General features: G+C 65.4%; 85 protein-coding genes, 1 tRNA gene and 1 riboswitch. Of the genes, 37 read left to right on the top strand and 49 right to left on the bottom strand.

What is annotated here, in order from left to right:
* From A3840_RS06705 to A3840_RS06675, 7 genes are all read left to right on the top strand, one after another.
* On the top strand, positions 1-1,009 hold a 1,009-nt coding region (locus A3840_RS06705), incomplete at its 5' end, for an oligopeptide/dipeptide ABC transporter ATP-binding protein (RefSeq protein WP_205633343.1).
* Positions 1,006-1,845, top strand: coding sequence for an ATP-binding cassette domain-containing protein (locus A3840_RS06700; protein ID WP_067453785.1), 840 nt, complete (start codon positions 1,006-1,008; stop codon positions 1,843-1,845). The genes A3840_RS06705 and A3840_RS06700, both read left to right, overlap by 4 nt.
* Positions 1,846-1,861: 16 nt before the next feature.
* On the top strand, positions 1,862-2,584 hold the full coding sequence (locus A3840_RS06695) for a glycerophosphodiester phosphodiesterase (RefSeq protein WP_067453782.1): 723 nt from the start codon (positions 1,862-1,864) through the stop codon (positions 2,582-2,584).
* The gene (locus A3840_RS06690) at positions 2,581-4,017 is read left to right on the top strand and encodes an alkaline phosphatase family protein (protein ID WP_067453776.1); all 1,437 of its coding nucleotides are present in this window, start codon (positions 2,581-2,583) and stop codon (positions 4,015-4,017) included. The genes A3840_RS06695 and A3840_RS06690 overlap by 4 nt, the downstream gene beginning before the upstream one ends.
* The gene (locus tag A3840_RS06685) at positions 4,014-4,955 is read left to right on the top strand and encodes an ABC transporter permease (protein ID WP_067453804.1); all 942 of its coding nucleotides are present in this window, start codon (positions 4,014-4,016) and stop codon (positions 4,953-4,955) included. Before A3840_RS06690 ends, A3840_RS06685 begins: the two co-directional genes overlap by 4 nt.
* Positions 4,952-5,857, top strand: a complete 906-nt coding sequence (locus A3840_RS06680) for an ABC transporter permease (protein WP_109442290.1) — start codon at positions 4,952-4,954, stop codon at positions 5,855-5,857. The genes A3840_RS06685 and A3840_RS06680 overlap by 4 nt, the downstream gene beginning before the upstream one ends.
* Positions 5,854-6,639, top strand: coding sequence for an HAD-IIA family hydrolase (locus A3840_RS06675; protein WP_067453775.1), 786 nt, complete (start codon positions 5,854-5,856; stop codon positions 6,637-6,639). Before A3840_RS06680 ends, A3840_RS06675 begins: the two co-directional genes overlap by 4 nt.
* Positions 6,640-6,848: 209 nt before the next feature.
* Here the strand turns inward: A3840_RS06675 and A3840_RS06670 are convergent, their stop codons facing one another.
* The 4 genes from A3840_RS06670 to dnaN all read right to left on the bottom strand — a co-directional run bounded on the left by A3840_RS06670 (position 6,849) and on the right by dnaN (position 13,475).
* Positions 6,849-7,931, bottom strand: coding sequence for a DUF4037 domain-containing protein (locus A3840_RS06670; RefSeq protein WP_067453773.1), 1,083 nt, complete (start codon positions 7,929-7,931; stop codon positions 6,849-6,851).
* Between the two features lie 491 nt (positions 7,932-8,422).
* A complete protein-coding gene (gene gyrB, locus A3840_RS06665; protein WP_067453770.1) occupies positions 8,423-10,849 on the bottom strand; it encodes a DNA topoisomerase (ATP-hydrolyzing) subunit B in 2,427 nt (808 codons plus the stop codon).
* A 157-nt stretch (positions 10,850-11,006) separates the two neighbouring features.
* Positions 11,007-12,119: a DNA replication/repair protein RecF gene (recF, locus tag A3840_RS06660; protein ID WP_067453767.1), complete on the bottom strand. Its 1,113-nt coding sequence runs from the start codon at positions 12,117-12,119 to the stop codon at positions 11,007-11,009.
* Between the two features lie 234 nt (positions 12,120-12,353).
* Complete coding sequence (gene dnaN / locus A3840_RS06655) at positions 12,354-13,475, bottom strand: DNA polymerase III subunit beta (protein WP_067453765.1); 1,122 nt, start codon at positions 13,473-13,475, stop codon at positions 12,354-12,356.
* A 196-nt stretch (positions 13,476-13,671) separates the two neighbouring features.
* Between dnaN and A3840_RS06650 the strand changes: the two genes are divergently transcribed.
* Positions 13,672-14,091, top strand: coding sequence for a DUF6766 family protein (locus tag A3840_RS06650; RefSeq protein ID WP_067453799.1), 420 nt, complete (start codon positions 13,672-13,674; stop codon positions 14,089-14,091).
* Positions 14,092-14,334: 243 nt separating this feature from the next.
* Here the strand turns inward: A3840_RS06650 and dnaA are convergent, their stop codons facing one another.
* The 3 genes from dnaA to mutM all read right to left on the bottom strand — a co-directional run bounded on the left by dnaA (position 14,335) and on the right by mutM (position 18,140).
* Entirely contained in the window at positions 14,335-15,792 is a 1,458-nt protein-coding gene (dnaA, locus tag A3840_RS06645) for a chromosomal replication initiator protein DnaA (RefSeq protein ID WP_067453763.1), read from the bottom strand.
* Between the two features lie 903 nt (positions 15,793-16,695).
* Positions 16,696-16,962 (bottom strand): 30S ribosomal protein S20, encoded by a 267-nt coding sequence (gene rpsT / locus A3840_RS06640; protein WP_067453760.1) that lies wholly within the window; start codon positions 16,960-16,962, stop codon positions 16,696-16,698.
* A 293-nt stretch (positions 16,963-17,255) separates the two neighbouring features.
* A complete protein-coding gene (mutM, locus tag A3840_RS06635) occupies positions 17,256-18,140 on the bottom strand; it encodes a bifunctional DNA-formamidopyrimidine glycosylase/DNA-(apurinic or apyrimidinic site) lyase (RefSeq protein WP_067453757.1) in 885 nt (294 codons plus the stop codon).
* Positions 18,141-18,237: 97 nt separating this feature from the next.
* Here mutM and ubiE point away from each other — a divergent pair, with 97 nt between their 5' ends.
* From ubiE to A3840_RS06605, 6 genes are all read left to right on the top strand, one after another.
* The gene (gene ubiE, locus A3840_RS06630) at positions 18,238-19,002 is read left to right on the top strand and encodes a bifunctional demethylmenaquinone methyltransferase/2-methoxy-6-polyprenyl-1,4-benzoquinol methylase UbiE (protein ID WP_067453754.1); all 765 of its coding nucleotides are present in this window, start codon (positions 18,238-18,240) and stop codon (positions 19,000-19,002) included.
* Between the two features lie 167 nt (positions 19,003-19,169).
* Positions 19,170-20,723, top strand: a complete 1,554-nt coding sequence (ubiB, locus tag A3840_RS06625; protein ID WP_067453751.1) for a 2-polyprenylphenol 6-hydroxylase — start codon at positions 19,170-19,172, stop codon at positions 20,721-20,723.
* A 78-nt stretch (positions 20,724-20,801) separates the two neighbouring features.
* Positions 20,802-21,401, top strand: coding sequence for a hypothetical protein (locus A3840_RS06620; protein WP_131798265.1), 600 nt, complete (start codon positions 20,802-20,804; stop codon positions 21,399-21,401).
* The gene (dut, locus tag A3840_RS06615) at positions 21,398-21,862 is read left to right on the top strand and encodes a dUTP diphosphatase (protein ID WP_067453745.1); all 465 of its coding nucleotides are present in this window, start codon (positions 21,398-21,400) and stop codon (positions 21,860-21,862) included. Before A3840_RS06620 ends, dut begins: the two co-directional genes overlap by 4 nt.
* Positions 21,863-22,049: 187 nt before the next feature.
* On the top strand, positions 22,050-22,781 hold the full coding sequence (locus A3840_RS06610) for a DUF2259 domain-containing protein (RefSeq protein ID WP_067453742.1): 732 nt from the start codon (positions 22,050-22,052) through the stop codon (positions 22,779-22,781).
* Positions 22,771-23,502 (top strand): HesA/MoeB/ThiF family protein, encoded by a 732-nt coding sequence (locus tag A3840_RS06605; protein WP_067453739.1) that lies wholly within the window; start codon positions 22,771-22,773, stop codon positions 23,500-23,502. The genes A3840_RS06610 and A3840_RS06605 overlap by 11 nt, the downstream gene beginning before the upstream one ends.
* 257 nt (positions 23,503-23,759) lie before the next feature.
* On the opposite strand, the gene fabB is transcribed toward A3840_RS06605, so the two are convergent.
* On the bottom strand, positions 23,760-24,986 hold the full coding sequence (gene fabB / locus A3840_RS06600) for a beta-ketoacyl-ACP synthase I (protein ID WP_067453736.1): 1,227 nt from the start codon (positions 24,984-24,986) through the stop codon (positions 23,760-23,762).
* 109 nt (positions 24,987-25,095) lie between these two features.
* On the bottom strand, positions 25,096-25,602 hold the full coding sequence (gene fabA / locus A3840_RS06595) for a 3-hydroxyacyl-[acyl-carrier-protein] dehydratase FabA (RefSeq protein WP_067453733.1): 507 nt from the start codon (positions 25,600-25,602) through the stop codon (positions 25,096-25,098).
* A 172-nt stretch (positions 25,603-25,774) separates the two neighbouring features.
* Here fabA and irrA point away from each other — a divergent pair, with 172 nt between their 5' ends.
* From irrA to A3840_RS06570, 5 genes are all read left to right on the top strand, one after another.
* Positions 25,775-26,221 (top strand): iron response transcriptional regulator IrrA, encoded by a 447-nt coding sequence (irrA, locus tag A3840_RS06590; protein WP_067453730.1) that lies wholly within the window; start codon positions 25,775-25,777, stop codon positions 26,219-26,221.
* Between the two features lie 110 nt (positions 26,222-26,331).
* Positions 26,332-27,186, top strand: a complete 855-nt coding sequence (locus A3840_RS06585) for an arylamine N-acetyltransferase family protein (RefSeq protein WP_067453728.1) — start codon at positions 26,332-26,334, stop codon at positions 27,184-27,186.
* A 4-nt stretch (positions 27,187-27,190) separates the two neighbouring features.
* Positions 27,191-27,790, top strand: coding sequence for a YdeI/OmpD-associated family protein (locus tag A3840_RS06580; protein WP_067453726.1), 600 nt, complete (start codon positions 27,191-27,193; stop codon positions 27,788-27,790).
* Complete coding sequence (locus A3840_RS06575) at positions 27,790-28,329, top strand: DUF1697 domain-containing protein (RefSeq protein ID WP_067453724.1); 540 nt, start codon at positions 27,790-27,792, stop codon at positions 28,327-28,329. The genes A3840_RS06580 and A3840_RS06575 overlap by 1 nt, the downstream gene beginning before the upstream one ends.
* The gene (locus A3840_RS06570; protein ID WP_067453722.1) at positions 28,326-29,225 is read left to right on the top strand and encodes a ribokinase; all 900 of its coding nucleotides are present in this window, start codon (positions 28,326-28,328) and stop codon (positions 29,223-29,225) included. Before A3840_RS06575 ends, A3840_RS06570 begins: the two co-directional genes overlap by 4 nt.
* Positions 29,226-29,360: 135 nt before the next feature.
* On the opposite strand, the gene A3840_RS06565 is transcribed toward A3840_RS06570, so the two are convergent.
* Positions 29,361-29,825 (bottom strand): GNAT family N-acetyltransferase, encoded by a 465-nt coding sequence (locus A3840_RS06565; protein ID WP_067453720.1) that lies wholly within the window; start codon positions 29,823-29,825, stop codon positions 29,361-29,363.
* Positions 29,826-30,056: 231 nt separating this feature from the next.
* The gene (infC, locus tag A3840_RS06560; protein ID WP_205633344.1) at positions 30,057-30,593 is read right to left on the bottom strand and encodes a translation initiation factor IF-3; all 537 of its coding nucleotides are present in this window, start codon (positions 30,591-30,593) and stop codon (positions 30,057-30,059) included.
* 154 nt (positions 30,594-30,747) lie between these two features.
* Here infC and A3840_RS06555 point away from each other — a divergent pair, with 154 nt between their 5' ends.
* Positions 30,748-31,518 (top strand): alpha/beta hydrolase, encoded by a 771-nt coding sequence (locus A3840_RS06555; protein WP_067453715.1) that lies wholly within the window; start codon positions 30,748-30,750, stop codon positions 31,516-31,518.
* Here the strand turns inward: A3840_RS06555 and A3840_RS06550 are convergent.
* The 5 genes from A3840_RS06550 to A3840_RS06530 all read right to left on the bottom strand — a co-directional run bounded on the left by A3840_RS06550 (position 31,515) and on the right by A3840_RS06530 (position 36,279).
* On the bottom strand, positions 31,515-32,642 hold the full coding sequence (locus A3840_RS06550; protein WP_067453713.1) for a Fic family protein: 1,128 nt from the start codon (positions 32,640-32,642) through the stop codon (positions 31,515-31,517). The genes A3840_RS06555 and A3840_RS06550 overlap by 4 nt on opposite strands.
* Positions 32,643-32,802: 160 nt before the next feature.
* Positions 32,803-33,474 (bottom strand): GNAT family N-acetyltransferase, encoded by a 672-nt coding sequence (locus A3840_RS06545; RefSeq protein ID WP_067453711.1) that lies wholly within the window; start codon positions 33,472-33,474, stop codon positions 32,803-32,805.
* On the bottom strand, positions 33,471-34,343 hold the full coding sequence (locus A3840_RS06540; RefSeq protein ID WP_067453709.1) for an NAD-dependent epimerase/dehydratase family protein: 873 nt from the start codon (positions 34,341-34,343) through the stop codon (positions 33,471-33,473). The genes A3840_RS06545 and A3840_RS06540 overlap by 4 nt, the downstream gene beginning before the upstream one ends.
* On the bottom strand, positions 34,343-35,476 hold the full coding sequence (gene queG, locus A3840_RS06535; RefSeq protein ID WP_067453706.1) for a tRNA epoxyqueuosine(34) reductase QueG: 1,134 nt from the start codon (positions 35,474-35,476) through the stop codon (positions 34,343-34,345). Before queG ends, A3840_RS06540 begins: the two co-directional genes overlap by 1 nt.
* A 122-nt stretch (positions 35,477-35,598) precedes the next feature.
* Positions 35,599-36,279: a glutathione S-transferase family protein gene (locus A3840_RS06530; protein ID WP_067453703.1), complete on the bottom strand. Its 681-nt coding sequence runs from the start codon at positions 36,277-36,279 to the stop codon at positions 35,599-35,601.
* A gap of 111 nt (positions 36,280-36,390) precedes the next feature.
* On the opposite strand from A3840_RS06530, the gene A3840_RS06525 reads away from it, so the two are divergent.
* Positions 36,391-37,203, top strand: a complete 813-nt coding sequence (locus tag A3840_RS06525) for an undecaprenyl-diphosphate phosphatase (RefSeq protein WP_067453699.1) — start codon at positions 36,391-36,393, stop codon at positions 37,201-37,203.
* A gap of 13 nt (positions 37,204-37,216) precedes the next feature.
* Here A3840_RS06525 and A3840_RS06520 read toward each other — a convergent pair whose 3' ends face one another.
* From A3840_RS06520 to A3840_RS06510, 3 genes are all read right to left on the bottom strand, one after another.
* Entirely contained in the window at positions 37,217-37,846 is a 630-nt protein-coding gene (locus A3840_RS06520; protein ID WP_082903700.1) for a LolA family protein, read from the bottom strand.
* 93 nt (positions 37,847-37,939) lie between these two features.
* Complete coding sequence (locus A3840_RS06515; RefSeq protein ID WP_067453693.1) at positions 37,940-38,272, bottom strand: ArsR/SmtB family transcription factor; 333 nt, start codon at positions 38,270-38,272, stop codon at positions 37,940-37,942.
* Complete coding sequence (locus A3840_RS06510) at positions 38,272-38,919, bottom strand: SRPBCC family protein (RefSeq protein ID WP_067453690.1); 648 nt, start codon at positions 38,917-38,919, stop codon at positions 38,272-38,274. The genes A3840_RS06515 and A3840_RS06510 overlap by 1 nt, the downstream gene beginning before the upstream one ends.
* A 157-nt stretch (positions 38,920-39,076) precedes the next feature.
* On the opposite strand from A3840_RS06510, the gene A3840_RS06505 reads away from it, so the two are divergent.
* Positions 39,077-39,298 carry a hypothetical protein gene (locus A3840_RS06505; RefSeq protein WP_067453687.1) on the top strand — a complete coding sequence of 74 codons (222 nt, stop codon included), beginning with the start codon at positions 39,077-39,079 and terminating at the stop codon, positions 39,296-39,298.
* 71 nt (positions 39,299-39,369) lie between these two features.
* Here the strand turns inward: A3840_RS06505 and A3840_RS06500 are convergent, their stop codons facing one another.
* The 6 genes from A3840_RS06500 to A3840_RS06475 all read right to left on the bottom strand — a co-directional run bounded on the left by A3840_RS06500 (position 39,370) and on the right by A3840_RS06475 (position 46,616).
* Positions 39,370-39,918, bottom strand: coding sequence for an ATP-dependent Clp protease proteolytic subunit (locus A3840_RS06500; protein ID WP_067453684.1), 549 nt, complete (start codon positions 39,916-39,918; stop codon positions 39,370-39,372).
* Positions 39,919-39,985: 67 nt separating this feature from the next.
* On the bottom strand, positions 39,986-42,592 hold the full coding sequence (locus A3840_RS06495; RefSeq protein WP_067453796.1) for a DNA translocase FtsK: 2,607 nt from the start codon (positions 42,590-42,592) through the stop codon (positions 39,986-39,988).
* Between the two features lie 255 nt (positions 42,593-42,847).
* On the bottom strand, positions 42,848-44,194 hold the full coding sequence (locus A3840_RS06490; RefSeq protein WP_067453681.1) for an ammonium transporter: 1,347 nt from the start codon (positions 44,192-44,194) through the stop codon (positions 42,848-42,850).
* Positions 44,195-44,221: 27 nt separating this feature from the next.
* On the bottom strand, positions 44,222-44,560 hold the full coding sequence (locus A3840_RS06485; RefSeq protein WP_067453678.1) for a P-II family nitrogen regulator: 339 nt from the start codon (positions 44,558-44,560) through the stop codon (positions 44,222-44,224).
* Between the two features lie 326 nt (positions 44,561-44,886).
* Positions 44,887-46,248, bottom strand: a complete 1,362-nt coding sequence (locus tag A3840_RS06480; protein ID WP_067453675.1) for an ammonium transporter family protein — start codon at positions 46,246-46,248, stop codon at positions 44,887-44,889.
* A gap of 29 nt (positions 46,249-46,277) precedes the next feature.
* Positions 46,278-46,616 carry a P-II family nitrogen regulator gene (locus A3840_RS06475; RefSeq protein ID WP_067453672.1) on the bottom strand — a complete coding sequence of 113 codons (339 nt, stop codon included), beginning with the start codon at positions 46,614-46,616 and terminating at the stop codon, positions 46,278-46,280.
* Between the two features lie 282 nt (positions 46,617-46,898).
* On the opposite strand from A3840_RS06475, the gene A3840_RS06470 reads away from it, so the two are divergent.
* Positions 46,899-48,119, top strand: a complete 1,221-nt coding sequence (locus A3840_RS06470; RefSeq protein WP_067453669.1) for an FAD-dependent monooxygenase — start codon at positions 46,899-46,901, stop codon at positions 48,117-48,119.
* Positions 48,120-49,146: 1,027 nt separating this feature from the next.
* On the opposite strand, the gene A3840_RS06465 is transcribed toward A3840_RS06470, so the two are convergent.
* Genes A3840_RS06465 through A3840_RS06455 form a run of 3 tightly spaced genes read right to left on the bottom strand, consistent with a single transcriptional unit; the run spans position 49,147 to position 50,992 of the window.
* Positions 49,147-49,380, bottom strand: a complete 234-nt coding sequence (locus A3840_RS06465; RefSeq protein WP_067453665.1) for a Trm112 family protein — start codon at positions 49,378-49,380, stop codon at positions 49,147-49,149.
* The gene (locus A3840_RS06460; RefSeq protein ID WP_067453662.1) at positions 49,380-50,039 is read right to left on the bottom strand and encodes an LON peptidase substrate-binding domain-containing protein; all 660 of its coding nucleotides are present in this window, start codon (positions 50,037-50,039) and stop codon (positions 49,380-49,382) included. Before A3840_RS06460 ends, A3840_RS06465 begins: the two co-directional genes overlap by 1 nt.
* A gap of 11 nt (positions 50,040-50,050) precedes the next feature.
* Positions 50,051-50,992 (bottom strand): thioredoxin family protein, encoded by a 942-nt coding sequence (locus A3840_RS06455; protein ID WP_067453659.1) that lies wholly within the window; start codon positions 50,990-50,992, stop codon positions 50,051-50,053.
* 194 nt (positions 50,993-51,186) lie between these two features.
* On the opposite strand from A3840_RS06455, the gene A3840_RS06450 reads away from it, so the two are divergent.
* Positions 51,187-51,261: transfer RNA gene (locus A3840_RS06450), tRNA-Gly, on the top strand.
* A gap of 109 nt (positions 51,262-51,370) precedes the next feature.
* On the opposite strand, the gene A3840_RS06445 is transcribed toward A3840_RS06450, so the two are convergent.
* On the bottom strand, positions 51,371-54,520 hold the full coding sequence (locus A3840_RS06445; RefSeq protein WP_165603135.1) for an AsmA family protein: 3,150 nt from the start codon (positions 54,518-54,520) through the stop codon (positions 51,371-51,373).
* Positions 54,521-54,724: 204 nt separating this feature from the next.
* On the opposite strand from A3840_RS06445, the gene A3840_RS06440 reads away from it, so the two are divergent.
* Entirely contained in the window at positions 54,725-55,135 is a 411-nt protein-coding gene (locus A3840_RS06440; RefSeq protein ID WP_067453653.1) for an SH3 domain-containing protein, read from the top strand.
* 20 nt (positions 55,136-55,155) lie between these two features.
* On the opposite strand, the gene A3840_RS06435 is transcribed toward A3840_RS06440, so the two are convergent.
* From A3840_RS06435 to A3840_RS06415, 5 genes are all read right to left on the bottom strand, one after another.
* Positions 55,156-55,758 carry a histidine phosphatase family protein gene (locus A3840_RS06435; protein ID WP_067453650.1) on the bottom strand — a complete coding sequence of 201 codons (603 nt, stop codon included), beginning with the start codon at positions 55,756-55,758 and terminating at the stop codon, positions 55,156-55,158.
* Positions 55,755-56,789: an ABC transporter ATP-binding protein gene (locus A3840_RS06430; protein ID WP_067453647.1), complete on the bottom strand. Its 1,035-nt coding sequence runs from the start codon at positions 56,787-56,789 to the stop codon at positions 55,755-55,757. Before A3840_RS06430 ends, A3840_RS06435 begins: the two co-directional genes overlap by 4 nt.
* 9 nt (positions 56,790-56,798) lie before the next feature.
* Positions 56,799-58,544: an ABC transporter permease gene (locus A3840_RS06425; RefSeq protein WP_067453644.1), complete on the bottom strand. Its 1,746-nt coding sequence runs from the start codon at positions 58,542-58,544 to the stop codon at positions 56,799-56,801.
* A 56-nt stretch (positions 58,545-58,600) separates the two neighbouring features.
* Positions 58,601-59,731, bottom strand: a complete 1,131-nt coding sequence (locus tag A3840_RS06420) for an ABC transporter substrate-binding protein (protein ID WP_067453641.1) — start codon at positions 59,729-59,731, stop codon at positions 58,601-58,603.
* 124 nt (positions 59,732-59,855) lie between these two features.
* Positions 59,856-60,692 (bottom strand): MurR/RpiR family transcriptional regulator, encoded by an 837-nt coding sequence (locus A3840_RS06415; protein WP_067453795.1) that lies wholly within the window; start codon positions 60,690-60,692, stop codon positions 59,856-59,858.
* 225 nt (positions 60,693-60,917) lie between these two features.
* Positions 60,918-61,137, top strand: a riboswitch (cobalamin riboswitch).
* Between the two features lie 102 nt (positions 61,138-61,239).
* Here A3840_RS06415 and nrdH point away from each other — a divergent pair.
* From nrdH to nrdF, 4 genes are all read left to right on the top strand, one after another.
* Positions 61,240-61,461 (top strand): glutaredoxin-like protein NrdH, encoded by a 222-nt coding sequence (gene nrdH, locus A3840_RS06410; protein WP_067453638.1) that lies wholly within the window; start codon positions 61,240-61,242, stop codon positions 61,459-61,461.
* Between the two features lie 6 nt (positions 61,462-61,467).
* On the top strand, positions 61,468-61,872 hold the full coding sequence (gene nrdI / locus A3840_RS06405) for a class Ib ribonucleoside-diphosphate reductase assembly flavoprotein NrdI (protein WP_067453635.1): 405 nt from the start codon (positions 61,468-61,470) through the stop codon (positions 61,870-61,872).
* Complete coding sequence (nrdE, locus tag A3840_RS06400) at positions 61,854-64,025, top strand: class 1b ribonucleoside-diphosphate reductase subunit alpha (RefSeq protein ID WP_067453633.1); 2,172 nt, start codon at positions 61,854-61,856, stop codon at positions 64,023-64,025. Before nrdI ends, nrdE begins: the two co-directional genes overlap by 19 nt.
* A gap of 178 nt (positions 64,026-64,203) precedes the next feature.
* Positions 64,204-65,178 carry a class 1b ribonucleoside-diphosphate reductase subunit beta gene (nrdF, locus tag A3840_RS06395; protein WP_067453631.1) on the top strand — a complete coding sequence of 325 codons (975 nt, stop codon included), beginning with the start codon at positions 64,204-64,206 and terminating at the stop codon, positions 65,176-65,178.
* Positions 65,179-65,265: 87 nt separating this feature from the next.
* On the opposite strand, the gene A3840_RS06390 is transcribed toward nrdF, so the two are convergent.
* From A3840_RS06390 to A3840_RS06370, 5 genes are all read right to left on the bottom strand, one after another.
* Complete coding sequence (locus A3840_RS06390; RefSeq protein ID WP_165603134.1) at positions 65,266-65,967, bottom strand: outer membrane protein; 702 nt, start codon at positions 65,965-65,967, stop codon at positions 65,266-65,268.
* Between the two features lie 102 nt (positions 65,968-66,069).
* Positions 66,070-66,540, bottom strand: coding sequence for an Rrf2 family transcriptional regulator (locus A3840_RS06385; RefSeq protein WP_067453625.1), 471 nt, complete (start codon positions 66,538-66,540; stop codon positions 66,070-66,072).
* A 74-nt stretch (positions 66,541-66,614) separates the two neighbouring features.
* Positions 66,615-68,120 carry a tripartite tricarboxylate transporter permease gene (locus A3840_RS06380; protein WP_067453622.1) on the bottom strand — a complete coding sequence of 502 codons (1,506 nt, stop codon included), beginning with the start codon at positions 68,118-68,120 and terminating at the stop codon, positions 66,615-66,617.
* Positions 68,121-68,129: 9 nt separating this feature from the next.
* Complete coding sequence (locus A3840_RS06375; protein ID WP_067453619.1) at positions 68,130-68,591, bottom strand: tripartite tricarboxylate transporter TctB family protein; 462 nt, start codon at positions 68,589-68,591, stop codon at positions 68,130-68,132.
* 245 nt (positions 68,592-68,836) lie between these two features.
* Entirely contained in the window at positions 68,837-69,820 is a 984-nt protein-coding gene (locus tag A3840_RS06370) for a tripartite tricarboxylate transporter substrate-binding protein (RefSeq protein ID WP_067453616.1), read from the bottom strand.
* A 184-nt stretch (positions 69,821-70,004) separates the two neighbouring features.
* On the opposite strand from A3840_RS06370, the gene A3840_RS06365 reads away from it, so the two are divergent.
* Positions 70,005-72,014, top strand: a complete 2,010-nt coding sequence (locus tag A3840_RS06365; RefSeq protein ID WP_067453614.1) for a sensor histidine kinase — start codon at positions 70,005-70,007, stop codon at positions 72,012-72,014.
* A gap of 23 nt (positions 72,015-72,037) precedes the next feature.
* The gene (locus tag A3840_RS06360; protein WP_067453611.1) at positions 72,038-73,384 is read left to right on the top strand and encodes a sigma-54-dependent transcriptional regulator; all 1,347 of its coding nucleotides are present in this window, start codon (positions 72,038-72,040) and stop codon (positions 73,382-73,384) included.
* A gap of 130 nt (positions 73,385-73,514) precedes the next feature.
* Here A3840_RS06360 and A3840_RS06355 read toward each other — a convergent pair whose 3' ends face one another.
* From A3840_RS06355 to A3840_RS06330, 6 genes are all read right to left on the bottom strand, one after another.
* A complete protein-coding gene (locus tag A3840_RS06355; protein WP_067453609.1) occupies positions 73,515-74,570 on the bottom strand; it encodes an ABC transporter ATP-binding protein in 1,056 nt (351 codons plus the stop codon).
* 23 nt (positions 74,571-74,593) lie between these two features.
* Positions 74,594-75,673 (bottom strand): Gfo/Idh/MocA family protein, encoded by a 1,080-nt coding sequence (locus A3840_RS06350; protein ID WP_067453606.1) that lies wholly within the window; start codon positions 75,671-75,673, stop codon positions 74,594-74,596.
* Complete coding sequence (locus A3840_RS06345; protein ID WP_067453603.1) at positions 75,670-76,686, bottom strand: Gfo/Idh/MocA family protein; 1,017 nt, start codon at positions 76,684-76,686, stop codon at positions 75,670-75,672. The genes A3840_RS06350 and A3840_RS06345 overlap by 4 nt, the downstream gene beginning before the upstream one ends.
* 68 nt (positions 76,687-76,754) lie before the next feature.
* On the bottom strand, positions 76,755-77,621 hold the full coding sequence (locus tag A3840_RS06340; protein WP_425388839.1) for a carbohydrate ABC transporter permease: 867 nt from the start codon (positions 77,619-77,621) through the stop codon (positions 76,755-76,757).
* 10 nt (positions 77,622-77,631) lie between these two features.
* Positions 77,632-78,579 carry a carbohydrate ABC transporter permease gene (locus A3840_RS06335; protein WP_082903697.1) on the bottom strand — a complete coding sequence of 316 codons (948 nt, stop codon included), beginning with the start codon at positions 78,577-78,579 and terminating at the stop codon, positions 77,632-77,634.
* Between the two features lie 14 nt (positions 78,580-78,593).
* Positions 78,594-79,889 carry an ABC transporter substrate-binding protein gene (locus A3840_RS06330; protein WP_067453597.1) on the bottom strand — a complete coding sequence of 432 codons (1,296 nt, stop codon included), beginning with the start codon at positions 79,887-79,889 and terminating at the stop codon, positions 78,594-78,596.
* Positions 79,890-80,310: 421 nt separating this feature from the next.
* Between A3840_RS06330 and A3840_RS06325 the strand changes: the two genes are divergently transcribed.
* Both A3840_RS06325 and A3840_RS06320 read left to right on the top strand, forming a co-directional pair.
* Positions 80,311-81,234, top strand: a complete 924-nt coding sequence (locus tag A3840_RS06325) for a LysR family transcriptional regulator (protein WP_067453594.1) — start codon at positions 80,311-80,313, stop codon at positions 81,232-81,234.
* 41 nt (positions 81,235-81,275) lie between these two features.
* On the top strand, positions 81,276-84,188 hold the full coding sequence (locus A3840_RS06320; protein ID WP_082903696.1) for an FAD-binding and (Fe-S)-binding domain-containing protein: 2,913 nt from the start codon (positions 81,276-81,278) through the stop codon (positions 84,186-84,188).
* 3 nt (positions 84,189-84,191) lie between these two features.
* Here the strand turns inward: A3840_RS06320 and A3840_RS06315 are convergent, their stop codons facing one another.
* Complete coding sequence (locus A3840_RS06315; protein ID WP_082903695.1) at positions 84,192-84,749, bottom strand: SH3 domain-containing protein; 558 nt, start codon at positions 84,747-84,749, stop codon at positions 84,192-84,194.
* Between the two features lie 102 nt (positions 84,750-84,851).
* On the opposite strand from A3840_RS06315, the gene A3840_RS06310 reads away from it, so the two are divergent.
* The 4 genes from A3840_RS06310 (at position 84,852) to truB (ending at position 88,060) form a co-directional block, all read left to right on the top strand.
* Positions 84,852-85,871 carry a 2-hydroxyacid dehydrogenase gene (locus tag A3840_RS06310; protein ID WP_067453591.1) on the top strand — a complete coding sequence of 340 codons (1,020 nt, stop codon included), beginning with the start codon at positions 84,852-84,854 and terminating at the stop codon, positions 85,869-85,871.
* Between the two features lie 170 nt (positions 85,872-86,041).
* Positions 86,042-86,704, top strand: a complete 663-nt coding sequence (locus tag A3840_RS06305; protein ID WP_131798262.1) for a hypothetical protein — start codon at positions 86,042-86,044, stop codon at positions 86,702-86,704.
* A 33-nt stretch (positions 86,705-86,737) separates the two neighbouring features.
* Positions 86,738-87,148 (top strand): 30S ribosome-binding factor RbfA, encoded by a 411-nt coding sequence (gene rbfA / locus A3840_RS06300; RefSeq protein ID WP_067453585.1) that lies wholly within the window; start codon positions 86,738-86,740, stop codon positions 87,146-87,148.
* Positions 87,149-87,151: 3 nt separating this feature from the next.
* On the top strand, positions 87,152-88,060 hold the full coding sequence (gene truB / locus A3840_RS06295; protein ID WP_067453582.1) for a tRNA pseudouridine(55) synthase TruB: 909 nt from the start codon (positions 87,152-87,154) through the stop codon (positions 88,058-88,060).
* A 46-nt stretch (positions 88,061-88,106) separates the two neighbouring features.
* Here the strand turns inward: truB and A3840_RS06290 are convergent, their stop codons facing one another.
* Genes A3840_RS06290 through A3840_RS06280 form a run of 3 tightly spaced genes read right to left on the bottom strand, consistent with a single transcriptional unit; the run spans position 88,107 to position 90,923 of the window.
* A complete protein-coding gene (locus A3840_RS06290; protein WP_067453579.1) occupies positions 88,107-88,571 on the bottom strand; it encodes an MmcB family DNA repair protein in 465 nt (154 codons plus the stop codon).
* Positions 88,564-89,754, bottom strand: a complete 1,191-nt coding sequence (locus A3840_RS06285) for an MFS transporter (protein ID WP_067453576.1) — start codon at positions 89,752-89,754, stop codon at positions 88,564-88,566. The genes A3840_RS06290 and A3840_RS06285 overlap by 8 nt, the downstream gene beginning before the upstream one ends.
* Entirely contained in the window at positions 89,751-90,923 is a 1,173-nt protein-coding gene (locus A3840_RS06280; protein ID WP_067453574.1) for an MFS transporter, read from the bottom strand. The genes A3840_RS06285 and A3840_RS06280 overlap by 4 nt, the downstream gene beginning before the upstream one ends.
* Positions 90,924-91,072: the final 149 nt, after the last annotated feature.

Here is a 91,072-nt window from a genome sequence, read left to right as displayed (position 1 = left end):
GGCGGGAGGCGGCATTGTTGCCGCCTCCCCGCCGCCCCGGCACGCCGAGAACGCCGAGCCGGTGCTGCGGATCGCCGATCTGCGTGTCTCGGCCGGGCCGGTGGACCTGGTGGAGGCGGTCGATCTTTCCGTCATGCCGGGGGAAACGCTGTGCCTGGTAGGCGAAAGCGGCTGCGGGAAGAGCCTCACCTGCATGGCCGCGCTCGGCCTGCTCGATGACGGGTTGAAAGCCAGCGGTTCGGTTCGCCTGTTCGGCACCGAAACCCTTTCGGCGCCGGAGCGCGTCATCAATGCCATTCGCGGCCGCGCGGCCACGATGATCTTCCAGAACCCGATGGCGGCGCTCAACCCGGTCAAGCGGGTCGGCATCCAGATCGCCGAAGCGATCCGGGCCCATACCGATCTGCGCGGCGCGGCGGTGGAGCGGCGCGTGGTCGAGCTGCTGGACCAGGTGGGCATTCCCAAGGTGGAGCGCCACAAGCTCTACTATCCGCACCAGCTTTCCGGCGGCATGTGCCAGCGGGTGATGATCGCCATGGCCCTGGCCTGCAAGCCGAAGCTGCTGATCGCGGACGAACCGACCACGGCGCTCGACGTCACCATCCAGGCGCAAATCCTGCGGCTGTTGCGGGACCTCCAGGCCGAGCTGGGCCTTGCCATCGTCTTCGTTACTCACGACCTAGGCGTGGTGGCGGAAATCGCCGACCGCGTGGCGGTGATGTATGCCGGGCGGATCGTGGAGACCGGGCCGGTCGATACCTTGTTCGACGATCCGCGCCACCCCTATACGCGGGCACTGATGGCCTGCCGCATCGGCTTCAACCGTGAGCCCGGCACGATGCTGGAAGCGGTCAAGGGCACGGTGCCGGCCCCCTCTTCGCGTCCCGAAGGCTGCAATTTCGCGCCGCGCTGCCCGCTGGCCGATGCGCGCTGCGCCGTCGAACCGGCCTTGGCCGGGGACGGATCGCGCGCCGTGGCCTGCCACATGGCCGGAGCCCTGGCGCCATGAATGCCAGCCCGACAAAAGGCCTCGTCGCCCGCAACCTGGTGCAGACCTATGCCACCGGGCGGCGGCTGTTCGGCCCGGCCGAAACCTTCCGCGCGGTGGACGGCGCGAGCTTCGAGATCGCCGAGGGCGAGACGCTCGGCATTGTCGGCGAAAGCGGCAGCGGCAAGTCGACGCTGGGCCGCATGGTGGCCGGCATCGAGGCGCCGACCAGCGGCAGCATCTCGTTCTGGGGCGAGACCTATGCGCCTGTGGGCTCGGCCGCCTGGCGCCGGCAGCGCCGGCAGGTGCAGGTGGTGTTCCAGAACCCCGCCGCCGTGGTCGATCCGCGCTGGACCATCCATGCCCAGGTGCGCGAGGCGCTGACCACGCATGAAAATCTGTCCCGTTCGGAAGCGGACGACCGGGCGCAGGACATGCTGGCCCTGGTGGGGCTGGGCAATATGGGCCAGCGCCTGCCGCATCAGCTTTCCGGCGGGCAATTGCAGCGCGCGGTGATCGCGCGGGCGCTGGTGCTGCACCCGCGGCTGGTGATCTGCGACGAGGCGGTGAGCGCGCTCGACGTCTCGGTGCAGGCGCAGATCGTCAACCTGCTGCTGGAGCTGCGCGAGCGGCTGAAGCTGTCGCTGATGTTCATTTCCCACGACCTCTCGGTGGTCCGCCATATCAGCCATCGCGTCGGGGTGATGCATGCCGGACGGCTGCTGGAAATCGGCGATGCGCGGACGCTCTTTGCGGCGCCGCGGCACGATTATACCCGCAGATTGCTGGCGGCCATTCCCGCCGATACGCCGCGCCAGCGGCGCCAACGCGACCTCACGACCTTCGCCGGATCATGACCAGGGCTCCCACATTATGAAGATCATCGCGCATCGCGGCGACAGCGCCCATTTTCCCGAAAATACGCCGGCGAGCTGGGACGGCGCCTATGCGGCGGGCGCCTTCGCCATCGAGACCGATATCAGGCTCTCCAGCGACGGCATCTGCGTCTGCGCGCATGATCCCGATCTCGACCGGCTGTTCGGCCGGTGCGAACAGGTGAGCGCGCTGCCCTTCGCCGAGCTCATGAGCCTGGCCAATGCGCAGGGCGGGCGCATCGCCCCCGCCATCGAGGCGCTGTCCTATGCGGCGGCGGGCAAACCGGTCCTGCTCGACATCAAGGACGAGAGCGGCCCGGCGCTGGAAAGGCTGTGGCAGACGATTGCCGAGAGCGTCCCCGCCCCGCAGCGGCGCCGGATCTGGGCGGGATGCCACAGCCTCGACGCCGTGCGCTTCTTTGCCGGCACCGATGCGGTGAACATTCTCGGCTTCATCCCCTCTCCCGAGGATGCCGTGGCCTTCTGGGCGGCCGGCGCGACGATTATCCGGCTCTGGGAGCGGGACGTATCGGCGGAGCGGGTGGCCGAATTGCGCGGGCTGGGCGCGGACATCTGGGTCACCACGGGCGGCCCGGGCACGGCTTTCGCCGGCGGCGACAGCGCGGCGGCCAATCTGCGGCACCTGGCGAAAACCGGCATTGGCGGCGTGCTGGTCAACGACGTCAAGCTGGCCGTGGACATCATGGAGACGATGAAATGAACAAGGGATCGACGCTGCTGATCACCTTTGACGGGTTGCGCCGCGATCGCGCCAATGCGGACCTGATGCCGAACCTCGCGCGCTTCATGGAAGAGGGCAGCAATTTCATCAATTCCCGCTCGATCTTTCCCAGCGAAACCCGCGTCGCCGTCACCTCGACCATGACCGGCTGTCCGCCGGGCGGGCATGGCGTGGTGGCCAATCAATTCATCCATGCGGTGCGCCCCGAGGGCCTGTTCCGCACCTCCGAATGGGAAGATCTGGAGCTGGCGGCGCAGGCGGGGCAATTGCTCGACCGCGAGACCATGGGCCAGCGTCTGGCCAAAGCCGGCCGCAGCATGGCCGTGGTCAGCACCGCCACCAAGGGCGCGTCGCGGATGATGAATTCGAGCGCCCACGCTCTGGGCCAGCCGGTCTTTTCCATGCACGGCGTCCCGGTTTCGAGCCCGGACCTGCATGAGGCGGTGCTGGCCCAGCTCGGGCCCATTCCGGATGCCGGTGCCCCCAACGGGGCGCGCATGGATTACGCGACCAGCGCCCTGATCGAGGTGGTCTATCCGCGCCACCAACCCGATTTCTGCGTGTTCTGGATGAACGAGCCGGACACGAGCTCGCACCGCTTCGGCATCACCGCGCCGGAAACCGAAAGGGCGCAGCGCATCACAGACGACAATTTCGGCCGCATCCTCGACTGGTGGCGGGCCGGGAACGGGCCGGAAAACATCGTGGTCATGTCCGATCACGGCCAGATCACCGGATCGCGGCAGCTCGAGACGCTCGATATCATCCCCGCCGCCTTCGGCCGGGCCGCCATCGGCGCGTTCAGCAGCATCTATCTCGATGATCGCAGCGATGAGGGCAAGGCGCGGGTGGTGGACTGGCTGGTGCAGCAGGATTTCTGCGGCCTGGTCTTCGCCACGGCGGAGAACGGCGCGGCGATTGAAGGCGCCCTGCCCTGGGCCGCCGTGCGCAACGACCATAAGCGCGGCGCCGATGTGGGCTTCACCCTGCGCGCCAGCGACAGTTCCGAAAACTGGGGGCCCGATATCGACGCCTGCCTGTTCGCGGCCTGGATCACGCCGGGCGGCGGCATGCATGGCGGGCTCAATCGGGGTGAGCTTTCCACCGTGCTGGCGGCGCAGGGTCCGGCCTATCGCGCCGGCTTCGTGTCGGAGACGCCGTGCTGGTTGCCCGATATCGCCCCCACCATCCTCACATCCATGGGCCTGCCGCTGGACGGCACGGAAGGCCGGGCGCTGGTGGAGGCCCTGGTGGGCGAAGACCCGCGCTTCGGCGTGGCCCCGGCGGTGGAAACGCGAACATTGCAAGCCAGCCATCGCGGCCATCAACACTATCTGCGCCAATGGGTGATCGAGGGCAAAACCATCGTCGATTGCGGCTGGACCGGCGGCACGGGGGCCTGGACGCCATGAATCCCGGTTTCATTCTCAGCAAGCTGGCGCGCGGCAGCCTGACCCTGCTGCTGACCGTCAGCTTCGTGTTCATCGTGTTGCGGGCTTCGGGCGATCCGGCCCAGATCATGCTCTCGGACGAAGCCTCGCCCGCCGCCATCGCCACCTTCCGCGAACGCTGGGGGCTGGACCGGTCCTATCTCGAGCAATATCTGACCTATCTCACGGCGGTGTTGCAGGGCGATTTCGGCACCTCGTTCCGCGACGGCAGGCCGGCGCTGGACGTGGTGATGGAACGGGTGCCGGTGACGCTGCTGCTCGGCTTCACCGCGCTGCTCATCACCCTGGTGCTGGGCATTCCCTCGGGCATCATCGCGGCCCTGTTCCGGGGAAGCTGGGTGGATCGGCTGACCATGTCCTTCACCATATTGGGGCACAGCATCCCCAATTTCTTCCTCGGCATCATCCTGATCCTCGTCTTCTCGATGACGCTGCGCTGGCTGCCCAGCTCGGGCACCGGCAGTTTCTGGCACCTGTTGATGCCGGCCCTGACGCTGGGCACGGCGGCGGCGGCCACAATCGCCCGATTCACCCGCTCCTCCATGCTCGACGTGCTGCACCAGCCCTTCATGCGCACGGCCAAGGCCAAGGGCATCGCCCATGACAAGCGCATCCTGCGCCATGCCCTGCCCAATGCGGCCATTCCAGTGGTGACGGTGCTGGGCATGCGCATCGGCGGGCTGATCGGCGGCGCGGTGACCATCGAGACCGTGTTCGCCTGGCCCGGCCTGGGCATGCTGCTGGTCAATTCGGTGAACCAGCGCGACCTGGCCGTGGTGCAGGCCGTGGTGCTGCTCATCGCCTTCACCATGGTAGTGGTCAATCTCATGGTCGACCTGGCCTATGGCTGGCTCGATCCGCGCATCGAAGTGCATAACCGACGGGTTGCCAAGGCATGACCAGCACCGATCTTTCCGCAATGGCCCTGCCCGCAAGGCGCTTCGGCTGGCTCACCAGGCTCTGGAAATCCCGGCCCTCGCTGTTGATCGGGCTGTCGCTGGCCTGGCTCGCCCTGGTGGTGGCCATGGCCCTGTTCGCCGAATTCCTGGCGCCCTATGGCTATGCCGACCAGAGCCTGCTCAAGCGCCTGCAGCCGCCGGCGGCCCTGGGCGGCCTGCCCGAATATCTGCTGGGCACCGACAATCTGGGCCGCGACGTGCTGAGCCGGGTCATCTATGCCATGCGCACCAGCATTCTCATCGCCCTGATGGGCACGCTGATCGGCGCCTGCGTCGGCACGGTGCTGGGGATCGTGGCGGCGCATTTCCGCGGCTGGGTCGACGATTTCATCATGATGCTGGTGGATTTCCAGGCGGCGATCCCCTTCCTCATCGTCGCCCTGGCCGTCCTGGCCTTTTTCGGCAATAATTTCGTGCTGCTGGTGGTGCTGATCGGTCTCTTCGGCTGGGACGGCTATGCGCGTATCGCGCGGGGGCTGGTGCTCTCCACCAATGGCCAGGGCTATGCCTTTGCCATCCGCACCCTTGGCGTGCATCCCGCAAAGGTCTACATCCGCCACGTTCTTCCCAATATGATGGGCGTCATCATGGTGCAGGTCACGCTCAATTTCCCCGAAATCATCCTGCTGGAAACCTCGCTGTCCTTCCTGGGGCTGGGGGTGCAGCCGCCGGGCACGAGCCTGGGCCTGCTGCTGGGCGAGGGGCGCAATTACCTGGCCACCGCCTGGTGGATCGGCATTCCGGCCGGCGTGGTCATCTTCCTCACCACGCTCGCCATCAGCCTGGTGGGAGACTGGCTGCGCGACAGGCTCGACCCCAATCTGAAAGGCAAGCCGGCATGAATGCCTCCGCCGCGCCGAAGCGCCTCGGCTCCATCGACGAGCTGGATTTTTCCGCCGTGCTCTCCGATCTCGACGGCATCGTCTATCGCGGCGAGACCGCGGTGCCCGGCGCGGCCGAACGGTTCGGGCGCTGGCGGGAACAGGGCCTGCCCTATTGTTTCGTCACCAATAATGCCGAGAAATCGGCCGCGGAATTCGCCGACAAGATCGGCCGCCTCGGCATTGCCTGCGCGCCCGACCAGGTGGTCACCTCGGCCGATGTGGCGCTCGGGCATGTGCAGGCACATTACCCGGCCGGCACCCGGGCCTATTGCATCGGCTCGCCCGCGCTCAAGCGACGCCTGGACGAAGCCGGCTTCGTGCTGGCCGAAGAGGATGCGGAAATCGTGCTGGTGGCGCTCGACCGGCAGTTCGACTACCAGATGATGAAGACGGCCCTGCGCAATGTGCTGGGCGGGGCGGCGCTGATCGGCACCAATCCGGACCTGATCCGGCCCATTGCCGACGGTTTCGAGCCGGGCGCAGGCGCCATCGCGCAATCCATCGCCGCCGCTTCGGGCGTCGATCCGCTCTATATGGGCAAGCCGGGCCCGGCCATCATCGAGACGGCGCTGGCGCGGCTGGGCGTCGGACCGGAAGGCGCCATCATGCTCGGCGACCAGCTCGACACCGATATCCTGGCGGCCCAGCGGGCCAATGTGCGCGGCATATTCGTGGAAACCGGGGTGCCGCTGAGCCGCAAGAGCGCCGTGATCGCCGATTATCTCGTTTCGCGGCTTTAGGTGTTGGTTTTTACCGAGCGGCTCCGTCGCCCCCTCCCCCTTGAGGGGAGGGATGGGGAGGGGGGCGTCCGGTGGCCGACGATGGACCCCCACCCCCGGCCCCTCCCCTCAAGGGGGAGGGGAGCAAAAGCGCCGCCGCGTCCAGCTCATCGGGAAGCGATCCGGAGGGTGGAACAGCCTCCGGGAGGACCTCATTGCGAGGGTGAGGTTTACTGCTCGCTTCCGCCCAGCAGTGCCTCCATCATCCGCCTGGAGCCAGCAGTATCGGTCAACACCGGCGTCGCGTCGCTGACCTGGTCCAGCGAGCCGATGATGGGGAGCCCGGACAGGCGTGGGTCGGCGATGGCGCCCATGCTGGCGGCGACCAGGTCGTCGGCATTGATGGTGGCGAAGGGCCGCTCGAAATAGGGGCCGATCACCGGCTCGCATTCCCCGCCTATGCCATCGGCAATCTGGCGTTGCGCCAGAACGAGATAGGCCTCGGCCAGCGCTTCGCCGCGCGCCTGCCAGCCGGCGGCCAGCAGCGCCCGTTCGAGGAGCGGGGCGAGCGTCTTGGCCAGCGGCAGGCGCGCGAAGGCGCTGCCGAACCATTTCGGATAGGGCGCATAGCGGCGCTCCAGAAGGAAGCCCATGCGCATGACATCGCGTGCCAGGCGCGCGGCGATCACCCGGGAACCCAGATCGTCCCCCACCTGGCCGGCGCGCCCGACAAAGGCCTGTTCCTCGGCGATGCGCCGCCATTGGCAGGCGATCTTGTAGAGCCAGACATCGCGGGGGAAATAGGCCAGGGCGGCGCGGATGTCACCCAGGCGGCCATCGTCATCGTGAAACAGGGGCGCGGCGGTGAAGGCGAGCAATTTCTGCTCGGACAGGCCCAGCCAGTCCAGCGGATCGAGTGTCTCCGGCCCGGCAATGCCGAGGCCGGTTTCGAGACTGCTCTCGATGGTGTGGATTTCCAGGCCATGCGCGACATGGCCGGCGGCGCCCGCATGATCGGCCGGGGGATGGGGGCGGGACCGCCAGCCGATCGGCTCGCCGAGAAAATGCGACGGTGCGGCAACGGCAAAGGCATCCACCAGGGGCCGCGCATGCTGCGCGAAGGCCTCGGGCGAGACGAAGAGCTGCACGCGCGGGCCCCAATTGTGATCGCGCGAGGTCTCGTCATCGAAGCCGAGCAGTTCCGAGCCATAGAAGCTCAGCGCCGCCGCATGGCGCAGGTCGGGCGCAGTCTCGCTGAGCCAGGGGCGGACCACGTCGTTATAGAAGCGGCGTGAAAGCTCGATCCCCTGCATGGCGGTCCCCTCACGTCTTCGCCGACCTCATCGATGCAGCCACTTTAGAGGGTTTTGCCCATTTGCTGAAATACCCTCGTGCGTCGATTTAGATTTCGTCGTCATTGCCGGGCTGGTCCCGGCAATCCATCTTGGGGAGACAATGGACCACCGGGACAAGCCCGGTGGTGACGGCGGGGGGGCATCGACAGAGCGAAACGCTTCAGAGGGTGCTGCGGTGTCCGAAGGCGCTGAAAGTCGCAGCAGGCCCGCCTGCCATTCGAGCACAGCTCTCATGGCCTAGCCCGCTAAAATCGCTCCACTGGAGCGATTTTGCCGCATCGCGGCCCACTTGCCATTCGAGCGCAGCTCTCATGGCCTGCTCGCCTAAAATCTCTCCACCGGAGAGATTTTGCCGCTTCGCGGCCCACTTGCCATTCGAGCGCAGCTCTCATGGCCTAGCCCGCTAAAATCGCTCCACCGGAGCGATTTTGCCGCATCGCGGCCGCGGGCTAGACATCCAGATTGCTTACGTTGAGCGCATTGTCCTGGATGAAGTCGCGGCGCGGTTCGACCAGGTCGCCCATCAGCGCGGTGAAGATCTGGTCGGCTTCGTCGGTCTGGTCGATCTCGACGCGCAGCAGGGTGCGGGCATTGGGATCGAGCGTGGTTTCCCAGAGCTGTTCGGCATTCATCTCGCCCAGGCCCTTGTAGCGCTGGAGCGACACGCCCTTGCGGCCGGCATCGGTCACCGCCTTGAACAGGCTGGACGGCCCGTAGACGGGAATCGCCTCGCCCTTGCGGGTCAGGGTGGGCACGCCGCCGAACAATTCGTCCAGCCGCTCGGCCAGGGACCGCAGCTTGCGGGCATCGGCGCTTTGCAGCAGGGCGCGGTCGATCTGATGGGTCTCGGTGACGCCGCGCACCGTGCGCGAAAAGGCCAGGGCCTCGTCCTCGGTGATGGCGCCGGTCCAGCCGCGCTCCAATTCGTCGGAAATGCGGTCGAGCCGATTGGCCACGCGCGTCAGCGTCTCGGCGCTGCGGGCCGGATCGGCCATGGCATCGGCATCGAGCCCGCCGACAATGGCGGCCTGTTCCACCAGGTTGCGATTGTAGCGGGTATTGAGATTGTTGATCGCCTTGGTGATGTCGCGCGCCTGCTGGAGAATGCCCAGAAGGTCGTGGCCGGCATGCTCGGCCCCGTCGCGCGTCTTGAACACGGCGTCTTCCAGCCCACCCTGCAGCAGGTAATCCTCCAGCGCCTCCTCGTCCTTGAGATAGAGCTCGGAGCGGCCACGGGTGGCCTTATAGAGCGGCGGCTGGGCGATGTAGATATGGCCGCGCTCGATCAATTCGCGCGTCTGCCGGTAGAAGAAGGTCAAAAGCAGGGTGCGGATATGGGCGCCGTCGACGTCGGCGTCGGTCATGATGATGATCTTGTGGTAGCGCAGCTTGTCCGGATTGAATTCCTCGCGACCGATGCCGGTGCCGAGCGCGGTGATCAGCGTGCCGACCTGGTCGGAGGAGATCATGCGGTCGAAGCGGGCGCGCTCCACATTGAGGATCTTGCCGCGCAGCGGCAGCACGGCCTGGTTGGAGCGGTCGCGGCCCTGCTTGGCGGAGCCGCCGGCCGAGTCGCCCTCGACGATGAAGATTTCGGACTTGGCCGGGTCGCGTTCCTGGCAGTCCGCCAGCTTGCCGGGCAGCGAGGAGATTTCCAGCGCCCCCTTGCGGCGGGTCAGCTCGCGCGCCTTGCGGGCGGCCTCGCGGGCGGCGGCGGCTTCCACCACCTTGCCCACGATGGTCTTGGCCTCGTTGGGATGCTCCTCGAACCATTGGCCGAGCTTTTCGTTGACGATGTTCTCGACCACGGGCCGGACTTCGGAGGAGACCAGCTTGTCCTTGGTCTGGCTCGAGAATTTGGGATCGGGCACCTTGACCGAGAGCACGCAGGTCAGCCCCTCGCGGGTATCGTCGCCCGAAAGCTCGACCTTTTCCTTCTTGGCGATGCCCGAGGAGGTCGCATAGCCGGTGACCTGGCGCGTCAGCGCGCCGCGCAGGCCGGCCAGATGCGTGCCGCCATCGCGCTGGGGAATGTTATTGGTGAAGCAGAGCACGTTCTCGTGGTAGCTGTCGTTCCATTGCAGCGCCACTTCCACGGTGATCCCGTCCTTTTCCGAGCGCATGGTGATCGGCGTGTCGATCACCGGCTGCTTGGACTTGTCGAGATAGCGGACGAAGGCTTCGAGGCCGCCTTCATAGAAGAGCTCGATCTCGATCGGTTCGGGATGGCGCCGATCGGCCAAAAGGATGCGGACGCCGGAATTGAGGAAGGCCAGCTCGCGCAGGCGATGCTCCAGCGTCTTGAGGTCGAACTCCACCATGGTGAAGGTTTCGGTGGAGGGCAGGAAGGTCACCGACGTGCCCGAGCGCCCCTCATATTCGCCCACGATCTTGAGCGGCGCATCGGCGACGCCATGGGTGAAGCTCATCTCGTGGATCTTGCCGCTCTGGCGGATGGAGAGCTTGAGATAGACCGAGAGCGCGTTGACGACCGACACGCCCACGCCATGCAGACCACCGGAAACCTTATAGGAATTCTGGTCGAATTTGCCGCCAGCATGGAGCTGGGTCATGATGACCTCGGCCGCCGAGACGCCTTCTTCCTTGTGGATGCCCACCGGAATGCCGCGGCCATTGTCGGTCACCGTGCAGGAGCCATCGGCATTGAGGGTCACGGTCACGAGGTCGGCATGGCCCGCCAAGGCCTCGTCGATGGCGTTGTCCACCACCTCATAGACCATGTGATGCAGGCCCGAACCGTCGTCGGTATCCCCGATATACATGCCCGGGCGCTTGCGCACGGCATCGAGGCCTTTCAGCACCTTGATGCTGTCGGCGCCATATTCGGTGGGGATCGGGTTTTCGCTGTCGCTCATAGGGTCCGAATCAGTCGTTAAAACTCAAGTTCCGTTCTAGCGGAATGGGGTGGAAACCCCAAGGAAATTGGCCGTTTCCGGCGGCTTTAGATGGGCATAAGGGCCCCGGCTTGAAAGCGCGGCACCGGGTAAAACTGCCCCAGCGGCAGGCTGCGCCCTATTCCCGCGCCAGGCGGCCGTCGCGCACCGCGATGCGCTGCGCCCGGTCCTCCAGCGCCTCGAACAGGACCGGATCGGTGCCGGTGAGGAAACATTGGGTTTCCAGCCCATCCAGCGCCTGGAACAAGGCCTTTCTGCGGTCCGGATCGAGATGGGCCGCTATTTCGTCCAGGAGCAGGAAGGGCACGATGCCGGTCCGCAGCCGCACCAGCCGCGCATGGGCCAGGATCAGCCCGATCAGCAGCGCCTTCTGCTCGCCGGTCGAGCCCAGGGCGGCGGGCATGGCTTTTTGCGCATGGACGACCTCGAGATCGACCCGGTGTGGTCCTGATGTGGTGCGTCCGGCGGCGCGATCAAGGCCGCGCAATGCATGCCAGCGCTGCGCCAGGAGGCTCTCCAGTTCCGCCGAAGTGGCCGGCTCGGCCACATCCTCGAACAGCGGGGTCAGCGACAGCAGGGCCGCCGGGAAATTGGCGTCTTCGAGGCTCTCGGCGATCAGGGCCTGGAGCGAGACGAGACTGTCGGTGCGGTTGAGATGCACCGAGGCGCCCAATTCGGCCATCTGCGCCTCGACCGCCGAGAGCCAGCGCGCATCGCCCTCCTCCTCCAGGAGCCGGTTGCGCTGGCGCATGGCCTTTTCGAAATCGGAAACGGCAGCGGAATGGGCGGGAATGAGCGTGGTCACCAGCCGGTCGAGAAAGCGCCGCCTTTCGCCCGCCGGGCCGGAAAAGAGGCCATCCATGGCCGGGGTCAGCCAGAGCACGCGCAGATAATCGCTCATCGCCTCGATGGAGCGGGCATTGGCGCCGTTGATGCGCACGCGCCTGCCGCCATCGGGCAGCGCCCCGGTGCCGATATCGGCGGGGCCGCTATCGGTCTCCACGCTGGCGGCCACCGCCCAGTTGAGGTCGGAGCCATGGGCCTGGAGCGTATCGAAGCTGGCCCCGCGCAAGCCGCGCCCCGGCGAGAGCACGGAAACGGCCTCCAGCAGATTGGTCTTGCCCGAACCGTTCGGCCCGGTCAGCACCACATGGCGCTGGTCGAGATCGAGCGCTGCGGCGGTGTAATTGCGGAAAGCGGTGAGGCGCAGGCGGGAGATGTGGCGGATCATCGCGAAGGCCCCCTCACCCGGCCCTGCGGGCCGACCTCTCCCCCAAAGGGAGAGGTGCTGCTGCGCAGCATCGGCACGCGCCTTCACCTCTCCCTGGGGGGAGAGGTCGCCGCGAAGCGGCGGGTGAGGGGGCCTTCATGATGAGCAGGACATCCGAGCCCTGCGCGCATAGCGCTCCGGGCGTTCGGACCTTAAATCGCGCCACTGGCGCGATTTCCCCTGACGGGACGTTCCTCACACCCGCATCGGCATCAGCACGTAGAGCGCGCTGGCCTCGCCCTCTTCCTTGACCAGGGTGGGCGAATTGGCGTCGTTGAACAGGAAGACGGCGCTCTCGCTGCGGATCTGGGAAATGATGTCAAGCAGGTAGCGGGCATTGAAGCCGATCTCGAAGCCGTCGGTATCGAAATCCACCGCCACTTCCTCGCTGGCCGTGCCGTGATCGGGATTGGTGACGGAGAGTTCGAGCAACCCGTTCTGCGCCGAGAGCTTGACCGCCTTGCCGCCGCGATCGGAGGCGATGGTGGAGACGCGGTCCACGGCGATGGCGAAGCCGGCGCGGTCGACCAGCATCTGCTTGTCGTTGTTCTTGGGGGTCACCCGGTCGTAATCGGGGAAAGTGCCTTCGATGAGCTTGGACAGCAGCACCACGGTACCGACGGTGAAGCGGATCTTGGTGTCGGAAACTTCCACATGCACGTCGCCATCGACGCCATCGAGCAGTTTCTGCACTTCGCCGACGGTCTTTTTCGGCACGATGATGCCATGCATGCCCTCGGCGCCGGCGGGCGCGGCGATTTCGGCGCGGGCCATGCGGTGGCCATCGGTGGCCACGGCGCGGAACAGGCTGCCGGTGGCGGAATTCTCGACGGCGTGGAAATAGATGCCGTTGAGATAATAGCGCGTCTCCTCGTTGGAGATAGCGAATTGGGTGCGCTCGATCAGCTCGCGCAGGGACGCGGCGGCGATATCGAATTCATGCGCGAAGGCGCCGGATTTCAGATCGGGGAAGCTGTCGGGGCTGAGGCAGGCGAGGTTGAAGCGCGAGCGGCCGGAGGTGAGCACCATGTTCTCGCCGCCATCGGTCTCCAGCCGCACCTCGGCGCCGTCGGAGAGCTTGCGCACGATTTCGTAGAGCGTATGGGCCGGCACGGTGGTGGAGCCGGGGGTCGAGACCATGGCCGGCACGCTCTCGGTCACCTCGATATCGAGGTCGGTGGCGCGCAGCTCCACGCGGTCGTCGGCGGCCTTGAACAGCACATTGGCCAGGATGGGATAGGTGTTCCGGCGTTCGACCACCCGATGCACATGGCTCAGCGACTTGAGCAGATGATTGCGTTCGAGCGTGACTTTCATTTCTCACCCTATTCCTGGCACTCGATAGCCATGCCGAGAGACGACAGGCCCCCGGCGAACCGGGCTTGGACATTTACAATTCGGTGACCAAAAGGCAAGGGCGGCGGGCGGCTCGGGCGCGCTTTGCACAAGGCTTGATGGTGCAACCCCGGCATGGCCTCCACGTTGAGGTGGCAATCTAGCCATGGAGGGCGCCATGCCCGGTAAATCGATCTGGACCCGCTACGGATATGCCTGGGTCACCCTGGGGTTCTTCGCCTTTTCCATTCTCGGGCACTGGCTTTTCGGCTGGTTCGCCTTTGCCGGCGACCAGCTCAGCCATGGCCAGGCGCCACAGGTCGGCCCCTATGTGGTGGAAATGCTGCGCGACACGTTCGAGAACTGGCAGTCCGAATTCCTGCAATTGCTCTGGCAGGTGGGGGGCCTGGCCATCCTGCTGCATGTGGGCTCGCCGCAATCCAAGGAGGGCGACGACCGCATGGAGGCCAAGATCGACGAAATCCTCAAGCGCATCGATCCCCGGGAGGGCGAGGCGATCATCAACGAGCTGGACGAGGCCTATGCCGGCCGGCACACCGACCCGCAATACCAGCAGCGCGCCGAACGGCGGGAGTAAGCGCTCTCTCCGAAGACCTCATGGTGAGCCCGTCGAACCACGAGGTCGGGCACGCGAAAGCCGCCGGTCTTGCCCTGCGCGCATAGCGCGTCGGGCGTAGTCATTTCAAATCGGTCCACCGGACCGATTTGGCCGCGCCTGCGGCGCGGCCGGTCTTGCCCTGCGAGCGTAGCTCTTCGGGCGTTCGGTCCTAAAATCGCTCCACAGGAGCGATTTTGCGGCGGGCGAGCCCGCCGCCGGACCTCACTCTTCCAGCATGCGCTTCAAGAGTTCGATTTCCTGGCCCAGTTCCAGATCGTCCTTGATCATCTGCTCCACCTTGCGCACCGAATGGAGCACGGTGGTGTGGTCGCGGCCGCCGAAGCGCCGGCCGATTTCGGGCAGGGAGCGGGCGGTCAGCGCCTTGGCCAGATACATGGCGATCTGGCGCGGGCGCACCACGTCGCGGGAGCGGCGGGCCGAAAGCAGTTCGTTGCGGGGCACCTTGTAATGGCGGGACACGGCCTTGAGGATGTCCTCGATGCGCACGCGCTTGGCGTCGCGGGCCCGGATCAGGTCGGCCAGGGTCTTTTCGGCCAGGGGCACGGTGATCAGCTCGCCCGTGAGCTGGTTGGCGGCGACCAGGCGATTGACGGCGCCGTCGAGATCGCGGCCATGGCTGACCACGGCGCGGGCGATGTAGTCGATGACGGCGGTGGGGAATTGCATGCCGAAGCGGGCATTCACCTGCTCGGCGCGGCGCTGCACGATATCGCGGCGCAGGTCGAGATCGAAGGTGGAGATCGGCACGACCAGCCCGCCCGAGAGCCGCGAACGCACACGTTCATCGAGCATTTCGAGATCGCGCGGCGGCGCGTCGCCGGCCACCACGACCTGCTTGGCGCCGGTCAGCAGCGTGCCCAGCGTATGGCCGAATTCGGTGGCGGACTTGCCCTGGAGGAATTGCATGTCGTCGATCAGCAGCAGGTCGACCCGGCGCAGCCATTCCTTGAAGCCGAGCGCCGACTGGCGCTGCACGGCGGTGATGAAATGGTACATGAAATGATCGGCCGTCAGGTAGACGATGTTCTTGGAGGGATCGGCCTCCGACACCTGATGGGCGATGGCGTTGAGCAGGTGGGATTTGCCCAGGCCGACCGTCGAATGGATATAGACCGGGTTGAAGGTCACCGCATTGTTGATCGCCGCATTGGCGATCTGCCTGGCGACGCCGAAGGCCATTTCATTGGCGCTGCCGGCCACGAAGCTCTCGAAGGTCATGCGCGGATCGATGGCGCTGCCGGAAAGGGCGTCGCCCTTGCCATTGTCGCGCACCAGGCGCGGCATGGCGGGGGCAGCGACCGGCGCGGCGCCGGCAGCGGCGGCACTGGACGGCTGGGCCGCGGGGGCCTCGGACAAGACTTCGGGGGCCGGCGCCAGGCGCGGCCGGGCCTGGCCGTTGACGCGCATGGTCACCTGCAGGCGTCCGGCCTCGGGCAGGTCATGGCGGAAGGCTTCCAGGATGCGGTCCGCATAATGGGATTGCACCCAGGAGCAGAGAAAACGGGTGGGCGCGCTGAGATGGACCAGGTCGTCCACCAGTTCTTCCAGTTCCAGGCGCGCGAACCAGGAGGTGAAGACGTCTTCGCCGACGCTGGTTTTGAGGCGGGCGCGCACGCGGGCCCAAAGATCGCGCTGGGTTTCACCGGAACTATCGGACATGACAGGAAGATCGCCTTTCGTGGAAGAAGCAAGGGAAGCAGAACCGGCCTCGGCCCAGTCGTCTCTTCCCGCGTTCGCCTGTCGCATCATCGTTTCTAGCCCCATTCTGTTGCCCGGACGGGCCCGCAATGCCCGCCGCCTGATTGTTCTTGTTCTTCCCGCCCTGCCCGGCCCCTGACGGACCTTTGGACATGGCTTCGCCCCTGCCCCCGCAATGCGGGCGCATGCATTCAACGGCGGCCGAAGCGCCGTCTTCCTATTGACCTATCCCTTGATCCCGGCCTGACCCGGCCGGCGGTCTATCGAACGAACGCCGATCCCGATTTCACCGGCCGCCCAATATTGCGGCCAACAAATTCTGCATCGGCTTACTCCCCGGCGTCGCCGCCGGTACTGACCCAAACCCGGGTCCATTCTGGTCCCGGCCAGCGGTGTCGAGGATCGTTCCACCCCTCTTTTTCCCCGCCGGCCAAAGTACATTAGAGGCACGAATTTGGACCCGCAACACGTGAATCGTTGAAATAGGGGCTTGACTCCGAACTCGTCAAATCTGCACCCCGGCCCCCTGAAAAGCCCCCTCCGGCAAGGGCCTGTGACTCAAGGCAGATTCCAACACTTAGCGCCTGTCGGCATGGTGAAAAATTTATTCCGCCAGGTCCGTCCGGGCCGCTTTGCCGCACCCCGGAAACGCCTCCCGCCTTCCTGACAAACCCTTGGCTTGCCTAAAGAAAAAGCGGTGTGCATCAAACGTTCCGCGCGGGCTGAAACCGTCATCGGAAAGTCATGTGACACTTATGTGGCGAAAAAGCTTGCCCCGGCCGGGGCCAACAAAAAGGGCCCCTTGCGGAGCCCGTTTTCGTCGCTGCCGTGTCGGCCGGATCCCGGCGCCACGGCTCCCGGCGATCAGACCGCCAGGGCCTTCACGCGGCTGTTGAGACGCGAGACCTTGCGCGAGGCCAGGTTGGCATGGACGATGCCCTTGCCGGCGGCGCGGTGGATTTCCGGCTCGGCGGCCTTGAGGGCAGCGAAGGCGGCGGCGTGATCGCCGGCGGTGATGGCTTCCTCGACCTTGCGGATGAAGGTGCGCACGCGGCTGCGGCGCGACTTGTTGACCGCGGTGCGGGCGACAATCTTGCGGGTGGCCTTCTTGGCTGACGGCGTATTGGCCATGTATTCCTCTTGAGCGTCCAACCGGCCAATCCCACGCTCACGCCGAGCGCCCGAACCTGCCGGAATAAAATGAAAGCGGCGGCACGCTGCCGCCAAGTCGGTGGGTCTATAGGGGATAGGCGGGGAGGCGTCAACTGGATTCGGCCTCGGATTTCAGGCCTCACGCTCCAAATCGGAGCTCCCAACTCGCCCTACCGTCACCACCCGGCTTGTCCGGGTGGTCCAGGCCGTGGCAAGGTGGATTGCCCGGACAAGCCGGGCAATGACGATGAACAAGGTTATTGCGCCCACCCTCACGGCGCCTTCTGGCAGACGGGACAATAGAAGGTCGAGCGCCCCGATTGCACGATGCGCTGCACCACGCCGGTGCAGAGCGGGGTCGGGCAGGGATCGCCCTCGCGGTCATAGACGGCGAAATTGTGCTGGAAATAGCCGGCGCCCTCGACGCTGCGGAAATCGCGGATGGTGGAGCCGCCCACCTCGATGGCGGCGACCAGCACTTCGCGCACGGCGGCGGCCAGCGCCTCCAGGGCCGGCTTGGGCGCGCCATCGGCCGCAACCAGGGTACGCGCTTCGATATCGGGCCTTATATGGGCGCGATGCAGGGCCTCGGCCACATAGATATTGCCCAGGCCCGCCACCACACGCTGGTCCAGCAGCGCCGCCTTGATCGGCGCCTTCTTGCCCTTGAAGGCTTCGGCCAGGCCCAGGGCGCTGAAATCGTTGCCCAGCGGCTCGGGACCCAGGCCCTTGAGATAGGGGCTGTCGGCGGGGTCGTCGTAAAGGTCGATGAAGCCGAAGCGGCGTGGATCGGCATAGATGAGATGGCTTTTGCCATGCTCGGGATGGGTGATCTCCCAGACCATGTGGTCGTGTTTGGGCTCGGTGCCCGGCTCGTAATAGCGCGGCGGCTTGTCGATTGGGTGTTCGGCGAAGCGCCAGGAGCCGGTCATGCCCAGATGGCTGAGCAGCGTCCTGCCGCCGGACAGCTCCAGCAGCAGATATTTCGCCCGCCGTCCGACATGGTCGATAATCTGTCCTTCGAGCGCGGGCTTCAGCTCTTTGGGAAAGGGAAAGCGCAGATCCTTGCGGTTGAGCGTCACCTTGTTGATGGTGGCGCCCTTGAGCCAGGGCTCCAGTCCGCGCCGGACGGTCTCGACCTCGGGCAATTCGGGCATGGGTAAAACTCCTTCACCCTGCGCGCCTTTGCGCATGGGCATTTTCCGACGCCTTATATATGGTGCGGCCAATCCGTTCGACCATTGAGGTCCCGCCATGAGCCAGTCGCAAGAAACCACGCATTTCGGCGAGAGAATCGTCGCGCTCGAGGACAAGCAGGGCCTGGTCGACAAGGTCTTCCACGATGTGGCCGATCGCTATGACCTGATGAACGATCTGATGAGCGGGGGCGTGCACCGGCTCTGGAAGGACGCCATGGTGAGCGAGCTGGCCCCGCCCAAGGCCGGCACGCGTCCCTATAAGGTGCTCGACATGGCCGGGGGCACCGGGGATATCGGCGAGCGCATCGTCAATCGTTCCCTGGGCTATGCCGAAGTCGTGGTCTCCGACATCAACGCCGACATGCTGCGCGTCGGGGCGGAGCGCGCCAAAACCTGGCGCTATCCCGGCCAGGTGCAGTTCGTCGAGGCCAATGCCGAGCAATTGCCCTTCGCGGACAACAGCTTCGACGCCTACACGATCGCCTTCGGCATCCGCAACGTGCCGCGCATCGAAAAGGCGCTGGGCGAGGCGCATCGCGTCCTCCGGCGCGGCGGCCGCATCCTGGTGCTGGAATTTTCCCAGGTCGACCTGCCGGGCTTCGATGCGCTCTACAAACTCTATTCCGACCGCGTCATTCCGCCCATGGGCCGGGTGGTGACCGGCGATGCCCAGCCCTATCAATATTTCGTGGAATCCATTCGCAAATTCCCCGACCCGGCGCGCTTCTCCGCCATGCTGGCCGGCGCCGGCTTCAAGCGCGTGAAGCACCAGAGCTTCACCGGCAATATCGCGACCCTGTTCTCGGGCTGGAAGATTTGATGGACATGACGGCGCGGCACACTGGATGCAACACCTCTCCCTTTGGGGGAGAGGTCGGCGCGCAGCGCCGGGTGAGGGGGCCTTTGCCCCGGCGCCTGAGCGAAGGCCCCCTCACCCGCCCCTTGCTTGGCAAGGGTCGACCTCTCCCCCAAAGGGAGAGGTAAGGCATGTCCATCGGTTCCACGTTCCGCCTGATCCATGCCGGCTGGGTGCTGGCGCGCGAGGGGGCGCTTTCCATCCTGCCGGTGGAATCACTGCCGCCGATGATGAAATTCGGCATCGGTCTCGGCCGGCTGGTCGAGCGCCGCTCCGTGCGCAAGACCGGCTCCATCGAACGGCTCAACGCGGCCCTGCACAAGCTGGGCCCCAGCTTCGTCAAGTTCGGCCAGACGCTGGCCACGCGGCCCGACATTGTCGGGGTGCAGGCGGCGGCCGATCTCTCGGGCCTGCAGGACCGCATGCCGCCCTTCGATCCCAAGCTGGTGCCGGGCATTCTCGATGAGGCCCTGGGGTCGCGGGCGGCGCAATTGACCGAAATCAGCGAACCCGTCGCCGCCGCCTCCATCGCCCAGGTGCACAAGGCCAGGCTGCGCCAGCCGGGCGAGGCGCCGAAGATCGTGGCGGTGAAGATGCTACGGCCCGGCGTGTCGGAACGCTTCCATGCCGATACGCAGGCGCTCTATGCCGGCGCCCGCCTGGCCGAGACCTTTTCGCGCGCCAGCCGGCGGCTGCGACCCACCGAAGTGGTGCGCACGCTCGACCATTCCATGCGTCTCGAGCTCGATCTCAGGCTGGAAGCCGCCGCCATTTCGGAAATGGCCGAGAACATCAAGGACGATAAAGGCTTCCGCATCCCGGACGTGCAATGGGATCACGTGGCGCAGAACGTGCTGACCACCACCTGGGTCGAAGGCATTCCCATTCGCGACCATGCCGCCATCGACGCCGCCGGCATCGACCGCAAGGCGCTCGCGGCCAAGGTGCTGCAGAGCTTCCTGCGCCATGCCATCCGCGACGGCTTCTTCCATGCCGACATGCATCCGGGCAATCTCTTCGCCGACCCGAAGACCGGCGACGTGATCGCGGTGGATTTCGGCATTATGGGGCGGATCGGCACGTTCGAGCGCCGCTTCCTCGCTGATATCCTCTATGGCTTCATCACCCGCGATTATCGCCTGGTGGCGCAGCGCCATTTCGACATCGGCTATGTTCCCTCCGAACAATCGGTGGACGATTTCACCCTGGCCATCCGCTCCATCGGCGAACCGCTGCATGGGCGCAAGGCCACCGAGATTTCCATGGCCAAGGTGCTCGGCCAGCTCTTCGCCATCACCGATCTGTTCCAGATGCGCACGCGGCCCGAACTGGTGCTGCTGCAGAAATCCATGGTGCTGGTGGAAGGGGTGGCGCGCCATCTCGATCCCGAGCTCGACATCTGGACCATAGCCGAGCCGGTGGTGGGCGATTGGCTGCGCCGCGAGGAAGGCCCGCTGGGGCGGGTCGAGGATCTGGTGGGCCATGTCACCCGCATGGGCGATGCGCTGGGTCGGGTGCCCGACCTCGTCGCCCAGGCGCAATTGGCCCTGGCCGAGCACCGGGCGCTGATGAACCGCCCGCGCGACGGATTGCTGCGCAATGCGATCCTGGCGGCGCTGGGCATGGCGCTGGTGGCCCTGGCCGCCATCGCCGTCCTGGCCCTGCGCCTGGCCTTCGCCGCCTGAGGGTCGGCTTGCGGGTCGGGGGCCTCTGCCCCTAGATTGCACAGACGAACGTGGCCATTGCCGCACAAGGAGATTTTCATGCACCTCAATCTGTTCGGCAAGCTGGCCGGCGGCGTCATCCTGGCCCTCGGCCTGTCCGGCTGCGTCGATGTCGACGTGGACGTCGCGCTGACCAGCGCCAGTACGGCCCGCGCCACCATGACCCAGACCATGGGTGCCGAGATTTACGCCATGGTGAAGACGAGTGCGGACGAGGCCGGCAATGGCGAGCCCGGCTTCTGCGACGAGGGCGACCTCGTCGAGAATGCCGATGGCAGCGCCACCTGCTCGATCGTCGAGGAAGGGCCCTTCGCCGATCTCGACCTGGGCCAGGACGAGGGCGGCATGCGCTTTACCGAGGCTGGTCCGGGCCTGGTTCGCATGGCCCTGCCCACCGCCGACATGACGGCGGAAATGGGCATCGAGGACGACATGGACGCAGAAGCCCGGCAGATGGTCACCGCCTTTTTCGAGGGCCACGACATCACCATCTCCTTCTCGGGCGCCGAAGTGGTGGAGACCAATATGAGCCGCGCCGCCGATGGCCGCAGCGCCAGCCAGGTCATTCCCATGCTCGACCTCATCAACGGCACGCTGGACCTGCCCGAGGAACTCTATGCGGTGGTGCGCGCGCCGTGACGTCCAATCCGCTCATCATCCGCCTGAAAGTGCTGCCGCATGGCGAGGGCCTGACGCTGCCGGTGCCGGCCAGCGCCCTGGCGGCGGGGGCGGATTTGCGCGCCGCCCTGCCGGACGGCGAACCGCTCGACCTCATGCCCGGGCAGCGCGCCATCGTGCCCTGCGGCTTTGCCATGGCGCTGCCGGCCGGCCATGAGGCACAGGTGCGGCCGCGCTCGGGCCTGGCCGCCCGGCATGGCGTCACCGTGCTCAATTCGCCCGGCACGATCGATGCCGATTATCGCGGCGAGGTCATGGTGATCCTGATCAATCTGGGACAGGAGACGTTCCGGATCGCGCGGGGCGAGCGCATCGCCCAGATGGTGGTGGCGCCGTTGGTGCGGCCAGCCTTTGTCAGGGAGGAAGACCTCGATGCAACCGAACGTGGACATGGCGGCTTCGGCTCGACCGGACGGGCCTAGAGCGCTGCTACTGACCTGTCTTGCCAGACTATCGGCTCTTTTTCTCCCCTCACCCCTAAGGGGAGGGGCTGGGGGTGGGGGTCCAACGGCAGGTCGCCAAACCACCCCCTCCCCGGCCCTCCCCTCAGGGGGGAGGGAGGCGATGGAGCCGCCAAATCAGTGCTGCGAAAAGCCTGAAGTAGGAGGGATGGCCCACACGCTCCGCCCCCTCGTCCTGCTGCTTTCTCTGCTCATAACCGCTCTCGCCGCTCCCGCCCTGGCCGGCGACCGGGCGCTGATCGATTATGTCGGCTTCTCCGAGGATCACCGCTATTTCGCCTTCGAGGAATTCGGCATCCAGGACGGCTCGGGCTTTGCCTATGCCAATCTCTATGTGGTCGATCTCGCCAGCGACAGCTGGGTTCCGGGCACGCCGGTCCGCGTCCAGGCCGATGACGAGAACGAGAGCCTTGTCGATATCCGCGCCGAGGCGCGGCGGCTGGCCGAGAGCCATATCGAGCAATTCCGGATCGCGGTGCCGGTGGAGACCATCGCGCTGATCGGAGACGGCGTGCCCGACAATGACCGGCAAAGCCTCGGTTTCGGCCTGCCGGGCTTTGAACCGGGAGCGGTCCGGGGGACGTATAGGCTCAGCCTTTCCAGCTTCCCGGCCAAAGCCGCCAGCCCCTGCCAGGACTGGTTCGGCATGGAGCCCAGGGGCTATCAATTGCAGCTCATGGCGGATGGCGTCGAGCGGCTTTTGCACCGCGACGAGAGGCTGCCCCGCTCACGCGGCTGCCCCTTCACCTACCGGCTCTATGGCGTGGTCATGCCCTTCATGGCCAATAGCCTCGACAATGCGGTCGCCCTCATCTCGGTCTATCCCGGGGGCTTTGAAGGCCCCGACCGGCGTTTCCTGGCGGTGCCGCTTGCCCCCTGATCCATCCCTGTCGCCGGAAGAAGCCCGCCGCTATGCCCGCCATCTGGTGCTCAAGGGCATGGGCGGGGCCGGCCAGCAGAAACTCAAGGCGGCAAAGGTGCTGGTCGTGGGCGCCGGGGGCCTGGGCAGCCCGGCCATCGCCTATCTGGCGGCGGCCGGAATCGGCCGGCTGGGCATTGCCGATCCCGACCAGGTCTCGCTCTCCAATCTCCAGCGCCAGATCGTTCATACCGGCGCCGGGATCGGCCGCAACAAGGCACAAAGCGCCGGCGATTTCGCCAGCGCGCTCAATCCGCATGTGCGGCTCGACCTGATCGAGAGCGCCATCGATGCCGGCAATGCCCGGGCCATTGTCGGCGCCTATGACCTGGTGCTCGACGGCACCGACAATCTCGCCACCCGCCGCATCGTGGCCGCGGCGGCCGCGGCCCTGGGCCGGCCGCTGGTCTCGGGCGCGGTCTCGATGTTTTCCGGCCAGGTCACCGTTTTCGCCCCGCATCTGGGCGGCCCGGGACACGACGCGCTCTATCCGCCCGAAGCCGATGACGATGCCCTGCCCTCCTGTGAGGCCAATGGCATTCTCGGCCCGGTCACCGGCATCATCGGCGCGCTCATGGCCATGGAAGCCATCAAGCTCATCACCGGCATCGGCCAGCCGCTGATCGGCCGGCTGCTGGTCTATGACGGACGCGATGGCGGCTTTTCGGAATTGGGATATTAGGCATTTGACTCTTCGACTGAAACAGCGGCCGCTGCCAATTCGGTTTTATCGTCATTGCCGGGCTTGTCCCGGCAATCCATCTTGCCGCGGGCATGGACCACCGGGACAAGCCCGGTGGTGACGATAGTGGAGACAGCCGTTTCAGCTCGACAGTGAAATGCACCCTCACCCGTCTCGCGCTACGCGCGATCCACCCTCTCCCGAGGGGGCGAGGAACAAGGAGCGAGCGTCGGATGAGGGGGCGGCAGGCGCGCCCCTCACGCTTCGGGATGCTTGAACACCAGAGCGGCATTGGTGCCGCCGAAGCCGAAGGAATTCGACAGCACATAGCCCAGATCCACCTCGTCGCGGCGCTGGCGCAGGATGGGCATGTCGGCGAAGGCGGGATCGAGGGTTTCGATATTGGCGCTTTCGGCGATGAAGCGGTGCTTCATCATCAGGATCGAGAAGATCGATTCATGCACGCCGGTGGCGCCCTGGCTGTGGCCGGTCAGCGACTTGGTGGCGGAAATGGGCGGGCACTTGTCCTCGTTGCCGAAGACGGCGCGCAGGGCCTCGATTTCCTTGAGGTCGCCCACCGGGGTCGAGGTGGCATGCGGATTGATGTAGTCGATGGGCGCCTGGACGTTCTGCAGCGCCATGCGCATGCAGCGCTCGGCGCCTTCGCCGGAGGGGGCGACCATGTCGACGCCATCCGAGGTCGCGCCATAGCCCACCACTTCGGCCCAGATTTTCGCGCCGCGCGCCTTGGCGTGCTCCAGCTCCTCGAGCACCAGCACGCCGGCGCCGCCGGAAATGACGAAGCCGTCGCGATTGGCGTCATAGGCCCGGCTGGCCTTTTGCGGGGTCTGGTTGAAGTCCGAGCTCATGGCGCCCATGGCGTCGAACAGATCGGAAAGCGTCCAGTCCAGGTCCTCGTGGCCGCCGGCAAAGACGATGTTCTGCTTGCCCAGCATGATCTGCTCATAGGCATTGCCGATGCAATGCTTGGACGTCGCGCAGGCGGCGCTGATCGAATAATTGATGCCCTTGATGCCATAGGAGGTGGCGAGCGTCGCCGAGGCGGTCGAGCCCATGGCCTTGGGCACGGCCAGCGGCCCGATACGCTTGGGGCTGGTATTCTTGCGGGTGATGTCGGCCGCTTCCACGATGGTGCGGGTGGAGGCGCCGCCCGAGCCCATGACGATGCCCGTCATGGGGTGGGAGATATCCTTGTCCTCGAGCCCGGCATCGGCGATGGCCTGCTGCATGGCGAGATAGTTCCAGGCCGCGCCCTTGCCCATGAAGCGGGTGACGCGCCGGTCGAGCACTTCGAAGGGGTCGAGGCGCGGATCGCCCTTGACCTGGCTGCGGAAGCCCAGTTCGGCATAATCCTCGGCAAAGACGATGCCGGGTTTTGCCTGGCGCAGGCTTTCGGTGACCTCGTCGAGCGAATTGCCGATCGAAGAAATGATACCCATGCCGGTCACGACAACTCGTCTCATTTCATCCTCGCTTCAGTCTCTCGGTGCGTTCGCATTGGGGCGCGGCGTCGCACTTATATAGGTTGGACGGGGCCGGCGGTAAGGCCGGCCCCCGATTGTTTCGGGGCGATCAAGCGTCGGTGAACAGGCCGACGCGCAGATCCTTGGCCTCGTAGATCACTTTGCCGTCGGCCTTGACCCAGCCATCGGCGATACCCAGCGTCAGGCGCGAACGCATGACGCGCTTGAGGTCGATACCATATTCGACCAGCTTGACGTCATTGGTCACCTGGCCCTGGAACTTGATTTCCCCGCCCAGGGCGCGGCCCTTGCCGGGCTGGCCGATCCAGGAGAGGAAAAAGCCGGTCATCTGCCAGACGGCGTCGAGGCCCAGGCATCCGGGCATGACCGGGTCGCCGATGAAATGGCACTGGAAGAACCACAGGTCCGGATTGACGTCGAGCTCGGCCCGCACGAAGCCCTTGCCGTGGGCGCCGCCGGTTTCCTCGATCTCGGTGATGCGGTCGAACATGAGCATGGGCGGCGCGGGCAGGCGCGCATCGCCCTGTCCCGGCAATTCGCCGCGGCCATGGGCCAGCAGCTCCTCATATCCAAATGCGTGTTGCCGCTCGGCCATGACTTACCCCGCTCTCACTCAAGCTTCGTCTCGTATAGAGGTGCCGATTGAGGGTCAAGACGGCCAAAAGGCGGGGCCGGCGGCTGCGGCAGCGGGGCAACTTGTTTCGCGGGCGCCTGCACATTATAACAAAAGCTGGACCTAAGGACCTTAGACGAGCATTTCCGGCCCCATGACCGACCGCATTATCGCCGCCCGGCCTCATCCGTCCCGCAAACCGTGCCTGACGGCAGTGTTGCGCATGGCCGGCCTTCGCCCGACCCGGCAGCGCGTGGCCCTGGCCGAATTGCTGTTCGGCGGCCCCCATCGCCATGTCAGCGCCGAGCAATTGCACGGCGAGGCCAGCAGCGCCAATGTCAATGTATCGCTGGCCACCATATACAATACGCTGCATCAGTTTCATGAAGCGGGGCTCCTGCGCGAAGTGGCCATCGACGCCTCGCGCTCCTATTTCGACACCGACACGTCCGACCATCATCACTTCTACGTGGAAGACGAGCAGCGGATGATCGACATTCCCCCCGATGCGGTGACCTTCAAGTCGCTGCCGCAGGCCCCGGCCGGCATGGAAGTATCCCATGTCGACGTGGTGATCCGCGTGCGCAAGGCCCCGGCCTGAACCGCATCTGTCAAGGCACTTCTGGCACCGGTCGGGCCCTTGCCCCGTCGTGACAAAGCCGTCGCGCTTGCCCATATTGGGCCCGGTTTCAACAGCACAAAAGGTGGTCGATGCCCGAAAAGGTCAATCTGAACGCCTATTTCGAGCGAGTCGGCTTTGCCGGTTCCATCGCCCCGACATTGGCGACCCTGGAAATGCTGCATGCGCTGCATCCCGCCGCCATTCCCTTCGAGAACCTCAATCCGCTGATGGGCGAGCCGGTGCCGCTCGACCAGCCGAGCCTGGAGCGCAAGCTGCTCACCGACAGGCGCGGCGGCTATTGCTTCGAGCATAACCTGCTGTTCATGCGCATCCTGCGCGATCTGGACTATAATGTACGCCCGCTCCTGGCGCGGGTGGTCTGGAACCATCCGGACAATATCGACAAGCCGCCCACCCATCTGCTGATGCTGGTGGACATCAACGGCCAGAACTACATCGCCGATGTGGGCTTTGGCGGGCTGACGCTGACCACGCCGCTGCGCCTGCGCGCCGGGGTGGAACTGGCCACCCCGCATGAAACCTTCCGCCTTTCCGGCGGCGACCCCGACTGGACGCTGGAAGCCCGGATCGGCGAGGATTGGCGGGCGCTCTACGTCTTCACCCTCGACGCTATCGAGGAAGCGGCGATCGGCCCGATCAACCAGCACTTGTCCAGCGATCCGTCCTCGCCTTTCACCTCTGAACTGCGCGTCGCGCTCTCGCCCGCGGGCAGGCGGCTCAAGCTCCTGAACACGACCTTCACCATCCAGCCGGTCGATGGCGAGAAGGAGCAGCGCGTGCTCACCGGCATGGAGACGCTGCGCTCGGTGCTGACCGAGGAATTCGGCCTGGTCCTGCCCAATGACGAGCGGCTGGAGCCGGCTTTGGCCCGCCTCCTGCCCGAGCCGCCGCCGGAAACGGCGGAGACGGAGGCGGAAGAATAGGATCATGGCGCCCGTCATCGTTCCGGTCGACAAGCTGCATGAATTCCCCGATTTCCGGAGCTTTTACGACTGGCTGGCGGCCAATCACGACCGGCAGGACGAGGTCTGGATCCGCATCTTCAAGAAAGGCTCCGGCCACGCCACGATCAGCCCGGTAGAGGCGATCGACGCGGTTCTGTGCTGGGGCTGGATCGACGCCATCAAGAAGAGCTGGGACGAGATTTCCTTCGTGCAGCGCTATTGCCCGCGCCGCGCCAAATCGGTGTGGAGCCAGGTCAATCGCGACAATGTCGCCCGGCTGAGCCAGGCGGGGCTGATGACCGAGCATGGCCTGGTCCATGTGGAGGCCGCCCGGAAGGATGGCCGCTGGGACGCCGCCTATGCCACCAGGCAGGAGCCGCCGGCCGACCTGCTCGCGGCCATCGCCGCCGACCCGGCCGCGCAGCGCGTCTATGAGCAATTAACGGCGCAGAACCGCTTCGCCCTCACCTTCCGCGTCATCAACCTCAAGACCGAAGCGGCCCGCAAGAAGAAGATCGAGAGCTTCGTGGCCATGCTGGCGCGCGGGGAAACCATCTATCCGCAGAAGCTGGACCCGGTCTGATGGCGCTCTGGGGCGCGTTCCTGCGCGGCATCAATCTGGGCAAGAGGCAGATGAAGATGGCCGAGCTCAAGGCGTGCCTCGAGGCGGCCGGGTTCGCCGAGGTGAAAACCGTGCTGGCCAGCGGCAATGTGCGGCTCGAGGCCGATGGCGATGCCGATGCGGTCAGGGCCGGACTCGAAAAAGCCATCGCCGCTCGATTCGGCTTTGCTGTCGGCGTGGTGCTGCGCTCGGAGGCCGAACTGGCGGCCATGCTGAAAAACCACCCTTTCGGCGCGCTCGATCCCGGCGCCGACCTCACCCGCCATGTGCTGCTGTTCGAGCGCCCCCTGCCACCCGACCTCGCCGTCCCCGACCGGCCGGGCGACACCGAAATCCTGCGCATCGATGCGCGCGATGTCTATATCGTCGCCTATCGGCAGCCCAATGGGCGCTATACCGAACATGTCGAAGAAGTGCTGAAGCCGCTTTATGCGCGGCTCGGCAAGGGCAATCTCGACACGATGCGCAATTGGAACACGATAGAGAAGATTCTGAAATGATCACCATTTTCGGCTCCACCAATCTCGACCAGATCGGCACCGTCACCCGCCTGCCCAGGCCCGGTGAAACCGTGGCCGGCGGCACCTTTTCCATGGCGCCGGGCGGCAAGGGAGCCAACCAGGCCCTGGCCGCGCGCCGGGCCGGGGCCGAGGTGCTGCACGTTTCGGCGGTGGGCGACGACGCCTTTGCCGATCTCGCCACCGCCCTGCTGCGCGAGGGCGGCGTCGATCTGTCCCGGCTGCGCCGGGCCGAGGCGGCCACCGGCATTGCCATGATCTTCGTCGATGCCGAAGGCGAGAATGTCATCGCCATCCTGCCCGGGGCCAATGGCAGTGTCAGCCCGGACGACGCCGATGCCGGGCTCGACCGGCTCGGCCCGGGCGATATCGTGCTGGTGCAGCAGGAAGTGCCGCAGGCAGCGACCCGCCGCGCCCTCGAGATCGCCCGGCAGAAGGGCGCGCGCAGCGTACTCAATACCGCGCCCTACCTGCCCGACACCGCCGAACTCGCCCCGCTCGCCGATATCGTCATCGCCAACGAAACCGAGTTTTCCCTGCTCTCGGGCCGCCCCATTGCCGAACTGGACGCGGCCATGGCCGATTGGGTGGCGCGGACCGGCCGCACCATCGTGGTCACGCTGGGGCCCGAAGGCGCGCGCGCCGCCACGCCCGACGGCACGCTTTCGGTGCCGGCTCACAAGGTCGACCCGGTCGACACTGTCGGCGCCGGCGACACGTTCTGCGGCTATCTCGCCGCCGCGCTCGATGCCGGGCTCGACCTCGAAACGGCCATGCGCCGCGCCGCCATCGCCGGCAGCCTCGCCTGCCTCAAGCCCGGCGCCCAGCCGGCCATCCCCCACAAGGCGGATGTGGACGCAGTGCTGGCGCAGAGCTAGCGGTGAGGCCTGTTTGCTCACCCACGGCGTCATTCCCGCGAAAGCGGGAACCTCTGTTTGCGGCCTCTATATCGACAACAGAAGTCCCCGCTTTCGCGGGGATGACATCGTGAAAATGCACGGAACTGGCGCGCCCTAACCCTTCCGCCCCTCACCCATCAGGCGCAGGCGCGCATTCTCGAAGGGATAGCCCTCGTCGTCGATCGGGCGCCGGGACAATTCCGCAAAGCCCAATTCCTTATAGAAGCCCATGGCCTGCGCGTTCTGGGTATAGACTTCGAGCGAGAGCTCGCCCCTGAGCGTCAGGGCATGGGCGATAAGACGCCGGCCGATGCCCAGGCCCTGCCGGTCCGGCGCCACGAACAAGCCGCCGATAAAGTCGTCGAGCAGGCTGATGAAGCCGGCAGGCTCGCCGCCCAGGCTGGCGACCCAGGTTTCGGCGCCCGGTAGGTAATGCTCTTCGATCAGCGCCCGCTGCGCCGTCAGGCGCGTCACCCCGATAAAGGGATGCGCCAGCAGGGAGGCCTCGAGCCAGATTTTTGACAGCTTGGTGGTGTCCGCCGCCTCGAAAGGCCGGATGGTAACAGTTTGGTTCGTCATGGGAATTCCGCAGAAAATATATGCAAAGAGGTCCGGCGACCATCCATGGTGCCGGGCGATACCGCCGAACGCGGTTCAGGATCACGAGCCTCTGCGCATAAATCTCCTTCTGCCGATGACCGCTTCTAGGCCGCCGGTCGGGATTGGTCAATGCGGGCAACGCGCCTCCATCCCGGCCAACAAAAAAGCGGGCCTTTCGACCCGCTTCTTCCTAACCTGGCTGACAGGCCCTTATTTGGGCGCCAGCACCATGACCATCTGGCGGCCTTCCGAGCGCGGCTGGCTTTCCACCTTGGCCACTTCCTCGGTCTGCTGCTTGACCTTGAGCAGCAATTGCATGCCCAGGTCCTGGTGCGCCATTTCGCGGCCACGGAACCGCATCGTCACCTTGACCCGGTCGCCATCGCCCAGGAACCGGTGCACAGCCTTCATCTTGGTCTCGTAATCGTGGTCGTCGATGTTCGGACGCATCTGAACTTCCTTGACCTCGATCACCTTCTGCTTCTTGCGCGCCTCTGCCGCCTTCTTCTGCGCGGCATATTTGTAGCGCCCGAGATCGAGCATCTTGGCCACGGGCGGTTGCGAATTGGCGGCGATCAGAACCAGGTCGAGCCCGGCTTCCTGCGCTTCGGCCAGGGCTTCACGCGTGCGGACAATGCCGCGGTTTTCACCGCTCGCATCGATGAGCTGAACGTCGGGGCTGGTGATATCCTCGTTGGCAAGCGGCCCATCTTTCTGGGGCGCAACGGGTCTCATGGGACGGCGAATGGCAAGCTTTCCTTATTCTATTGGTAGGAGGGGCTGAAATCGGCCCTAAAATCGTGGTAGCGGGGCGTAAAGTCAACTGGCACGCCAAGCGATTTCTTCGCTGTTGCGCCATGGAGACGCCGATTCCGTCGCAAGGAAAAGTTCCGGTCCGCCCATGGGTTCCCTCAATCTGTTCCGCCTCACAATCGGCGCCGGCGCCAGCGCCCGCGAGATCGCCGTCGCGCAGCGCGACGGGGGCGCGCCGGGCCTGTTCTGGCTCAATGGCTTCCGCTCGGTGATGAACGGCGCCAAGGCCAGCGCCCTCGATGCGCTGGGCGCCGAAAAGGGCCTCGCCGTCACCCGCTTCGACTATTCCGGCGATGGCCAGTCGGGCGGCCGCTTCGAAGACGGCACGATCAGCCGCTGGCTCGAAGAGGCCGAGGCGGTGCTGGCATTGACAAGCGGCCCGCAGATCGTCTGCGGCTCATCCATGGGCGGCTGGATCGCGCTGCTCCTGGCCCGCCGCCGGGCCGCCCTGGGCCAGCCGCTCAAGGGCCTAGTGCTCATCGCCCCGGCCGTCGACGCCACCACCACCCTGCTGCCCGAGCGCATGACGCCGGCGCAGCAGCGCGATCTCGACCGCCAGGGCTGGTTCGAGCGCGACAGCCGCTATGGCGACGGGCCCTATCTCTATACGCGCCGCTTCATCGAGGACGGCGCCCATCATAGCCTGTTCGGCGCGGTCATCGAAACCGGCTGCCCGGTCCATATCCTGCAGGGTGCCCAGGATCCCGACGTCCCCGCCACCCATGCGCGCCGCCTCCTCACCCATATCCTGCACGACCCCGTCACCTTCACCCTCATCCCCGACGGCGACCACCGCCTGAGCCGCGAACAGGACTTGGACCTGCTGCGCAGGACGGTGCTGGGAATGGTGAACAGCTAGTCGCGGACCAGGCGCAAAAGCGGCTCGAACCGATAGAGGGCCGGCCGGCGCCCTGCTGCCGCTTCGAGCGTTTCCAGCAAACCATTTTCGCTCAGGGTGCGCGCGAAACGATGGGCGGTGGCAGCGGGAATTCCCGAGCGCGCGGTGAAGATATTGTTGCGGAACACCGGGCGCGCGAACAGAAAATCCAGCGCCGTCGTGCTCCATTGGTTCCTGAGAATGCGCCGGAATTCTTCCTTCATGGCTTCGTAAAGCGAGCGGATTTCTTCTGCTTTGGCCAGGTTGCGGTTGGCCTGGTCCTCAATCGCGGCGAGGAAGAACAAGATCCAGTCCGTCCACGCGCCGTCTTGAGAGACCGCGCGCATCCGTTCGATATATTCGTCTCGTCGCTCCTCGAAATAGCCGCTGATGTAAAAGTGCGGCGCGGCGATCGCGCCGTAATGCCAGAGCATAAGCGTAATCAGCATGCGCCCGATGCGCCCATTGCCGTCCTTGAACGGATGCAGGGCTTCAAATTCCAGATGTGCAAGCGCCGTGCGGATCAGCAGCTCCCATTCATCGGAATTGATGAAATCGGTCAGCTTGTCCATGCCCAAACCCAGCGCCTGCGGGCTGATGGGGATAAACTGGATTTTCCGGCGGGAACGATCCGCCAGATAGTTCTGCTCGGTCTTGAACTCCCCCGGGTTGAGGCTTGCGCCACGCCCGAACCCGAGCAGTACCCGATGCGCCGACCGGATCAACCAGGGAGAGATGGGTGCTCCCTGTTCAATGGAATGCTGCGCCTGGGTCAGCGCACGGCCATAGAGAAAGACCTCCACGGCCTCGCTGCGATATTTGTTGGGATCGGTGGCCTCGTCTTCCTCCTGGTCGGCCTCGTAGCGCAGGACCTCATCGAGCGTGCTGATCGTGCCCTCCATACGGGAGGACACCACGGCTTCCTGGTTGCGCAGGGGCGCCAGCAGGATTTCGCTGTTATGCATCCCCTTGAGCATCTGGTCATAGCGGGCCAGCGCCGCGGAGGCAGAAGCCAGGGGCCTGATGAGGCGCATCGTATCGATGCTCTGCGGCGGAAATTGATCGTAGTGGTACTGGACTGCGCCGCTCAGGTCGAACTCTGCCATGGCCCACCTTGACTATCAGAATCAGGAAAATTCGAGATTCAAACGCGTTTGCCTGAGCCTTACGACTGTCAACGACATTTGTCTATCAGATTCTTTATTCTTGATAGACAAGCATCTTAGCCTGACAAATCCGACAGCCAAATCCAGTTGGCTCTCAAAATCAGCCTTCTTGAGAATCAAGGCCTCGCAAGGCGAGCTTCGTCCTCTGCTGTCCCGCAGCATCGAAATTCTCCGGGTTCAGCCAGCGCTCATATTCTTCCCGCAGGGCGGGCCATTCGCTGTCCAGGATCGAGAACCAGGCGGTGTCGCGGTTTTCGCCCTTGACGATCATGTCCTGCCGGAACAGGCCCTCATAGATGAAACCGAACCGGGTCGCGGCGGCCTTGGAGGGGGCGTTGCGGTCGTTGCATTTCCATTCGAAGCGCCGATAGCCCAGGTCGTCGAAGGCGTGGCGGGCGAAGAGATAGAGCGCTTCGGTCGCCAGGCGCGAGCGCGCCATGGGCAGGCCCCAATAGATGGCGCCGATTTCGACCGAGCCATGTTCGGGCCGGATGCGCAGCCAGGCCTGGCGGCCGACGGCGCGGCCGGATGCCTTGTCGATGACCGCCACGTAAAGATCGGGCCCGTTCTGCACCGTGGCGATCCAATTATTCACCTCGCCGAGGCTCATCGGCGGGTCGTTGGGCAGGAAGCGATAGCGGGCTTCCGCCTCCTCGCCGGCGGAAATGGCGAAGAGGTCGGCCGCATGGCCCGGCGCCACCGGCTCCAGGCGCACATAGCGCCCCTCGAGCACGGCGTGTTCGGGCGCCGATCTTGCGGGTTGCACGCTCATTGCTCGCTCTCCAGCACCTGGGCCAGGCCTTGGCGATAGGTCGGATAGAGCAGCTCGATCCCCAGCGCCGCCTTGATGGCCTTGTTGGAAACCCGCTTGTTGTCGCGATAAAAGCTCTTCTGCATCGGCGTCATCTCGGCGGTCTCGAAGGGCAGGTCGGGGGGCGCGTCCATGCCGATCAGCCCCGCGGCATGGGCGATGACGTCCTGGGGCGGCGCCGGCTCGTCATCGGCAAGGTTGAAGGTGCCGGCCAGGCGCTGGCGGGCAGCCAGGGCGGTGACGCGGGCAATGTCTTCCACATGGATGCGGTTGAAGACCTGGCCCGGCTTGACGATCCGCCGCGCCGTCCCCTCGCGCAGCTTGTCGAAGCCGGACCGGCCGGGACCATAGATGCCGGCCAGGCGCAAGATGGCCAGCGGCACGCCGCGCGCGGCGGCGTAGTCGCGCCATTGCTGCTCGGCCAGCACCCGGTAATCGCTGCGCATGTTGCGCGGCACCAGCGGCGCGCTTTCATCGATCCATGCGCCGCCGAAATCGCCATAGACGCCGACCGTCGAATAATAGCAGAGCCATTGCAGGTCCTCGGCCGCGTCGAGATCGGCGCGATGATGGCGCAGCACCGGATCGCCATCCGCATCCGGGGCAATCGAGAGCACGACATGGGTGATGCCCGAACGGAGTGCCGGCCCCACTGCCGCTCCCGGCGCGGTGCCATCGAAAAGCGGCACCAGATGATAACAGTCTGCTAACCTATTGGCCTTTTCGGCATGCCTGACGGTACCCGAAATGGCGCCGAAATCACCGCTTTCGCGCATGAAGCGGACCGCGCTCTGCGCCGAAAATCCCAAGCCGAAAAAGAAAGCGTTCATCAAACCCGACCATCCCATTCTGCCCGCACCGCGGCCTCGTTTTCCCGCGCCAGGCTCTCCTGCCTTAGCGCATCGGCCCCCTCGGGGTCGAGCCGCCGCAGCGCCCAGATGGCCGCGCCGCGCACCAGGGGCGAGGGATCGCCCAGCCGCCGGCGCACCAGGGGAATATAGTCGGGATTGGCAGAATTGCCGATGCCGATCAAGACGTTACGGATGAAGCGAGCATGGCCGATCCGCTTGACCGGAGAGCCGGCAAAGAGGCTGCGAAATGCCGCATCGTCCAATTGCACCAAATCCGCCAGAGCCGGACGCTCCAGTTCCGGCCGGCTGCGCAGCCGCGCCTCGCGGCTGGCCGAGGCGAACTTGTTCCAGGGACAGACGGCCAGGCAATCGTCGCAGCCATAGATGCGATTGCCCATGGGCACGCGGAATTCCTGCGGAATTTGCCCTTTATGTTCAACCGAGTAATAGGCCAGGCACTTGCGCGCATCCAGTTGGAACGGCGCGGGAAAGGCCTTGGTGGGACAGATATCGAGGCAGCGCGTGCAGGTGCCGCAGCTCTCGGCATGGGGCCTGTCCGGAGGCAGGTCCGCCGATGTCAAGATGGCGCCCAGGAACAGCCAGGAGCCGAAATCGCGGCTGACCAGTACGGTGTGCTTGCCCTGCCAGCCGAGGCCCGCCGCCTCGGCCAACGGCTTTTCCATCAGCGGCGCGGTATCGACGAAGACTTTCACCTCCGCCCCGGCCCGCCGCGCCAGGAGCCCCGCCAATTCCTTGAGGCGCCCCTTGATGATGTCGTGATAATCGCGATTGCGGGCATAGGCGGAGATGATGCCGGCATCCCGTTCCGCCAGCAGCGCCATGGGGTCCGTCTCCGGCCCGTAATTGATCCCGAGCAGGATGACCGACCGGGCCTCGGCCCAGAGCCGGCGCGGATCGCCGCGCCTTTCCTCGGTTTCGGCCATCCAGTCCATATCGGCGTGCCAGCCCGCCGCCAGAGCATGGGCCAGCTTTTCGGGCAGGTCCGGCCGCGAATCGGCCCGCGCCACGCCAAAAGCGTCGAAGCCCAGGGCGCTGGCCCGGGCCTTCAGCTCGGCGAGAAGTGCTGTCCTGTCCGGTGCGGCGTTTTCCAAGTAGACCTCATGGTGAGCCTGTCGAACCACGAGGGCGTGGCACGACAGCATCGCGACCCCGACCTCGTCCTTCGACAAGCTCAGGATGAGGTCTCCGAGATTAGCGGCTCAGATGGGAAAGTTCAAAAATCCAGGTCAGCATAGCCGCGCGAGGGCGGCATGGCCACGACGCGGTCGTTGAGCAGGGTGCGGAAGGCCGGGCGGGACTTGATGCGCGAATACCAGTCGCGCGTCTCGGCCGGGATCTTGGACCAATCGACGTCGCCCATATAATCGAGCGTCGAGACATGGGCGGCCAGGGCGAAGTCGGCCAGGCTCAGATCGTCCCCGGCCAGCCAGTTGCGGCTGGCCAGCAGCCAGTTGAAATAGAGCACGTGCTCGCCCAGATTGGCCTTGGCCGCCCGCAGCACCGAAGGCTCGGGCGTGGCGCCGCGAATATCGCGCTTGGCGATCTTTTCCTCGACCAGGTAGCGCGTCACCTCGTCATTGAGCTTGACCAGCACCCATTCCACCAGTCGCCACATCTCGGCGCGCGCCAGGGGATCGGTGGGAAACAGGCCCCCCACGATGTCGGGCGTGTAGAAATCCTCCACCGCATGGATATTGGCCATGATGCCGACCACGGCGTCCTCGCTCTCGGTGAAGAGGATGGGCAGGGTGGCGGCCGGATTGAGCTCGAGCAGGGCCTCCTCGCGCAGCCAGGGCTTGATCTCCTCGAGGTCCAGCGGCACGCCATATTCGGCGCACATCAGCCGGATGAGGCGCGAAGCGGGGTCGAGAGGATAATGCACGAGAGTTGGCATGAACGGGCCCTGTTAACGCAGGCCTGTCATGCTGTCCCCGGGTTGGCGCTGTGGGCGAACACCGTTATGAGGAACGCAAAACCGGCCCTTTGAAACGAGTTAGGGGATCAAATGAACGCCGATCAAGGTCTTTTTGTGCCCCTGGTGCTGGGAATCATCGAAGGGCTTACCGAATTCCTTCCGGTCAGCTCCACCGGCCACCTGCTGCTGGCGGGACATTTCTTCGGCCTGACCCAGCCGGCGACCTTCATCGTGCTCATCCAGCTCGGCGCCATCCTGGCGGTGCTGACCATCTATTTCGCCAAGCTGGGCGTGCTGATCCGCGATGCCCTGACCGGCAAGGCCTATGCCTGGCACTTCGCGCTGGCCGTGGTGATCGCCTGCCTTCCTGCGGTCATCATCGGGGTGCTGTTCCGCGAATATATCCAGCAGGTGATCTACGAATCCCCGCTGGTGATCTGCATTTCGCTGCTGATCGGCGGCGTCGTGCTGCTGATCGTCGACCGGATGCCCAAGCCGGTGCGCTACGACGACATCTACACCTTCCCCTGGCATCTGGCGCTGGTCGTGGGGCTGTTCCAGGTGCTCAGCCTCATTCCCGGCGTCTCGCGCTCGGGCTCCACGGTGGTCGGGGCCATGCTGTTCGGGGCGTCCAAGCGCTCCGCCGCCGAATTCACCTTCTTCATCGCCCTGCCGATCATGGCCGGCGCCTTCGGCTACGATCTCTACAAGAGCCGCGAGCTCATCGACATGAGCCTGGGGCTCAATATCGCCATCGGCTTCGCCGCCTCCTTCGTGGTCGGCGCGCTGGTGGTCAAATATCTGCTCGATTTCGTCAGCCGCCACGGCTTCGCGCCCTTCGCCTGGTGGCGCATCGCCGTGGGCGGCGCGGGCCTCATCGCCATCCTGGCCTTCGGGCTCTAGGGCCTATCGCCGCTCAGCGCCCCGGTTCGCGGCTGGTATAGGTGGCGGGGATGGAGAAGAAGGCCGGCGGGATCTGCACGTCCTTTTCCACGTCATAGAGCGAGAAGGTGAGCTCGGCGCCCGAGGGCTCCACCAGGGTCCATTGCGCCAGGTCCTTGGTCTCGACGTCGAAGATCAGCGAGACCTGCACGGTTCCGGCCACCGTATTGTCGATGACGGTGATGCTCATATAGCCGTCCGAGGTGGTGACATCGACGACATTGGCATTGAGCAGGTTGATCTCGTTGCCCAGGAACTGGCGCAGCGGGATCGTGTCCTGCGGATAGGCGTAATAGGTCTCCTCGCGCCGGTCGAGCACGTAGAAGCCGCGGCCCTGCGAGACGATTTCCTCGCGGCTGGGCGGGGCGTAGCGGAAGGTGACCTTGTCGGGCCGCTCGAGGAAGAACGTGCCTTCGGTGCGCCCGCCATTGGTATCGATCTGCAGGAACCGGCCCACCATGGTCCGGATCGCCGAATTGTGCGCGTTGATCTCGGCGATCAGCTGCTGTTCCTCGGGCGTCAGGGCCCGGTCCAGCGCCAGGGCGGGCATGGCGGGAGCCAGCAGAGCGGCGATACCGAGCATCAGGGCGTGGCGTCGAATCATGGGCGGACAGTCCTTGCAGGCTTTTGGTTGACCCTAACCTAGGCAGCAATTGCGGCAAGAGGTGGAAAGTTCCATGCCCATGCTGAACAGGGTTTAAAGCGCGCCCCTCTCCTTCTTGCCGCGCGCGATTTCGGTGTCGAGCGCCGCCATGCGCACCGGCCAGAAGACGCGGAACCGCTCCAGCCAATCGTCGATATCGCGCAGGGGCGCGCTATCGAGCCGATAGACCCGCCGCGTCCCCTCGGGGCGCACCAGGGCGAAGCCGTTCTCGCGCAGCACCTTGAGATGCTGGCTGACCCCGGCCTGGGAAATCCCGAATTCGGCGGCGATCACCGCCACCACCTCGCCCGAGGCATGTTCGCGCTCGGCCAGGAGTTCGAGAATGCGGCGACGGACGGGGTCGCCCAGGACGTCGAAGGCGTGCATCAATGATCCGCCGGAATGCTCTCGCCGGTATAAAAGCTGCGCGTCGCCTCGGCCGCGGCCAGGGCGGCATCGCGATCCTCGCCGGCGGCAATGTCGGCGCGGCCCCAATCGTCGCTGGAGCTGCGCACGAAGTCCTTGTATTCCTGGGTCGCGGTCCAGCCTTCCACCGCCTCGGCCGGCACGTCGGCTTCCGGCTCGGCCAGGTGGCGCGACAATCCCATAAAGCCCAGGTCCCAGCCGACACCGACCGCGCCCGGCCCGAACTGGTCCCAATGGGGGCTGACATGGGCGATATGTTCGAGCTCGAGCAGCGTGCCGCCCGCCTGCGGGGTCAGCGTGACATTGACCCAGCTCACCGCGCCGCCGAATTCCCAGGTCAGGGCGATCTTCCTGTTGGTCTCGCATTCGGTGATGGTGCCGCCGGCATTGTTTTCCACCTGGTAGCGGCCGCCCAGGACCAGCTCGCCGCTGACCGGCGCGAACCAGCGGCGGATGCGCTCGGGGCGGGTCAGCGCGTCCCAGAGATCGGCGGCGTCGGTGTCGTAGAGCCGGGCGGCGATCACCGCCTTGGCTTTCTGGCCGTCGCGCTCCAGGTCGCGCACCTCCCGTCGCATCATGCCCAGATGGGCAGCAAGATCGAAGCTCATACCCGCTCTCCCTATTTCAGTCTATACTTATATAAGCAAAAACTGAAATAGAGTCCATGGGGCGCGATCAACTCTTGTTTGGTCCCGGAACGCTGCAAAAGTCAGGCCGTTCTAGCTGCACCGGACAATGGTGTCCGGCCCGAGGAGGAGACTCCAGATGACCAATCGCGACAAGCAATTCGACCGCAATCGCCAGGGCGACATGGGTGGCCAGCAATCCGGCCAGAACCAGCAGGGCCAGCAAGGCCGGCAGGAGAACCGGAACGACCAGGACATGGATCGCAACCGGCAGGGCAATAAGGGCGGGCAGCAGTCCGGCCAGAACCAGCAGGGCCAGCAGGGTCAGCAAGGCCAGAACAACAAGAACCAGAACCGCTGAAGCGGGCCAGCATTCTCCGGACGGCGCAGGCCGCCCGGGGCCCTCGGGAGGAGGAAATGACCGAATCCAGCCTAGATCTGAACGATCTCATGCCCCTTTGGCAGCGCGAACTCGCGCACGGCATCGACAAAGCCATAATCGCGGGCCTCAGCGGGCGCGATATGGACCTCGCTGTGGCGGCGCGAGGCCAGAACCGCGTCGGGAATCCGGCTCCGCTCACGCAGGATATTGTCCGTGCGATCATCGTCCGCCAGTGCCGCATCCAGCGTTGATTGCAGGCGGCGGGCGCTCATGCCCTCCGAATGGCCCATCGTGGTCGGATGAATCATGAACATGGCGTGCTTGGAACAATAGCGCTCGTCGGCGGCCAGGAAGACCGAGACGGCAATCGAGCCCACCGAGCCGGTATTGTAGATCACCAGATGCAGCGGCAGGGCGCGGATATGATTGTAGAGATAGACTCCGTCGGCGACATACCCACCATTGGAGCTGAAGGCCAGGTGCACGATATCGGCGCCGTTGTTGACGGCTGAATTGAGCGCTCCGGCCAGCCGCCCGACCCCGCCGGGCTCGATGGGGCCGGTATAGCCGAAATAGATGACATTGTCGCTCGCATCCATGGCGCACTCCCTTGTGGGAGGAGCAACGGCAAGCGGGCCGAAACGATCCCGATTGCCGTTGCGCGGCTCAATAGCCGTCGGCGTTGTTGCCGACGAGGATTTCGCGCTTGCCTGCATGATTGGCGGGGCTGATCACGCCTTCGCGTTCCATGCGCTCGATCAGGGTGGCGGCCTTGTTATAGCCTACCCCCAGGCGCCGCTGCACATAGGAGGTCGAGGCCTTCTTGTCGGTCAGCACCACATGGACGGCCTTGTCGTAGAGCTCGTCGCCCGAGCCGCCGCCGCTCTCGCCCATGGCATCGGCGCCGAAATCGCCACCCTCGTCGTCTTCCTCGGTGATGTTGTCGAGGTAGTCGGGCGTGCCCTGGCTCTTCAAATGATTGACCACCGATTCCACTTCGGCATCGGAGACGAAGGCGCCGTGCAGGCGCTTGGTGCGGCCGCCCGAGGCCATGTAGAGCATGTCGCCATTGCCCAGGAGCTGTTCGGCCCCCTGCTCGCCCAGGATGGTGCGGGAGTCGATCTTGGACGTCACCATGAAGGAGATGCGGGTGGGGAAATTGGCCTTGATCGTGCCGGTGATGACGTCGACCGAGGGGCGCTGGGTCGCCGTGACCATGTGGATGCCGGCGGCGCGGGCCATCTGGGCCAGGCGCTGGATGGCGCCTTCGATATCCTTGCCGGCCACCATCATCAGGTCGGCCATTTCGTCGACGATGATGACGATATAGGGCAAGGGCTCGAGATCGAATTCCTCGGACTCGAAGATCGCTTCCCCGGTTTCGCGGTCGAAGCCGGTCTGCACCGTGCGGGTGATGGTGCGGCCTTCCTTGGCCGCTTCGGCGACGCGCTGGTTGAAGCCGTCGATATTGCGCACGCCGATCTTGCTCATCTTGCGATAGCGGTCTTCCATCTCGCGCACCGCCCATTTGAGCGCCACCACCGCCTTTTGCGGATCGGTGACCACGGGCGTCAGCAGGTGCGGAATGCCGTCATAGATCGAGAGTTCCAGCATTTTGGGGTCGATCATGATCATGCGGCACTGCTCGGGCGTCATCTGGTAGAGCAGGCTGAGAATGAAGGTATTGATGCCCACCGACTTGCCCGAGCCGGTCGTGCCGGCGATGAGCAGGTGGGGCATGCGCGCCAGGTCGGCGATGACGGGCTCGCCACCGATGGTCTTGCCCAGGCAGATGGGCAGCTTGCCCTTCATCTTCTCGAAATCGGACGAGGCCAGCATTTCGCGGAAATAGACGGTTTCCCGGCTCTGATTGGGCAATTCGATGCCGATGGCATTGCGCCCCGGCACCACGGCGACGCGGGCCGAAATGGCGCTCATCGAGCGGGCGATGTCGTCGGCCAGCGAAATGACGCGGCTCGACTTGATGCCCGGAGCCGGTTCCAGCTCGAACAGGGTAACGACCGGGCCGGGGCGGACATTGATGATATCGCCCTTAACGCCGAAATCCTGCAGCACCGCTTCGAGCTGGCGCGCCATTTCCTCCAGCCGCGCCGGGGCATGCTCGGGCGAGGGACCGGAGCGCTTGGGCTCGGCCAGCAGGCTCAGCTCGGGCAGTTCGAACCCGGCCGGTTCGTCCAGCAGGGAACCCTGCGCCTCGCGGAACACCCGCTGGCCCTGGGCCGGGCGGGGCGCCGGGGCGGCCACGGGCACGCGCGGGGCCGCCGGATCGGCGGGATGGAAGCGCGAATCGCCGCGCTGCGTCCGGTTGGGCAGCGGCGCATCGGGCACGAAGGGGATGTCGTCATCCTCTTCGGGATAATCGATGGCGGTATCATCATAGGCCGGCTGCGCCAGGATGCGGGCGCTGGGCTCGAAACTGGGCTCGGCATAGCGGGCCGGGGCGTGGATATGGCGCTGCGGGCTCGCCATGACGGGCTCGCGATCGACCACCACTTCGGGCGCGCCGCCATCCATGCGGGGTTCGGCGGCATGGTCGAAATCGTCCATCTGCTCGGCGGCGCGGCGTTCGGCATGGGCGGCGCGGGCCCGGCGGAAGGCGGTGCGCAGCGAATAGCCCATATGGACGATGGCGCCCATGGCCACTTCCACCAAAGGATTGGGGTCGCGCTCGTCCTCGGCATCGGCCCGGCGGGCGGCGCCGGCCTTCTGCGGCTTGGCCGGCACGGCGGCGCCCAGGCCCATGGCCATCCAGAGCAGCGCCAGGGCCGGCGCGGCCAGGATGATGGCGAACAGCGTCGAGGTGACCGGCTGCGGATCGGAGCCGGCGATCATGGCGGCCAGATTGGTGAACATCATGCCGGCCAGGCCGCCGAGCCCGGTGGGCAGGGGCCAGGTTTCGGGCATGGCGATGAAGGAGAAGACGCCGGCGAACAGCACGGTCGCGCCGATCCAGGCGAGCACGCGCATGCCCAGCCGGGTCACCGCATAGCGCCGCACCATGGCCCAGCCCCACAGCGCCAGCGGCACGACCATGACCAGGCCGGCCAGGCCCAGGAACTGGAAGACCAGGTCGGCGATCACCGCGCCGGGAAAGCCCAGCCAATTGGCGGGCGTCTTGGCGGTGGCCAGCGACAGGGAGGGATCGTCCACCGACCAGGAGGCCAGCGAGACCAGCACGATGGCACAGAGCGCCAGCAGCAGCATGCCCGCCAGGCGCAGCGGAATGCGGATGGCGATGGCCGGGGGCGGCATCGGCGCCTTGGCGCTGCGGCTGGAATTGCTGCGGCCGCCCGTACGCTGGGTCACGGGGCGGACATCGTCGATCATGGGGACGGGATGGCTGGGCATGGACACGCATTACTGGTTGCCGACCCGCGCACCAGAGCAGCGAGCCGTAATGGGGCCATGCTAGCCCGCTGTGGTTAATCGCATGCTAACCATCGGCCGATCGCTGCGCGCCCCTGGCCGGGGGAGATGGGCGGCCGGGTGGCCGCCCATGGGTTTGGATCAATTATAGGCGCGTTCGCCATGGGTGGAGAGATCGAGGCCGTCGCTCTCGCTGGCATCGGAGACGCGGAGCCCACCGAACAGCGCCTTGACGATGAGCAGGGCCACCAGGGTGACCAATGCCGACCAGATGATGGCCACGAGCACGGCCAGGATCTGCGTCACCAATTGGCCGCCCAGCGCATAGCCTTCGGCACCGAAGCCGCCCAGGGCCGGGTCGGCCACGAAGGCGGTGCCGATGGCCCCGACAATGCCGCCCACGCCATGGATGCCGAAGACATCGAGGCTGTCGTCATATTTCAGCATCGGCTTGAGCGTGACCACGGCCCACAGGCAGATGAGGCTGGCCACGGCGCCCAGCACGATGGCGCCGAACGTGCCCGAGAAACCGGCAGCCGGGGTGATGGCGACGAGGCCGGCAACGGCACCCGAGAAAGCGCCCAGGGCCGAGGCGTGGCCGCGGGTGAGCTTTTCGCCCAGGGCCCAGGCCAGGGCGGCGGCGGCGGGTGCGGTGACGGTATTGAGGAAGGCCTGGGCGGCAGTGCCGTTGGCGGCAAGGGCGGAACCGGCATTGAAGCCGAACCAGCCGACCCAGAGCAGAGAAGCGCCGATGAAGACGAAGACCAGGTTATGCGGCGCGATCGGCTCCTTCATATAGCCCAGGCGCGGTCCCAGCACGATGGCGGCGACCAGGGCGGCCACACCCGAATTGATATGCACCACGGTGCCGCCGGCAAAATCGAGCGCGCCCATCTGGAAGAAGAGGCCGGCGCCCGACCACACCATGTGGGCGATGGGCAGGTAGGAGAAGGTGAACCAGATGGCCAGGAACGCCATCACCGCGCCGAACTTCATGCGCTCGGCAATGCCGCCGACGATGAGGGTCGCCGTGATGCAGGCAAAGGTGAGCTGGAACACCACGAAGACCAGTTCGGGAATGGTGCCCGAGACCGAATCGGGGCCGGTGGCGCCGAGCAGGAAATTGGAGAAATCGCCGATAAAGGCGGAAAGGCCGCCCTCGCTGGGGCCGGCAAAGGCCAGCGAATAGCCATAGGTCACCCAGAGCAGGGCGATCAGCGCGAAACCGGCGAAAACCTGGGTCAGCACCGAGAGGATGTTCTTGGACCGGACCAGGCCGCCATAGAACAGGGCCAGGCCCGGAATGGTCATCAGGATGACGAGGAGGGTCGAGACCAGCATCCAGGCGGTATCGCCGGTGTCGATGGTGGCCACTTCCTCGATGGCGGCGGGCACTTCGGCGGCGACTTCCTGGCCCAGGGCCGGCAGCGCCAGAAGCAGGGAGGCCAGGGCGGCACTCCCCAGGATTTTGGACGTCTTGAATGACATGATGTTAGCTCCGAAAGGGAACGCGCTTTAGAGCGCCGAGGCGCCGGTTTCGCCGGTGCGGATACGGGTGACCGCCAGCAGGTCGAGGATGAAGATCTTGCCGTCGCCGATGCGGCCGGTCTGGGCGGCGTCGCGGATGGCGCTGCCCACGGCATCGGCGATGGCATCGTCGACGGCGATCTCGATCTTGAGCTTGGGCAGGAAATGCACGGCATATTCGGTGCCGCGATAAATCTCGGAATGGCCCTTCTGGCGGCCATAGCCCTTCACTTCGGTGACGGTCATGCCGTGCACGTCGAGCGAATTGAGCGCCTGCCGGACCTCTTCGAGCCGGGACGGCTTGATGATGGCAATTACCAATTTCATGTGACCCCCTTGGCGCCGATACGGCGCATGCTGGAACGATCACAGATGACTCAAGCGGCGTGCCAAATAGGCCGGCACGAAATTGGCGTGTATTTCCAATACGTTATAAAGAAGGGTCGCAAGGCGACTCGGAATTAGGCAGGGACTTGCCTATTCCGTACGCAACCGCATCCGCTGCTGCTGAATATTTGAGCAGCGCTTGCCAGGGGTGTGCAGTCCGCGCATTTGCGAGTGGGAAGCCTCTGTGGCGGGCCAAGAGGGGCGCGGGCTGCACGCCGCCGGCAAGCGGCGGGATGGCCGGACGAAAGCCCGGCCATCCAGAGGCGTTACTTGAACTCGGGATAGGCTTCGACACCCACTTCGGCGACGTCGAGACCCAGATCCTCGTCCTCGGCGCTGGGCCGCAGGCCCATGATCGCCTTGAGGATGAACCAGACCACGAGGCTGATCAGGAAGACGAAGAGCCCCACGGTGACGATGGCGATGAGCTGCACGCCGATATTGGCATCGGGATTGGTGAAGACCACCGCGATCGTGCCCCAGATGCCGGCGAAGAGGTGCACCGGAATGGCGCCGACCACGTCGTCGATCTTGAGCCGATCGAGCAGCGGCACCGAGAAGACCACGATGGCGCCACCCACGGCACCGATCAGCGAGGCCGTACCCAGGCCCGGCGTCAGCGGCTCGGCGGTAACCGAGACGAGACCGGCCAGCGCGCCGTTGATCACGAAGGTCAGGTCGACCTTCTTGTAGATCAGGGCCGAGAGCGCCGCGGCGGCCAATGCGCCGCCAATGGCGCCGGCATTGGTATTGGCCATGACGCGGCCGACATCGGCGATATCGCCGACCGTGCCCATGGCGAGCTGGGAGGCGCCGTTAAAGCCGTACCAGCCCATCCAGAGGATGAACATGCCGAGCACGGCCAGCGGCATGTTGGAGCCGGGAATGGCGCGCACGGTGCCGTCCGGATTGTACTTGCCCTTGCGCGCGCCCAGGATGATGGCGCCGGCCAAAGCCGCCCAGCCACCGACCGAATGCACGACGGTGGAACCGGCAAAGTCGAGGAAACCCATCTGGTCGAGGAAGCCGCCGCCCCATTTCCAGGAGGCCTGGATCGGGTAGACCAAAGCGGTCAGCGCCGCCACGAAGATCAGGAAGGGCAGGAGCTTGATGCGCTCGGCCACGGTGCCCGAAACGATCGAGGCGGCGGTGGCGCAGAACATCACCTGGAAGAAGAAGTCGGAGCTGACCGTGGCATAGGTGAGGTCGGCGGCTTCGGCGGCCAGGCCCACCGGCTCCAGCACGGCGATGCCTATGGCCCCGATAAGGCCGTCCACTAGCCAGGCATCGCCCGGATACATGATCATGTAGCCGATCAGGTAATAGGCCAGGCAGGCCAGCGAATACATGGTGACGTTCTTCAGCAGCTGCATCGAAACGTTCTTGGTGCGCACGAAGCCGGCTTCGAGCATGGCAAAGCCCGCCGCCATCCAGAACACCAGGATGCCGCCGAACAGCATCAGGAAGGAATTGAGGATATATTGGGTCTGAATCGCGGCTTCACCGCCGGCGGCGGCTTCCACCACCGCCTCGGCGGGCGCATCCTGACCAAGAGCCGGCAGCGCCAGCAGCAGCGAAGCCAGCGTGATGCCGCCCGCCAGCTTTAGGGGAGTCTTGAACCCTGTCATTGTCTTTGTTCTCCTGAAGTCGGGAAGCATCAGAGCGCCGAGGCGCCGGTTTCGCCGGTGCGGATACGGGTGACGGCCAAGAGATCGAGGATGAAGATCTTGCCATCGCCGATGCGGCCGGTCTGGGCGGCGTCGCGGATGGCGGCGCCGACAGAATCGGCCAGCGCATCGTCGACGGCGATCTCGACCTTGAGCTTGGGCAGGAAATGCACCGCATATTCGGTGCCGCGATAAATCTCGGAATGGCCCTTCTGGCGGCCATAGCCCTTGACCTCGGTGACGGTCATGCCATGCACGTCCAGGGAGTTCAGCGCCTGGCGCACCTCCTCCAGGCGCGACGGCTTGATGATTGCAACCACCAGTTTCATGGATGCCCCTTTCTGCCTTGCGATCGTTTTCGACAGGGACATGGACTCAAAAGCCGTGCCAAACCGGCCTGGCGCCAGAAAAATCGCCGGAAATGAAGGGCTTGAAGCAGGAGCACGCCTGCGGAACACATTGTGTCGAGACTGTGTCAAAGCATGCGAATGCCCATCTCATATGCAATTTTTCGATTTTGCCTGAATTTTGTCCAATTCGCTGCGGCAAGCGGGCACTTGCTTTCGCCGCCTTCGGGTCGGAAAAGAAACGAGCAAAAGGAGCCCGCGCTCATGAGCCGTTCTGAAACAAGCCGATATGACGTCATCATCGTGGGCGGCGGGCCCGTGGGGCTGACGCTGGCCCTGGCCCTGGAACGTTCGGCCCCGGGCATGAGGCTGGCCCTGGTCGACCGGCGGCCGCTCAGCGTGCCGCGCGACAATCGCGCTTCGGCCATTGCGGCGGGCGTGCGGCATATTTTCGAGGCCCTGGGCGTCTGGGACGACATGGCGGCGCAGGCGCAGCCCATCTCGGCCATGCGCATCACCGATTCAGGCCATGGCGATCTGGCGCGGCCGCTGTTCCTGCAATTCGAGGGCGAGGTGGCGCCGGGCGAGGCCTTTGCGCATATGGTGCCCAATACCGCCAGCACCGCCGCCCTGATGGCGGGGGCCGATGGTCTCTTCGACATGGTGGCCCCGGCCGAAATCGCCGATTGGTCCGGCGAGGGCGCGCTGGCCCGGCTGGTCCTTGCCGATGGCCGCGTGCTGGAAGCGCCGCTGATCGTGGCGGCGGACGGCGCCCAATCGGGCCTGCGCCAGCGTGCCGGCATCGGCACGTTCGGGCATGATTACCGCCAGACGGGCCTGGTCGCCACCATTGCCCATGCCCTGCCGCATGACGGCATAGCCTATGAGCATTTCCGCCCCGCCGGCCCCTTTGCCAGCCTTCCCCTGCCCGGCAATCGCTCCTCCCTGGTCTGGACCGAGGCGGCGGAAGATGCGCCGCGTTTTCTCGCCATGGATGCCGAAAACCTGGCGGGCGAGATCGAGGCGGTGATGGGCTCGAGCCTGGGCGCGGTCACGCTCGAAGACCGGCTGATGGGCTTTCCGCTGCGCCTGCAATTGGCCAAAAGCTTTGCCGGGCCGCGCCTGGCTTTGGTCGGCGACGCCGCCCATGTCATTCATCCCATTGCCGGCCAGGGCCTCAATCTCGGCCTCAAGGACGTGGCGGCCCTGGCCGAAGTGGTGGTGGAGGCCATGCGGCTGGGGCTCGACCATGGCAATGCCGATGTGCTGGAGCGCTACCAGGCCTGGCGGCGCTTCGACACCACGACCATGGCCGCCTTCACCGATGGCATGAACCGGCTCTTCTCCAACGACGCCGCCCCGCTCCGCGCCCTGCGCGATTTCGGCCTGGGCCTGGTCGACCGCGCCGTCCCGATCAAATCCGCCTTCATCCGCGCCGCCGCCGGCACATCCGGCCCCCGGCTGCTGAACGGATTGCCGATCTAGGCCCCCCTCTTGGGTGAGGCCCACGCCGCACCGTCGGGTGGACCCGAGGTCAGCCACCACACGCCCCCTGAATGCCCTCGGGTCAAGCCCGAGGGTGACGAGCAGTGGGTAGCGGGATCATGCGGCAAACACCGAACCCCCACCGCCCCCTTGACGGGCTTCGAGCCGTCCCGAAGGGCAAATCTCTCCGGTGGAGAGATTTGAGGCGAGAAGGCCATGAGCGCTACGCGCGAATGGCGGGGAGCCGCCCCAAACACCGCACCCCCACCTCCTCCTTGACGGGGGAGGTAGCGCAGCTTGGCCGATAGGCCTGGCGAAGCTGGGAGGGGGTGCTCCTGCGCACCGGCGCCTGATTTCGGCACCCTGCCACCCGTCCCCCACCCCAGCCCTCCCCGCAAGGGGGAGGGTGCCGCATCGCGTTTGCCGCACGACCCACCCCACACACAGTTCGTCACCCTCGGGCCCGACCCGAGGGTTCTTCCTTGCCAGCCTCCCCACCCACCCTCTGTCACCCCGGGCTTGACCCGGGGTCCATCTCCCGCAGCCGAAGCATCTCGAGATGGATCCCGGCCTCCGCCGGGATGACAGCCGGCGTATGCAAAAAACCAAAACTTATCCCCACCCCATCACCCCACATTACTCTCCCCCCATCAGCCGGGTGGAGATGGGGTTGCAACGATCAACCGCCCGGCGACAGTCGGGAGGCCCCTGCATCGTTAACGGGGGCTGGGTCCGGGGATGGGAAATTCCGGTGAGAGCCGGCCCTAGGAAACCCCCTGCCGGACTTCGAGCCGTCCCGAAGGGCAAATCTCTCCAGTGGAGAGATTTGAGGGGAGAAGGCCATGAGCGCTATGCGCGAATGGCAGACGCCCCGGGGCGGTTTGCGTCTCGTTTTTAAATTCTGAGGCGGAATCCGCCTCGGGGCTTCCATCGACGTTCCAAACCCGGAAGTTTTTAAACCGGCCGGCACTTCGGCGCGCGCGAGCGCTGCGGAAGGCTCTTTGACATCGAACCGGCGCGGCCGGCTTCAGCGCAAATGTCTGGACAATCTTTCCAGCTCGTCGCCCTCGATGGTGCGCGCCTCATCGAGGCTGAGCAGCGGCACGTCCCGGGTGATGGGGAAGGCCAGTCGGGCGGCGATGGAAATCAATTCGTCGCTGTCCCGCGCCAGCATGAGCCGGGTCTTGGTCAGCGGGCAGACCAGCATTTCCAGCATAAGCGGGTTGAGCTTGTGGCGGGGATTTTGCTCCGGCTCGTTCATCAGTTGAGCGGAGCCGCATTGGTGCGCGCCATTTCATATTCGGTCATGGCGATCAGCGTTTCGGCGCGGGCCTCCAGCGAGGGCGCCTCGAGCAGGACCTGCTTTTCGGCGGCGCCATAGGGCGAGACCATGCAGCAGAAATTGACCAGGTCGGCCGTGCCGGTGCTTTCGATCTCTTCCCAATTGAGCTCGATATTGGCGAATTCGGCATAGTCGCGCATCATCCGGACGAAGCGGGTGCGGTCCACCGCGGCCTCGCCGAAATCGCGGGTGAAATCGGAGGCGAAATCCCCCGCCTCGATTTCGGCCTGCCGATAGGGCGTCTCGACCTCCAGTTCGCGAACCAGGCGGAAGCGCGTCACCCCTTCGAGGATGATGAAATAGCGCCCGTCGCCGCTTTCCTCGAAATGGGTCAGCCGCCCCAGGCACCCTATCTCCTGCAGCGGCGCGGCGCCCTGGGGACTTTCCTCGCTGGCATCCTGCGGCTGGATCAGCCCGATCAGCCTTTCCGCCGCCAGGGCGGCATCGACCATGTCGAGATAGCGCGGCTCGAAGATATTGAGCGGCCGATGCGTGAAGGGCAGCAGCAGGGCGCCGCTCAGGGGAAAGAGCGGCACCTGGCGCGGCAGGTCGGCGGGCTGGGCGGGACGCTTGCGCATGGACTCCCCGTTCAGGAAAACAGAGCCGTGGAGAGCAGGCGCCGGCCCTTGAGCGTCGCCGGGTCCTTGGGGCCCCAGGCTTCGAACAATTCGAGCAGCTTCTTGCGGGCGCCATCCTCTTCCCAGGCGCGGTCGCGCTTGATGATGGCCACCAGCGCTTCGGCGGCTTCCAGCCGCCTGCCCTCGGCATTGCGCACGATGGCCAGATCGAAGCGGGCCTGGTGATTGTCCGGATCGGCGGCGATGGCCGCTTCCAGCGCCGAGGCTTCCGAGAGGCCCGCGGCCTCTTCGCGCAGCCGGATGGCGTTGGTCAGCGCCGCATAGGCATCCCCGCTGCGCTTGTCCTCGGGCAGCATGTCGAGCGTCACCTTGGCCTGGTCGACCTCGTCGGCGCTCATATAGATGCCGGCCAGCCCGATAAGGGCGTCGGCGTGGTCGGGCACCCGTTGCAGCACCATGCCGTAGATCTGCGCGGCCTGGCCCAGTTCGCCCGCGTCGCGGGCCGCTTCGGCCATCTTGAGGGCCTCGGCGATCTGGCCCTCGAGCGAATCGGTCTGCGGCTCCGGAGCGCCGGCGGCGGCGATCACCTTTTCGGCGAAGCGGCGCACCTCGCCTTCCGGCATGGCGCCCATGAAGCCGTCGACCGGGCGGCCGCCGGCAAAGGCGAAGACGGCCGGGATGGATTTCACGCCCAATTGCCCGGCGATCTGGGGATGCTCGTCGATATTGATCTTGACCAGCCGAATCTGCCCGGCCTTTTCGGTCACCACCTTTTCGATGGCCGGGCCGAGCTGGCGGCAGGGGCCGCACCAGGGCGCCCAGAAATCCACCAGGACCGGCACGTCGCGGGAGACTTCGATGACATCGGCCATGAAGCCGGCATCGCTGCCATCGCGGATCAGATCGGCGGCATTGGGCGCGGGCGCCGGGGCGCCATTGAGGGAAACGTTCATCGGCAACGGCTCTCGATCGTGTTCAAACTCGCTGTGCGCGGCCTTTTTGCGCCCAGCGGCGGGGCACTGGCAAGCCCCCTTTCCCACAGGCTATCGAGAAGATGACGATCCCGCGAAAAACTGGGTTGCAATCGGTCCGGCGATTGGGCATATAGGCGCGCATCGCGGCACTGCCAAGTGCAGCGAGACGGAGCGCGGGTGTAGCTCAGGGGTAGAGCATAACCTTGCCAAGGTTAGGGTCGTGGGTTCGAATCCCATCGCCCGCTCCAATTTCCCAAGGTGTCGCAAGCCTTGGGTGCAAAGGGTCCGCAAGGACCCTTTTTGCTTTTCTGCGTCGTCGCGACCTGCCCGCTTTCCCCAATCGTCGGAGCAATCGCCTCAGAGCCCGCTCTGCTGGATGAGGCTGTTGATGAGATCGAGCGGATTTTCCTCCGCTGCCGGTTCGGGCACCCATTCATCCACCGCTGGCATGTCCGGCGCGGGCTCGGGTGCCGGCTCCGTCACGGGCGCGGGCTGCGTCACCGGCATTGCCGGCGCCGGCCCTCTCGGGTCCGGCCGGGGCAGGGGAAGATTGGCGGGAACCGTCTGAACCGGAGGCGGCGTCGCCGGGGCTTCGACCACGGGTTGCTGGTCCTGGCTTGGCGGAGCCGCTAATGTCGGCGCCTGCGTTCCCAAGGCCCCGCCGAGCAGGGAATTGAACAGGTCCTGGCCGGTCGGCTGCGTGCCATTGCCCCCATTGCCCGCCTGTCCGCCGGCCAATTGGCCGAGCAGGTTCGTCATCACCCCATCGGCCGCCGCGCTCGGGTCGTCACCCAGGGCAGCGCCCAGCCCGCCAAGCGCGCCCGACGCGCCATTGGCCAGTTCGCCGATGCCGCCACCCAATTGCGACATGGCCTGCAAGGCGCGGTTGGGATCGGCCAGGAGGTTGGTGAGATCGGGATAGATGCGGGGCGCGGCCAGCGGACCATCGATGACGATCGGCATGCCCAGGCCCGAAACGTCGAAGGCGCCGCCCTGCCCGTCGAGCGAAGCGACGACGCGCGGATCGAGCCGCATGTCGATCGTCCGGGCAGTGAGGTCCACCGTGCCCTGCCCGCCCATCCGCACCAGCGGCCCCAGCAGCCTTATGTCGGGGAAGGTGGCCACCCCGTTGCGGATATCGGCACCGATGGAAAGCTCGGTGAACTCGGTCTTCGCCTCAGAATTCGCGGCATAAGAGCCGCCGATCAGCGATTGCACATTGCGCACCAGTCCCGCCACGTCGATCCCGCGCAGCGCGCCATTGGAAAAGACCACATTGACCGGCCCGGTCAGCGAACGGGTAAAGGCATCGGTATCGGCGCCCGAGCCCGAAACCTCGACGCTCGCCTTGAGCTTGCCTTCGATATGCTGGAACCCGGCCGCCGTCGTCAGCAGAGGCAGCGCCTCGACGCCATCCATGGCGGCCACGAGCGCAATGGCCGGCACGTCGCCCGCCCCGTTCGCCGTCACCTTGGCCGTGACCGCGCCGTCATAGAAGCCGGCCTGCGGCACCGAAAGCTCGGCCACGCCGCCCGCCACCGACAGCACGGCCGTGGCCGGCCCGGCCTTGACCTCGCCATAGCCGATTTCGGTGGCGTCCAGGCGAATATCGGCATCGAACAGGCGCAGCATGGCAAGGTCGATCGGCGCCGGCCCGGAGCCGGCCGCCGCGGCGCCGCCCTGCCCACCGCCCGTCAATGCGCCGAAATCGAGCCTGTCCACCGCCAGCGCCGCCGTGATCCTGGGCTTGCCGGTCAGGGCGATCGACGCCGAGCCCCTGGCCGTCATGTCGTCGAGCCCGATCGTCGCCTCGCTCATCGCCAATTGCGCACTGCCGGCCGAAAGCCCGCCCGAAAAGCTGAAGCGGCCGAGCGGCGTGCCCGTCGCCTGGCCCAGCCAGCCCAGCGCCCGGCTGAGAGACGCCGCCGAGACATCGGCCTTGCCGGCAATCGAACCCTGCGGATCGACAGTGCCGGAAAAGCGCGCGTCGAGCACTTGCGACTTGAAATCGAGCGAGACAATGCCCGCCTGTCCCCAGAGCAGGTCCGACAGCGCGAGCGAACTGGCAAAGCCGAAATTCTCGCCGTTCCACCGCGCCGTACCGGAGAGCGACAGCGGCTCGAGCACGTTTTCGATCTCGACGCCGGCCTCCAGCGCCTCCACCACGTCGGTGCCGAGCGCGGCCAGTTGCGGCACCTGCGCCCGGCCTTCGCCGATGGAAACCGTCCCCCGCAGGTTCAGCGAATTGCGGATGGCCTCCGCATCGAGCCCCCGAAAGGCATATTGCAGATCGGAAGACAGCTTTCCCGAGACCGGCGCCGATTGGCCCGCCAGCGCCAGAACCTGCTGCAGGTCGATGGCCGAAGCCCCGAGCGATCCGCTCGATTGCGGCACATCGCCATTGACGTCCATCACCAGGCCCGCCGCCATGCTGCCGCCGGCGATCTGCCCGGACGTGACCGACGAGCTGAGCCGGCCGTCGCGCAATTGCGCCGCCAGGACCACGTCCTGCGCCTGCGCCTCGCCGGCCCTGAGCGCATCGGCCCGCAATTCGATATCGGCGTCGATCCCCCTGAGCGCGGACAGATCGGGCGTCCCGCCGCCCGCGCCCGCTTCGCCTTCGGCGGCCGACGCGGGCTGGAAATCGGAATAATCGAGATTGCCCGCCACCACCTTGGCCATCACATAGGGGCGCTCGCCCGGCACATAGCTTGCATCGAGCCGCATCGTCTGCCCGCCGCTCGCAACCTCGCCGCCGCTGACATGATAGCCGCCATCCTCGGCCAGCTGGATTCTGCCCGACGTGCTGAGCTCGGCCAGCAGGGGGTGCGGCGGATGCTCCATCCTGGTGGAGAGCGAGAAGTCGGCCGGCTGGCGCCCCAGCAGGTCGCGCAGCGAGCCGATATCGGCCGCCAGTTCCAGCCGCTGGCCGTCCATCACACCCGAAACCGCCAGCGAAGCGGGCCGGTCGATGCCGGGCACGGCCAGTTGCAGCGCAACGTCGCCGGCGATCTCGGTCACCGCGCCATCGCGGCTCTGGGCCACCGCGCCATTGCTGATGACCACCTGGTCGATGGAAAGCCTTTCGAGAAAACCCGCGAGCATTTCGAAAACGTCGCCGCTCGCGGTCCCGGCCGGCTGCGGCGCTTGCGGGGACGCCGCCACTGTCCCCAGCACCACGCGCGGGCTTTCGAGTTCGATCCCGGTGATTCGGATCTGGCTTGAAAACAGCGACAGCGGCGCCACCGAGGCCACCGATCGCGCCGCCGTCACCGAAACCGCGCCGTCGCCGGTTCTATAGGCCATGTCCTCGATGACGATGCCGAAATCGGGAACGACCGAAAAGCGAATCGGCCCGTTAAAGGCGATCTCCGCCCCCGCCGCCTCGGACAATTGGCGGGCCAGCGCCGCACGCATGCCATCCGAACTCAGCGCCAGGGGCAGCAGGAACACCGATCCGACCGCAAGAACAGCCAGCACCGCCACGATGATTGCGGCTTTCTTCATGCCCATTCCTCCCCAAGCGCTTCCGGCCCCATGCCGATTACCGACCATGACGCCGAGAATCACCACGTATGGTTAATGGCCGAGCATTACCAAATAAGGGCGAGGGCGGTCCGCAGGCCCGGTTCGCGGGAGGTGGACACGCCTGCCATACGCCATCTGTTAAGAGGCTTGCCGCAATATGGGCGGGTGAACAGGTGCGTATGAATGGCCAGGAAGAAGCAGAATTCGAACCTTGTCGGCTGGGCCATTCTCGGGCTTCTGGCCTTCGGCATTTTCCAGTTCGGCATCATGGGGAATGCGGATCGCCCCGCCCCCTCCGCGGCGAAGCCGGCGGCCCCACGGACCGCGACGCAGGCATCGCCCGCATCGGTGCCGCTCGACGTGCCGCGCTTCGTCAATGTCGCCTCGCTCAATGTGCGCCACGCCCCGAGCCAGGCGGCCGATCTGATCACCGCGCTGCCGCGCGGCACCCGATTGCGCGTGCTCGACCGCCAGGATGGGTGGCTGCTGGTCGATCTCAATCCGACACTCGAAGGCTGGGTTACCGAACGCTTCACGACCACTGACGGCCCCGCGCAGTATAGGCCACCCGCCGCCGTGCCGGGATCGCGGTGAGCGACCGCCAGTGAGCAGAGCTAGTCCGGCGCGTCCAATATGGGGCCGCCGGGCGCATAGTTGAACACTTCGAGGCGCATGACGCTCTCGCCTTGTTTGCTGGCGAGGATGGTGAGGCTGGCCGGGCCGACGGGAATGATGCGGCGCGGCGAGAGATCGAGCAGGGTCTGCAGCAAGGCGCGGATGACGCCGCCATGGCAGATCACCAGCAGGCGGTCGGCGGAGCTGGCGGCCGCCTGGGTGGCGCGGGCGGTGCGGGCGCAGAAATCGGCCCAGTCCTCGCCCCCCGGCGGTGCGAAACTGCCGGCCCGCCAGCCGCGATAGGCATCGGGCTGGTCGGCGATGATGCGGGCGATCTCCTGGCCGGTCCAGTCGCCGACATCGACCTCGCGCAGGTCCGGCTCGGGCCGGGCATCGGGAAAGCCGAGCAGTTCGGCGGTGTGGCGGGCGCGGCGCAGGTCGGAGGTGATCACCAGGTCGGGCGCCAATTGTTCCACCATGGGCGCCAGGGCGCGCGCCTGGGCCTCGCCTTTCTCGGAAAGGCCGATATCGGCCTGGCCCTGCAGGCGGCGAACCGCGTTCCATTCCGATTCGCCATGGCGCACCAGCAGCAAGCGCTTCATGACAGGCGCTCCCCGTTGGCGCCGAACAGCGCGGCGGGCGCCTCCGGCAGGACGAAATGCACCTTGTCGCCGACGGCGAAACGCGGCGCGGCATCGACCACGGCGGTGATGCGCAGGCTGTCGCTTATGCCCGTCAGCATGGTGCGCCCGGCAACGGGGCTGGCCTCGGCGAAGTCGAAAGCCAGGCTCCCCTCGATAGGAATGGCGCTGACCGAGAGGTCTTCGGGCCGGTACATGGCCGAGGCTTGGGCGGGCAGGCTCGCCGCCCGTTCCCGCGGCAGGACCGAGACTGGCACGAGATTGGCCGGCGGCGTGCCGACAAAGGTGGCGACGAAGGCGGTGGCGGGGTTCCGCACCAGGTCCTCGGGGGTGCCGAATTGCTCCACCCGGCCCTGGTTGAGCACGGCGACATGGCTGGCCATGGTCATGGCCTCCACCTGGTCATGGGTCACATAGACCGAGGTGGCGCCGGTGGCGCGATGGACGCGCAGCAATTCGGTGCGCATTTCCACGCGCAATTTGGCATCGAGATTGGAGAGCGGCTCGTCGAAGAGCAGGATCGAGGGCCGGGGCGCGATCATGCGGGCAATGGCCACGCGCTGCTGCTGGCCGCCGGAAATCTCGTTGGGATAGCGCGTGGCCAGGGGCGCGATGCCCAGCATGGTCAGCACTTCGGCGACACGCGCCTGGCGCTCGGGCCTGGCCATGCCGGCGATCTTGAGCGGCCAATCGACATTGCCGGCCACGCTCATATGCGGCCAGAGCGCATAGGACTGGAAGACCAGGCCGGTATCGCGTTGCGCCGGATCGATGGTCCAGCCGCGATTGCCGTCCGAAACGATCCTGTCGCCGAAGGCGATGGTGCCGCCGCTGGGCGTCTCCAGCCCTGCCAGCATGCGCAGCATGGTGGATTTGCCGCAGCCGGACGGGCCGACCAGGACCAGGAAGGCGCCCTCGGGCACGCTGAGGGAGATGTCGTCGACGGCATTGAAGGCGCCGAAGGATTTCACGAGATTTTCGATGCGGATCATGGGGATGACTTACGATTTGAGCCAGGGCTGCGACTTGGCCTGCAATTGATTGGCCAAGAGGGTCGCGGCAATCGAGATCACCAGGATCACGACGGTTATGGCATTGGCGAATTGAGTGAAGCCTTCGGAGGCATAGCGATAGGCCAGGACCGACAGCACCGGCATGGTCGGGGTGAACAGCAGCACCACCAGCGAGAGATCGCGCATGATCTTGACGAAGACGATCAGGCCGCCGGCGGCGAGGCCCCGGCTCGCCAGCGGCACGGTGATGGCGGCGAGGCGGCGCAGAAAGCCCGCCCCGGTCATGCGGGCGCTTTCGTCGAGATCGCCGGAGACCTGCTGGATGACGGCGCGACCGGTTTGCACCGAGAAGGGCAACAGATAGGCCGTGCCGGCGATCAGCAGCAGGGCGAAGGTGCCGTAGAGCGCCGGAAAGGGGCCGATCGGCGCGCCGAACAGCGCGATATAGGCCGCGCCGAAGGCGATGCCGGGCACCAGAAGCGGCAGGAAACTGACCTGGTTGATGATGCCGGCCAGCGGCCCCTTGCCGTCGCGGGCAAGGACGAAGGCGACGATCAGCCCGATCAGCGTCGTGGTGATCGCCACGGCGACGCCGAGGCCCATGGTCAGGCCGGTGGCCGAGACGATGAAGGGATTGGAGAAAATCCCCGCCTGCCCCTGGGCGATCGAGGGATTGGAGGCGCCGGTCCAATAATGCAGCGTCCAGTTGGAAAACAGCGCCGACGAGGACGGGGCCAGCGAGGACGCGATGAGGATGAGCACCGGCACGATGGTCGTCGCCAGGCAGATCAGCGCCGCGACGGCAAAGAGCGGCAGGCGCGCATTGCCCAGGGTGAAGCGCTTGGCTCGGCCGCCCTTGCCGGTAATGGTGGCATAGGAGCGGCGGCCCGAAATCACCTTGTTGCCCAGCCAGAGGAAGAGGGCCGAGACGGCAATCAGCAGGATGGCGATGACATAGCCGCGCGCGGTCTGCCCCACTTCGATGAGGCCATAGAGCCGGGTGGCCATGGTCTGCATGCGCACCGGCAGGCCCAGGAGAGCGGGCGCGGCGAAATTGGAGACGGCGCCGGCAAAGGTGAGCGAGGCGCCCGCGACCACGGCGGGCAGCGCCACGGGCAGCACGATCCCCATGAGGATGCGGCCGCGCCTGGCGCCGGCCATCTGCGCGGCTTCCACCAGGTCGGAATTGACCGTGGCGAGGGCGGCGGCGATCACCGTGAAGGCCAGCGAGTAATAATGCGCGATCAAGACGATCAAGGTCGGCACCATGCCCCAGGAGAGCCAGTCGGGAATGGAAAGGCCCAGCCCTTCGAGAAAGCCGGTCTGGCCGCCGACGCGCCCATTGCGGAACAGCGATCCCCAGGCCAAAGCGGTGGCGAAGCTGGGGATCATGAAGGGCAGGGTGGCCATCAGCCCGATGGTGCGGCGGAAGGGCACGTCCGTCATCACCACCAGCCAGGCGAGGAAGCCGCCGATCAGCACGCAGCCGCAGGCGACACCCACGCCCAGGATCAGCGTATTGCCGAGCGGCACCCAGAGCAGGTTGCGCGCCAGCCGGCCGGAGGTGACGTCGCTCCAGGCGACGATGGCGCCGGGCGAAAGCGTTTCGAACAGGATGCGCAAGAGCGGCGCGGCGACGAGCACGCCCAATATGGCCAGTACGACCAGCTTGAGCACCAGCTTTCCGTCGATGCGAAGGGGCCGCGCGGCGCCGCGCGTGGAAACCAGAGACATGAATGTGAACCGCCGGAAATGGCTCCCGGCGACAATGCCGGGAGCCGTTGCAGAGCTTATTGCAGGGAGAGGACGAGGTCGCCCACGTCCTGGCGCAGGTTCGAGGTCGCCACCGGATCGATCGACCAGGCGTTGAACTGGTCGAGCGGCACCGCGTCGGGATGGCTGACGATATCGCTGCGGGTGGCATAGTCACCGGCGACATAGAAGGGCTTGAAGCCTTCGCCGCCGGTCTCGCTGTCGTCCCCCATGAGGAAATCGATGACCAGGCGCGCCGCCGCCGGATGGGTCGCATTGGCGGAAACCGCCAGGACGGCGGGGAAGATGATGCCGTTGGCCGGGGTCACGTCATTGGCCACCTGCAAGGCCCAGCCTTCGTCTTCATTGTCGCGGCGGTCGGAATAGGAGGTGAAGCCGACCGGCGGATTGTCCTGGCCCAGGGTGCCGACGGCGGCATTCACGTCATCGGTCGAGGACACCAGGATCAGGTCGTTCTCGAAGAGATCGACGATGAATTGCTGGCCGGCATTTTCGACCCCGTCATCGAGGCTGATGGGCGTGCCGAACTGGGCCTGATAGGCGCTTTCCATCTCGTCGGAGCGCAGCACGATCTCGGTCATCAGGTCGAGGTAATCGCCGCGCTGCAGCGGATCGACCATGATCACGCGGCCGGTCCAGTCCGCGGTGGTCAATTCCCAGAGATTGCTGATCGGGGCGCCATCGGGATTGGCCTGCTCGTTATACATCAGCACCTTGGTGGAGAGGCGCTGGGCCAGGAGCGGCTCGCGCTCATGGGCATCGAGCAGCGGCACGACGCGGGGCGGCACATAGGGCGTGACGAGGCCCGGCCCCAGCAGTTCGGCGAAGACCACGGGCGCGTCCGAGATATAGACCACGTCGGCGCTGGCAATGCCGGCGGCCGCCTCGGCCTTGAGCCGGGTGATCTGCTCGGTCGAGCTCATGTCGTGGCTGATCATGTCGATGCCCGGATAGGCCGCCTCGAAGGCCGCTTCCACCGCCGCGATGCGGCTGGTGAACGAATAGACCGTCACCGTGCCCTCTTGCTGCGCCAAGGGCAGCAAGTCCTCGGCGCTCATGGCGTCGAGCGCCGGATCGTAATTCTGCGCCAGGGCCGGAGCGGCCAGAGCCAGCAGGGCGGTGGAAAGCAGCAAAGTTTTCTTGTCCATCAAATCCTCCTCAGGAATGGCGCCTCATGCGCCTTATGGATGCACACGCATTTGCACGATGGATACGACATGCATGTGAACTTGCAGAAATTGGACGCGCCAATGTCCTTCTCCCAGCGCGCCCTTAGTCGAAAGCGTCGATGAGCTGGCCCAGAATTTCGAGATAGTGCAGCGAGGCCTTGGGGTCTTCCTTGGCCATGGCCAGCACCAGCGCATTGCAGATGGCCATGGGCACGGTGAGCGTCTGGAACGCATCCTGCGAGCCGGTGCGCGGGGCGAACAGCAGGTGATCGCCGGCCGGCACCAGCGATGGCCCGACACTGCCCGAGATCACCACCGAGGTCGCGCTCATGGCGCGGGCGCGGTTGAGCAGGGCGGCGTAATGACTGGGCTGGCGGCGAAAGGCGAAGGCGATGATGGCGTCGTCGCCATTCATGGCCAGTACCCGTTCGGCCAGGTCCCGGCCTTCGCCGGCCAGCATGATGGTGTCGCGGCCCATGCGCCGCAGGCGGCGATCGATCAGCACGGCCAGCGCCTCGGCATTGCCACGGGCGAAGACATAGATGCGCCGCGCCTTCAGCAGCGCCTGGGCCGCCGCCAGGAGCTTGGCGTCGTCGACATAGCGCTGCAATCCAGCCAGGGCCTCGATCTCGCGGCTCACCAGATCGGTGATCAGCCCCGCCTCGCTGGTCTGCTGCAGCGTATTGCGCACGCGGGTCGCCGGATCGGTGCGGACGATGAATTCCTCCTGGATCGCGGCCCGGAATCCGGCATAATTGGGATAGCCGAGTTTCTTGGCGAGGCGCGAGGCGGTGGCTTCATGCACGCCGATGCGTCGCGCCAGCCCGCTTGCCGTGCCCAGCGCGATGTCGCGCGGACTGGCAATCACCTGCTTGATCAGCAATTGCTCGGCCGGGGTAAGCGTCTCGGCGGCGTCCTTGACGCGCTCCAGAACTGACATGGTCTCCTCCATCGCCGGCACCATGCGCTCATGCACGAAAACTTGCAAGACAAAAGTTTATTGCAAGGCCACTTGCGTCATCGGATCGGCACATGTCGGCCGCCCGGCGGCGCCTGGGTTCCGTTCCGCCGCTGACCCCGCGCCGACTCAAGCCCTTCCCCCGTCAAGAGGAACACTTGGGCAACGCGGGCAGAAGTTGCGCTAGGCGAATCTTTACGCTTACCTACTATATGTAGTGTTCAAGGTTCCGCCACCCGCAAGGAATGGCGGCTAAGACGGGAATCCGGTGCGGCCCGATGCCAGAAGGCGCGGCCAATTCCGGGGCTGTCCCCGCAACTGTGAGCGGCGAGTTCTGTCGAGAATGCCACTGGGCCCGGGGGCCCGGGAAGGCCGGCACGAATGGCGACCCGCAAGCCAGGAGACCTGCCTCGAACGCTTTTTGACGTCCACCGGCGGGATGACCGGGCAGGCGAACGGACAGGTGCGGCCAGATGCCGGCCGGCCGTTTTCCTCGTGCATCCGCCCATGATCCGCGAGGGATTTTTCGATGAGCATCATTGTCTATTCCAAACCCGCCTGCGTGCAGTGCCATGCCACCACCCGCGCCCTCGACCGCAAGGGGCTTCCCTATCAGGTCATCGATATTTCGGCGGACAGCGACGCCTATGCGCGAGTGGAGACCATGGGCTATCGCCAGGTGCCGGTGGTGGTCGCCGGCGACCAGCACTGGGCCGGCTTCCGCCCGGACATGATCGGCGCTTTGGCCTGACCGAAGATGGGCGGGCTCGTCTATTATTCCAGCACTTCGGAAAACACCCATCGCTTCGTCGGGAAGCTGGGGTGTGACGCGACGCGCCTGCCGGTCGATGCGGCCAGTGCCCCGCCCGAAGTCAGCGCGCCCTATGTGCTGGTCCTGCCCACCTATGGCGGGGTCCACGGCAAGGGCGCGGTGCCCAGGCCGGTGATCCGCTTCCTCAATATCGAGGCCAATCGCCGCCTCATCCGTGGCGTCATCGCCGCGGGCAATACCAATTTCGGCACCGCCTATTGCCTGGCCGGCGACATCGTCGCGGGCAAATGCGCGGTGCCGCTCCTCTATCGGTTCGAGCTGCTCGGCACCGACGAGGATGTCGCCAATGTCAGAAAAGGACTGGACCTGTTTTGGACACGCTCATTCTAGATCGACCGGCCAAGGCGCCGGAACAGACCGAAGACCAGGATCAGGCGCTGGATTTCCATGCCCTCAATGCCATGCTCAATCTCTATGACGAGCAGGGCAGGATCCAGTTCGACAAGGATCGCCAGGCGGCGCATCAATACTTTTTGCAGCATGTGAACCAGAACACGGTGTTCTTTCACAATCTGCGCGAGAAACTGACCTACCTCGTGGACGAAGGCTATTACGAGCAGGGCGTGCTCGATCAATACAGCTTCAACTTCGTGCGCGACCTGTTCGACCACGCCTATGACCAGAAGTTCCGCTTCCCCACCTTCCTGGGCGCGTTCAAATATTACACCTCCTATACGCTCAAGACCTTCGACGGAAAGCGCTATCTCGAGCGCTACGAGGACCGCGTCTGCATGGTGGCCCTGGCTTTGGCGCGCGGCGATGAAACCCTGGCCCGCCAGCTCGTCGACGAGATCATTTCCGGCCGCTTCCAGCCCGCGACGCCCACTTTCCTCAATGCCGGCAAGAAGCAGCGCGGCGAGCTGGTCTCGTGCTTCCTGCTACGCGTCGAGGACAATATGGAGAGCATCGGCCGCTCCATTAACTCGGCCCTGCAGCTTTCCAAGCGCGGTGGCGGCGTGGCGCTGAGCCTCACCAATATCCGCGAGATGGGTGCGCCCATCAAGCAGATCGAGAACCAGTCCTCGGGCGTCTTGCCGGTGATGAAGCTGCTCGAAGACAGCTTTTCCTATGCCAACCAGCTCGGCGCTCGCCAGGGCGCGGGCGCGGTCTATCTGCACGCCCACCATCCCGACATCATGCGCTTCCTCGATACCAAGCGCGAAAATGCCGACGAGAAGGTGCGCATCAAGACCTTGTCGCTGGGCGTCGTCATCCCCGACATCACCTTCGAGCTCGCCCGCGACAACGAGGACATGTACCTGTTCTCGCCCTATGACGTGGAACGCGTCTATGGCGTGCCGATGACCGAGATTTCGGTCACCGAGAAATACCGCGAAATGGTGGCGGACAAGCGCATCCGCAAGAAGAAGATCAAGGCGCGCGACTTCTTCCAGGTGATCGCCGAAATCCAGTTCGAGAGCGGCTATCCCTATATCATGTTCGAGGACAGCGTGAACCGCGCCAACCCCATCGCGGGCCGCATCACCATGAGCAATCTCTGCTCGGAAATCCTCCAGGTCAGCGATGCCTCGACCTTCAACGAGGACCTGTCCTATGCGCATCTGGGCAAGGACATTTCCTGCAATCTCGGCTCGCTCAATATCGCCAAGGTGATGGATTCATCCGATTTCGGCCGCACCATCGAAACCGCGATCCGGGCGCTGACCGCCGTGTCGGACATGAGCAATATCGGCTCGGTGCCCTCCATCGCCCGGGGCAATGCCGAAAGCCATGCCATCGGGCTCGGCCAGATGAACCTGCATGGCTATCTCGCCCGCGAGCGCATCTTCTACGGCTCGGAGGAAGGCGTCGATTTCACCAATATCTACTTCTATACGGTGACCTATCACGCCCTGCGCGCCTCGAACCTGATCGCCACCGAGCGCGAGGAGACCTTCAAGGGCTTCGAGAACTCGAAATATGCCGATGGCACCTATTTCGACAAATATACGACCAGGGAATGGAAGCCCGCCACCCAGCGCGTCGCCGGGCTCTTCGAGCAAGCCGGCATTCACATCCCGACCCAGCAAGACTGGCTGGATCTCAAGGCCAGGGTGATGCTGACCGGGCTCTACAACCAGAACCTGCAGGCGGTGCCGCCCACCGGCTCGATCTCCTATATCAATCACGCCACCGCCTCGATCCACCCGATCGTCTCCAAGATCGAGATCCGCAAGGAAGGCAAGATCGGCCGCGTCTATTATCCCGCCGCCTTCATGACCAATGACAACCTGGATTATTACCAGGATGCCTATGAGATCGGCCCCGAAAAGATCATCGACACCTATGCGGCGGCCACCCAGCATGTCGACCAGGGCCTGTCGCTGACCCTGTTCTTCCGCGATACCGCGACCACCCGCGATATCAACCGCGCCCAGATCTATGCGTGGAAGAAGGGCATCAAGACCATCTATTACATCCGCCTGCGCCAGCTCGCCCTCGAAGGCACCGAGGTCCAGGGCTGCGTGTCCTGCGCGCTGTAAGAGTTATACCTGCCGTCATTCAACAGGGCTGACGGCTCCGGCGCCTCCCTCCCCCTTGAGGGGAGGGAATGAGGGAGGGGGTCCATCAGTGGACCACTAGACCACCCCCTCCCCGACCCTCCCCTCAAGGGGGAGGGGGGCGATGGAACCAAGTCCGTCAATTTTGAAATGCAAACCCATGAACGTTCACGTAAAGCCTCTTTCCCGCATTCGCGCCATCAACTGGAACCGTATCCAGGACGACAAGGACCTCGACGTCTGGAACCGGCTGACATCCAATTTCTGGCTGCCCGAAAAGGTGCCGCTCTCCAATGACATTCCGAGCTGGGCCACGCTGACGCCGGCGGAACAGCAGCTCACCATCCGCGTCTTCACCGGCCTCACCCTGCTCGACACCATCCAGAACGGCATCGGCGCGGTGCGATTGATGGACGATGCCGCCACCCCGCATGAAGAGGCGGTCCTGTCCAATATCGCCTTCATGGAGGCGGTGCATGCCCGCTCCTATTCCTCCATCTTCTCCACGCTCTGCCTCACGCCGGACGTGGACGACGCCTATCGCTGGAGTGAGGAAAACACCTTCCTCCAGCGCAAGGCGCACTTGATCCTTGAGCAATATGACAGCGGCGATCCGCTGAAGAAAAAAATCGCCTCGGTCTTTCTCGAAAGCTTCCTGTTCTATTCGGGCTTCTACCTGCCCATGTATTGGTCGAGCCGCGCCAAGCTCACCAATACGGCCGACCTCATCCGCCTCATCATCAAGGACGAGGCCGTGCATGGCTATTATATCGGCTACAAGTTCCAGCGCGCGATCGAGCGCCTCTCCGAGGAGCGCAAACAGGAAATCAAGGATTTCGCCTTCGATCTCCTGCTCGAACTCTATGACAACGAAATCCGCTATACCGAAGAGCTCTATGACGGCGTCGGCCTCAGCGAAGACGTCAAGAAATTCCTCCATTACAACGCCAACAAGGCGCTGATGAATCTCGGCTACGAGGCCCTGTTCCCGCCCGAGGCCTGCAAGGTCAACGCCGCCATCCTCTCGGCGCTCTCCCCCAATGCCGACGAGAACCATGACTTCTTCTCCGGCTCGGGCTCGTCCTACGTCATCGGCAAGGCCATCGCCACCGAGGACGAAGACTGGGATTTTTGAGACATCGACATCCGCGCAGGCAACGCCACGCGCGAAAGCAAAAAGGGCAGCGCAAGCGCTGCCCTTCGTCATTCGTCGCCCTTGGATTCAGAAGCGGTAGTTCAGGCCCAGCTTGACGCTGTGGGCATGGGACTTGATGTCGGTGGCGCCGAGATTGGCAATGGTATTGACCGGCGCCCGCACGCTGGCAAAGTCGTGATAGGCATATTCGGCCTTGACGCTCATCGCCTCGCTGACCGCCACTTCGACGCCGGCGCCGGCCGTCCAGCCCCAGATCGTGGAGGAGAAGGTGCCGGTGGCGCCCGGCGCTGCGGGCGTGGTGGATGCAGTGATGCCGCCGAAGGCCAGGCCGGCAGTGCCGAACAGCAGCAGGCGGTCGAATGCCACGCCGGCGCGCGCCTTGCCCGTGCCCAGCCAGTCCAGCGAGCCGTTGCAATCGAAGGCGGGCGCGCCGGCGCAGGTGGCCGAACCTTCGACGCCGCTCCAAGCCAGGTCGCCCTCGAGGCCCAGCACGAAGGAGCCGAATTGCGCATTGGCGCCCAATGTGCCGCCGAGCAGCAGGCCCTCGACATCCACCGGGGAGACCGAGCCGGTCGCCACGCCCGTGCTGGTGGCGCCGCCCGCGCCATAGCCGGCGAAGATACCGGCATAGAAGCCGCTCCAGTCGAAGCCGGCGGCGTAAGGCATTGCGGGTTGCGGATGATCGAACAATAGATCGGCAGCATTGGCGCCGCCCACGCTCAACGACAGAGCGGCGGCAGGCAGAATTATTTTAAAGAACTTGTTCACATTGACCCCCATCATGATGAAGGAAAAGTATAAGAACAAGGTTAACCAATCTTTTATTTTGTTCTTCGGCGGAACCACGACCGGGCCGGGCCGGCGGTGGGCCTAGCCGAAATGGTCATGGGCCGGATCGAGTCTGCCCTCGGCCTTCATCTGCGCAAAGCGCGCCTCGAATTCGTCGGCCACATCGGCCACGCGGATATCGGCGAACCGCGCCATCAGCAGGCGCTCCGCCTCGTTCAGCGTTTCGCTCATCCGCGCATCCACCGCCCGCTCCACCAGGCAGGTCGCCGCCTCCGCGTCGGGGCCGATATTGAACAGAGCCGGCTCGCCCACGGCGCGATAGACGTCCAGCAGGCTGATCTCCGCCAGCGGCCGGGCCAGTTCCCAGCCGCCACCATGGCCCTTTTCGGAGGTGACGATGCCGGCGGCGCGGAACCCGGCCATCATGCGGCGCACCACGACGGGATTGGTGTCGAGCATCCGGGCGATGGTCTCGGAGGTGGCGCGCTTCACATGCCGGTCCATATGGATCAGCACATGCAGCATGCGCGACATTCTGGTGTCTCTGGGCATCGGACCTTCCAAAAAGAGAAGGCCGGCACCTTAGCACCGGCCCTCTCACGCAACAATCTGAAGTCCGAAAGGCCTCAATCGTCCTCGACGAAGACCTCCTGGCGCTTGCGGCGAATGGCGGGCAGCACCGCCACCAGCACGGCGGCCAGGGCCAGCAGCAACAGCGTCGCCGAGATCGGGCGGGTGACGAAGATCATCGGATCGCCGCGCGAGATGATCATGGCCCGCCGCAAATGCTCTTCCAGCAGCGGCCCCAGCACGAAGCCGAGCAGCAGCGGGGCCGGTTCGCAGCCGAAGCGGATCAGCAGATAGCCCACCATGGCGAAGAAGGCGATGGCATAGACGTCGTAGATGTTCTGGTTGATCGAATAGGTGCCGATACAGGCGAACAGCACGATGGCCGGGAACAGCACCCGATAGGGGATGGAAAGCATCTTCACCCAGAGCCCGATCAGCGGCAGGTTGAGGATGATCAGCAGCAGGTTGCCGATCCACATCGAGGCGATGATGCCCCAGAACAGAGCCGGCTGCTCGTTGATGACGTTGGGCCCCGGCGTGATGCCCTGGAGGATGAAGGCCCCCACCATCAGCGCCATGACCGGATGGGCGGGAATGCCCAGGGTCATGAGCGGGATGAACGAGGTCTGCGCGGCCGCATTATTGGCCGATTCCGGCCCCGCCACGCCCTCGATGGCGCCCTTGCCGAATTCCTGCGGGTTCTTTGAGAGCCGCTTTTCGGCCGAATAGGAGGCGAAGGAGGAGAGGATATGTCCCCCGCCCGGCAGGATGCCGAGCACCGAACCCAGCCCGGTGCCGCGCAGGATGGGCGCCCAGATGCGCCCGAAATCCTCGCGGGTCAGCCAGAGATTGGTGACCTTTTTCACCCCCACTTCGCGCTCGGTCTCGTTTTCGAGATTGCGCAGGATTTCGGCGATGCCGAAGACGCCCACCGCCACGGCGACGAAATTGAGCCCGCCGAAGAGTTCGCGCACCCCGAAGGTGAAGCGCGGCGTGCCGGTATAGATATCCTGCCCCACCATGCCGAGCAGCAGGCCCAGCACGATCATCGCCAGGGCCTTCAGGATCGAGCCGTGCGCCAAGGCGATGGAAACCAGTAGGCCCAGCACGATCAGGGAGAAATATTCCGGCGCCCCGAAATTGAGCGCCGCTCTTGCAAGGGGCGGGGCGAAGAAGGCGAGCAGGAGCGTCGCCACCGAACCGGCGAAGAACGAGCCGATGGCCGCCGTGGCCAGAGCCTGGCCTGCCCGGCCCTGCCGCGCCATCTGGTAGCCGTCGATGGCCGTCACCGCCGAGGAGCTTTCCCCCGGCAGGTTGATGAGGATGGCGGTGGTCGAGCCGCCATATTGGGCGCCGTAATAGATGCCCGCCAGCATGATCAGGGCGGTGGCCGGCCCCAGGGTGAAGGTGATGGGCAGGAGCATGGCGATGGTCGCCGTGGGCCCGATGCCGGGCAGCACGCCGACCAGCGTGCCCAGCAGCACCCCGATGAAGCAATAAAGGATATTGACGGGGTCGAGCGCGACGGAAAAGCCCAGCGCAAGCGAAGAAACGAGATCCATCCGGGCCTCCTAGAAGCTGAGCCAGGGGCCGAAAAGCGGCACGATCATACCCAGGCCCACCACGAAGATGAGGTAGCAGAGCATGGTGAGGCCCAGGGCGATGACCAGGGCCGCCAGCCATGAATTGCGGCGGCTGGACAGCGCGGTGACCAGGGCGGTGGTCAGCACCACCGGCACGAAGCCCAGCCCGCGTATGGTGGCGGCGAAGAACAGGATCGTGCCCAGCACCAGGACGATGCCGCGCCAGGGCCAGGCCGGCCCGGAACCGGTTTCGGGCTTGCCGAAGCCCTTGGCGGCCACGGCGATGCCCAGCGCCACCAGGATGCCGCCCAGGAGGATGGGCATGAAGCCCGGCCCCATGCGGAAGGGCGTGCCGAATTCATATTTCATCGCTTCGAGCGCGAAGAACGAGCCGAAGGCCACGAAGATCGCCCCCGCGGCCAGATCGTCGCGCGACGCATTGAGTGCCATTTTCGCCTCCCGATGGGTGTGGCCAATTGGATGCCGGAAGAGTGCCGGAGCCGGCGGCTCTTGCCCCCCAGAGGGAGGGTTCACCTTGGACGTCTCCCTCTCAATCTGGCGGTTCCATCGCCTCCCTCCCCCTTGAGGGGAGGGAATGAGGGTGGGGGTCCATCGGCGGTTCACCGCACGACCCCCACCCCGGCCCTCCCCTCAAGGGGGAGGGGGGCGACAGAGCCGAAGCCTTGTGAACGGCCCTATTGCGCCGACACGCCGGCCGCCGAGATCACTTCCTTCCAGAGCGCGATCTGGCCTTCGAGGGTTTCGGCCAGGGCTTCGGGCGTGGCCTGGTCGGCCGGGACCGGATAGGTGCCCAGCTCGGCGAAGGAATTGCCGACGGTTTCATTGGCCAGGGCGGCCTGCAAGGCGGTCTGCAGCCGCGCGACGATGGCCGGGTCGGTGCCGGCCGGCGCGTAGAGGCCGTGCCAGATGGCGAGGTTGAAATTGTCGAGGCCGCCTTCGGCCAGGGTCGGCAGGTCGGGCAGCACGGCGATGCGCTCGGGCGTCGTCACCGCATAGGCCTTGATTTCGCCGGCCTGGATCTGGCTGGTCGTATTGGTGGTCTGGTCGCACATCATGTCGATCTGCCCGCCGAGCAGGTCGGTCATGGCCGGGCCGGTGCCCTGATAGGGCACTTCGGTCATCTTGGTGTCGAGCGCGTCCATGATCAGCAGGCCGCAAAGCTGGCTCGCCGCGCCGATGCCGGCATTGGCATAGGTGATGTTCTCGCCGTTTTCCTTGATATGGGCGATGAGGTCTTCGAGGGTTGCCGGCTCGAAATCGCGCCGCGCCACCACCGTCATCGGCACTTCGGTGACCAGCCCGATCGGGGCGAAATCGGTCATCGGGTCGAAGGGCAGGCTGGCATAGAGCGCCGGGGCGGTGGACATGCCGATATGGTGCAGCAGCAGCGTATAGCCATCGGCATTGGCCGCGGCCACCTGGCCCGCGCCCAGCGTGCCGCCGGCGCCGCCCACGTTCTGCACCACCACCTGCTGGCCGAGATCCTCGCTCATCGCCGCGGCGACGAGGCGCGTCACCGTGTCGGTGGGGCCGCCGGCCGAGAAGGGCACGACGATGGTGATCGGCTGGTTGGGATAGTCCTGCGCCATGGCGGAAATTCCGCTCAGCGCGGAGGCCGCGACCAGGGCGGCGGCGAACGTCCTGACGAATGTGTTCATCTTGGTATTTCCTCCCAGATTGGCCCCGGCTCCGGCCAGGGGCGAAATCCCTATTGCAAAGCGCGTGCCAAGGCAGAAATGCAAGGCAGATATGCTTTTCGTGCAGGGCGTGTTAAGCGTTCGGGCAGAAAATTGCCGAGCTTTCGCCGAGAGCCTGGCAATATCTTGCCAATAAGGGCCTACCTTGGGACTTGCGCTGCGCCATCTGCTGGATCACCGCCATGTGGCGGCCATCGCCATGGGCCTGATCCTGGTGGCGCTGGTCGGCTGGGTGACGTTCGAGCTGGCGCTGAACGGGGCCATCCGCAATGCCGAGGAACAGGCGCAGCGCCGCCTCACCCTGTTCGACCGCACGCTCGAAGCCATCATCGAACGCTTCCACTATCTGCCGGTGGCCATTTCGCAATCGCGCGAGGCCCGCGCCGCGCTGGATAACCCCGAGGACCCCGAGGCGGTGGAGGCGGCGAACGGCTTCCTGAGCAAGCTCAACGAGACCGCCGGGGCCGGCGAGATTTTTCTCATGGACGAGCATGGCAGCGTGGTGGCCGCCAGCAATTGGTGGACGCTCACGAGCCTGGTGGGCACCGATTATTCCTTCCGGCCCTATTTCGCCGACGCCCTGGACCGCGGCAAGGCGCAATATTACGCCTTCGGCATCTCCACCAGCGTACCGGGCTATTTCCTGTCGCAGCGCGTGGACGGACCCGATGAGCCGATCGGGGTGGCGGTGACCAAGATTCACCTGGGCGAGCTGGAAGCGATCTGGTGGCGCTCGGGCGAATTGATCGGGATCGCCGATGTCAATGACGTGGTCATCCTCTCCACCCGGCCGGATTGGCGCTACCGGCCGCTGCAGACCATGACGCCGGCCCGGGCGGGAGAGATTTCCAGCCAGCAGCGCTATGGCGAGAACGGCGTCGACAACAAGGGCATCCTGGCCGATCGCTGGCAATCGCGCGGCGCCGAATTCGCCTATATTGCCGGGGCCGATCCGGAAGCCTCGGGCTATTTCGTGCTGGAGGAATTGCGCCTGCCCAAGCTGGGCTGGCGGCTCCTGTCCTTCATTCCGCTGGCGCCGCTCCAGGGCGCCGCCATGGTGGCGGCCGCGGCGGCGGGCCTGGCCTGCGCCGCCCTGCTGCTCGTCATCGTCCTGTTCGAGCAGCGCCGCAGGCTGGTCAGCCAGCGCCTCAGCGATCACATGCGGCTCGAACAGCGCGTGGCCGAGCGCACCGAGGATTTGCATGCCATGAACGCGCAATTGCGGGCCGAGATCGCCGAGCGCGTCCGCGCCGAAAAGGCCGAGCGCGAGGCCCAGGCGGGGCTGGCGCAGGCCGCCCGGCTCGCCAGCCTCGGCCAGGCCCTGGCCGGGGTCGCCCACGAGGTCAGCCAGCCGGTGGCCGCGCTCACCACTCATCTGGCCAGCGCGCGCCTGCTCGAACAGCGCCGCAGCGGCGGCGAGCTCGTCCCGGTCCTTGCCGCCATGGACAAGGTGGTGGAGCGGCTCGCCAATCTCACCGGGCATCTCAAGACCTTTGCTCGCAAGGACGGCCGGGGCGTCATGCAGGCCGATATCGGCACTGCCATGGCCAATGCGCTCGACCTGGTCGATCACCGCCTGCGCCAGGTGGGCGTGGATGTCGAATATCGCCGGCCGCGGCCGCCGCTGGCCGTCGCCGCCAATCCGGTGCATCTCGAACAGGTGCTAATCAATCTCATCGCCAATGCCGCCGACGCCATGGAGGATTTGCCCATGCGCGTCCTCTCCATCGGCGTCGTGTCCGAAGGCGGCCAGGCCCGCATCGCCATCACCGATACCGGCATCGGCATCGCGCCGGAGGACATGGCCAATCTCTTCGATCCCTTCTTCACCACCAAGCCCGCCGGCAAGGGCCTGGGGCTGGGCCTGGCCATCTCCTACGGCCTGGTGCGGGATTCGGGCGGCACCATCAACGTGCATTCCGTGCCCGGCCAGGGGAGTACGTTTACGATTGTTCTGCCGGTGGCGCACGATGTCGCCACACCCGCGATGAGCCCCCTCCCCCTTGAGGGGAGGGCAGGGGAGGGGGTTCTGAAGGTGCAGCGCGCTCACATCGCTGGGGGGATTGCTGATAGGCCTGAACCCCCACCCTCATTCCCTCCCCTCAAGGGGGAGGGAGGCGAAAGAACCGCACCATCGCACCGAGCGAAACGATAAGCACGATTGAGAAGCCGCCCATCATGACCAATCCCAAAATCCTCATCGTCGACGACGAAGACATGGTGCGCACCGCGCTCGAGCAATGGTTGCGCCTGTCCGGCTTCGAGACCGCCATCGCCGCCAATGCCGGCGAGGCCATGCGCCTGATCGAGGCCGGCCAGCCCCATGTCGTGCTGACCGACGTGCGCATGCCGGGCCTGTCCGGGCTCGAGCTGTTGCGCGCCATCGGCGAGGGCGGATTGCCCATCGAGGTCATCCTCATTACCGGCCATGGCGACGTGCCCATGGCGGTCGAAGCCATGCGCGCGGGGGCCTTCGATTTCCTGCAAAAGCCCTACGTGCCCGAACAATTGGTCAATTCCCTCAACCGCGCGGTGGAGCGGGCGCGGCTGCGGCGCGAGATCGCCGACCTGCGACGCCGGCTCGATGGCGGCGACAATGAACTGGCGGGCCGGCTCATCGGCGCCGCGCCCGGCATGGAGGCCTTGCGTCGGGCCATCCGCGAGCTGGCCGCCATTCCCGCCGATGTCATCCTCCTGGGCGAGACCGGCACCGGCAAGGAAGTGGTGGCGCGATGCCTGCACGATTTTTCCCCCCGCGCGGAAAAGCCCTTCGTCGCCGTCAATTGCGCCGCCATCCCGGCCGAGCTGATCGAGAGCGAGCTGTTCGGCCATGAGGCCGGCGCCTTTACCGGCGCGGGCAGCCAAAGATTGGGCAAGTTCGAATTCGCCAATGGCGGCACGCTTCTGCTCGACGAGATCGAATCCATGCCCCTCCTCGCCCAGGCCAAGGTGCTGCGCGTGATCCAGGAGCGGGTGGTCGAGCGGCTGGGCTCCAACAGGCAGATCCCGCTCGATCTCAGGATCATCGCCGCCTCCAAGGTGGACCTCGAGGCCGAAAGCGCTGCCGGCCGGTTCCGGGCCGATCTGTTCTACCGGCTCAACATGGCCACACTCCACCTGCCGCCCCTGCGCGAGCGCGGCGATGACAGCGTGCTGCTGTTCCATCATTTCCTGGCGCTCGCCGCCCGCCGTTTCGGGCGCAATCCGCCCGACCTGCATCCGGCCGACATCAATGCCATTCTCAGCCATGACTGGCCGGGCAATGTGCGTGAATTGAAGGCGGCGGCCGATCGCTTCGTGCTCGGCCTCAGCGCCAATGGCCGCGCCCTGGGCGACATGCTGGGTCAGCGCGCTCCGGAGCCGAACGGGGCGAGCCTGGCCGACAGGGTCGCCGCCTATGAACGGCATGTCATCGAGGCCGAACTGCGCCGCCATGACGATTCCGTCGCGGCCGTCGCCGAGGCGTTGCAGGTGCCCCGCCGGACCCTGAACGAGAAAATGACGCGGCTTGGCGTCAATCGTTAGCGTTTTGAGCACGCTTTCGGCCGATCGGCGGGTGCCGACGTTCACAGTCTGCTCACGAGATCCCGCCAGATGTCACAAAAAGTCCCCGCCCGAAGGGACGGGGATTTTTGCATTTGGCCGGTCGCCGGGGTCAGCGGATCGCCTGGCCTTCGGCATCGAAAACATGGGCCTTGGCCGGGTCGAGATAGGCCGAAACGCTCGATCCCAGGTCCACGCTGCGCTGCCCTTCGAGCACGATGGTCAGGGCCTGACCATCGCTGGTCGTGGCGTAAACCACTGTTTGTCCACCCAGATTTTCCACGAGGTCCACCCGGACATCCGCGAACTTGACCCCCGAACCCTCGGCGATGGTGATGTGCTCGGGCCTGATGCCCAGCATGGTCGCCCCACCCACCTCGCGCCCCAGCGACAGCGCCGTCCCCGCCGCCACCAAAGCACCGTTCTCCACGCTCGCATTGAGGAAATTCATCTTCGGCGACCCGATGAACCCGGCCACGAAAAGATTGCGCGGATTGTTGTAAAGTTCGAGCGGCGCCCCCGCCTGTTCGATGATGCCGGCGCGCAGAACCACGATCTTGTCGGCCATGGTCATGGCCTCTACTTGGTCGTGGGTCACATAGATCATGGTATTACCCAAGTCATTGTGGAGTTTGGCGATTTCGACGCGCATCGCCACACGCAATTCAGCGTCGAGATTGGATAGCGGCTCGTCGAACAGGAAGATTTTCGGCTCGCGGACGATGGCACGGCCGATGGCGACGCGCTGGCGCTGGCCGCCCGAAAGCTGCTTGGGCTTGCGCTTCAGGAGCGGCTCGATCTTGAGGATTTCCGCCGCCCGCTGCACCCGCTTCTCGATTTCCGGCCTGGGCATGCGCGCCGTCTCCAGCCCGAAGGCCAGGTTCTGATAGACGCTCATATGCGGATAGAGCGCATAGGATTGGAACACCATGGCAATGCCGCGTTTGGCCGCCGGTACCTCGTTCATCCGCTGCCCATCGATCAACAGATCGCCGCCGGTGATCGGCTCGAGGCCCGCAATCATCCGCAACAGCGTGGATTTTCCGCAGCCGGAGGGTCCGACGAAAACGGTGAATTCGCCCGGATCGATGGTGAGATCGACGCCGTGGATCACCGCCACATCACCATAGGCCTTCTTGATCTGCTTGAGTTCGATGCTGGTTGCCATGGGCCTGTCTCCTCCTGCCTGGCCTATCGGTATTGCGCCGGCACCCAGCTCTCATAGAGCGGATGCTCGGGCCCGAGCGGCAGCACGACTTCGGTATGGGTGGACGAAGAATGATAGAACGCCGTCACCAATTCCAGCGCCCGCCGGGAATCGGCGCTGGTCACCGGCAATTCGCCCTTGCCGAAAATGGCATCATGGAACCGCGCCATCTGGGTCTGGAAACGCGACGGAACATGCTGCCAATTGGCCAGCAGCTTGTCGATCCGCGCCTTGACCTCGTCATTCCGTGGCAGGATTTTCCACGGCTCCTTACCCGGATTATAGGGCGAATGGTCGCTTTCGATGGTGACGTTCTCAAATTGCAGCCGGATGCGGGTGATCTCGTCCACAGAGCCCAGGGTGGCGGTAAAGCTCGCCAGGGCGCCGCTTTTCATCTCGAGGGAGGCGGAAATGACGTCCTCGACCTCGATCGGGTTCACCCGCGTGGCGACGCGGCCGAACATGCGGGCGATATCGCCCATCAGATAGGTGAAGATATCGTGGGGGTGGATGGCGTGACCCATCAGCACGCCGCCGAGCTCGGTCTTCCACTTGCCGCGCCAAGGCACCGCGTAATAGAGCGCTTCGCGCCGCCACATGGTTTCCACCGTGCCGCAATAGGCCTTGCCGGCAATGCCGGACTCGATCACCGCCTTGGCCTGCTCGATGCCGTCGCCGAAGCGATATTGGAACACCGGCATGAGCAAGCCCTTGGCGCCCTTTTCGATCGCCATGATGGTGTCCACATCCTTGAGCGACCCGACCAGGGGCTTTTCGCAGACCACGTGCTTGCCGGCCTTGAGCGCCGCCGAGACCATGAAAAGATGCGCGCCCGGGGGGGTGCAGACGTCGATGATGTCGATGTCGTCCATGGCCAGCAGGTCATCGAAATTGACGACGCGGCGGTCGATGCCGAATTCTTCGCCGATCTTGTCGAGGCGTTCCTGGTCCAGATCGCAGATAGCCAGGACCTTGAACTTGTCGGCATTGGGCAGATAGCCCTCCACGATATGGGAGCGGCCGATGCCGCAACCGACGACGGCTACATTCAAGACGCGGCTCATTGCTGCCACTCCGTGCCCTGCTCGGCCATGGCCTGAGCGGTCAGCGCCATTTTCATGGCATTGTAGCACCGCTCCTGGGGCATCGCCGTTTCAGTGCGGTTGCGCACGTCATCGAGGAATTGGCGGCCGAAGGGCAGATCGACAGTCGAGCAATCGATGTGCCGCGTCCCCTTCCGATCCACCAGGAACAGGTGGTTTTCCCCCGGACGGCCGGCGATGTCGACATATTTGCGCAATTCGATATAGCCGTCCGTGCCCAGAATGGTCAGGCGGCCGTCGCCCCAGGTGGGCAGGCCTTCGGGGGTGAACCAGTCGACACGGATATAGCCGGTGGTCTTGTCGGTACGGATATGGGCATCGCCGACATCCTGCAGGCCGGGACGGTGCGGATGATTGCGATTGTAGACGCTGGAGGACACCACTTCCCCATCCATGGCATTCGAGAAGAACAGGAATTGCTCGAACTGGTGGCTGGCAATGTCGCAGAGAATGCCGCCATAGCGGTTGCGGGTGAAGAACCAGTCGGGGCGGTTGTTGAGGCGCAGCGAATGGGGGCCGAGGCCCACGGTATTGACCACCTGGCCGATAGCGCCCTGGGCGATCAGATTGCCGGCTTCGACGGCGGCGGGCACCTCGAAATGCTCCGAATAGAGCACCGAGAAGATGCGGCCGGTTTCCCTCTGCACCCGCTGGATCTCCTCGAGCTGGGCAAAGGTGGTCATGCCCGGCTTGTCGGTCAGCACATCCTTGCCGTGCTTCATGGCCGCGATGCAGATATCGGCGCGGTCGCCGGGAATGGCGGCGGTGGTGACCACCGCAATGGACTGGTCTTCGAGGATTTCCCGCGGGTCGGCCACACGGCGGGCCTCGGGGTATTTCTCGCCGAAGGTCTTGGCCAGATCGTCCTCCACGGCATGGAAGGCCACGAATTCGGCCCCGGCCCGCTTCAGGCAATCCACCTGTCCGTAGATATGGGCGTGATTGATGCCGATGGCGGCAAATTTGATCGTCATTTCAGCAAAGCATCCTGGTCGTCGCTGGTGATCGGGATGCGGCCGGGCCGCATCCCGAATGAGGGGGGTTAGCGTTTCATGCCCGTCGTCGCGATGCCTTCGATCAGCAGCCGCTGGAACAAGAGGAAGAAGACGAAGATCGGCACCAGGCTGAGCACGCTCATGGCGAACATGCCGCCATAATCGGACATGCCGGTATTGTCGGTGAAGGTGCGCAGACCGAGCATGACGGTGTATTGGCGCAGATCGTTGAGATAGATCAGCGGGCCGAAGAAATCGTCCCAGGTCCAGATGAAGGTGAAGATCGCCGCCGTGGCCAGAACCGGCATGGACAGTGGCAGGATGATCTTCCAGTAGATCCGCCATGGGCCGGCGCCGTCCATGCGCGCGGCCTCGTCGAGCTCCTTGGGAATGCCGCGGAAGAACTGCACCATCAGGAAGATGAAGAAGGCGTCCGCGGCCAGGAATTTCGGCACGACCAGCGGCAGGATGGTGTTGACCCAGCCCAGGTTGAGGAACAGCACATATTGGGGGATGAGCGTCACCTGATAGGGCAGCATCAGGGTCATCAGCATCATGGCGAACCAGAAGCGGCGTCCGGCAAATTCCAGCCGCGCGAAGGCATAGGCCGCCAGCGAGCAGGCCACCACATTGCCGATGACCGACAGGGCGGAAATGACGAAGGAATTGATGAACAATTGCCCGAAACCGACCCGCAAGCCGTTCCAGCCGCGAACGTAGGAATCGAAGCTCCAGTTCGCCGATGGCAGGACGGAGACGCCTGAGGTGAAGATCTCGTTTTCCGGCCGGAACGACGAGGCCATGAGCCAGAGCAGCGGATAGAGCATCACGATCGAGGCGCCGATCAGCAGCACGTGCGAAACGATCGAGATGACCTTGCGGCGCGTCACAGACGATCCGGTGACCACGGTCAGGCGCTCTGCATCAGTCGTCATAATGCACCCAATATTTCGAGGTCAGGAAGGAAAAGGCGGTGAACAGGGCCACGATGGCCAGCAGGACCCAGGCCAGGGCCGAGGCATAACCCATACGGAAGAAGCCGAAGGCCTCGTTGTAGAGATAGAGCGTATAGAACAGGGTCGAGTTGATCGGACCGCCCGTGCCGCCAGAGATGATGAAGGCGGGCGTGAAGCTCTTGAAGGCCTCGATGGTCTGGATGATGGCGTTGAAGAAGACCACCGGCGTCAGCATGGGCAGCGTGATCTTCCAGAACTGGCGCCATTTGCTGGCGCCATCGAGACTGGCCGCCTCATACATGTCCTGCGGGATCTGCCGCAGGCCGGCGAGGAAGATGATCATGGGCGAGCCGAACTGCCAGACCGCCAGGATGATCAGGGTCCATAGCGAAGTATTGGGATTGGAGATCCAGCTCGGGCCCTGAATGCCGAAATTGGCCAGGAGCTGGTTGACCAGGCCATTGCCGGCGAACATCTGCCGCCAGAGAATGGCGATGGCCACCGAGGCGCCCAACAGGCTCGGCAGATAGAACAGCGCCCGGTAGAGCGGCAGGCCCTTCATGCCGCGATTGAGCAGGAGTGCAACGCCGAGCGCAAAGGCCAACTTTAGCGGCACCGAGAACACCACGAAAACGAAGGTCACGCGCATGGAGGCGGCGAATTTCGGATCGTTGGTGAACATGCGCATGTAATTGTCGATCCCGGCCCAGCGCGGGGCGGTGAGCAGATCGAAATGGGTGAAACTCAGATAGAACGAGGTGAGGATCGGCCCGATGGTCAGGCCGAGAAAGCCGATCAGCCAGGGCAGAAGGAAGAGGTAGCCCGGGGCGTGGTTCTGCCACACCCCGGACCAGAAGGATGGAGAGGCCACGCGGCCGGCTCCGGTTGAAGCACTTGTGTCGACCTGCGTGGCCATAGTCCCGTCCCGGATCAGCTAGCGCGCTGCAGAATGGCAGTGGCTTCGGAAACGAAGTACTGTCCGGCATCTTCCGGCGTGCGGGCGCCGAAGGCAACTTCCTGGCTGAGCACGCGCAGCAGCGACGCGTCGATCTCACCCGCGGCGGCCGGCGGCGGCGGCGGCAGAGGCCCGAGCAGATCGCCCAGATTGGCCACGAATTCGAGCGCGATCTGATCGGCTTCGCCCAGATCGGGCGCAACGGCCTCGCGAGTCTTGTCGATGCAGGGAATGCCACGCTCGACGCCAAGCACCTTGGCCGCTTCGAGGTCGTTGACGAAGAAGCTGAGATATTCGGCAGCCAGTTCCTTGTTGGCGGATGAGCCGCCCACCGAGAAGAACATGGACGGCTTGCGATAGTGACCGCCACCCACGCCCGGCGCGATGCGCGGGTAATTGGTAATGGTCAGGTTGTCGGTCATCAGCGTCCGGAAGGCCACGAGCTGGTTGGAGTTCGACGGCATCATCGCCGCCTTGCCCATCACCACCATGGTGGTCTCGAGCGGACCATTGGTGTCGAGCGCCTGGTCCTCGGCAGTCACGCAGATACCGTCATTGCGCAGACCCTGCCAGAGCGTGAACCATTCGACAGCCGCGTCGGCATCGAAGCCCAGCGTACCCTCGGCGGTATAGAGCGCCAGGCCTTTCTGGCGCAGCCAGTTGTCGAGCATGGGCTCGGACCCCGAACCATCGGCGATGATCCGGATGCCGCCGCGAATATTGGCAGCCTTGAAAGCCTCGCCCTTTTCGCGGATTTCGTCATAGGTGGTGTCGCGGTTCGGCGGCTCGATCCCTGCTTCCTCGAAGGCCGACAGGTTGACGAGCTGGGCCACCGAATTGGCGCCCAGGCTGATGCCGTAGAGCTGGCCGTCGACCTTGCCCCCTTCAAGCTGGTCTTCATCGAAGCCGTCCAGCTTGAGGGCGCCGCCGACGAATTCGTCCAGCGGCGCGATGGCGTTACGCTTGGCGTATTCGACGATATAGCGATAGTCCATCTGCACAATGTCGGGTGCGTTGCCGCCGGCGGTCTCGGTGGCCAGCTTGGGCCAGTAATCGCCCCAGGCCAGGAAGCTGCTATCCACGCTGGCCCCATTGGCGGCGGTGAACAGGTCGTTGACGGCATAGGTGCGGTCGGCGCGCGCCTGGCCGCCCCAGAAGAACTGGCGCAGGGTAGCACCCTGGGCCCAGGCCGGCCCCGCACCGAAAGCCGCCGCGGCAGCCAAAGCCGAAGATCCCATCAGGAACTGACGGCGTCTTAGTCGAATGCTCATTTGTTTCCTCCCATGAAACTTTACCGTTCCGACTCCCGGAACGAATGTGCCTTGGCAGCCTCCCCACCGCCAAATCACCAACTGGTTACTAAAGCACACACCTCGCAGGCATCATTCATTACCCCAGCTTAGCAGCGCCGTAACGCGATGAAACCGCACCATCGCAATTCCCGCAAATAACCAGCCGGTTACGGTCTACCATACTCGACTCGCCAAGGGCAACCTTCTTGTATGGAAGTTGACTGGCCATGCCTGCGCCGCTGTCGAGCCTTGTCGATGAACCTCCTCCTCATCCCGCTGCCGCCTCGCGGACTGCGTTATACGCGGAACCCTTCGCCGATAGTCTGGAACAAAAAATCTAGCTGGAAAACTACGAAATCGTCGGCGTATTATAGAGAAAATCTATGGTGTGAGGCGCGATATGGACAAGCTGTTGAACCAGTTCCTGGCGGTCGCCGATGCCGGCACGCTGAGCGGCGCGGCGACTGCCCTGTTCATCACCCAGCCCACCCTCACCTTCAACATGCGCAAGCTGGAAGACAATATCGGGGTGCCGCTCTTCGAGCGGTCCTCGCGCGGCGTACGCCTGACCCGCTATGGCGAGACGCTGTACGAAAATGCCCAATTAATGCGCCGGCTCTATGACAACACGCTCAATGCCATCGCCGATCAGCAGCGAGGCACCGAGCGCGGTCTGTCGCTGGGGTCCGGCTATTCCTGGTGGACCATGTTCCTCAAGGACATGGTTGTCGCCTATCAGCGCGAGTTTCCCAAATCGCCCGTGCAGATCAGTCTGGGCAATCAATTGCGGCTCATGGATCAGATGCTTTCGGGCGACATTTCCATGTTCCTGGCCCATGAGATCGATGGGCTGAGTTCGGCGATCGGCACCGATTTCGTGCCGCTGACCCGGGTCTATAACGCCTTCTTCGTGCGCGAGGGGCACCCGCTGCTGGGCGCGCCGCGACAGCAGGCGGAGGTCGATACCTATCCCATCGTCATCAGTTCGCTTGCCGAAAGCCGGCATGAGCGCTTCTTCGATCCGTCCCGGCGCCGGACCCGGGTGGAGACGGTGTTCGATCGCGCCACCTATGCCTTTCGCTCCAATTCGCTGGCCGCCTGCATCGATTATACGCTGGGCACCGATGCCGTGTTGCTGCACACCCATGTGATGCGGGATGATTTCCGCATGCGCGGATTGGTGGAGGTCGAACAGGCGGGAGAACCACGCCGGGCGGTGACCGGCATCTATGTGCTCAAGGAGCGACGTGGCGACGAGCGCATCGAGGATATGATCCAGCGGATCACCCGCGCGGCGCACGCCGTTCTGCCGCCGCTTGCGTGATTCCGCTTCGCGAAAGACAACTAACATGTTAGTTGTCTTTCATGCAGCAAGCCGTCCTGTCCTCCGTTCAGCCCCGTGCTCCCCAACCCGACCGCCTCGCCGCCGGCGAGCGCGTGGCCGTGCGCCTGCGCGGCCAGATAAAGGGCAATGTCTATACCGACCCGCTCATGACCTATGCCTGGAGCGGGGATGCCAGCTCCTATCGGCTGATCCCGGCCGTCGTGGTTTTCGTCAATTCCGAGGATGAGGTCCGGGCCGTGTTCCAGGCGGCGCGGGCGGAGGGATTGCCCGTCACCTTCCGCGCCGCCGGCACCTCCCTGTCCGGGCAGGCGGTGACCGATGGCGTCCTGGCCGTATTGGGCGATGGCTGGCGGAAATTGGCGGTGCATCCTGATGCCGCGCAGATCACATTGGGGCCGGCCGTTATCGTAGCCGAGGCCAATCGGGCGCTGAAGCCGTTCGACAAGAAGATCGGGCCCGATCCCGCCAGCCAGGCCACCTGCAAGATCGGCGGTGTGGTCAACAACAATTCCTCGGGCATGTGCTGCGGCGTGGCACAGAACACCTATCACACCATGGCTCGCCTGCGGATCATGCTCACGGATGGCACGATGCTCGATTCCGGCGACCCGGCAAGCCGTGACGCCTTCCGGCTGAGCCATGCCGCCATGCTGGAGCAATTGCATCAGCTCCATCACGAGGTGATGGCCGATGCCGAGCTGGCCGCTCTGATCCGCAAGAAGTACCGCATCAAGAATACGGTCGGGTATTCGCTCAATGCCCTGGTGGATTACCACGATCCCCTGGATATCCTGGTCCACCTGATCGTCGGTTCGGAGGGAACGCTCGGCTTCGTTTCCGAGGTCACTTACAATACGGTGCCCGAGCATCCCTTCAAAGCCACGGGGCTCATCCCCTTTCCCGACCCGCAATCGGCGGGGCGGGCCATCATCGAAATGGCAAATGGCGGTGTGCAGGTCACCACCGGCATCACCGCGGCGGAATATATCGAGCGACGGGCCCTGGCCACAGTCGAGCACCTGGCGCCTATGGCGCCGCTCCTGCCCTGGCTCACCGAGAATTCTCCCGCGGTGCTGATCGACGTCACCGCGCCGGATGCCGACACCCTCGCCGCCGAGATCGCCAAGGCCGAGGCGCTGCTGGCCCGGCACGGCGCCACCCATATCGATCTGTCGACCGACGAACATCGCAGCCATGCGCTGTGGGATATCCGCAAGGGCTTCTTCACCTCCGGCGGCGCCGCCCGTCCCAAGGGCACCTCGATGCTGACCGAGGATGTCGCCGCACCCATTGAACGGCTCGCCGAATTCGTCCTCGACATGCGCAAGCTGCTCGACGATCACGGCTACGACGACGCCATCATTTTCGGCCACGCTCTGGCCGGAAACCTGCATTTCCAGATGAGCGACAATTTCTCCCAGCCGGGCGCGGCCGAGAAATTCGACGTGTTCAACCAGGAACTCTCGGAACTGGTCTCGGTCCGCTATGGCGGCTCGCTCAAGGCCGAGCACGGCACCGGACGGGCGATCGCGCCCTTCGTCGAGGCGGAATGGGGCGGCAAGGCCTATGCCTTCATGCACCGCATCAAGGCAATCTTCGATCCCGAAGGGCTGCTCAATCCCGGCGTGCTGCTCAACGACGACAAGAAAATCCACGTCAAGAATCTCAAGGTCATGCCGCTGGCCGACGAAGTCGTCGACCTCTGCATCGAATGCGGCTTCTGCGAGCCGGCCTGTCCGAGCCATCACATGACGCTGACGCCGCGCCAGCGCATTGCCGTGACCCGCGAGCGCGCCCGGCTGCGCGAGACCGGCGAAGATCCGGCGCGCCTCGCACGCTTCGAGGCGGATTTTCAGTATGCCGGCATGGATACCTGTGCCGCCTGCAATCTGTGCTCCCTGCGCTGCCCGGTCGGCATCGAGACCGGTACGCTGATCATGAGCGAGCGCGCCAAAAGGCGGGGCGATGCGGCACGATCGGTCGCTCGTTTCGCGGCTGACCATCGCGGCGCCGTCGAGACCATGATGCGGGGTGGCGTGGCCATTGCCGATGCGGCCCGCACCATCGTTCCCGCCCCCGCCCTGGAGGCGCTTACCGACACGGCCCGGCGCCTCACCGGCAAGCGGGTGCCCCGGGTTTCGCGCGCGCTCCATCACGGGCCCGGAGCCCCCAGGCCGCGCGATACGCGCCAGGACCCGAGAAAGACCGGGTTTCCGGTTCCCATCGCCCAATCGGGCCGGCCGCAGATCGTCTATTTCCCGGCCTGCCCCAGCCGCATGTTCGGCGCACCGAAGACCGAGCACAATCTGCTGGCGACGCCGGAGGCGATGATGGTCCTGCTGGAGCGCGCCGGATATGAGGTGATCGTGCCGGAGCATCTCAATGGGCAATGTTGCGGACAGCCCTTCCAGTCCAAGGGCTTTCCCGAACAGGCGGCGATGGTCGGAGATGCGCTGATGGCGCAGCTTTCGGCGGATAGCGATGCCGGGCGCCTGCCCATCGTCACCGATGCTTCCACCTGCGCCAAGCATCTGAACGGACTTTCGGGGTCGGCAGTGGCCGATTCGCCGCAATTCCTGGTGGAGCAGGTGCTGCCCAGGCTGACGGTGACGCAGACATTGCCCAGCCTGGCCGTGCACCACAATTGCTCGGCGCAGCGCCTGGCCGAGCAGCCGATGACCGAGGCGATTGCCCGGGCCTGTGCCGACGAGGTGGCCGTGCTGTCCTCCATCACCTGCTGCGGCTATGCCGGGGACAAGGGCCTGTTCGTGCCCGAGCTCAACGCGCATGCCACGCGGCGGATGGCGCAGGACATTCCGGAAGGCTGCGCGCTGGGCGTTTCGACCGTGTCGACCTGTGCTTCGGGACTGACCGAGCATGGCGGCATTCCCTTTGTCAGCCTGGCGAGCCTGCTCGAATGGGCGACCCGCTGAGCCTCAGTCGAAGTCCTCGTCGGGATAGACGCCCCAGATCTCTTCCTGGCGCACCCAGCCCGAATAGGTCGCACGTTCGCCCGGCTGGCCGGCGGAAACCTGGCACCAATCGCCGTTGCAGGCACTGATCGAAACCCGCACGCCGCCGGCCAGCCGCGCCCGCAGGGGCGCATCGATGGACGGATTGGCGTGCATCTGCACCTCGCCATTGGCCATGACCGGCGCGGCATAGCCGACCCGGTTGCCGGCCAGAAGGCTCTGATGCACCCAGCCTTCGTCGCCTTCGAAATCGCGGATTTTCCGCCAGGTATCGAATTCCTGGATGATCTCCACCGGCACGCCCGGCACCAGGAAGTTCCAGGCGATCTCGTAGCGTGTGCCCGGGCCGACGCGCACATTGATGGGGCTGGAGCGCGTGCTGGCGAAGCGCGGCAGCTTGAGGCCGCTGGGATTGTCCTGCGCCGAAATTGGCTGCGGCATCGCCGCGAAGGCCATGACGAGCGCCAGAAGAACCAGAAAAAATGGGCGCACAAGGCCCGAAAAGGCGGGCAAACGGAACATCACTTTGCAGACGGGGTGGATTTGCCCTATCACTAGCCCATGATCCTTAATGGTCGCTGAAGGACGGGCGCAAGCCTGGCCCGGCCGCTGCATCCGGTACGAATGACTTCCAGCAAACCCAAGATATTGGTGACGAGGCGCCTGCCGGCCAGCATCGAAGCCCGCATGGCGACCCTGTTCGAAACCGATGTCAACGATGCCGACCAGGGACTGACCCCGGACGACATCCTCTCGGGCCTGGATGGCAAGGACGTGCTCGTCTCCACCATAACCGACCGGATCGACGCCGAGCTGATCGCGCGCCTGCCGAAAAGCGTCCGGCTGATCGCCCAGTTCGGCAATGGCGTGGACAATATCGACCTCGAAGCGGCCTGGGCGGCGGGCCTGACCGTCACCAATACGCCATCCGTGCTGACCGAGGATACGGCCGACATGGCCACGGCCCTGATGCTGGCGCTGCCCCGGCGACTGGTGGAAGGCACGCAGATGCTGCTGCGCGACCGCGCCTGGGCCGGATGGTCGCCGACCTCGATGCTCGGCCACAGGCTGCGCGGCAAGGCATTGGGCATCGTGGGCATGGGCCGCATCGGCACCGCCGTGGCCAGCCGCGCCCGGGCCTTCGGCCTGTCCATCCATTATTTTTCGCGCAATCGCCGCCCGCCCGGCGTGGAAAACCCGATCGAGGCCACCTATTGGGACGATCTCGACGCCATGCTGGCGGCGGTGGACATCGTGTCCCTGCATACGCCGCTGACGCGGGAAAGCCACGGCATCCTTTCGGCCGAGCGGCTCGCCGCCATGAAGCTGGGCGCCTATGTGGTCAATGTCAGCCGGCCCGAGCTGATCGATGAAAAGGCGCTGGTCGAGCAGCTCGAAACCTGCCACCTGGCAGGGGCGGCGCTCGATGTCTTCGACAACCAGAACGGCATCGATCCCCGGCTGCTGGCGCTGGCCGAAACCGGCCGCGTGGTGCTGACCGCGCATATGGCCTCGGCGACGCTGGAGGCGCGGGTGGAGATGGGCGAGGCGGTCATCGTCAATATCCGCACCTTCATGGATGGGCATCAGCCGCCTCATCGCCTTTTGCCCGAGACGCCGGTGGCGCGCGCGGCGCGCGGCTGACTGTTGCAGCAATTCCGCAACGGAACCGCGTTCGCCTGGCTGGCTCCCCACCGATCTTGCATGGCTTCGGTTTCCTCCCTAATGGTCGGCCTGTCCGGTGCCGCGCAGGGGGCGTGCGGGAGCGGACGTGACGGGGCAATCGCCTCATGTTCCGGGTTTAGGAGAGCCCCGTGTCCAGTATGAAGTCCGCCATGGTCCTTCTGGCCTGCCTGCTGCTGGCGATGCCGGCCGGCGCCCACCAGGCCGAAGCCGTGCCATTGGAGGTGGCGGCCGAGCACCTGACCTTGCGCGCCCTGGACCAGACCCTGGCCCTGCCGCTGCCGGACTGGACGGAATTGCAGGGCGCCGCGCCCGCCACCATGCTCGACCTGGTTTCGGTGCATTTCCGCGAAGCGGATGGACAGGCACGGCTGGAAATCTATCCGCGCGGCGAGGGCGAGGCATTGTGGAGCCGGCTTTACGGCGCCAATATCTTCGCTCAACCCGGCCTGACACTGGCCGACCTGCGCACGGCCATGATCGATGTCTATGCGCGGACCTGCCGCCCCGACCGGGTGGCGCTGTTCCAGCTCGAGCCGGACAATGGCGACGACATTCCCCCGCTCGGGCTTGTCTGCGGCGCCTACCGGGACCTTCCGGGCTATGCCGGACAGGGCGAGGTGATGATCATGGGCTTCTACAAATCCCCCGCCGGGGTGGCCGCGATCTACCAGGAATGGCGCGGACCCGCCTTCGACCCCGCCGATGCGAGCACCTGGCCGGTCTCTTCGGCAGAGGTCGAAACCCGCTTCGGCCAGTTCAAGTCGCAGGCGGCTTTGCGCCCCGTGGATTGACGGCGGACCCGGGAGGGCATAAGCCGCTTCCCCATGAAAAAAGACCATAAACCCGCCGGCCCAAGCCAGCGCATGCTGCGTGTCGGTGAACTGGTGCGCCACGCCCTGGCCGCCCTGTTCGCCCGCGGCGAAATCGAGGACGAGGCCCTGCGCGGCGCGGTCGTCACCGTGCCCGAAGTGCGCATGACGCCCGATCTCAAGATCGCCAATGCCTATGTGATGCCGCTGGGCGGCACGCATGCGGAGGAGATCGTCGCCGCACTCAACCGGCACCGCAAGTTCATCCGCGGGCGGATCGCGCCGCAGATCGATCTCAAATATGCGCCGGAAATCCGCTTCTTCGTGGACGACACGTTCGAGGAGGCCGGCCGGATCGACGCGCTGCTGCGCTCGGACCGGGTGAAGCGCGATCTCGACGACGATGCCGGCACGGACGAAGACTGAATCGTGACGCAAGCCAAATCCAGGAAGCGCGCCATCTCGGGATGGATCGTGCTCGACAAGCCCTATGACATGACCTCCACCCAGGCGGTGGGCAAGGTGCGCTGGCTGCTGTCGGCGGCCAAGGCGGGGCATGCCGGCACGCTCGACCCGCTGGCCACCGGCATCCTGCCCATTGCGCTGGGCGAAGCCACCAAGGCGGTGCCGCAGGTGCAGGACGGAACCAAGATCTACCGTTTCGCCATTGGCTGGGGTCGCGCCACCTCGACCGACGACACGGAAGGGGAAGTCATCGCCACATCCGATATCCGGCCCGAGCGCGGGGCGCTGGAAGCGGTGCTGCCGCGCTTCATCGGCACGATCCTGCAGCGGCCGCCGGCCTTTTCGGCCATCAAGGTGGATGGCGAGCGCGCCTATGACCTGGCGCGGGCCGGCGAGGCCGTCGAACTGGCGGCCCGGCCCATCGATATCGACCATATCGCCTTGATCGAGCACGGGACGGAAACCAGCGTGCTGGAAGTGACCTGCGGCAAGGGCACCTATGTGCGGGCGCTGGCGCGGGACATTGCCGAGGCGCTGGGCACGGTGGGGCATGTGACCAGCCTGCATCGGGCGGCCGTGGGTCCCTTCACCGACAAGGACGCGATCAGCCTCGCGGCGCTGGAAGCCGCCGAGGCGGGGCCGGCGCGCGATGCGCTGATCGCCCCCGTCGCGCTGGGGCTTGCCGGACTGCCCGAAATCCGCCTCGATGCCGGCCAGGCCGGCGCCGTCAGCCACGGCAATACGATCCTGCTCACCGGGGCCGGCGCACCGGTGGCGCTGGAGGAATGCTGGACCAGCTTCAAGGGCCAGGTGCTGGCGACAGGATCGGTGGAATATGGACAATTCAAGCCGCGCCGCGTGTTCAATCTCTGATCTCCCGGGGCGGCATTCTAGCGCGATGGAGCGCAGCGGGGATTGATTATCGGGGGCCGGGATCCATGAGGACATGGATGCGGTCGGCTCCCATGCGGACCAGCTTGAGCAGCAGCGCCTTGCGTCGGGCCGGGGCCAGCGGGGTATCGGGGCTGTCGCGCAGAATGGCGCCGTCATGTCCGTCGGCGACGATCAGCCCCTCGCTGGCGGGAAAGATTTCCGCATCCAGCTCGGGCGGCTTGGCGAAGAAGAACTTGTCGGAAAATTCCCGATATTCGGGCCATTTGCGATCGACCTGAAAGTCGATCAGGCTCGACTTGATCTCGACGATCCAGATCTCGCCCTTCGGCCCCACGGCCAGGATATCGGCCCGGCGGCCATTGGCCAGGGGCACTTCGGCGTAGCAGGCCATGTCGTGCCGCTCGCGCAGCATGCGCATGGCCCCGCGCTGCACGCGCAGCGCGGTGGCCGATTGGCGCAGATCGACAATGGGCGGCAGGTCCTCAGCCATTGGGGCCCAGGGGTTCGGGCGGCAGGCCGGGGGGCGCCGCCACTTTCCGTTCGCCCAGGGCGAAGCTCGAGGCCCAGAGACCGGCCAGGAGCAGCGGCAGGCAGACCAGGTAGGACGCGCGGATATCGATGAATTCGGCCACGAAGCCCAGGAGCGGCGGGGCCATGAAGAAGACCACGAAACTGACCTGCCCGAGCGCGGCGACATTGACCGAAGCCGGCCTGTCGGTGCGCTGCGCCGCCGCCGACACGGCCAGCGGATAGACCGCCGAACAGCCGGCGCCCATGAGCGCGAAGCCCAGCAAGGCCAGCTCGGCCGTGGGCGCCGTGCCCACCAGCAGCGCGCCCAGGCTGGCAAAGCTGAGCATGACCATGGCCACGTTGCGCGGCCCGTAGCGGGCGACGATGGGATCGGCGGTGAGCCGCATCAGCGCCATGAAGAAGGCGAAGAGGGTGAGACCCATGCCACCCACGAAAGGCTCCACCGCGAAGACATCGCGCATATAGATGGCCGACCAATCGATGCCGGCGCCCTCGACCAGGAAGGCGGCGAAGCCGATGAGGCAGAGCGGCAGGAGCCCGATCGTGGGGAAGGCGAAGCGGTGATTGTCGGCATCGCCATGCGCCCGGACCGGCTTGGGCTCATTGGTGGCGCCATAGATGAGATAGCCGCCCACCAGAACCACGATCACCGCGATGATGATCATGTGCAGGCCGGCCGAGAGGCCGGACTGGCGGATCATGGCGCCGAACAGGGCGGTGATGAAGAAGCCGACGCTCCAGAAGCCATGGGCGCGGTTCATGAAGCGCTTGCCGGTGCGGGCCTCCAGCCGGTCGATCTCGACATTGAGATTGATCTCCAGCGCGCCCGAGAGCAGGCCCACCAGGAAGAGCACGGCGAACATGAAGGGGGCGCTGGGCAGGAAGGGAATGGTGGCGAAGAGCAGCGAGGGCCCGAGCGTGGTGAAGAAGGCCGTGGTGCGGAAACCCAGCCTTTCGATGACCGGCGCACCCACGGTCAGCGAGATCAGCGAGCCGATGGACATGCCGATCATGGTGAGGCCCAGCTGGCCTTCGCTGACGCCCAGATGGGTCTGGATATCGGGCAGGCGCGCCATCAGCGCCCCGGTGGTGACCGCGAAGAAGAAGAAGCAGGCATAGATGCGGTGCGGGGGGGCGATCATGGCGTCACCGTTCTGGTTACCGGGCGGCTGGCCAGGACATGGGCCGTGGCGAAACCCAGCAGCACCAGGGGAATGCCGATGCCGAAGGTCCAGCGAATGCCGAAATGCTCCGCCACCAGGCCCAGAAGCGGCGGGCCCAGGAGGAAGGCGGTGAAGGAAAATTGCGCCAGGGCGGCCACGTTGATGGCAGCGGGCCGATCGGTCTGCTGCGCCGCCGCCGACATGGCCAGCGGAAACAGCGCGCTCGAGCCGATGCCGATCAGCGCAAAGCCCAGATAGGCGGCCCAGGCGAACGGCGCGATAAAGACCAGCACCACGCCGATGAAAAGAATGGCCAGCAGGACGCGGGCCACCGCGACGGGGCTGTAGCGCTCCACGAAGCCATCGGCGAAGAACCGCGCCAGGGCCTGCGAGCCGGCGACGATGGCCACGGCGATGCCGGCCCAGAACGGCTCGGCGGTGAACATGTCGCGCATATAGATGGCCGACCAGTCGATGCCGGCGCCCTCCATGAGCAGGGCGGAGAGGCAGACGCCGACCAGCAGCATGATGGGCATGGTGGGCCGGGCGAAATGCGGCGTTTCCTCGGTGCTGGACCCGGTGCGGTGCGGCGCCGGCTGGAACTGGCCGAGCAGGAGCAGCGTCGTGGCCAGGATGACCGGGATCATCACCATCAGGTGCCAGCGCGGCTCCAGCCCGCTCTGGGCGATGAAGGAGCCGACAATGCCGGCCGCGAAGAAGCCCAGGCTCCAGAAGGCATGGGCCCGGCTCATGATGCGGCGGCCGATGGCGTGCTCCACCCGGTCGGCCTCGACATTGAGGATGATCTCGATGGCGCCGATGGTCAGGCCGACCGGCACCAGCAGCAGGAAGAACATCAGCGGGCCCTGGGCCCACATGGCCAGGGCATAGAGCGCCGACAGCAGCGGAATGGCGACCAGCAGCACGCGACGATAGCCGACGGCCTCGATGAAGCGGCCGGCAAAGGTCAGCGAGATCAGCGTGCCCACGGCCGAGCCGATCAGCGCCAGGCCGAGCTGGCCCTCGCCCACATTCATGGCGCGCTGAATGTCGGGCAGGCGCGGGAACATGCTTCCCATGGCAAAGGAGTAAACGAAGAACGCCCCGAAGACCTTGATCTGGGGCGGCAAGGCAAGGCCGAATCGCATGTCTGAAAATGCTCAAGGAGATCAATCGCCGCCAAGCTAGGACATTTCGCGCGACCCGAGAATAGGCTTTTGTAACGTTACCATGGACAGGCTTTTGCGCCGGACGGTCAAAAAACCTCCGGGTTTGAAACGTCGATGGAAGCCCCGAG

The organism is Devosia elaeis (assembly GCF_001650025.1).
Taxonomy (GTDB): domain Bacteria; phylum Pseudomonadota; class Alphaproteobacteria; order Rhizobiales; family Devosiaceae; genus Devosia; species Devosia elaeis.
The sequence above is the reverse complement of the archived record's forward strand: the minus strand, read 5'-3'. Positions and strand labels throughout refer to the sequence as shown.

Excerpts from the sequence above, each read along its gene's own strand:
- A3840_RS06700 (WP_067453785.1), top strand. The coding sequence starts at position 1,006 with ATGAATGCCAGCCCGACAAAAGGCCTCGTCGCCCGCAACCTGGTGCAG.
- A3840_RS06695 (WP_067453782.1), top strand. The coding sequence starts at position 1,862 with ATGAAGATCATCGCGCATCGCGGCGACAGCGCCCATTTTCCCGAAAAT.
- A3840_RS06690 (WP_067453776.1), top strand. The coding sequence starts at position 2,581 with ATGAACAAGGGATCGACGCTGCTGATCACCTTTGACGGGTTGCGCCGC.
- A3840_RS06685 (WP_067453804.1), top strand. The coding sequence starts at position 4,014 with ATGAATCCCGGTTTCATTCTCAGCAAGCTGGCGCGCGGCAGCCTGACC.
- A3840_RS06680 (WP_109442290.1), top strand. The coding sequence starts at position 4,952 with ATGACCAGCACCGATCTTTCCGCAATGGCCCTGCCCGCAAGGCGCTTC.
- A3840_RS06675 (WP_067453775.1), top strand. The coding sequence starts at position 5,854 with ATGAATGCCTCCGCCGCGCCGAAGCGCCTCGGCTCCATCGACGAGCTG.
- A3840_RS06670 (WP_067453773.1), bottom strand. The coding sequence starts at position 7,931 with ATGCAGGGGATCGAGCTTTCACGCCGCTTCTATAACGACGTGGTCCGC.
- gyrB (WP_067453770.1), bottom strand. The coding sequence starts at position 10,849 with ATGAGCGACAGCGAAAACCCGATCCCCACCGAATATGGCGCCGACAGC.
- recF (WP_067453767.1), bottom strand. The coding sequence starts at position 12,119 with ATGATCCGCCACATCTCCCGCCTGCGCCTCACCGCTTTCCGCAATTAC.
- dnaN (WP_067453765.1), bottom strand. The coding sequence starts at position 13,475 with ATGAAAGTCACGCTCGAACGCAATCATCTGCTCAAGTCGCTGAGCCAT.
- A3840_RS06650 (WP_067453799.1), top strand. The coding sequence starts at position 13,672 with ATGCCCGGTAAATCGATCTGGACCCGCTACGGATATGCCTGGGTCACC.
- dnaA (WP_067453763.1), bottom strand. The coding sequence starts at position 15,792 with ATGTCCGATAGTTCCGGTGAAACCCAGCGCGATCTTTGGGCCCGCGTG.
- rpsT (WP_067453760.1), bottom strand. The coding sequence starts at position 16,962 with ATGGCCAATACGCCGTCAGCCAAGAAGGCCACCCGCAAGATTGTCGCC.
- mutM (WP_067453757.1), bottom strand. The coding sequence starts at position 18,140 with ATGCCCGAATTGCCCGAGGTCGAGACCGTCCGGCGCGGACTGGAGCCC.
- ubiE (WP_067453754.1), top strand. The coding sequence starts at position 18,238 with ATGAGCCAGTCGCAAGAAACCACGCATTTCGGCGAGAGAATCGTCGCG.
- ubiB (WP_067453751.1), top strand. The coding sequence starts at position 19,170 with ATGTCCATCGGTTCCACGTTCCGCCTGATCCATGCCGGCTGGGTGCTG.
- A3840_RS06620 (WP_131798265.1), top strand. The coding sequence starts at position 20,802 with ATGCACCTCAATCTGTTCGGCAAGCTGGCCGGCGGCGTCATCCTGGCC.
- A3840_RS06610 (WP_067453742.1), top strand. The coding sequence starts at position 22,050 with ATGGCCCACACGCTCCGCCCCCTCGTCCTGCTGCTTTCTCTGCTCATA.
- fabB (WP_067453736.1), bottom strand. The coding sequence starts at position 24,986 with ATGAGACGAGTTGTCGTGACCGGCATGGGTATCATTTCTTCGATCGGC.
- fabA (WP_067453733.1), bottom strand. The coding sequence starts at position 25,602 with ATGGCCGAGCGGCAACACGCATTTGGATATGAGGAGCTGCTGGCCCAT.
- irrA (WP_067453730.1), top strand. The coding sequence starts at position 25,775 with ATGACCGACCGCATTATCGCCGCCCGGCCTCATCCGTCCCGCAAACCG.
- A3840_RS06585 (WP_067453728.1), top strand. The coding sequence starts at position 26,332 with ATGCCCGAAAAGGTCAATCTGAACGCCTATTTCGAGCGAGTCGGCTTT.
- A3840_RS06580 (WP_067453726.1), top strand. The coding sequence starts at position 27,191 with ATGGCGCCCGTCATCGTTCCGGTCGACAAGCTGCATGAATTCCCCGAT.
- A3840_RS06575 (WP_067453724.1), top strand. The coding sequence starts at position 27,790 with ATGGCGCTCTGGGGCGCGTTCCTGCGCGGCATCAATCTGGGCAAGAGG.
- A3840_RS06570 (WP_067453722.1), top strand. The coding sequence starts at position 28,326 with ATGATCACCATTTTCGGCTCCACCAATCTCGACCAGATCGGCACCGTC.
- A3840_RS06565 (WP_067453720.1), bottom strand. The coding sequence starts at position 29,825 with ATGACGAACCAAACTGTTACCATCCGGCCTTTCGAGGCGGCGGACACC.
- A3840_RS06555 (WP_067453715.1), top strand. The coding sequence starts at position 30,748 with ATGGGTTCCCTCAATCTGTTCCGCCTCACAATCGGCGCCGGCGCCAGC.
- A3840_RS06550 (WP_067453713.1), bottom strand. The coding sequence starts at position 32,642 with ATGGCAGAGTTCGACCTGAGCGGCGCAGTCCAGTACCACTACGATCAA.
- A3840_RS06545 (WP_067453711.1), bottom strand. The coding sequence starts at position 33,474 with ATGAGCGTGCAACCCGCAAGATCGGCGCCCGAACACGCCGTGCTCGAG.
- A3840_RS06540 (WP_067453709.1), bottom strand. The coding sequence starts at position 34,343 with ATGAACGCTTTCTTTTTCGGCTTGGGATTTTCGGCGCAGAGCGCGGTC.
- A3840_RS06530 (WP_067453703.1), bottom strand. The coding sequence starts at position 36,279 with ATGCCAACTCTCGTGCATTATCCTCTCGACCCCGCTTCGCGCCTCATC.
- A3840_RS06525 (WP_067453699.1), top strand. The coding sequence starts at position 36,391 with ATGAACGCCGATCAAGGTCTTTTTGTGCCCCTGGTGCTGGGAATCATC.
- A3840_RS06520 (WP_082903700.1), bottom strand. The coding sequence starts at position 37,846 with ATGATTCGACGCCACGCCCTGATGCTCGGTATCGCCGCTCTGCTGGCT.
- A3840_RS06515 (WP_067453693.1), bottom strand. The coding sequence starts at position 38,272 with ATGCACGCCTTCGACGTCCTGGGCGACCCCGTCCGTCGCCGCATTCTC.
- A3840_RS06510 (WP_067453690.1), bottom strand. The coding sequence starts at position 38,919 with ATGAGCTTCGATCTTGCTGCCCATCTGGGCATGATGCGACGGGAGGTG.
- A3840_RS06505 (WP_067453687.1), top strand. The coding sequence starts at position 39,077 with ATGACCAATCGCGACAAGCAATTCGACCGCAATCGCCAGGGCGACATG.
- A3840_RS06500 (WP_067453684.1), bottom strand. The coding sequence starts at position 39,918 with ATGGATGCGAGCGACAATGTCATCTATTTCGGCTATACCGGCCCCATC.
- A3840_RS06495 (WP_067453796.1), bottom strand. The coding sequence starts at position 42,592 with ATGCCGCCCCCGGCCATCGCCATCCGCATTCCGCTGCGCCTGGCGGGC.
- A3840_RS06490 (WP_067453681.1), bottom strand. The coding sequence starts at position 44,194 with ATGTCATTCAAGACGTCCAAAATCCTGGGGAGTGCCGCCCTGGCCTCC.
- A3840_RS06485 (WP_067453678.1), bottom strand. The coding sequence starts at position 44,560 with ATGAAATTGGTAATTGCCATCATCAAGCCGTCCCGGCTCGAAGAGGTC.
- A3840_RS06480 (WP_067453675.1), bottom strand. The coding sequence starts at position 46,248 with ATGACAGGGTTCAAGACTCCCCTAAAGCTGGCGGGCGGCATCACGCTG.
- A3840_RS06475 (WP_067453672.1), bottom strand. The coding sequence starts at position 46,616 with ATGAAACTGGTGGTTGCAATCATCAAGCCGTCGCGCCTGGAGGAGGTG.
- A3840_RS06470 (WP_067453669.1), top strand. The coding sequence starts at position 46,899 with ATGAGCCGTTCTGAAACAAGCCGATATGACGTCATCATCGTGGGCGGC.
- A3840_RS06465 (WP_067453665.1), bottom strand. The coding sequence starts at position 49,380 with ATGAACGAGCCGGAGCAAAATCCCCGCCACAAGCTCAACCCGCTTATG.
- A3840_RS06460 (WP_067453662.1), bottom strand. The coding sequence starts at position 50,039 with ATGCGCAAGCGTCCCGCCCAGCCCGCCGACCTGCCGCGCCAGGTGCCG.
- A3840_RS06455 (WP_067453659.1), bottom strand. The coding sequence starts at position 50,992 with ATGAACGTTTCCCTCAATGGCGCCCCGGCGCCCGCGCCCAATGCCGCC.
- A3840_RS06445 (WP_165603135.1), bottom strand. The coding sequence starts at position 54,520 with ATGAAGAAAGCCGCAATCATCGTGGCGGTGCTGGCTGTTCTTGCGGTC.
- A3840_RS06440 (WP_067453653.1), top strand. The coding sequence starts at position 54,725 with ATGGCCAGGAAGAAGCAGAATTCGAACCTTGTCGGCTGGGCCATTCTC.
- A3840_RS06435 (WP_067453650.1), bottom strand. The coding sequence starts at position 55,758 with ATGAAGCGCTTGCTGCTGGTGCGCCATGGCGAATCGGAATGGAACGCG.
- A3840_RS06430 (WP_067453647.1), bottom strand. The coding sequence starts at position 56,789 with ATGATCCGCATCGAAAATCTCGTGAAATCCTTCGGCGCCTTCAATGCC.
- A3840_RS06425 (WP_067453644.1), bottom strand. The coding sequence starts at position 58,544 with ATGTCTCTGGTTTCCACGCGCGGCGCCGCGCGGCCCCTTCGCATCGAC.
- A3840_RS06420 (WP_067453641.1), bottom strand. The coding sequence starts at position 59,731 with ATGGACAAGAAAACTTTGCTGCTTTCCACCGCCCTGCTGGCTCTGGCC.
- A3840_RS06415 (WP_067453795.1), bottom strand. The coding sequence starts at position 60,692 with ATGTCAGTTCTGGAGCGCGTCAAGGACGCCGCCGAGACGCTTACCCCG.
- nrdH (WP_067453638.1), top strand. The coding sequence starts at position 61,240 with ATGAGCATCATTGTCTATTCCAAACCCGCCTGCGTGCAGTGCCATGCC.
- nrdI (WP_067453635.1), top strand. The coding sequence starts at position 61,468 with ATGGGCGGGCTCGTCTATTATTCCAGCACTTCGGAAAACACCCATCGC.
- nrdF (WP_067453631.1), top strand. The coding sequence starts at position 64,204 with ATGAACGTTCACGTAAAGCCTCTTTCCCGCATTCGCGCCATCAACTGG.
- A3840_RS06385 (WP_067453625.1), bottom strand. The coding sequence starts at position 66,540 with ATGCCCAGAGACACCAGAATGTCGCGCATGCTGCATGTGCTGATCCAT.
- A3840_RS06380 (WP_067453622.1), bottom strand. The coding sequence starts at position 68,120 with ATGGATCTCGTTTCTTCGCTTGCGCTGGGCTTTTCCGTCGCGCTCGAC.
- A3840_RS06375 (WP_067453619.1), bottom strand. The coding sequence starts at position 68,591 with ATGGCACTCAATGCGTCGCGCGACGATCTGGCCGCGGGGGCGATCTTC.
- A3840_RS06370 (WP_067453616.1), bottom strand. The coding sequence starts at position 69,820 with ATGAACACATTCGTCAGGACGTTCGCCGCCGCCCTGGTCGCGGCCTCC.
- A3840_RS06360 (WP_067453611.1), top strand. The coding sequence starts at position 72,038 with ATGACCAATCCCAAAATCCTCATCGTCGACGACGAAGACATGGTGCGC.
- A3840_RS06355 (WP_067453609.1), bottom strand. The coding sequence starts at position 74,570 with ATGGCAACCAGCATCGAACTCAAGCAGATCAAGAAGGCCTATGGTGAT.
- A3840_RS06350 (WP_067453606.1), bottom strand. The coding sequence starts at position 75,673 with ATGAGCCGCGTCTTGAATGTAGCCGTCGTCGGTTGCGGCATCGGCCGC.
- A3840_RS06345 (WP_067453603.1), bottom strand. The coding sequence starts at position 76,686 with ATGACGATCAAATTTGCCGCCATCGGCATCAATCACGCCCATATCTAC.
- A3840_RS06335 (WP_082903697.1), bottom strand. The coding sequence starts at position 78,579 with ATGGCCACGCAGGTCGACACAAGTGCTTCAACCGGAGCCGGCCGCGTG.
- A3840_RS06330 (WP_067453597.1), bottom strand. The coding sequence starts at position 79,889 with ATGAGCATTCGACTAAGACGCCGTCAGTTCCTGATGGGATCTTCGGCT.
- A3840_RS06325 (WP_067453594.1), top strand. The coding sequence starts at position 80,311 with ATGGACAAGCTGTTGAACCAGTTCCTGGCGGTCGCCGATGCCGGCACG.
- A3840_RS06320 (WP_082903696.1), top strand. The coding sequence starts at position 81,276 with ATGCAGCAAGCCGTCCTGTCCTCCGTTCAGCCCCGTGCTCCCCAACCC.
- A3840_RS06315 (WP_082903695.1), bottom strand. The coding sequence starts at position 84,749 with ATGTTCCGTTTGCCCGCCTTTTCGGGCCTTGTGCGCCCATTTTTTCTG.
- A3840_RS06310 (WP_067453591.1), top strand. The coding sequence starts at position 84,852 with ATGACTTCCAGCAAACCCAAGATATTGGTGACGAGGCGCCTGCCGGCC.
- rbfA (WP_067453585.1), top strand. The coding sequence starts at position 86,738 with ATGAAAAAAGACCATAAACCCGCCGGCCCAAGCCAGCGCATGCTGCGT.
- A3840_RS06290 (WP_067453579.1), bottom strand. The coding sequence starts at position 88,571 with ATGGCTGAGGACCTGCCGCCCATTGTCGATCTGCGCCAATCGGCCACC.
- A3840_RS06285 (WP_067453576.1), bottom strand. The coding sequence starts at position 89,754 with ATGATCGCCCCCCCGCACCGCATCTATGCCTGCTTCTTCTTCTTCGCG.
- A3840_RS06280 (WP_067453574.1), bottom strand. The coding sequence starts at position 90,923 with ATGCGATTCGGCCTTGCCTTGCCGCCCCAGATCAAGGTCTTCGGGGCG.